Here is a 115,343-nt window from a genome sequence, read left to right as displayed (position 1 = left end):
ATCTGAACGGGAATAATTATAAGCTGAAGCCATTCGAGGCACCAGACGTTTGTTTAAGGATTTAGAGCGGAGCATCACTTCAGTTCCAATGATGGAAATCTGAATATCATTTAAAGCAAGTGGTGTTGTTGAGGTATCAAAATTTAAGATCGATAATTGGTGACCGTAAATTAATTTCCGTCTGTTTACATTATCTACATTGGTTTCGACCATATAGGCTACATCGAAAAACAGCACATCAGGATTTGCCAGTTGTTCTGCATCAGCAATATTTTTGGCATAAGTTTCTACTGCCTGGTTTGCCATGGTAAACCGGCCAGTTAACGCATTCGAAGTGGCGCCCCCTATCTGCTCTGCAAAGATCAGATCATCATGAACAGCCATCACCATGCTGATCGAATTGGGCAGAGAAAATGGTTTTTCATTGGGCTTTAAGGAAAGTTTATTCAATAAAAGGGGTTTACCTTTTTCAAAACCTTGTGCAAACATTAGGGTTTTAAGGGCAGATTTAATACTTTCTGACTCTGCACTAGGCTTGGTTATTTTATTGTTTAATTTGGCAATAAAATCATCATTTTGGTTGGCCTGCTCCAGCTCATCATAGCCCACCCCCATTTCAGGATCGAGTGCCAGCAGTAAGGGTACCTCTTGCTCTTCGAACTTCTTTTTAAATCTGGCTATGAACTTACTTAAGGCTTCGCGATCATTCGCGGGCAAAATACCCTGTAGTGTTTTAATCAATCCCGGAACGGCCTGAAGTAACCTCTCATCAATATTTCCTGACAGAACTGTTCTTTGTGCAATCAGGTATTTTGGTAATTCTTCGGTAGCGGTAAGTCCCAATCGCTCGAAATAGTCTTTTCCTATAATATTGGGATCGTAATCGGTGAACAGGAGCTGCAGATCGTGCATATCCTGAAGCAGACCAAAAAGATTATCAATTTCATCATCTTTTAAGTTTAATTCTTTAATCAGATCGATTGCATGTACCGGTTTTAAACAGGCGGTTAATATCTGTATCACAAAATCATCGTGATCGAGTTCTGCGAGTTCGAAAACGCCATCTGCACAAGCAATGTAACGGATACTGTTCGGTGTTGAATAATAACTGCTGTTGCTAAACAACAGGCAGTTCTGCCGTAACAGACCAGCCAATGGGAATTGAATAGTATTCTTGTACGGCCAATCGATCAGTTCGCATATTTTTTGATCCTTTTCGATTACAATTTTGCTATCAGACAGTTTTATCGCATCATTTAACAAACTAAAACCGGCAAACGTACCATAAGGCGTAGAACGGAATTTCGCCCGGTTAAAATATTTCCAGATGGTAAAATAAACTTTGGGCGGAAGATCGGTTAATTCGCTTGCATTTACTTCTTTTATGGTTTCATAAAAGGCAGCCGAAGCTATTGAAATAGCTGCTTTCAATTCCTCCCAGCAATCTGCCAATTCAGATTGATATGAAAATTTAGGTGTTCTAAAAATTACAGTTGGTTGGATATTAAGCTTCATTGCGTTTAAATGATCTGCGAAAATTACAAAGATTAATTTAAAAACAGATGATCAGTTTTCAGTGGGCATTTTTAAGTTTTGAGTTAATTGCAAAGTGTGAACTCCACGGCACAACAGATCGGGACTATAATTCCCGACCAGCGCATAATACTTATAAAAACAAAAAGCCATCTTCCTGAAGAGAAAGATGGCTTACCGGGATGTTAATCGTATTTTATTTTTTGGTCACTTTAAATTCTGTTCTTCTGTTTTTTGCTCTTCCTGCAGGGTTATCCTTTTTCTTGCGTTTAACTATAATTTCGTTTGGCGCAATCGGCATTGATTCTCCATAACCTTTCGAAGTCATTCTGGCAGCAGCAATGCCTTTACTCTCTAAATAATCAGTACAAGATTTTGCTCTTCTGTTTGATAAATCCAGGTTATACTCGTCAGTTCCAATGTTATCGGTATGAGACCCTAACTCGATTTCCATTTCAGGGTTATCTTCCATAATCGGGATCAGGAAGTCTAACACTTTTTTAGAAGGTTCGGTTAATTCGGCACTGTTAAATTCGTAATACACATTCTCTAATGCCATTGGGATACCGATTTTGAAAGGACTTAAACAGTAATCCTTATAAACTAAAGTATCTGCTTTTGCCAGTTCTTCGTAAGCATAGTTTTTGGTTACGGCAAAGTAGTTATCTTTTGCGAAAAGCAATTTGACCGGCCTTTTCGAATCTACTTTAAACTTATATACACCATCGGTACCGGTTGTAACTTTTTGTGTGCCTTCCGCATTGCTCAGGGTTACATTGGCACCCGCCAAAGGCAATTTGGTTTTACAATCAGTTAAAATTCCCGCAATTGACAGGTATTCTTTTTTTAGTTCAAATATTTCTAAACAGCATGACGATTCGCGATCAGAACTAATGTACCCTTTCGTTCCTTTGTCATCAGTTGCAGTGAAGTAAAGATCATCTTTTGATGAGTTGAATGGATAGCCTGCGTTTTTTGGAGTTGTCCAATTTACAAGATCACCTTCTGATTCAAAGAAATCAAGACCACCAAAACCTATTCTGCCATCGGTACTGAACAAAAGCTTTTTGGTTAATGAGTTATAATAAGGTGCGCGCTCATCATCTGCGGTATTAATGCCTGGACCAAAATTTACTGCCGGCCCCAGAGATCCATCTTCACGAACGGTACAGTACCAAAGATCATATTTACCATAGCCACCGCTTCTATCAGAAGAGAAAAGAAGGAACTTACCATCACCGGTAACAAAAGGTTGTGATGAATTAAAATCTTTACTGTTTACCTGTAAACCTACCGGTTGTGGATCAGCCCATTTATCGCCAGTTTTTTTCGAGCTGTAAATCGCATATTTTTCTTTGTCTTTCCAGGCCGTAAAATATACGGTATTGCCATCTGGCGTAAAAGCAGCTGCAGCAATTTCAGTGTTTTTAGCGAAGCTGATATCAATTTTTTTCACCGCAATATCAGCTGAAGTTAATTCACCTTTAGTGGCATAAATGCTGTTGATAAATGGATTGGTTTTGGTTGACACCTGAATTTCTCCGGCATCTGTTTTAACCATGTCTTTTTTACTACCCACTGCAACCGGACGTGATGAGGTAAAATATAACTCATTGTTGATTTTAACAGCTGCATAGTTAGATCCTAAACCATTCACATTGCCAGGTACTTTTTTAACCTGAACCATACGTGGGAAACGCATTTCTTCGATTGCAAACTTACATGATTCGATTTCCTTCTGTGCATCTTTAGCCAAAGCATCGCCCGGGTTTCTTTGGATGAACTGTTGAAAAGCATCGATTGCAAGGCTAAATTTCTTATTTGCCCTTAAGCTTTCTGCATAATAGAATAACGCCTTTTTAAAACGTGTATTGGTAAAGGTTATCGCTATCGCATAATATTTTTCAGCCTCATTAAATTCTCTATATAACCTGCTAGATTCTGCAAGGTTATAAATCGATCCTTCATAATCTTCTGCTATTTTATCTTCTTTCGCTGATTTTCTTTCCTTACCGTAGGGTAAAATGGCCTGGGTGCTATCGCCAGTAATTTTTAAGGCTTTCTTATAAAAAGTAGATGCAGCATAATAGTCCTTATTTTCGAAATAAGTATCTGCAACCTTTTTATAATTTACCACAAACTGTGCGTTTGCAAAACCGCCAAATGCCACTAACAAAAAGAGTAATATTTTTTTCATTTGAATAATTATAAGCGTGGACAAAAGAAGTTTGGACCAATAATACCGTTACGGCCAATTAAGGATATAGAAAGCTCTAAACCGCCGTTACTATTTGATGCACGGTTGAAAGCGGAGGTATTTACATCATAACTCAACCCGAAAACCATGTTTTTTAACTGTAGGCCAACAAAAGCAATTGCAGCATCTTTATTACGGTAGTTGCCACCAAATAAAATGTTTGCCGATGGATTAACATTAAGTTGCGCATAAGCACCTAACGAAACTTCATTTGTGTTGCCCTGGTACATAAACAATGCATTGGGTACAATATCCAACGACTCTGAAGCCTTGATTCGTGCACCACCATGTGCGGTAAAACGAATCGGGATACGTGAGTTTGACCCGGAGAAACGATCCATAGGACGGGTTAAGTGTGCTGCACTTGCGCCCAAGAAAACGTTTACATTCTTGTTTGGGTTACCATCAAAATACATAATACCTGCATTTACATCCGGAACCAGTGAAGATTGAGATGAAAGTGTTTCACCGCTCATCATTCCGCCATCATAACCCGTAATTGGATTAAACTGGTTACCAAACCTGGCCTGGGAGAAATCAAAACTGCGGTTAATTACACCGGCCTGTAAACCAAAGCTCACCATCTGCAAACCTTCGGCACCAAATCTTAAACGGTACGAGCCCGATACCAGGGCCGACAGGTAGTTAAAATCTAACTCCCCTGCCCTTTGGTTTAATATGGTTGCACCAAAAGCGAAGTTCTTTTTCGGGGCAAGATCGAAAGATGCACCGCCCGTTAAGAAAGAACTGTTAAGTGCGCTCCATTGTTGTTTAAAGTTTACAGTTGCACGGTAATCGCCGTCTATTACACCTGTTAAAGCCGGATTAAGGTATAACGGGTTTGCATAATATTGTGAAAAATGCGGATCAGTTTGTGCAAAGGACTTAGCTGTACACAGCAGTAGTCCTAACACTGCAACATATATTTTTAAAGCCGATAGTATTTTCATGGTCTTTGATTTTATCTGTTTATTATTAATCCTCTTCTTATCTAATCAGCGTTACTGTACCTTTTCTCAATGATGTTGTTCCATTGGTGAATGTAATATCAACCATGTACACATAAACTCCGATCGGTTGATTTACACCTTTGAAAGTTCCATCCCATCCATTCGCCACGTTATCTGATTGGAATATCAATTGACCCCACTGTGTATAAATACTCATTTTGGCGCTTGATATGGTATTGCCATAGATTAAGAATGTATCATTTTTACCGTCGTTATTTGGTGTAAATGCATTCGGTATGTACACCTGATCTCCGAATGGATTAGCTGCTTTACCGGTTGCTGAACCGTTTGCACTGGTTTGGCAATCAATCTGACCTTTAGCTCTTACAAGGATGCTTACACTTTGATCTGGTTTCAAGCCTGCAATCAAGTATGTTGTTCCTGTTGGTCCGCTTGTTGGGTTTACCCATGTTAAACCATTATCTAATGAAACTTCGTAAGCTGTAGCACCTGCAACCGCAGCCCATGCAAACGTTACACTGTTCGCCGTGGTAGTTTGTACTACAACCGCTGGTTTATCTAACACCGGAAGTACCGTTACCGTAACAGCTGTTCTTGTTGGACTTGCACAACCACCTACTGCTATCGCCTCTACGTAGTAGATTGTGGTAGCACTTAGGTTTGGCGTAGTGAAGGTTATACCCTCTGCCAATACTGGTCCGTTAGAGCTCGCCGCGTACCATCTGTAAATTATTCCGGTTACCGGATTGTTCACGGTTAATATGGTCGAGCTACCTGAGCAAAGTGTTCCGTTTGCTGCTGTTACCGATGCTGGTGCAACTGGTACTGGTAAGGCAATTACATTTACCGGCGTTCTAGATGATGAGATACAAGTTCCGTTTGCACCTTCCACATAGTAAGTGGTGTTTGCGTTAACTGCTGGAGTAGTAAAGTTCACCCCTGTTCCGGCTAATGTTCCACCTATTGCAGCTGTGTACCAGTTATATGTAACACCTGCCTGAGGGTTTGTAACGGTTAACACCGCTGGGCTTCCTGTACACGCACTAACCGATGTTGAAGCGACAGTTGGTACTGTTGGTTTTGCATTTACAGTAACCGTTACTTTAACACGGCCACCATTGTTGTTACAGCCTCCCGTTCCGATTGCTAAAATGTAGTAGTCTGTTGTTGCACTTAAGGCTGTTACATTGTATGTTGTACCAGTGAATAATAAATTACCACCAACAGCTGCATCGTACCATTCGTAAGTAACACCCGCTTGTGCATTGCTAACTGTAAGTGTAGCTCCATCACCAGCACATATCCCTCCGTTAGGGGCCGACACTACCGGATTGTCTGGTAATGCATTTACGGTAATGGCTACTGCCCTAGCTGTTGCTGCAGTGTTTTCACATTTATTGTCGCCTTTTACCGTTACATAATATGTGGCGCTGGCAGTTAATACAGGTGTGGTAAATACTGGGCCTGTAAATACAACAGTTGTTAAGGCTGCATTACTGTACCAGGTAAATATCGGATTAGTTACTGTTGTGCTTGTTGCAGCCAATGTTGCTGCAGTGCTTGCACAAACTGAAGTTGATCCATTTACGGTTATATCAGCTGCCGCTGCTATTGGATTAACAGTAACCGTTACTGTTTTGGCATTCGCTGCAGTGTTTTCACATCTGTTTGCACCTTTAACGGTTACATAATAGGTAGTGGTAGTGGTTAATACCGGTGTTGTGAAGATCGGACCTGTAAATGCTACACTTGTTAATGAAGCATCGTTATACCAGGTAAATACCGGGCTGGTAACCGTTGTAGAACTTGCAGTGATTACTGCAGTTCCTGATCCGCAAACTCTAGCTGGGGTAGATAATGTAATATCAGCTGCTGTTGCGCCTGTATTTACATTAACGGTAACCACTTTTGCATTTGCCGCAGCGCTTTCGCATCTGTTATCGCCTTTTACTGTAAGGTAATATTTAGTTGTTGCGTTTAGTACCGGGGTTTTAAATGTTGCTCCGGTAAATACTGGCGTTGTTAAGGCCGCATCGCTATACCAGGTAAATACTGGATTGGTTACTGTTGTAGTACTGGCCACTAAACTCGCTGTCGATCCTGCACAAATGGTTGCATCTGTAGCAGTAACATCAGTTGCCGAAGCTACAGGATTAACGACAATGTTGATTGATTTAGCCGTAGCAGCACTGTTTTCGCACTTGTTATCACCTTTAACAGTTACATAATAAGTGGTATTGGCAGTTAATACAGGTGTGGTAAATACTGCACCTACAAAAGCTACATTGGTTAGTGTTGCATTGGTATACCAGGTAAATACCGGATTGGTTACGGTTGTACTGCTTGCAGTTAATACTGCTGCAGATCCTCCGCAAACACTTGTTGAACCATTCACAACGATATCACTAGCAATTGCTATAGGATTAACCTTAATAGTCACTTTAGCTGCATTTGCTACAGTGCTTTCGCATTTGTTGGCTCCTTTAACGGTTACATAATAAGTAGTGGTGCTGGTGAGTACCGGAGTGGTAAATATTGGTCCGGTAAAGGCAACACTCGTTAATGAAGCATCGTTGTACCAGGTAAATATTGGACTGGTTACTGTTGTTGAGCTTGCAGTAATTACCGCTGTACCCGATCCACATACCAAGGTAGGGGTTGATAAGGTAATATCGGCTAACACAGCACTCTGATTAACATTAACAGTTACCACTTTTGCGGTAATTCCTGAGTTTTCACATTTGTTATCACCCTTAACCGTAACATAGTATTTAGTGGTTGCAGTTAATACCGGGGTAACAAATGATGTACCTACGTATGCTACCGAAGTTAAAGCAGCATCCTTGTACCAGGTAAATGTTGGGTTGGTTACTGTTGTTGTACTTGCCACTAATGTAGTTCCAGATCCTGCGCAGATTGTAGCATCAGCAGCTTTAATATCGGCAGCTGTAGAAACAGGCTTAACAGTAATGGTGATTACTCTGGCAGTACCAGGTGCATTCTCACATTTATTATCGCCTTTAACCGTTACATAGTAAGTAGTGGTGCCGGTTAATGCTGGCGTAGTATAGGTTGCGCCAATGAAACTTACATTGGTTAAGGCTGCATCACTATACCAGGTAAATACTGGGTTAGTTACTGTTGCAGATGTTGCAGTTAATACCGCCGATGATCCTGCGCAAGCTGTTGTGCTTCCGCTGAGGATAATATCAGTACTAACGGCCAAAGGATTAACCGTTACGGTTACCACTTTTGCAGCTGCCGCAGTGTTTTCACATTTATTAGAACCTTTAACCGTTACATAATAAGAAGTAGTGGCCGTTAATCCAGTTACTGTAAACGTTGGACCAGTAAATACCACAGTGGTTAACGATGCATCGCTATACCAGGTAAATACCGGTTGAGTTACTGTTGTGCTAGATGCCATTAACATTACAGTAGAACCTGCACAGATTTTAGCGTTGCTCACTGCAATATCTGCAGATGTAGCAAACTCTTTAACTGTTACGGTAACAACCTTGGCATTTGCAGGTAAGTTCTCACATTTATTATCACCTCTTACTGTTACATAATAAGTAGTGGTTGCATTAAGTACAGGTGTGGTAAAGCTAGCACCAACATGAGCTACTGTTGTTAAAGCAGCATTGCTATACCAGGTAAATACCGGATTAATTACAGTAGTAGTTGAAGCGGACAGGGCAGTGGTTGATCCTTTACAGATCGACGTAATACCGTTGGTGGCAATGTCAGCATCAGTAGCAATCGGATTAACCGTAATGGTAATCGGTTTAGCTGTAGCTGTTGTATTCTCACATTTGTTATCGCCTTTAACCGTTACATAATAGGTAGTGGTTACAGTGAGTGTTGGCGTAATAAAGCTGGCACCGGTATGAGCTACTTTTGTTAAAGCAGCATCACTGTACCAGGTAAATACCGGATTGGTAACTGTTGTGCTAGTTGCTGTTAACGTAACGGAAGAGCCACCGCAAATGGTACTGGTTCCGGCTAAGTTAATATCACTTGGGCCGGCAACAGGATTTACCGTTACAGTAACCTCTTTAGCGTTGCCCGCCGTGTTGGCACATTTATTTGTTCCGCTTACGGTAACATAGTATTTGGTAGTTACGGTAATTGCTGGCGTAGTAAATACTGCCCCAACAAAAGCAACCTGTGTTAAAGCAGCATCAGTATACCAGGTAAATACCGGACTGGTTACTGTTGTACTCGCCGCAGTAAGTACTGCTGTACCAGAAGCACATAATGAAGTTGTTCCGGTTACCGTTAAATCGGTAGCCAAAGCTGATGGATTAACCTTGATTGAAACTGCAGCACGCGTTGGATTTGAACAACCTGCTCCACTTACGGCTTCAACATAATAGGTATACGTTCCTGCTGCAAGTGACGCAGATGTGGTAAAGCTACTGTTGTTTGTTACCAGCATGTTTCCGCCAATAGCTGCATCGTACCAGTTATAGGTAATACCTGCAACTGCCTGTACACTTAAGGTAGCAGGTGTACCGATACAGGTTGTAGCCGGATTGGTGGTAGATGGAATAGGTGTTACCGCTGGAGGCAATACGGTTACCGTTACTTTAGTTCCCACAGTCTCACAACCATTAGCAGTTGCTGTTACCGAATAAGTATAAGTTCCGGCAGCTAAGGTTGGATCTGTTAAGAAAGTTGCTCCATCTTTTCCAGTTTGATAAGTTGCACCCCTATACCATTTGTACACTACACCTGGTTGTGGGTTCTGCACACTTAATGTTGCAGATGAACCTTGACAAGCACTCGCTGTAGCAGCTGTAACTGTTGGCGTAGTGATTACCCGCTGTGCATAATCTAAATTGACAGAAGTTAATGCACCAAGCAGACCTGAACTTAATCTCAGCTCTACACCATCAAACTTACTGGTAGGTACGAAAGTTAATATGGCCGATGTTCCACCAGTTAATAGTTTTAGGCTGATTAATGGGTTCGATACAGAAACTGCATCGTTGTTGCTGGTTGTACCCTGGAATGTAGTTACTGTTAAGTTTGGCAATACAGCTACCGAAAGCAATGTACCCGGAGTGGTAATTTTCACTCTTAAGGTATCACCTACATTTGATAATCCGGTAAAACCAACCTGATGATAAACAGATGCACCCAATAAACCAACCGGGATTACCAGGCTAGATCCTGTATTGATGTCATTATCAACCGCAAAGGATGGGTTGAAAACTCCTGCCAATACACCTATGCCTGTTACACCACTTGCAACTGTTGTTGTAGCCGCTCCACAAGGCGTAGCTATAGGGTTACCATTAGGAATTACAGTTACGGTTACCGTTGCTCTGCTTGTTGCAGTACAGCCACCAGGTACCGTAGCCTCCACATAGTAAGTAGTTGTTGCACTTAATTGTGGTGTTACATAAGTTTCACCTGTAAATACCGGAACTGTTCCGTTTGCAGTAGTGTACCAGTTAATGGTTGCACCTGCCGTACTCGATGTTGCTTTTAATACTGCAACAGCACCTTCACTAATGGTGATTGATGGTGGCGTAATTACCGGAACATCAATGGTTCCCAATATAATTTTAGCCTCAGTTCTGGTTGATGGACTACCACAACTGTTTACCGCCGCTACAAAATAACTTCTGCTTGCGGTAATTAATGGTGTTGTAAAGTTATCGCCAGTAAATAATACTGTCGTAGATGTTGCGGTGTCGTACCAGTTATAGGTTGTGCCTACAATTGGGTTTTTAACCTGAAAAGTAACAGATGTATTAGGACAGGTATTAACAGATGCTGAAAGTAGATCTGGTGTTACCGGCGCTGGGTTAGTGGTTACATTGACAACTGTTTTATAGCTTACACAACCCGTTGCAGAAACTGCTGCAACGTAGAATTTAGTGTCGCCTGTTAAAACTGGAGTTGTAAATATGATACCATCTTTACCTGTGATATATGTACCTGTAGCATCGTACCATTTGTAAGTTAAACTTGCCGATGGATTACTAACCTCAAGCTGTGCAGTTTGACCAACACAAGCCGTAACATTTGCTGATGTTACAGTAGGCGCTACCAAAATGCGTCTTGCGTAATTTAAATTGATTGATGTTAGTGCACCTAATACACCTGAGTTTAACCTTACCTCTACTCCGTCGAAAACATTCGTTGGAACAAAAGTGATTAAAGCCTGGGTATTACCGCTTAACAACTGAATGTCGATTAAGTTATTATTTAAGAATTTCGAATCACCGTTACTGTTGGTTCCAACATAAGTAGTGATTGCAGCGTTTCCTAATAACGAAAGTGATAATAATTTTCCTGGTGATGATACCAAAACCCGTACTGTATCACCCACTTTAGATAGTGACCCAAAACCAACTCTCTGATAAACTGATGCACCAAGCGCTCCTACTGGCATTACCAGTGAAGATGCAGTTTGGGTATCGTTATCAATGGCCAATGCTGGGTTGAACACACCTGACAATAAAGCTACACCGTTAACACCGTTAACCTGTGTGGTTGCCGCCTCACATGGCACTGGGTTTGGACCACCGCCATTAACCGTAATGGTAAGCTGGACGCGGGTTGCTGATGTACAGCCATTTGTAGAAACAGATGCTACATAATAAGTTGTGGTAGCCAATAACGGAGGTGTAACATAAGTAGCACCTACATAAACTGGTGTAGTTGAAGTATTAGAAGTATACCAGTTGAAAGTATTGGTTGCATCTGCAGAACTCGCAGTTAAAATAGCCGTCTGACCTGCACTAACTGTTGATGAACTTGCAGTTACTACTGGTAAAACCGGACGAGGGTTTACGGATACTGCTGCCGCAGCACGTGCAGCACTTGTACAGTTGCCCTGAGATGCTTCCACATAATAAGTAGTTGCGGCTGTTAATGCCGGGGTTGGGAATACCGCGCCAGTGAATACTAAGTTTCCACCTGTTGCAGCATCGTACCATTTATAAGTTACCGCAGCATCTGGATTAGCAACCGACAAAGTTGCTGATGATCCTTCACACACATTAGCAATTGTTGCCAATACCGGTGTTGGTAATGCTGGTGTAACTGTTACAGTTACCGGAACCCTTGTTGGGTTCGGACAACCTGCTTTGCTTACCTGAATATAATAAGTTTTGGTAGCTGTTAAAGCTGGCGTAGTAAATGTTTCGCCAGTGGCCAATTGAGTACCACCGGTTGCTGCATCGTACCAAGCTAATGTTGTACCCCCTTTTGCAGTTGCAGTTAAGGTTGCTGTGCTACCGGCGCAAACGGTTTGTGTACCTGCTGTTACTGTTGGACTTGGATAAATTACAGTTGCACCATACACATCTAAACTGGTTACAGCTGTAACCAATGCACCAAAGCTAACCTGTACCCTATCGTAAGCAGCGCCTGCCAATATGGTTGCAGTAAAACGGCTACCAGAAAGTAATTGAAGATTTAATAATGATGAATTTAACTGAACAGTTCTAACTACTGTAGTACCATTTAATATGTTAACAGTAACATTACCTAATGCAGTTAAATCTAATAAACCGCCTGGCAAAGCTAAATCTAAACGAAGACTATCTGTAGCTGTTCCAACTGTAGGGAAAATTAACTGTTGGTAACCTGATGCACCTACACCTACCGAAAGTGATATTCTGGTAAAGTTAGAAGGATCAGCATCAGTAGAATTTCCTGCGCCAGTGATACCGCATAATAAACAAATTCCGGTTATACCCGAGTTTTGCGAATTGGCAGCGTTACATGCCGTACCACCACCATTATTTAATACAGTAACGGTCACCGGAACGCGGGTTGCACTTTTACAACCATTCGCATTTGTTGTTTCTACATAATATGTTGTAGTAGCCGATAATACCGGGGTAACAAATGAAGTACCTGTTCCTACCTGTGTTCCACCCGTAGCAGCATCGTACCATTGAATGGTATTGCCAGCATCAGCCGTAGCGAGTAAAGTAGTAGACTGACCAGCATTAATTATCTGGCTGTTCGTCGTTACTGTTGCTAAAGTTGCCGACGGGTTAACTGAAACGTTAACCGCAGTTCTCGAACTTACTGCAGTTCCAGATACCGCCTCTACATAAAATACGGTTGGAGCAGTTACAGCAGGTGTTACAAAAACACCAGTATTATTCGTTACCAATGGTGTACTTCCTGTAGAAGCATACCAGTTGTAAGTTACACCAGCCTGCAGATTGCTAACGCTTAATGTTGCTGGACTTCCGGCGCAAACTGTTGCTGCGGCAACTACTGGAGCGTTAACGGTTACAGTTAAGCTATATGCTGTAGTTGCTTTGTTGCCATTTGCATCTGTTGCAGTTAAAGAGATCGTAAAAGTTCCGCCTAAAGTAGGGGTTCCTGTAATTGCTCTTGTTGCAGTATTAAAACTCAGTCCCGGAGGAAGGTTTGTTGCTAAATAAGTATATGGAGCCGTTCCACCTGTTACCGCTGGTAAAGTTTGTGTTGGGTAAGGTGTACCTACAATACCGTTTGGTAAAGTTGCACCTGGTAATGACAATACACCTACTACTTTAAGGGCATAGGTATTACTTGCAGTTCTGCCTTCACTATCCTTAGCAGTTACACTGATAGAATAATTTCCGGCTTGTGTAGGAGTGCCCGAAAGTGCTCTTGTTGCTGGGTTAAAAGTTAATCCAGCTGGAACATTACTTGCTACATAAGTATAAGGACCAACACCACCAGTTGCTGATGGCAAAGTTTGTGTAGCGTAAACTGTTCCTTCTGTTCCATCAGGCAAAGTTGCTGCAGGTAACAATAAAGGATTAATCACCACTATTGTATAGTTATTGCTTGCTGTTTTTCCATCAGCATCGGTAACCGTTACAGGTACGGTGAAAGTTCCAGCTTGTGTAGGCGTTCCTGTAATTGTTCTTGTTGCCGGATTAAATGTTAATCCCGGAGGCAGACCAGTTGCAGCATAAGTATAAGGTGTTGTTCCACCTGTTGCAGATGGAATAGTTTGTGTTGGATAAACAGTTCCTGTTGTTCCGTTCGCTAAGGTTGCCGCTGGTAAAACCAACGGATCAGTTACTTTAAGCGTGTAGTTGGCAGTAATGGTATTGCCATTTGCATCTGTTACTGTAACCGGAATAGTAAAGTTTCCGGTTTGAGTTGGCGTACCCGTAATTTCTCTTGTTGCAGGGTTAAAGGTTAATCCCGGAGGAAGAGCGGTAGCCGAATAAGTATATGGTCCTGTTCCGCCTGTTGCAGCTGGAATTCCGTTTGTAGTATAGGCAGTACCAGTTACACCGTTAGGCAACGCTCCCGGAGCCAAAGCCAATGCCGGTGTTACCGTTAAAGCAAAGGTTGCAGTAGTGCTACAGCCTTTTGTATCAGTTGCTACAACATCGAATGTCGGATTACCTGTTGCAGTTGGCGTTCCGCTTACCAATCCAGTTGGCGATAAAGTTAAACCTGCTGGTAAAGTACTGCCCGTAGCGAGTGTATACGTATAACCAGGAGTACCGCCAGTTGCTACCGGAAGTTGTTTGCTATAAGGAGATGTAAGTGTTGCATTGGTTAGAGCTGTACCTGCAAATACTATTGCCGGATTAACGGTGATCACCACCGGAACTCTTGTTGTATTTGAACAAGTTCCTTTACTTACCTGAACATAATAAGTTTTAGTAGCGGTTAAAGCTGGAGTAGTAAAGTTAGCACCTGTTCCAACCTGTGTTCCACCCGTTGGTGCGTCGAACCAAGCCAGAGTTGTACCACCGTTTGCAGTGGCATTTAATGTTGCAGTACTACCCGAACAGATAGATTGTGCACCTGCGATAAATGTTGGGTTAGGGTATACTACTGTTGCACCATAAATATCTAAGCTTGTTAAAGCAGAAACCAATGCACCAAAGCTCACCTGAACCCTATTGTATGCACCGCCTGCTAAAACAGTTGCTGTAAAACGGTTCCCGGATAAAAGGCGAAGATTTAACAATCCACCGTTTAGTTGTACCGTTTTTACAACTGTAGTACCATTTAACACGGTAACTGTTACATTATTTAAAAGACCAACATCAGCTAAACCAGTTGGTAAAGCTAAATCTAAGCGGATACTATCTGTAGCCACACCTGTTGATGGGAAAATCAATTGTTGGTAACCAGTTGCAGTAACACCTACAGCAAGAGAAATCCTGGTGAAATTGTTGGCATTAGCATCTGTTGAGTTACCTGCGCCAGTTATTCCACATAAAAGACAGATACCGTTTATACCTGTACTTTGACCGTTAGCCGCATTACAGGCTGTAACACCGCCACCATTAATTACGGTTACAGTTACCGGAACGCGTGTTGCACTTTTACATCCGTTGGTACTTGTAGTTTCTATATAGTAAATTTTGGTAGCAGTTAAAGCTGGGGTGGTAAATGATGTTCCTGTTCCAACTTGTGTTCCTGCTGTTGCAGCGTCAAACCAGGCGATGGTATTTCCTGCATCGGCAGTTGCAGTTAAAGTTGTGGTTTGTCCAGAGTTGATTACCTGATTATTCGTAGTAACAGTTGCTAAACTTGCAGGCGGGTTAACCGAAACTGTAACTGATGTTCGCGAACTGATTGCTGTTCCAGAAACGGCTTCAACATAAAATATAGTTGCCGAACTTACTGCTGGCGTTACAAAAGTACCATTGTTACCCGTTACTATTGGTGTACTTCCTGTTGATGCATACCAGTTATAGGTTACACCAGCTTGAAGATTGCTTACGGTTAAAGTTGCGGTACTTCCTGTACATACCGTAGCAGAGGCCACAACCGGAGCATTTACTGTTACTGTTATGGCATAAGTGGTAGTTGCTTTATTATTGTTACCATCTGTAGCTGTTACAGAAATATTAAAGGTACCACCTTGTGTTGGTGTTCCGCTAATTTCCCGCGTAGTTGGGTTAAACGATAATCCCGGAGGAAGATTCGTTGCAACATATGTATATGGAGATGTTCCACCTGTTACCGCTGGTAAAGTTTGTGGTAAGTATGAAGTACCAACAATTCCGTTAGGTAAAGTTTTCGTTGGTAAGGTTAGGGTTCCATTTACTTTAACCGGATAAGTATTACTTGCTGTTTTACCCTGGCTATCGGTAACGGTAACACCAATTGTATAATTACCTGCCTGGGTTGGCGTACCAGTAACGGCTCTAGTAGTTGTATTAAACGATAATCCTGCAGGAAGACCGGTTGCAACATAAGTATAAGGACCCACACCACCAGTAGCAGCTGGTAAAGTTTGCGTAGTATAAACCGTTCCCTCTGTGCCGTCTGGCAAAACTGCTGCCGGCAACAACAATGGGTTGTTTATTTTAATGGTATAATTGGTTGTTACCGTTTTTCCACCAGCATCCGTTACCGTAACAGGTACGGTATAAGTACCGGCCGTTGTTGGTGTACCAGAAATGGCTTTGGTTGACGGGTTAAAGGTTAAGCCCGGAGGAAGGCCCGTTGCCGAATATGTATAAGGCGTAGTTCCTCCTGTTGCACTTGGAATAATCTGTGTAGTATAAACTGTTCCTGTAGTACCATCGGCCAAAGTTGCTGTAGGTAACAATAAAGGATCAGTTATTTTTACAGTATAATTTGAAGTAATCGTATTACCGTTTGCATCAACAACAGTAACCGGTATAGTATATATTCCGGGTTGAGTTGGTGTTCCGGTAATTTCTCTTGTTGTTGGGTCAAAAGTTAAGCCTGGGGGAACGCCGGTTGCGGTATAGGTATATGGCCCTGTTCCACCGGTTGCTACTGGAATAGTCTGTCTTGGATAAACCGTTCCAGTTAAACCATCAGGCAACGCACCTGGCGTAAGCACCAATGAAGCCGTTACCGTTAAATTATAGTCTGCAGTTGCTTTACAGCCTTTGGCATCAGTTGCAACTACCGAAAAAGTATAGGCATTGGCTACAGTTGGTGTTCCTGTTATTGCACCGGTTGATGATAAAGTTAAACCAGCAGGCAATGTACTTCCTGCTGCTAAAGCATACGTATAACCCGATGTTCCACCTGTAGCTGCATCTAATTGTTTAGAATAAGCAAAACCAGGTGTGGCATTGCTTAATGTTGCACCGTTAAAAATAATTTGTGGGTTAACTGTAATTATAACAGGAACCCTTACCGATTCTGTTGTACAGCCTAATCTTCTGGCAGACACATAGTAAGTTTTAGTAGCCGTTAATGCCGGTGTAGTATAGGTTCCATTATAGGCAACCGTTTGCAATGCTGTTCCGCCTTCAACTGTATCGTACCAGATCAATTCGTTGGTACTTGGAGTAGTGGCATTTAAAGCTACAGTACTGTTGTAACAGGCAGCAATTGCATTGCTTGCAGGCGAAGTAAAGGTTGGTCTCCCTGCCGAACGGGTTACACCATAAACATTAATGGTTTGCGTAAGGTTTACCGTAAGTAACGAACCGAGGGTTACCTTAACACGATCGAAAGGTACACCCGGAGAAAATGGTATGGTTGCGGCCTGTCCGCTGTTTAATAAGCCAAGTAAATCTAAATTTAACAGGCTTGATACCGAGGCGTTATAAACCTCTGTATTCCCGTTATAAGCAGTTACCGAAATATTTTGTAAAACACCAGCGGTTAATAATGCCGGACTAGAACTTAATCTCAGGTTAAAATCATCACCAGCATTTGATGGTGTTGTAAAATAAAAATTTTGGCTAATGGATGAAGCCACGCCAAGTACACCTAAACTTAACTTAGAAAAATTATTTGGATCTGTATCTATAGCCCTTTCACTATTGGTTACCCCTGAGCTGCCTAATTGCAAGGCATCGAGTGTAATACCAGTTCCTTCATAGCCTGTGGCAAATGCCTGGGCACAAGGATCCGTTCCGGAGGTGTAAAAAGCCGAATATACTTTAGTACTATTTGTTACACCAAGCAATACAGCGCTGGTTACATCTTTTACAAATACCCTATCATAAGCTTGTGTAGGTGTTATGGCTACATAAAAGAAACCATTTGCGTCTTTTACTAAACGTAAATTTTCTGCGGAAAAAGCTGCTGTACTCGTTCCGCTTAGTATAGTCGTACTGCCGTTTCTGGCCCCAACCTGAAAAGAGTGGTTCCCCAGAATAACAGTACCGCCTACATTAGCAAGCAAGCCGCCTAAACTACCTCCCAGCAATCTATTCAGAATATCACCATCAAAATCCAATCGGATATATGAGGTTACCCCCGCCGAAACCGCTGCCGGATATTTCAACTCCAACTCGCCACTATAGCTACCAATACCAACAGCAATTCCGCCATACGAATTAACGGTAGCGAAAGTGTTATTGTCTAAAGTTGCATTGTTTGCATTGTCGACTCTGCTTTGAGCAGATACGGTATTTGCAAAAACTTTAGTTTGCGCATACGATTTCGAGAAAAAGAGCGTTAATAGAATGATGACAGCAACACAAGTATTGCGGATTATCCCTGTTCGGGACGAGAAAGTATGAGTTTTCATCATGTCAGGCGTTATTTAGAAGACTTACTATGTGGGAATGCTACTGCTTGGTAAATGTTTTCAGGGGCATTATATAATTATGACAAATCTAAATCTAGATTAGCTTTCTATCCTATCCATTGCTATTCATTTTTATGCAATCCGTTTCATTCATTTTATTCATACGGAGCATTCTCAATGAATACATTTCTTCAATTGTGAAATTATGATGACATTAGCGCTAGTCATCCCATCTATCAATTCATGAATGCTAACGATCTCCTTATCGAACTCAGGAAATTTGTCCTTATAAAATCTGGTTTGAGAAATATCGACCCGGCCCATTGTAAGATTATTTCTGAGTATGTATTTCAAGAAACCAAAAATTACGTAAGTGAAACAACCATCAAGCGCTTCTTTGGCTTCGCGAACACTTTACATAAATTTTCTCTGTTCACATTAAATAGCTTATCTCAATATATAGGTTATAATGATTGGGATTCATTTTGTAAAGACAAGGAAAATCAAACCACCTCTGTTCAGAGCATTTGGCAGGATTTAAAATTAAAAGCACATGCCATTACCGAAGTATCGCTGATTGCGAATAAAAACAATTCCGGTGTTCCATTTAGTGCAACTGCCAACAGAAACTTTTTTTATCCCGATTTCGATTACTTTTTAAAAAACAATTATCAGTTTACTACCGTAAGTGCGCAACCGGGCCAGGGTAAATCGATATTGCTTGCACATATGGTGGAATACTTTTTCTTCTCAGAAAACGCCATATATAAAAATGATATTGTTTTATTGGTCAACTCTACCAGTATCAATACCATTCTACAAAATGGAAATAGCTTAAAAGATTGGTTCCTTAAAGAGTTTAAATTTGGCAGCCTTACCGAGTTGATCAGTTTTTTCAAAAAAAATCCCGAAAAACGCGAGGGCCGCTTTATTGTAATTGTTGATGGTATTGACGAACTTTTGGCCAGAAGCAATTATTTTAAAATATTTATAGATTTCCTGTACAGTATAGAAGAGAACAACTTTGTTAAACTCATTTTTGGCTTACGAACCAATAGTTGGATTAATCTTCAGCCGGCCATATATGGGTCTGCATCTTTAACTAAAGCCTGGTATACAGGTTTATTTTATGATGAAGATACCTTAAGTAATGTACCACTGTTAAATGTTGATGAGGTACTTTATACACTTAGTCACATTGAAAATAAAATTATCAATAGGATCGATGTAAGTCCTCCCCTATTGGCTCAATTTAAAACGCCATTCTGGCTTCAGGTTTATTTCAAGCTCAGGGATGAGAACCACCATCTTGAGCTGAATAATCCCCTGTTGTGTTACGAATTGATCAGTTATTTCTTAGAAAAACGCGTATTCCTGGCAAAAAAGAGTACTGAAAAGATATTCTTACTCAAAAAAATAAGCGATTGTATTTCTGAAGGCAACAAGAAATTAAGGGTATCAAAAGAAAAGATACTCAGTTATATCAACTGCTACCCTGATGCTTATGAAGAACTCTTGCATTCGGGCATCATTATCGAAGAGAAAAGGCTAAGCACTACGATCCCAACAGAGATTGTTCGTTTTTTAAGCGACGATATTTATACTTATTTCTTATTTATACAGATCACCGATAAGTTTGAATATAAACCTGGTAAATCATTTTTCGAATATATTTTAGCAAGCTTTCCTGCACACAATGCCCGTAGAGACCACATCTTAAACTGGGCTATCCGGTTTTGCGTAAACCGGAATGAAATTGCAGCCCTGAAAAATATATTTAAACTTCCATTTACCAATAGCGAAAAAAACAGCGCTTTCGATTTTATCTGCCACGTTGCTAAATCCGAACTCGGCAAACCCAATTCTAACTTTAATAAGTTAAGTATAGACAACGATTTTATCGATATTATGGCTTCTGGCAGAACCATGAGCACCCTATACAAAGAAACCATCAAAACAATTTCTGAGAATGTACTCAATGAAGACATTCAGATTATGCTACATGTGATCGAATGTAACGTACATCTTATCGATGTGGATAAAGTATCGTTGGCCAATACCATGCAACTGCTAAAGCGAAATTACAAAAGGTTGAATGAGCTCTTTCCGATCAATCCATACGATTTAATTTTATTCTTTTATAATAACCTGATTAATAAACCCAACGAAAGCAAAAGCCTTGAGGATAAAATCATAAAGCTTTGCCAGGAAATAGATAGAAGTACGCCACAAAAGAATGATCAAATTACTTCAGAGGAAATCCTGTGCTACCGTTTGGTATTGATTACCCTGTTTTCGCAAAAAAGTTATGCAGAATGCCACCGTTTCATTATGGCAATCTTAAGCAAATATCCTAATATATTCTATGTAAGGCATTCCGTATTCTCTCCATTTTTATTGCTTCATTTAGGCCAAACCTATATTAAGCTCAACTATTTTAAAAAAGCACAGCGAATTATCCAGTTTGTAGATAAAATAATCAGTAGCGATTATACCTATTATACCAATTTTATCCTGGCAAGTTTTAGTAGTCTTAAAGCGAATTTTTATAATGCGACGAACAATTATGAACAAGCACTTGCAGAAACGAACATCGGACTTGAAATAACCTTTAAGAATGATTTTAAAATGTTCCAAATTGCTTTTTTGTTAAGCAAGATAGATATCTTGAAGCATACAGAAGAATCAGAAGAAGTATCGAACGTCATTAAAGAACTGCTTAATTTTTTAACCATACACAAACTCTCTATGCCTGATTATTCGAACCTCAGTGGAAGCGACTTTGAACATACATTTAAGATCTTAAAATCTTACCGCCGGCACCAGAACCTGTAAAAAAGCCCCGGCAAATATTGCCGGGCTTTTACAAGAACAGGAAATCATTTACATTTCCCAGTCCTGAAGGTACTTCGTCTGTTTGGAGCGCAAGGCCTGTACAAAACAATAAATTTCTTCCCGTTTTTCGCTTTTACGCTTTCACGAAGGTTCGGGATACCTCCTTGCTGCAGGGTAACGCCTCAACCGCGGCTAGGTGGCCACAGTAGTCTTTTATTTGAAAGGTTGCAGGGTGCACAAGCCCCTTTTCCTAAACCCGATTGGAGCGAACATACCGATCCTTCATCGGTATACAGCGTAAAGCGGGACTGATGGCCTCCAAGAACCATGCGCGTTCATTTTCGAACTAAAAACTACCTGTTGTATTTGAAGCGCAGAGCCTTGGCAAAAAATTAAGTTTAATCTTATTTTACACTTGGCATTGTTATTTTATTTGATCAGATTATAAAGTTCATCCAGTTTAGGTGACAGTACGATCTCGATCCTTCTGTTCTTACTTCTGCCATCAGCGTTTGCATTGGTACCCAGTGGCTGGAATTCGCCCTTACCTGTAGCAGTCATCCTCACACTTTCTACCTTTTCATTTTCGGTGAGGTACCGTACCACTGATGTCGCCCTAAGCACACTCAAATCCCAGTTATCTTTAATCTGTCCTAAATTATTTATTTTCTGGTTATCAGTATGCCCTTCTACCGCAATGTTTATTTCGGGCTGCTGCTTAAGTACGTTGGCCAATTGTGTTAGGGCCTGTTTACCTTTTTCATCAATAATAATACTTCCCGATGGGAACAACAGTTTATCGGTTAATGATACATAAACCTTACCATTTCTAATCTCTACGGTTAAGCCGCTTTTGGTAAAGCCCAGTAATGCCTGTTGAAGCTTTTCTTTAAGCGCATTTGTTGCTTCGTCACGTTTACGCAAAACTTCCTCCACCTCTTTTAAACGTTTCTCGCGGGCAGCCAAATCTCCGGATAGTTTGGTAATTTCTGATGATGAATTGTTTTTAAGCTTTTTATAGTTTGCGTCAATTTCATTGTAGTTGCTTTGCAGATCGCGAAGTTCTTCGGCCATTAATGTGGTATCTTTTTTTAACTTACTTACTTCTTTTTCCAGGTTTTCAATTTTTATTAAACCCTCGTTGAAGGCAGTGTAAAGCGAATCTTTAGTACCCAATAAAGCTTTATACTTTTTGGGCGATAGAATTACACAGGATGTTAGCGAAGAAATAAACAGGAGAATGGCAAATGCAAGAAAGGTATTTTTCATGTTCGTTTTAGTATCGAGAGTTTAGTTGCAAGTAGTTAGCAGCAAGACATTTTATTGTTTGCAAATTGATTATTGTTTATTATTGCTCAATGGCATTGCGTAAAAATGCAACTAATGGCTGTATTATTTTAAAAGAACTTATCAACTTATTAACGAGGATTGGTTGTAAAAATTCTCTATCATCGATTTTCGTGGTGGCTTCGAAACTTTTCAGCTTTAAGAATTCGATATTCGGATCTGTCGGATCATATCCTTTAGGGGCATTTTTAAGCGCATTATCTAAGCCAAGTTTAAAGTTTTTCTTAAAGTCTTTACCGTTAATAATTTCCTTAAAATCGCCAATATTATAATCGATTTCCTGTCTGATGAGTTTTAAATGTGGCGCTTCCGGCATCCAGTACCCACCTGCAATAAAGCTTTTTCCAGGTTGGATATGGAGGTAATAACCCGGTTCGTTTCCACCTTTGCTTTTTGCGGAAAACCAGATGCCGAAGTTATTTTTATAAGGATCTTTATTTTTACTGAAACGCACATCACGGTAAATGCGCAAAAGGCTCTTTTTAGGATCGGCTTCTGCCGAAAGCAATGGATCTATTTTGGCCAGCTCGGGGATAATTGTTGCTACAAGTACCAGTACATCGGCCTTTGCATCTTCGTAAACTTGTTTATTGGCGGCAAACCATTCGCGGTTATTGTTCTCCGCTACATCTTTTATAAAATTGAGGGTCTCTTTTTTTAACATACAGCATTGGGTTAATTGGTTAATTGTTTAATCGCTGAATCTAACAATCAACCAGTTTATACGATTTAAACGATTAACCAATAATTACTTATCGTAATACGGCTTGTACTTGATATTAGGCGATAAAACATGAAGCAATATCATCCTCGAATATCGGTAATTAAAGGGATACAGGATAAAACAGCCTGCAAAAATAACAATCAGATAATGCCAGAAAGTGGCATCGGTAAGCGGGCCAAAAGCTAAATAGGTTAGAAAACTTGCAAAAAGCATTTCGATTACATTCATGGCATAACTCACATACATGGCTGCATAAAAGTAACCAGGCTCAATTTCTATACGTTGTGCACAATGGCCGCAGATTTCTTTGGTATGCTGGATGTTCCAGCCGTACATACTGCCTGTAAAGATATCTCCCCTGCGGCAATGCGGACATTTAGAATGTACAATGGCATAGAGTTTTGAGGTAGTTTGCCCGGACATGCTTTTAATTTAAATTAAAAGGCTCCTTTTTCATGTTGAGGTGAATATTTTTTTTGCGGTATTTTTTATACCAAACCACACCTACAATAACGGCCATTAAATAAGGGATAGATAACAGATATAATACTCCGGTATTTAGGCCTGCAGTTTGTGTATTCCCGTTTTTAACGCCTTGTTCGGCATTAATGGTACACATAGAACACTGGGCATTAACACTTGGCCTTACCGCAAATGTAAATACCAATAGAAACAGGATAAAAATTGCTTTCTTCTTCATTCGTTACAAATATAAGCATAAAACGTTTGGAGGGGTTTAAAAATTATGTCATAAAAAAGCCCCACTTTTTAGGGTGAGGCTTTGGAGAGAGAGAATATTTTTTATTCTGCTATTAATGCGGCGTTATTACTCGAATCCAAAGTCAAAGTAACCGAAAAACCAGAACCAGCAGTCCCATAAATATTACCATCAAAATGAGTAACCTGATGGTTAATGATCAAGTGTGCAAGGCTTCCGCTCACTGAGTTTATCGTATATAATCTATAAGCCCCACCACTCCCAGGGATTAATTTGCTCACGCTGCCGCTTATAAACTGTTCAGTTGAACTATCAAAATACAATTGACCTTCATAACCATCAGTTGAAACCGCGATAAGAATTGGATCGGTGGTTTGGTTAGGTTGTTCTTTTTTTGAAAGCGACTGAAAAGATGATAATCCAGCCACCAGAAATAAGCCGAATACAAACATTAAAACTAACTTTTTCATAATATTTTTTTAGGTAAATAAATGGTTAAAATTTAAAAGCCCCAAATTGGGGCCTTTAAAATATAAAAGCGTTTACTGCAGAAGAAATGTCATTACAATTGATGGATCTTCAACACTGGTCATTTTTGCATAAATATTAGCTCCATCAACATAATAATCGAAAGTCACACTATTTGCCAATAAGAAAGCATGTAACCTTGAAAGTGAATTTGCGACATAACCACCAGAAGCTGCTGCAAATTGAGTAAACTTGTATACCCCGTTGGCATCAACGGTATAGTTGTATACAATAGTCGTTATCCAGCCAGAACTGCCACCATTTTGACTACTAAACCCATTTAAGTTTAATCGTTTATTGGCGATATTCCAGGTGAAGTTGATGTATCCGGAATTAAAACTGTAACCTGTAACAGCAGGGGTTAATCCATTATGGAAATAGTTTAGAATTGCAGCACCATTGGCACTTGTTCCCGGATAGATCGTTTTATATGGAGATAACATCCCCCCGTATTTACTACCCCATAACCTATAAAGTGGTACAATTGGCGCAGCAGAATTTTTAACGATATACTCTTTACCAGTCGAATCATATAAAGCTAAAGTAGTTGCATCCTTCCAGGCAACACGGATAAAAGTAATACCCTGCCACACTAATCCACCATCTAAAATTTCAGCACCGGTTAGCGTAAAAGCAAATTTTTGCCCACTGGAGAAAATCGTAGCCCCGTCCGCTAAAACACCGGTTAAATCAATTCTTTTACCAGACAGAACGCTATTTGAAAGATTTGGAGAAACGCCAACTTTTAAAGTACTGCCCCCTGAAACGATCTCGATATACGGATTAGTATTAGTGGTAAAAAAACTTTTGATCTTGTCTATAGCCGTTTTTAATCCTGCGGCTTCATAAGCAGTTCTTTGCGCCGCAGTAGCCTTAACCATTTTCAATGGCTGGCGGTATCTTTTACCTATAAAAACGATGCTATCGCCCGATATCCTATCGTAAATGAAATCAACATCACTCTTAAAACCTGTTTTAGCGATTCCGCCAAAAGTAGAAGGATCTGGATCGTTTAACATGGTAATATAGTTGAACGTATCAAAAACTAAATCTACACCTTGATCTTGCTTCACACGGTAGTACGAAGCATATTCTGTTTTCGATGATCCTTCATCCAAATCTGCATACATCTTCACATTTTCAGCCGCATCAAACTTCATAAAAAAACTATATCCCCCTCCGTCAGCAGTTGGCGTAGTTGCTATCCATCCGTTTGCAGCACCACTGAGGGTAGTTTTCACTTTTGCGATGGCCTCACCCATCCTGATTTCCGGATCTTCATCAAATTTAGCTACAAATGATGATTTCTTGCAGCCTGCAAATACCAGCAGGCAAGCAAATAAAAATAATATTCTTTTCATATCAGTTATATTTATTGCCCTAAAGCACCGTAAAAATAATTAGCAGGCGTTCCACTAACATAAAATCCACCAAAATTCGTATAAGTACCGGAGTTGTAACCAGCTGGTAACCAATCCGCAACAAAAGTATTAGTGTTTAAGTAGGTTAAAAGTGGTTGTACTGATGTTAATAAGGTAGCCGCATTTCCAGTTGGGGCAGCTGATGATAATGTGAATTTAGTGGCACCTGTAGCATCAGTTACGGCCATATCAAAATTATAATTTGCTACATAGGCAGTTGTTCCCTGAGAAAAATTCACAGTCATCGTCATCGCAGTGGCTGATGTAAAATTTAATTTTACGGAGTTGAAAGTTAATCCAAAATTTGGTATGGCATTTACATTGGCTTTTGATGTCTGATAAGCTGTTCTAAACTGGTCTGAAATACCAAACTGACTATAAGTTACATCATTATCCAGATTTATCGTCATGCTTTTATATAAGTTCCTGTTTAACCAATAGCCAAAAGAAACTGATGGGTCTTTAACAGTAGTTTTAATATAATTCTGAACTTCCTTCTGTAATTTTCTGAAATCAATACCAAAGGCAGTTGTAAAATAATTTACAACGTTTGCCTCTTTTAGTTTAAGCCTGTTTTTAGCGGTCGCATTTGAAGTATTGGCATAGTTATCATAATAAGACTGACCTGAAACCAATAACGTAGCTGTTGTTTCTGCGTAATCCTCTGTAGGGCTACCACTGGCATAACTACCCAAAAATCCATTTTCTTTAGCTGTTTGTGCTGTTGTTAATGTCCATGGTTGTTTATAAGTACCACCAGAAATGGCTTCAAAATCAATAGGAATAGCTACAGTTTGGTTTAAAATATGGGTAAATTCGTGATGAATAACATACAACCTGGAAGTTACAAAGTTAGGTGAAAGGCTGAAATTATTAAGGCCATATAGTGTAACCCTTTTTCCTCCAGCCGCTGTTCCGGCGATAGCAGAACCATCAGTTTGGTATTTTGCAGAGCCATATAACACCCATTCTTTAGGGTTTGTACGTTGCACAAAATTTAAACCCGCTATTTTTAGATATGGCGTCAGGTAGCCATCCAATACAGTTTGCATCATAGGCTGCACATTTTCTGGCTTAAGAGGCGCAACATCGGCTGCGGCATCTCCATAATAATATCTGTTAAATCTGTATACCACCCTCATGTTATAGGGATTTAGGAAGTTCGTATTTAACCACTTATCCAAATCCGTATTGGTTTCGGGCATGTCTAAATTATATTTATTAAAATCGACATCTAAATCCTCCGTTTTCCTACATGAGGTAACAATAGCCAAAACCATGATTAAGGCTAATGAACTTTTTATAATATTTTTCATAATCGTATTTATCTTGGATTAAGTTCTACTCCCGAAAGTTTTACTTCGTTTGGTAATTGAAACAATCTGCGTGGATCGCCCGGTTTTAATTCCATAAAGCTCTCTACACCTACGTTACTGAATATATTATGTTTTACAGTTAGACCTGTACGAACAATATCCATCCATCTGATACCTTCTTCTAAAAACTCTGCTTTTTTTGATTCCAAAATGGTTTGTATCAATCCTTGTTTCGGATCGTCGATACTATAAAACGCTTTTATTTTATCTAGGGTCACAACATCAGTATTGGCATTGTAATTTCTGATTCTAACTTTCATGAAGTCATTAATATCATTTAAAGCAGCTTCATTATTACCCAATTGGGCATAAGCCTCAGCCCTGTTCATTAAAGTTTCATCAGCCGTAAGTAATGGCACAACCAGATACGGGAAACCGATCCCCGGCCCTGTATAAAAGAAATAGTATAGGTATTTAAGGGTATTATAGTTTCCGGCACTCCATTGATAAACCTTATTTGCCAATATTTTGCCAGTAACGTTTGGAGAGGTGTACATTCTCACCAATTTATTACCAATACCGTGATTTGGTGTATTCACATAAGTATAAGTACTATATGCATTACCTAACATAAGTGCAGTTCTTTGCTCAGTTTTAGTATAGTTAGCTCTAAAATCGTTGTTCGTCATTTCGTATAAGGTTGTAGAAACTGGCCTCATATTATTAACAAAATCGTTTCCTGGAACCGTTAAATTAGCGTGATCAATTACTTTTTGCCATTCTCCCAGGAAAAGATAAAAACGGGATGCAAAAGCATGAGCAGCTGAAGGTGTGAAATGGTATTTTGGAACTGTATAGGCACTTGCCGATAAAAGTGGTAATCCTTCTTCAAGATCCTTTTTAATTTTGTCATAAGTTTCTTGAACAGTTCCTCTTGAATATTGTTTAATCGGCTCAGTTTCCGGAACAGTAACATATGGAACACCAGGAGAATTATTAGCACCTCCTTTTTCATATGGTTTTGCAAAAAATACGGCTAACATAAAGTGAGCATAAGCACGGGCTACCAATGCCTCACCTTTATATGGCAGCACTGCAGGACCAAAATTACCATTTTCTATAGCTTGTAAAGCCTGATTAGCGGCCGCGATAGCTTCGTAGCATCCATTCCAATAAGACCCTGGACTATTGGTATCTGTTCCAGAAAGATCTTCCCAGTAATACGGTTTGTCCCATTGGTCGTTTAAATCGCCAACACCTTTTTCTTTTTCTTCCGTATTATCAGAAGCCGCCTCAGCAAAAGTGATATAATGTGCCGAGGGGTAAGCTGTGGCCGTTAACTGTGCTACTTTAGCAACGGTTGTGATTTCTGTTCTATTATCAGGTACTTTATCTAAATATTTTTTACACGATTGTAATGATACTAAGAGCGTTATGCCAGATAATATTGTGATTGATTTTATTAGTTTCATAGTCATTTAAATTAAAATCCAACTCTTAATGATAGTGTAAATTGTGTCGGAACCGGTAATGCAACTCCTCCTGTTGAGAAGAACTCTGGATCTTCACCATTTAATCTTTTATCGGCGTACAGTACCGCAACATTATCACAAGCCAGAATAAATGAAGCATTTGTCATTTTAAACTTCGACGTGATTTTCTTTGGAATGTCATAACTAGCCGTAATTCTGGATAGCTTTATATAATCGCCACTTACAACCCGTTCTGTAGAATAGTTGTAAAGGTTATAAGGATAGGTTGGATTGGTTGTTGAACCTGTTGAGCTTATAATTGCGGCAGCCGAAACCGGATCGAGCAATGAAGGAATATTGGTAAATTTCTCATCCCCAGGCATAATCCACCTGTTTAATACATCACGGCTCAATGTTGTCATATCTGAATAAGATGCAGCTATAGAAGGTGCTAAACGTAATGCATTTCCTGCCGAGAATTTAAATAGTGCAGATAGAGAAAAATTCTTGTACCTGAACTGGTTAAAAAACCCTCCTGTTGTGGTCGGATCTGTGGGGCCTTCATATTTTAGGATATCGATATTATCATCTTGCAAACCAATATATGTTGTAGCTGCTCCATCGGTACCATAAAAAGTAGGGTAACCATATTGTGGATTTAAACCAGCAAACTGAACGGAAAACAATCCTCTTTGAGGATACCCTAAAACAGCTCCACCTGTTGCAGATACCGCTCTCCAGATGTTAGGTAGGGCGTCTAAATCAGTAATTTTGTTTTTATTAAATGAAAAGTTAAAATTGGTGGTCCATTTAAAATTATCACCGTTAACTGGCGAGCCTGAAATGGTGAATTCGATACCTTTACTAGACATTGCTGCATAATTGGCTGTTTTGGTAAATTCACCCCCAATACCAGAAGTATTCAAACTACCCAATAAATCGTGGATATTACGTTTGTACACGTCAACCGAAAGGTTTACTTTGTTTTTAAAAAATCTTAAATCTAAGCCGATGTTAGCATCATACGATTTTTCCCAGGTTAACTGGGTATTTTGAAGTGTTGAAATATAGGTTTGGATTTCCTGATCTTTCAATAACGTTCTTCTGGATATCTGATCGTAAAAAACAGGTAGTGAGTTGGTTGCACTACCGATACTCGCTGTTAATCCATAAGAACCTCTTAAAACTGCAGAAGTTACGATATCATTCTTAGGCCAGAAACTTTCCTGATCAGCATTCCAGGAGCCAGATACGTTCCATGTTGGCAACCATCTCGCATTTGTACTTCTGCCCATTTTATTAGACCCATCGTAACGTGTAGTGGCATTAAAACTATAGCGCCCTTTGTACGAATAAGCCGCTCTTAACATGTACGCAACATAACGCTCATAATTGTTGCCCATTCCAAAATAAGCCTTACCTGCTTCACCAGCCTGCTTGAAGTACAAATAACTAGGATTTACCAATCCTCCATTTTCATATTGATAACCGATACCATTAAAATACTCATTCTGTCTATCGATATACCTAACCTCCATTGAACCAAAAATGTTAAGCAAATGTTCATCGTTAAAGTTCTTGTCGTAAACAAGGTCATGTCTGAAATAATAATTTGTTAAATTATCACCAGCGGTATTGTAAAATCCACCTGATGGCAAGATACTCGTAGGTAATCCGGTTGGGTTAGCTGAATCAATATATAAATACTGGTTATCACCATCACGTGTGGCATCACCACCCGATCTAAATGCCTGTGCCTGGTTAGATTGCTCTAATACATAACTTTGTCTTTCTGATTTAGAAAATCTATAAGCAGCATTGATTGAGTAAGTTAAAGAAGGTATAATTTTATACTTTACGCCGCCCTGAACTTTAATATCCAGCATTTGCAATGTGGTATAGTTATTTTCCAATTCATTTAGAATATTGAAAGGAGCATAGTTTCTAACAAAATACTCCAGGTTTCCATTTTCATCATATGGTGTAATTAAACGACTTGTATTACGGGCATAATTATATGGATTTACATCAAATTCACGGTAGTAACTGCCATATACAGGGTCTGATTGACGGTCGGAATTACCACTTGGTGTTCTTTGGTTACGAATAGAAGCAGTGGTAAGGAGCTCGAAGCTTAATTTTTTACTTGGTGCAAAATTTACCCTGAAATTCCCTGTAAAGCGATCTACGTTGCTACCAATGGTTTGACCTTTATCATTCAAATATGAAGTTGAGGCATAAGTTTGGAACTTTTCGGTACCCGAAGTTACGCTCATGGAGTGTTCTTGCTTCAATGAATTCTTGTAAAGTATATCAAACCAATCTGTATTGGCATTTGCATATCTGGTTAAGAAATTTGAAACGCTTGATTTATCATATTTTAAAGCAAAACTTTTTGTTGCCGGATCATAATTATACAGCTCATTGTACATTTTATAAAAGATACCTCCGTTTTGCCCACTCGATGATGAAGGGATTTGATAAGCACCTTTATTAAAATATTCCACTAAAACAGCCATTTGCTCATCAGAGTTCAAAATATCTGTTCCTTCATATGTTGGTTTTGAATAGGTGGTAAAGTTTCCTGTATAACTAATTTTTGGGGCACCTTCCGTTTGTCTACCTTTTTTTGTGGTTACCACAATTACACCGTTCATTGCACGGGCACCGTACATTGCTGTTGCCGCTGCATCTTTTAAAATATTGAAACTTTCAATATCATCGGCATTTAATCCAGCAACTGATGACCCTAGTAAAGTATTCGCATCACCACTTGATAAAGCTTCATTTGAAATGTTAACAACATCTTCCAAAATAATACCATCAATTACCCAGAGTGGTTTGTTATCTCCTGATAAAGAAGTTGCACCACGTACTCTGATTTTTGGCGCGGCACCAAATGTGCCCGATACGTTTTGCAGGGTAACACCAGCTACCTGCCCTTCCAGCATACGGCTGATATCAGAAACACCCAGTCTTTCAACGTCTGATACTTTTAACTGAGTGGCCGCACCTGTAAATAATTTTCGGTCTAACTGTTGATAACCGGTAGACACCACATTCACCTCTTTCAACTGCGCCGCGTCTTCTTCTAAAGTAACATTAACAACTGTTTTATTTCCTGTAGGTACCTCAATGGTTTTATAGCCGATATAACTAAAGACCAAAGTAGCCCCTTCTTTTACAGAAATGGTGTAATCTCCTGAAGAACTTGTTGATACGGCATTGGCAGCACCTTTTTCGCGAACGCTTACTCCCGGTAATGCAGCGCCATTTTTATCTCTTACCTTACCAGATACTTTTACGGCCACAAAATACCCCAGCACCTTATCCAGTATTGATTTTTCAGTAGGTTTAATTAAAATGGTCTTATCTTCAATGGTATAGGTAAGATCCTTTCCCGAAATAATTTTCGCCATTACTTCTTCGATGGTCGAATTGCTAAAATTAGCATTAAAAGTAGTTGTACTACTAATTTTGTTTGTAGATAACAATACATCGTAACCAGATTGCAATCTGATTTCCTTGAACATTTTTTCTAAGGTTACATTCCTTTCTTTTAAGGTAACCAACTGGCCAAATGAAGCTGCACTTACCTGCATTAACGAGGCAAGCAGTACAACCGTAACTAACTTCATAATCAATAGCAATTTAGGTATGTAGCGTCGATGCGTACATAAAATTCCAATATAAATTTTGTACATTTAATAATCTGTTTTTTTGCGAAGCGCAATGAAGTTTGGACGCCAAAAAGCGTTTCGCGGGTTATCCAAGAAATAATTGATTTTTTAATCGATTCCGGCTTACGGAATAGCTAAACAGATAATAAAGGGGGTGTTGCAAGCACTCCTTTTTTTATTCATTCATCTTTGAATCGTCAGGAGTTTTGTCGAGGTATCTTCATAATTTGTTAGGGTTAGGTTAAGTTGATTAAGTTGTTTTATTTTTAGAGATAAAGGTTAGTCATGCCTTCATCTGTTCTCGTTTATTCTTTGTAGACAATTACTTTATTGCCTTTAATATCAAAATGCACTTCGCCGGTCTGCTCAAACTTGGTCAGCACTTTCGATATTTTTTCAAAACGGCTTACCGTTCCGTAATACATTACCTCTTTTGCAGCTTGATCAGCGTATTCTATCTCTACATTATACCAACGGGCCACTTTGCGCAAAATGCTTTCTTGTTTTTCATTGTTGAACATGAAATACCCATTTTTCCACGCAATGGCTTCATCCACATCAACACCTTTTATATTAATACCCGAAGCGGATACGATAGACTGCTCTCCCGGCTTAAGGATTTCGCTCTGATTAGTGCTATGGTGCAAAACGCGCACACTTCCCTCTAGCAGGGTGGTTTTGGTTACGATTTCGTCTTGATAGCTGTTAATATTAAAGTGTGTACCCAGCACCTCAACAGATTGCTTATCTGTTTCTACAATAAAAGGATGCGCTGCATTTTTGGCCACTTCAAAATAGGCCTCACCATCTAATTTCACCATACGCTGTTTTGCCGTTCCAATATTTAAGGCGTATTGAATAGAAGAAGCCGCATTAAGCCAAACTGTAGATCCATCCGGTAAACGGATTTGCCATTCGCCGCCGTTAGGGGTAGATATGGTGTTTAACCGCGTATCCTCAGTATTTTTTGATTCAGCTACTTTGTACACCAATTGGCCATTGGCCGTTTTAGTAATGGAGAATCCGGCTTCTTTGGCAATATCCCCGTTCATGGCATCAGAAAGGGATATTTTCTTACCGTCTGCCAGGGTTAAAACTGCCTTATTTTTACCAGGGAGAACATCAGTAGCAAAAACATGTTCTCTTTTTTTGGTTAAAGAAATATAACCGGTAAAAGAAAATACCACAAAAACCACAGCGGCTGCAGCCCACCGTAACCTGCTCATCAAAATTCTACGAGGTGTACGGCTTGGTTTATCTACAGCAAGGATTTTTTTCAGGATAGGGTTCCACTTTTTATCGATTACCTCACCCGCATTCTCCTCTTCGGCAATAATCATTTTCACGATTTCATCGCTAACGAGAGAAGAATTCTGCTCTGCCAAGGCCAAAAGCTCTTGCTTTTCTGCCTGATTGAGTTGCCCTGCTGTAAACTGTTGTAAAAGATAATTGATGCGTACTTCCATAAAGATTCTGATACTAAGAAGCAGTAAACAGAAATTAGGACTATCGGGATTTCAACTTTTTTTATTTTATTTTAAAAAAATATAATGCAATGGGTACAACAAAGGTTATTCCATGCTGATCGAGCTGGGTTCTGATAGATTTTAAGGCAATTACAAGGGCATTTTTCACCGTACTGGGCGATAAACCCAACATTTCGGCTATTTCTGGGATGGTTTTACCGTCACCTCTACTGAGCTGGTATATTTTCTTACGTTGTTCGGGCAATTGATCAACCGCAACGGCTACAATTTTGTTAATTTCGTTTAAATAAACAACATCAGCCGTATGGTTATGACTGTTAGGCTGTTTTGCAGTAAAAGCATCCACAACCCGGTCTTCTTTTAATTTTTTGCGTAAATAACTTAAACATTCATTCGAAACGTATTTGTAAAGGTAGGCTTTCACATTGTCCACATCGGCCAACTTATCTCTGTTTAACCAAACCCTTAAAAAGGCATCCTGAATAATTTCTTCAGCGGCATCATCAGATTTGGTAAATTTTGAGGCAAATATTTGGAGCACAGGAAGGTATTTGAAAAACAAAACAGAAAAGGCTTGTTCATCTCCTTCTACAATCTTATCAATCAGTGCACGTTCTTTATCCGCGTTGCTTACCGCCATAAATTATTTAATCATAATTTTTTTATGTCTTTTATTATTCCGAAGCATAATAATCGCGCAATTTATAATTAGCGAGAATGAATACTAAAACAATTTAGTGTAGTAATGAATTCAACTTTATAATCAAATATACAGATTATGAAATTTCACGCACTAAAAAATGTGTTAAAAATAAAACCCTCACTTTTTAGGGTGAGGGTTCTGAGAGGGCGTTGTTAATAACTATTCGAAGGTTATCCAGCTCCTTGCATCTGCAACAGCTACCATGTCATATACTCTGGTATCTGTTTGTATCACATAAAAGCCACCTTGCTTGAGAAAATTATTGGTGGTATTGGTGATAATGTGCTGTATTGCAGCTGGTGGGGTTCCGTAACTACCATCCTGAACATAAGAAATCTTACCATCAGCACTTACTGTTGGTATAATGGCAGGGCCATAAGCACCGTATGCTGTAGTTAACCAAAATCTAACAGCTCCATAAGCCTGTCCGGTAATTTTGGGGTAGTAATCAATAGAAAAGAAATTAGGTATTGTTCTCACTCCATAAGCATCAACCACACCATCAACCGTAAAACCTGTATAACATTCACTATACGTTCCATAAACAGGATTAGCCAAAAATCTTGCAGCAACGGTTTTATCATATTGCAGGGGTGTTATTGCTTCCTTTATTTGTAATGATGCACCACCATTGGTACTGGCATTAATAAATCCTGTTGCTGCATCAAAAGATACTCCGTTTAACCCGGTTATTGTTGTGCTACCGATAACCAATGGGCTAAATAAGATTAATGAAGTTCCGGAAACAAAGTAATTGCTGCTAGCTGTTTTTAGTACTCCTGCTTCAAGGTAGTCGAATCCAAGAACTCGCCTGTTCGGATCTAATTTTACCTCACAATCTAAACTACCAACCGTGGCGCGTTTAAAATAGGTTCTCAATTTAGATAGGGTTGCAGTCATATCTTCAGGGGCAGTAAATGCCGAAGCATTATCAGCAGCAGATTTTGACCTTACCAAAACCAGTTTACTTTTATTAAAAGTCCCCTCCAGTTTTATCGTATCTGCACTGGCCGAAAGAAAGGCAAATTCGAAATCTGAATAATAACCGCCGCCTGTATCACCCCCAAATTTGCTTGGTGTTGGATCTGCTATCAGGTGTAAGGTTGAATAGGTATCGAACAATAAAGTTGGTCTTTGCAGGGCTTTTAACCTATACGAACTTTCGTTTGGTGTAGGCTCATAATCTGCCGACATTGTGGTCCTGTTCTTATCCGTAAAACTGAACAGGAAGGTAGCAAGAACTTTACTATCGGTTAACAGATAGCCTTTCCAACCAAACTGTGCCCCAGCCAACTGGGTTTGATATGCTTTTAATGTTTCCGACAAACGCTCGTCAGCGTTACCAAGTAGTGGCTCTGTTTTGTCTTTTTTACAAGCGCCTAAGGCCACTGCAAACAAGAATAAATATAATAAATGCTTTTTCATCGTCTTTATTTTAAATGATTACAATGTTCCAAATAGGTAAGATGTAGGATCAGTTGTTTTTACAAGTCCACCGAATATACTTTTCGATTGCGGAACGATATCATCCACCCAGCGTATAGTAAATTGCTGCCCTTTAAAATAGTTTAGCAAAGTGGGGATAGCAGCTTCTATTGCCCTTGCATTTGCATAAGTTACCGTTGTGGGCTGCGTGTCGGAATAAGCCAATGTAATGTTTCCATTGACATTGTTTACATCAAAATCAAAATCAGCATTAAAACCCACGCCTAAAGCAGCAGTAGGATCCATAAAATTCACCCTTAAGATCACTTTGTTTGCCGCGGTAAAATTTAAAGCAATATTATCAATATAATAACCTATACCTGCCTGCAGACCTGTATTTGCTGTATTATACGCTGTTAAAAACTTTGCCGACAAACCGGTTAATTTCTGAGGGTTTACTGTAATGATACCATAGGTCCTGCCTGGCCCCAACAAACTATTAAAATCAGCGGTTGGAGATTGCGATTCTATAGCCGCCTGGGTCCTGGCCTGTAGGTCAGCAATGTCGATACCCCAGCTATCTTTCATATAAGACGTTACAATAGCTTTCTTTCTTAATAACTTCGCTCTTCCATCTGTATTTTGTTCGTAAACGCCCTTGCCATTTCTTTTAATATAGATACCATCATATACAAACAGGTTGTTTACAATATTATTGAAATTAGCTTGTCCACCTTCTAACAAGGTAGATAAGGTTTCGACAAAATCATCGTCTTTATTCGATCTCGAATAGGGTGTAACAAAGCCTTTACCCCAAAAATCTGCCTCGTACATAATTTTATCCAAAGCAGCGTTTGTTGAGTAAGCACCTCTAAAAATATTAAACCATGTTGCGGTATAATCGCCTGGGGTTATTCTTTGGTAATCGGGAGTTACCGCGATGTTCTGGTTAAGGATGTGGCCAAATTCATGGTGCATGGTATGCAAAATTTGTCTAACGGCGGCCTTATTGTTCTGATCAAAAGTATTTAAATCCAGTAATACAATTTTTCGTCCCGATTCTGCCGTACCTAGGGTAATGGTACCGTTACTGTTATATGAAGGGCTACCTGCCAGATAAAACTGTTTTTGGCAATACTTTTTCATGAAATTTTCGCCTTTTACAGCTACATAAGGATCGATCCATGTTTTTTTGATGATACTCATTACAGGTATCACCAGATCTTCCTGGATAGGTACTACGTTTTTATAAATTTCACCTAATTCAGATCTGTCCCACTTATATTTCACCTCAATATTATAGGGTGTGGTATAATTGGTGCTGATCCATTCATCGATTGGTCCTTTTGCCCAGGTATCTCCGCCCAAACCAACAATGTTTGTATTTAAATCATCCTTTTTGCTACATCCCGCTAAAAAGATTGTGGTCAATGCAACTAATGATATGCTTAATAATTTCTTTTTCATAATATTCTGATATTATAATTAACGGGGATTGGCAGCTAATCCAGCTGCTACTGCATCTTGAGGAATCTGAACTAACCTACGTGGGTCATCAGCACCCAATGAGATTTTGATTTTACCATCCTGGCTATTGTGTTCTATCGGAATTTTTAACCTTAAAACATCCATCCACCTCAAGCCTTCGTGCATAAACTCCTGACGTTTAAAATTCAATACTGTTCCAACTAACGCATCTTTAGCCGATAGTGCCGGGAAAAATGCTGTTGCTTTTGCTTCGGTAAATTTATCTGCTGTTGCAGAATAGTTTACAATTCTTTTTGATAGGTAAGCATCAATATCGGTAATGGTTAGTGCATTATTCCCCAACATCGCATTGGCTTCAGCTCTATTGAAAAGAACTTCTTCACTTGTAAATAAAGGCACCATATTGTAAGCATCACCAAAATTGGCACTGATGGTTTCTTTCACAAAATGTTCCCTGAATTTTGGGATATTATACACTACATCGGTACCCCCAAAAATTTTATTCGAGAATGCAAAAGCTTTTCTGCTTGGGTTATTTGCCGATGAAAAGATTGGCAAAACAGAAGCACTTAAACCATAATTATAACTTGCATAACTGCGACCCCAATAGGAGTTTGCTTCCTGTAACAATAAGTTGGCCGGCTCGGTAGAGTTCGTATATAAAGCCTGTAATTCATAATAACCCAATGCATTATATGTGGTATTCCATGCTCTTAAATTATCTGAAATTGTTACCCCCGGGAAAACCGCATTTGCATGGTCGATTACCTTTTGATATTCTTTTTTAAATAAATAAAAACGCGTAGCAAAAGCATGGGCGGCCTGGGTTGTAAAGTGATATTTAGGAACCCTATAGGTATTGTTTTGGATTAGCGGAAGACCTTCTTCAAGATCCTTTTCGATATTGGCATAAACACTGGCAACTGTACCCCTACTGTAATTGCCTTCGACAATTTTTTGAGGTAAGGTTACATAGGGTACACCAGGATCGGATGCAGCAGTTGCCGGATCGTAAGCTTTGGCAAAAAATGTGACCAACATAAAGTGTACATAAGCTCTTGCTACAAGTGCTTCTCCCCTACTTGCCGAATATTCGGCTGTATTACCTGCCTTATCAATGGCTTCTAATGCATAATTTGCTGCTGCAATGGCTTTATAACAAGAATTCCAATAAAAGGGCGGAGTATCTTCGGAAGTAGCATCAATCTGATCAATATAATTCCATGGAGATGAGTTGGGTAAATCTCTTCCTGTTGTTCCCTTATCGCCTGCGTTATCGCTCATGGCTTCTGCAAAAGCAAGATAATTACCATGTGGATAGGCATTTGCCAACAATTCGGCAACTTTAACCGAACTATTTAGCTCCGTACGGTCATCAGGCTGATGCTCCAAAAATTTCTTACAACCTGAAGATAGCAGTAAGCCAGAACATGCGATATATATGAATATTTTATTTCTTTTCATTTCTTTTCAATTTAAAATTAGAATCCAACTTTTAATGAAAGCGTATACTGCTTTGGAATTGGCAATGCCACACCTCCGGACGCAAAAAACTCAGGATCTTGTCCTTTAAGTTTTTTGTCAGAGTAGATTAACCAAAAGTTGTTCGCCACTGCGCTTATTGAAGCATTATTTGCCCCGATAGCTTTCAGGATTCTCGCAGGTAACGCATACGAAAGCGACAGTTGTTTTAACCGTATAAAACCTCCATCAGCAACCCTCGCTGTTGAGTAGTTATAGGTATTGTATGGATATGTACCATCTATATTTGCTGCTGCTTCAACATCAGGAATAGAAGGAATATTGGTTTTCAGTTCATCGCCAGGCAATGTCCATCTATCTTTAAACTCGTTAGGCAATGCATCTAAATCTGAATAAGAGGTTGCAAATACCGGGTTCAATCTGATTTTGTTCCCTGCAGAAAATGTAAATAAAGAGCCAAAAGTAAAACCTTTGTAACTCACACTGTTGTAAAAACCACCAGTTAATTTCGGATCTGTAGGTCCTTCATACTTTAAGTATTTGGTTTCCAAACTCTGCATATAAACATCGCCACTTTTCTCGCCTTTCTCGTTGATAAATTCAGGGATACCGGTATCGTGGTTTAGTCCTGTAAAATCAACGGAATACAATCCCCGGTAAGGAAATCCTTCCTGTGGCCCACCATCGGCAGTTACTAAACTGAAGATATTTTGCGGACTTGAAAGTTTAGTTACCTTGTTTTTGTTGTAACCAAAGTTTAGGTTACTTCTCCAGTTCCAGTCTTTTGATTTTACAATAGGACCACTCAACGTAACCTCAATACCTTTAGAGTTCATGTCGGCATAATTGGCTGTTGTTAAATATTGGCCACCAATACCTGAAGTTCTTAAAGGGCTGATTAAATCGAAGCCGTTTCTGTTGTATAAATCGACCGTTAAGTTTAGCTTATCTTTAAAGAAACCTAAATCTACACCAAGGTTGGTTTCGTACTGTTTTTCCCAGGTTAAATCGCTGTTTTCAATATACTCGATATTCATTACCGATTCAGTTTCATTTGTGTAGGGCCTTAATGCACTGGCATTTCTTAAAACCAAGGCAGAGTTTGTAGCACTTCCCAAACTTGCAGTTAACCCATAAGTTGCCCTAATGGTAGCACGGTTAAGAATCTTGGTTACATTAGAATTATCGAAAAAGCTTTCTTTATCAATATTCCAGGCACCAGAGATGTTCCAGGTTGGTAACCACCTCGCAGTAGCCGAGCTACCCAATTGGTTCGAGCCATCATATCTTCCTGTTGCGTTGAATGAATATTTTCCATTATAAGAATACGCAGCCCTGGTCATAAATGCCGCGAAACGATCGTATCTGTGGTTCATCGAATAGTAATTCAGGTTATTCAGGACTGCCTGTTTCACAATATTTGGATCGATAAAGGGCACACCGCCTTTATCGTATTGATAACCATAACCGATCTGGCTTCTGGTTTGGCGGTCGGCCATTCTCATTTCCTGAACAGCATAAATATTGATTAAATGCTTTTCATTGATTGCATTATCATACTCAATGGAGTTTCTAACCATATACGATTTAAGAAAATCGTCGGTTGTATTGTAAAAGCCACCATAAGGAAGTACAACCACCGGTTGCAATTCTGGATGTTCAGGATCACGGAACAAGAAACGGTTATTATCCTGGATATAAGAATCACCATTGGCCCTATAGGCATTGGCCATATTTGAATTTTCCCTTACTTTATGCTCATTTCCACTTTTCACATACCTCATGGAGGCCAAGAAATCGTACTTGAAGTGTTTCGCAAATTTATAACCCAAGCCACCCTGAAGTTTAAAATCCAACATACTTAACTCTAATGAGTTATTGTCCAATTCGTTTAAGATATTAAAATCGGCAAAGTTCCTGGTAAAGTTTTCCCTGTTGCCATTTTGATCAAATGCTGTTAGGGTTCTACTTGTATTTAAAGCATAACTGAACGGGTTAATATCGAAATCTCTGGAGTAAGTACCCTCCACCGGATTGCTAACACGCCCAACTGTTCCGGGTGCTTTTTGATTACGGATTGATCCAGTTGTAATAAAATTAACCGAAAGTTTATCTGTTAAATTAAAAACAGCATTTACGTTACCTGTATAACGTTCTACATTATTACCTACTGCCCAACCATTATCATTTAAATAACTGGTAGAAATATAAAGCTGAGATTTATCGGTTCCTGAGGAAACACTGATACCATGTTCCTGCATCAGCGAATTTTTGAAAAGCACGTCAAACCAATCGGTATTTGCAGTAGCGTAACGCATTAAAAATGAATTTCTTGCTTCCGGTGTATTGGCCAAGCCAAATGCACCCGATGTTGCATCGTGTGTATTAATGAGTTGATACATCTTAGTGTACACTCCACCATCAGCAGCTCTTGATGCACTCGAGTGGTTTAACCACCCCTTACGGGCCAACTCCGAATACACCGACATCTGGTCTGAAGAATTCATGATGTTGTAACTATCGTAAGTAGGTTTTAAATAAGTAGAAAAATTGCCTGTATAAGAAATCAACGGTTTACCAATACGGCCTTTTTTAGTGGTAATTACTACCACACCGTTCATTGCCCTTGCGCCATACTGTGCGGTTGCTGCCGCATCCTTCAAAATATTGAAACTTTCAATATCATCGGCATTGATCCCTGCAACTGATGAACCGATCAAAGTGCTTACATCTCCAGAAGACAACTGCTCGTTAGAGATGTTTACCACATCTTCCAAAATCACACCATCAACTACCCAAAGTGGTTTATTTTCGCCTGTAATTGAAGTGGCCCCACGTACACGGATTTTTGGTGCTGCACCGAAAGTACCCGATACATTTTGTACCGATACCCCGGCTACCCTACCTTCGAGCATACGGCTCACATCGGTAATACCATCCTGTTTAACATCTACACCTCTTAATGCCGTTGCAGCTCCGGTAAATAATTTTTATTTAAATTTTGATAACCGGTTGACACGATATTCACATCTCCCAGTTGGTTTGCATCCTCCTCTAAAGTAACATTGATTACGGTTTTACCACCCACTGCAACATCAACAGTTTTATAACCGATAGAAGCAAAAGATAGGGTTGCCCCCTCTTTCACTGTAATTTGATAATCTCCTTTACTATCTGTTGAAACCGCATTTGATGCTCCCTTCTCGCGGACACTAACGCCCGGCATAGCAGCGCCATCTTTCTTATCTCGAACGGTTCCTTTAATGGTAACGGCTTTTTTTGATTTATTTCGGGGGGGCTCAACAATCTTTAAAATTACCTGGTTGCCAACCAACCTGTATGAAATGTTTTTTTGTTTAAGCTGATCAAGCGATTCGGTAATCGATGTCAGTTTTGATGGTACATCCAGCACCATTGTTTTGTTGATTTCAGCTGCATCATATACAAAGCTCACTTTGTAAGCCTGCTCAATTTTTTTCAGATAGTTATCTAATCTTTCGGGTTTACCATTGGCTTGCCTTGCATTGGCCCTGGCCAAAACAGCCCAAAAGATTGCACACAGCAGTAAGGCTACCCGGCGCAAACTTATTGCTGCATTTCTTTTGTAAAAATTTTTCTCCATAGTTGATTTTGTTAATTTAAAGTTGATTAGTTTATAGATGTTTTTAAAGTAATTGTGTCTTTTCGGTGTATAATCTTAAACCCGTAGGTTTCTTTTAATACCGCTAAAACCTCAGTTAAACTGTTGCTTTTAAAAGTTGCATTGAACTTTTTAACGAGTGGTTGGTTCGTTTCTAAAATGATATTCTTTTGGTAATAACTGCTTAGCTGTTTGCACACCTCCTCAAGCGGGGTATCTACAAAAACAAGTTCATTGGTCAGCCATGCGTCTGCATTTTGCGAAACCCTTGTGGTGAATTGTTTGTTCGTAATATTATAAGATAGTGCCTGCCCGGCGATCAGAATGGATGAAGTGCCATTTTTATAAGGCGAAAATAATACCCTTCCTGTTTTAACATCCAGATCGATCTTGTTTGGAGAATAGTCGATATTAAATGATGTTCCCAGTACCTTAACCTTCGATTCGCCCATTAATACGCTAAAAGGATGTTTTGGATCCTTGGCAATTTTAAAGAAAGCTTTACCATGATCCAGATAAATTTCTCTGGACGAAACAGCAAACTTCGCTGGATACCGAACCGTACTATTCTCGGCAAGAATAACTTTAGAACCATCAACCAATAGCACAGAATCTTGCTGATTGGCTACAGTTTTAATCGTTAGGTAAGCGGGCTTTGAACTTAAGTTGTAAAGCCAATAACCCATGCCCAATAAAATAATTGTTGCAGCGATGTTGCGGAGCCATACAAAACCTGTAGAAAGCTTATAGGTACGTTTCCTTAATTCGTGCTTAAAATCGGCCTGTATCTGTCTCATATCCAGTCCATCAAGCAAGGCGGATTTAGAAGATAAATTCCATATCTTCTCTATATCATGAAAATATTGTTCATGTTCAGCAGATTCTGTTCTGTAAGAATTTATTACCGCACGAAGATTCTCATCCTGCGGATGGTTTAAATACCGAACAATTAAGTCCAAGTATTCTGGTTGGTTAAGCATTAGTGAGTTTGGTTTTGTACTATAAAGACAAACCAAGCTTAAAAAACCCCTAAAAAAAATGATAAAAAAATAAAATTATTTTCGATAACAGCTGTAGGTATAGCTTAAAGGCATTTTTTATGCGGGAAATTAATATAAATATACCGACATCATCATCAAGTAGCTCTTCCCCTTTTTGTTCAGCGTTTGATCCTCCAGAAACCGTGCCCTTAAAACTTTAAGGGCATTTCCGATATGATTTTCTACCGTTTTTTCAGATATATCAAGTGTTTGGGCAATTTCCTTGTACTTGAAGTTTTCAAACCGGCTCAATTTGAACACTTTTTTGCATTGCGCAGGAAGTTTATCTATTTCATTCCTCAAAATGATGATCATTTCGTTCTCCTCATCAAGATCGCTGAGATAATCGTCGGAAAAAGCTGTCGCTAATTTTAAATGATGCTGTTCTAAGCTTTTTTGACGATTGGTATAATTAATGGAAGCATTGATAACAGAACGGTACAAATATGATTTTACCGATTTCACTTCGGCAAGATTTTCCGGGAATTCCCAAATCTTGAGAAAAATATCCTGAACAATCTCTTCAGCGGTATGCACATCACTGATATATTTATCACTGGCAAGAATAAGTTTCTGAAAATAAGAGGTATAGAAACGTGTAAAGGTAGCACTCTGTCCCCTTTTTATTAATGAGATCAAATCCCTTCCCGTTTCTATTTGTGCAACATCCATTAATATATAATTGTACCGGACAGTTAATACCGAACCAATTATACACAATAATGTGCAAATATGAATACAAGAAATGAACTTTAACTAACGAATTAGGTTAGTATTGGTAATAAGGCGAAATCATGAGATAAACTACCACACCAGTAATAGCCACATATAACCACAATGGGAAAGTGATTCTTGCAATCTTTCTATGACGATCGAAACGCTGAGCTAAAGCCCTCACATAAGTAACCAATACCAAAGGGATAATGGCAATGGAAAGTAAAATGTGGGTTAATAAGATAAAGAAATATACATACTTGATGGCCCCTTCTCCCCCAAATTTCGTTGAAGGTGTAGTCATGTGATAAGCAATGTACATCACCAAAAATAATAGCGAACACCCGATAGCTGTTTTCATTAAATTTTGATGTAACTGTATCTTTCCATTTTTAATCGCCCAAACGGCAACTACCAACAATACTGCCGTAATGCCGTTAATGGTAGCATATATTGGAGGCAAGAAAGGTAAAGTTGGGGCGTCAATACCTAAATCTTTTAGCTTTACTACAAATAAAAAGGCTACCGCTACCGGAATGAAGATGGAAAGGATAATGATCCATTTGCTATATTTTTTCTCAATCGGGCTATTTTCCATGAGTTTTTAAATCTTTTCTATTTTATAAATCTTTTCAATCAACGACTGTGGACTTGCGACTAAGAACTCCAAACGCTTACCCAATTACCTACCGTCGTTAACATTCCTCAAATACTCTGCAATAAGCACTTTGATTTCATCTTCCAACTTTGCGTTAGCGCCAGCATCATCTGCATCATAAATACCGCGTATGCGGTGTAAATTGTCGATCAGGACAATCTTATTGCTAAAAATAAAGTTGGTCTTTCCATTTGCGTCGTCTGCTATCGCATCAAGCAATAAACCCTGTTTAATCAATGGATAGGTTTGTGCGGTGTCGCCAGCTAAAAAATCCCATTTGCCTTCTTTTGCTTTAAATTTAGCTGCAAAATCTTTAATCTTATCCCGGTCTGCCGGATCAACAGAAAGGCTTAAAAACTTAACCAAAGGTTTTTGCTCATAACCATCAGATAACTGTTTAATGTATTTATTGGTTTGCTGGTTATTGGCACCTGTATAGAACAGATTCAGCACCACAATTTTGTTGGTCAATGATTTCCAGGTGATGGTATCATTTTGCTGGTTTATGAGTTTAAAATCAGGAATCTTATGATAAATGGTATCGGGTATTTTTTTTCCCTTTACGCTATGGAAAGTAGTGGCAACAACCTTTTCACCAAAGATGGGCAAACTCTTATACCTGTTCTTTGCGAAGTGCGGCAACAAGTAAAAAAACAAAAATCCCGGTATAGCTAAAATGCTTACCAGGATTATTACCTTTTTGATAGGACTTCTTTTCATTAATGGTTCATCATGTGGATGTTTAAGAACCCACCTTCTATCAGCATTAAAACAATAAAGTAAATAATGAAAATAAATGATACCGTTAATGCAAGCTGTAAGCCCAATTTCTCATATTTTAAGTGCATAAAGTATGCTACGATATAAAACGCTTTCAACAAAGTTAAGCCGATATAAATGTAGTTACCCACATGCTGCGTCATAATTCCCTTCGGAATTAAGACCAACGCAATGATAAATTCAATTACGGTGATTAACAAAAGGATTCCGAAAACTTTCCAGATTTTACCTTTCGATAAACCTGCATGATCTCCGTGCCCGTGTTCTTCTGTTGTATGTGTGTGCTCTGACATAAAAATATTTTTATATAATGATAAATTAAACCAAATAGAAGAATGTAAATACAAACACCCAAACCAAATCAACAAAGTGCCAGTATAAACCAACTTTCTCTACCATTAAATAATGTCCTTTTTTCTCAAAAGTTCCATTAATGGTCATGATCAGGATGATGATGTTAATGATTACCCCACTAAATACGTGGAAACCGTGGAAACCGGTAATGGTAAAAAATAAGTTTGCAAATTGTTGTGAAGCAACTAATGATACGTCTTCTGGTTTAAGGAAAAAGTGTTTCAATTCTTCTGCAGAAGGAATATGTCCCCACCAGAAACCATCATGGTGTAAGTGCGTCCACTCAATTGCCTGACAGCCTAAGAACATGAAACCACCAATAATGGTTGCAATCATCCAGCCGATAACTTCCTTTTTAGAACGTCTGTGTCCGGCCTCTACCGCTAATACCATGGTTACTGAACTCATGATTAAGATAAAGGTCATAATACCTACGAAAACTAATGGAGCGCCATGTTCAGCAATACCCGGGATCGATTGGAAAACCTTATCCGGCGCTGGCCATGTTAATTTAGAAAAACGCTGAGCGCCGTAGTAGATCAATAGAGATGAAAAGGTAAAAGCATCTGACAAAAGGAAAAACCACATCATGATTTTACCATATTCTACCGACCACGGAGAACGACCACCATTCCATGGCCCGGTTTTAACTTGATCTAATTGTGATACTGCATTCATTTGGAAATAGTATAATAGTTTGTTAACAAATTTAACGGTTCAAAAGTAAAAAAACATACAGATATATCCATAATATATCTATAAAATGCCAAAAAATAGAAGCAATTTCCATTCTGTACTGGACTTTGGCAACAGGCAAGCTTTTATAACTTCCTGCTAAAGCATTAATAATAAGGCCAACACCACCAATAATGTGCAAAAGGTGCATGCCCGAAACCACATAGATGAACGATATTGCAGCGTTGTTTCCTACAAGGGTAGCACCAGTTCTCACCATACTTCCCCAGGCATTAAACTGCATTACACCGAACGCGATGGCCAATATCATCGTAATCCAGAGCATATTGCGCTGTAAGCTAAAGTTTAATTTCTTTAAAGCCCTCGAAGCAAACACCAGGGTGATGCTACTGGCAATAATTACCAGGCTAGAGTAAATAAAGGCATCGGGTAACACTAAACCGTGTCCCTTTCCCTTTGAAGCGGCAAATACCAGATAATAACTGGTAAAGCCACCAAACATAATTGTAGATGATACGACAAATAACCAGACAATAAACTTTCTTGGCTTAGGGTCGAACGTATCCTGCATCTTTTCCATTGTTAGCACCATAAATTATTTTGCTATAAAATTTAATAATAAGCCCAGCTGTACTGCCGGGATGTAAAAAAACGAACAGAACATTACCCTTTTTGCATCGGTCATTTCTTTGTTCATTAAAAGTTTAAAAGCCAGCCAGCTAAATATCAAGCCAGCAATTAAAGATAAACCAGCAATGTAATAACCGCCAAAACCATAAATGGTTGGCAATAAACTTACCGGGATTAAAACCAGCGTGCTTAAAAAAGTAAGCAGTGCCGATGTTTTATCTCTTTTCTTGGTTGGGAGCAATCTAAAACCAGCCTTTTTATAATCATCGTCCAATACCCAGGCAATGGCCCAGAAATGTGGAAACTGCCATACAAACTGAATTAAAAACAGTATTCCTGCAATGTAATAATCAATTTCGTGGAACTGCTCGGCTTTTAAACTTCCAAAGGCGGCCAAATAACCGATAAGTGGTGGTAAAGCGCCGGGAATTGCCCCTACAAAAACAGCAATCGGTGATTTCCGCTTCAATGGTGTATACGCAAAGGCATACAACAGAATTGAAAATACAGAAAGTAAACCTGTTTCGAGATTTAATTTCCCCAGTAACCAGGTACCAAAAAAAGCCATGAAAACACCCAAAATCAATCCCTGCCCGGTAGTCATTCTACCTGCCGGCATAGGGCGGTCTTTGGTTCTAGACATTAACTTATCCAGGTCTTTCTCTATGATCTCATTAAAACAGTTTGCAGCCGCGGTAACTAAAAATCCACCAGCGATTAAAATCAACCAGTTTCCCCAATCGATATTGGGAATATAACCTCTGCCCACCTGCATTTTCTGACCGATCAGAAATGAGATCGATGCCGAAAACACCACCGTAAACGATAGTCTGAATTTGATCAGTTTAGAAAAATCTGAAAGATATTGTTTCAATTTTCTTAAATATTATTGTTTATAGGTACTTGTCCGGTAAACCAACAGGTACAGATAAAACTGTAAACTAAATAACAGCGTAGAGAATAAAATGTGCAATGCCTGTGCTGCCGGTGGGAAAGCAATATATGCCAACGCCAAACCACTTAATAATTGTACGAGAAGCGTAATCAATATAAACCTGGCTGTTAATAACGGAGCCGCTTTGCCACTAAAACGATCGATCACCATTTTGTATACCACTGCGTTCGCAATCACGACCAGTATGGCCAAATCGCGGTGATAAGAAAATACCTCCCCTACCTTCGAAATCCATATAGCTTTACTGCCATAAGCCAGTGATTTTGCAATCACATCCACAGCTTCTCTTACATCAGTGCCTAAAATGATCTGGATCAGGCTAATTACAAGTGTAAAGAATAAAAAACCCTTCAGCCATAAGATTCTGTACATAATTACAGAAGGTGCCTTATTGAGTTGCTTAGCATAATTGTACGTATAAATGGATATCGCCAAAATGACCAATGCCAAAAGCATATGTACAGTGACCACCCATTGCGCCAGATTCGTAGAAACAACTATCGAACCTAACCAGCCCTGATAGACAACCACAAAAAGATTCAGGATACTGAGCACAATAATCCGTTTAGCTGTTTTGCGGTAAGTAAAAGAATACGCTACTGTTAAAAACAGGAATATCCCTGCGGCTACGCCAGCCAATCGGTTTAAGTATTCGGTCCAGGTTTTAGCCGGATTAAATTCTTCAGGTATAGTAATGCTCTTATCATGCCTGATACTATCAGCCAAGGCTACCTTGCCCATGCTTTCCAGATACTTGGCGAACTTCTCATTTTTCTTCAACCTGCCCGCTACATACTTCTCTTTATAATTGGCAGGAAGTTGCGATACATCGGTAGGCGGAATATAACGGTCGAAACATTTTGGCCAATCCGGACAGCCCATGCCTGATCCTGTACTGCGCACAATACCGCCGGCAAGTATAACCAATAGCGTAACGATGATGGTTATAAGATTGATGTTAATGAAACGTTGTTCTGATCTGCTGACCATATATCTATTAAGATGAAAAGGGTATCCGGATAAGCAGAAACTTAATCAGATACCCCTTTTTAAATTGTATTTAAGCTTATAAACTAGCCCTTGTTTTCTGCAACTGGATTAGCCAGTTCCCAATCATGCTGTATTTTTTCGGCTTCAGCATTTCCCTCAAAATCGTGAGGCAAGTTAGAGCTCATGGTTTGAGAAAAAGGAACGGTTTGAGGAATAAAATCTTCATCATGTCCTGGCTTGCTATAATCGTATGGCCATCTGTAAACTGTAGGGATTTCTCCTGGCCAGTTACCGTGAAGGTGTTCAACAGGTGCAGTCCATTCTAATGTATTCGATTCCCAAGGGTTCTGAGGAGATACTTTTCCTTTAAAGATTGAATAGAAGAAGTTAAACAAAAACGCTACCTGAGCAAGCGCTGCCATAATAGCGGCCCATGTTACAAATATGTTTACTGTTAACCATTTCTTCATGAATTCGAACTCAGTAAATGCATAGTAACGACGAGGCACACCATCTAAACCTAAGAAGTGAAGCGGGAAGAATACCAGGTAAGCCGCAATGAAAGTTAACCAGAAGTGTAGGTAACCTAATTTAGCATTCATCATTCTACCGAACATTTTAGGGAACCAGTGATAAACACCCGCAAGCATACCAAAAATCGCTGCAGATCCCATCACCAGGTGGAAGTGGGCCACAACAAAATACGTATCGTGTAAGTTAATATCCAAAGATGCATTTCCTAAGAAGATACCCGTTAAACCACCAGAGATAAAGAATGAAACCAAGCCTATAGCAAATAACATTGCCGGAGTGAAACGGATATTACCACGCCATAATGTAGCCAGATAGTTAAAGGTTTTTACTGCCGATGGAACCGCGATAATCAACGTGGTGATCATAAATACCCCACCCAACAACGGATTCATACCCGTTACAAACATGTGGTGACCCCAAACGATGAATGATAATACCGTGATACCGATTAACGAGTAAACCATCGCATGGTAACCAAAGATTGGTTTACGTGAGTTTACAGAAATAACCTCAGATGAGATACCCAATGCCGGCATAATTACGATGTATACCTCAGGGTGACCTAAGAACCAGAATAAGTGTTGCCATAAAATTGGGGAACCACCTTCGTTTGGTAAAATATCAGTACCCATTACGATATCTGATAAATAGAAACTTGTTCCAAAACTACGGTCGAATACCATTAATACTACCCCAGCTACAAGAACAGGGAAAGATAAGATACCTAAAATAGCAGTCAAAAAGAAAGCCCAGATGGTTAATGGCATTTTCCAAAGGTCCATACCTTTGGTACGCATGTTTAAGATTGTACTTACGTAGTTGATACCCCCCATTAAAGATGAAGCTACGAAAAGTACCATACTGATTAACCAAAGGGTCATACCCATTCCAGATCCTGGCATTGCCTTAGCTACTACTGATAGTGGCGGATAAACCGTCCAACCGCCAGAAGCTGGTCCTGTTTGGATAAAGAATGACGACATCATGACCACACAGGCAGTAAAGAAAAACCAGTATGAAAGCATGTTCAGGAATGGCGAAGCCATATCTCTCGCACCAATCTGAAGTGGAATCAATAAATTACTAAAGGTACCACTTAAACCGGCCGTTAGTACAAAGAATACCATGATGGTACCGTGAATGGTTACCAGTGCCAGATAAAAATCGGGTTTGATACGGCCACCTTCAGCCCATTTACCTAAAAATGTTTCCAGGAAAGGGAAATTCTGGTTTGGCCAGGCCAATTGGATACGGAATAAAATGGATAAGCCCATCGCTATTACCGCCATAATGATACCGGTAATTAAAAATTGCTTGGCAATCATTTTATGATCCATACTAAAGATGTACTTTGAAATCAAAGTCTCTTTATGATGCCCATGATCAGCGTGATCGTGATTGTGTTCGTCGTGTAATGCTATTGTTGACATAATTCGTTCGCTCCTGCTTAATATTATTTATTTAAAGCCATTTGGTTAGTTTTCGCAGCAGTAGAATCCGTTGCTGCTGAATCTGCTACTGATTTTACAGGTGCAGGTGCCACTGGCAAATTAAATTGTTTTCTTAAATCATCATTTAAGTATGTTTTCTGCTCAGCAATCCAAGTTTTGTACTCGGCTTCAGAAACTACACGTACCACTTTTTGCATATTGTAGTGACCAGATCCACAGATTTTAGCACATAAGAAAAGGTACTTAAAGTTAGGATCGTTCGTTTCTTGCTGCATTTCAGCAGTAGTTTTAGTAGGCGTAAACTCAAAAATAGTCCTCATACCTGGTACAGTATTTAGTTGCACCCTAAAGTGGGGCATATAAAAACTGTGAATTACATCTTTACTGGTTAAGATCAGCTTTACTGGTTTTCCTACAGGAAGAACCATTTCATCAGCCATTTCATCATCACGTGAATTCAGATCTTTAAAATCGATACCCAATGGATTGGTAGCAGTAGTTAATTTATAGTTTTTGTTACCCACTACACCATCAGCTCCGGGATAACGGATAGACCATTTAAACTGCTCTGAAGTTACTTCAATCTGCAATGGTTTGTGGTTTGGATCTTCAACTTTGAAGAAAATTGATCTCCAGGTTAAGAAACCCATCAATACCAAAACGGTTAATACCAAAGCCGGAACGATTGTCCAGATTTTCTCGATAGTATTGTTGTGTGGGTAGTAGTAAGCTTTTCTTTTAGCAGAGTATTTGTAGATATAAGAAAATCCGAATAACAAGATGTGTGTTGCCACAAATACGATTGTAGTGATGATTAATGTTAAGTTAAACATCTCATCAATTTTCTTTCCGTGTTCTGATGCTGCAGCCGGAAGTAACATGGCGCCATGCACCGTGTATTCCCAATATACACCATATAAACCCAACACTAAAAACAGGGCAAATAAACTGGCGTGTATTCTGTTCCAGTTAATGCCTGCAGGTTTACCTTGTGCTTCGCGGCTTAATTCATACACTCTTATTGCTTTACCAATAATCGCAATGAATAAGCATACGGCAAGGAAAACCAGAATATAAAATATTACCGATTTATAAACCTCGCCCATATCAACTTTCGGTGCCGCGGCAGCACCTGCTGCTGCATCTTGCGCAAATACGCTAGTGTTTGCAAAAACAGTAATCAATACTGCTAAAGCTGCGGTCGTTTTATTCGTTATAAACTTTCTTAAACTCATTTTCTTAAAAGTAGTACGCTGTACTGCTAATTATAATAATAATTAAATATTTGCTCTATCTTATCACCACTATAGTTGATGATGCAAACTTTCTTGTAATAATGGGTGATTCTTTGCAATTAAAGGTTTTTTGCTCAACGATGTTAACACCGTAAAGGTAAACAATCCTACGAAACCTATTGCAGTACCAATTTCAACAATACCGAAACCATTATGACCGTCTTCTACTGCTCCTGGCATAATCATTTGGTAGTAATCTACCCAGTGACCAAGCAATACCACGATCGCAACGAATAATAATTTCGCGTCTGTTCTTTTGTTATCTCTATCCATTAACAATAATACTGGCGCTAAGAAGTTCATCGCAAGGTTTAAGAAAAACCAGAACTTGTAATATTCGAAACGTTTGTAGAAATATACGGTCTCTTCCGGCATGTTTGCATAGTAGATCAATAAGAATTGAGCAAACCATACGTAAGTCCAGAAGATAGAGAAACCAAAGATAAACTGACCTAAGTTGTGCAAGTGGCTATTGTTAACCCACTGCATATAACCCGCTCTTCTTAATAAGATAATGATAATCGCGATAGTAGCCAAACTGCTTACCCACATTGCTGCGAAGTTGTACCAACCGAACATGGTGGAGAACCAGTGTGCTTCTAACGACATGATCGTATCGAAAGCAAAAATCGGTGTAGTAAATCCGTAAATAACAAGGAAGATACATGCATTTTTAAAGCTCTTTCTGTAAGAATTTAAACCACCAGCTAAATCTTCGTTATAAGAAAATTTAACAAACATGATCGAAAAGATACTATAAACACCTAAAAACACGACCTGACGACCCAAAAAGAAAGGTACATTCAAGAAAACTGATTTACCAGCAATGATCGAATCATAGTTCGCACTGTTTGGATCTGTTAATCCTTCCGAATGCCAGTGGTGATATAAATTGTGTGTGTACAAACCTGCTGAAATTACAACAACAAGTATTACAGCTGCGATAGGCAATGTTTTTGCCATAGCTTGTGGTACACGTAAAATTGATGCAGACCAACCTGCTTGAGCTACATATTGAACAGCCAGGAAAAATGTACCCGACATACAAACGCATGCAAAGTAATATGCCATAAGCAACAGGTTGGCAAAAGTACGCTCGTGCATCACTTTATCACCAGCTAAGAAACCATAAAGAATAGCTGCGGCACCTAAAGCGATACCAACTATGCTTAATGTTTTTACTCTTCCTGTAAACTCAAACTGTTCACTAAAATTAATATTGTGAGTTCCCATTTATATTCTGCTTTACTTATTGTTGTTTTTGTAATTCCTGAACATACATCACCACTTTCCAACGATCTGTTGGTGTGATTTGCGAAGCATGCGAGCCCATATTATTTACACCGTATGTAATGGTGTGGTAGATTTTACCAGCGGTAAGTGCTTTCATATCTCCACCTCTCGACGAACTTCCTGAGAAGTAAGAAGGTACACCATTAAATTTCTCAATTTTAACCAGGTGTCCTTGTCCATCGCCTTTTTCTCCGTGGCAAGGGCTACAGAAAACTTTGAACAAATGTTGTCCCTGGGCCAAATTAACAGTATCAACCGGTAAAGGGTTCACCATGCTCACACCTGCTGCTTCGTAACCTTCTTTTGTATTAGGAAACTCATCATACTCTTTAAAACCTACTGGTTTAGTATGTGCAGGTGGCAACTGTGCAGTTTTACCATCTTTAAAATTCTTGTTTGGCTGATCCGGATTGTAAGCAATCGGATCATACATGTTTCTGGCATATTCTAAGCCAGTACTGCGTTTATCTTTACAAGCTGAAAAGGTAGCTGCAAAAGCGATAGCTAAAAACGCCGTGTAAACAAATTTATTCTTATTCATAGCTAATGTACTTCCTTTCATTATACTTTATCTCTAAAGCACCTGCATCTTTTAATAATCCATCAATTACAGTATGTTCCAAATTGTCTTTTGCATCAACTGCAATCACAAAGCGGTCATCTGTAGCTCTTAAATCCATCACGCGTGGTGCTCTTCCCGGAAATAAGTGTGTAGATGCATAATATGTTAACACCATACCAAAAGCACAGAATAATACTGTAAGCTCGAACATTATCGGAATAAAATCCGGCAATGCAAATGATGGTTTACCACCGATGTTTACTCTCCAATCGATTACTGCGCAGAAATAAATCAAAGCGAATGCACAGCAAGTACCGGTAATACCAAAGCAAAATGCTGCGATATCGATTCTAGATCTTTTAATTCCTAATTTGGCTTCTATTCCGTGTATAGGCATTGGGGTATATACATCATGGATACTGATGTTATTCTCCTGAAGTTTTTCGATGCCGTGCATCATTTCGTCAGGATCACCGAAACTGCCTAAAATATATTTGATATCACTCATTGTTATATTTTTGCGTAATCTTCTTGTTTAACACTATCAAATTTCTCTAAAGACTCTATGTACTCAGCTACATATTCTTTGTTCTCGTGTCCTTCTTTAATCTGTTTCAATTTCGCTTGCTCACTCGCAGTTTTTAATAATAATTTAACCTCTGCGATGGCGATTGATGGCAATACCCTTAAGAACAATAAGAATAAAGTAAAGAACAGACCGATTGAACCTACGAATACACTCACATCAACCCATGTTGGATAAAACATTGCCCAACTTGATGGAATATAATCACGGTGTAATGAAGTAACGATAATTACGAAACGTTCGAACCACATACCCACGTTTACTACGATTGACAAGATCCAGGTAGCACGGATGCTCAAACGGATTTTTTTGAACCATAATAGCTGTGGTGAAATTACGTTACAGGTCATCATCATCCAATATGCCCACCAGTAAGGACCGGTTGATCTGTTGATAAAGGCGTACTGCTCATATTCTGAACCCGAATACCAGGCGATGAAGAACTCAGTTAAGTAAGCCACACCTACGATTGATCCGGTTAAGATGATGATTTTATTCATCGACTCGATGTGGAACATCGTGATGTAGTTTTCTAAACCCAATACTTTACGTGCAACCAATAATAAGGTTAACACCATCGCAAACCCTGAGAAGATCGCCCCTGCTACGAAGTATGGAGGGAAGATCGTGGTGTGCCATCCCGGGATTACCGATGTTGCAAAGTCCATGGATACAATCGTGTGTACCGAAAGTACCAGTGGTGTAGAGATACCTGCTAAGATTAACGACACCGCTTCGAAACGTTGCCATGTTTTAACACTTCCACTCCACCCGAAAGAGAAGATAGAATAGATTTTTCTGCGTGTACCTACTGCACGGTCGCGGATGGTAGCGATATCCGGTAATAAACCTGTGTACCAGAATAATAATGATACAGAGAAATAAGTCGAGATCGCAAACATATCCCATACCAGTGGTGAGTTAAAGTTTACCCAGATTGATCCGAACTGATTCGGTAAAGGTAAAACCCAATATGCTAACCAAGGGCGGCCCATGTGCGATACAACATAAGTTGCCGCACAGATTACCGCGAAGATGGTCATTGCCTCTGCAGAACGGTTGATCGAGTTACGCCAGTTCTGACGGAAAAGTAATAGTACTGCCGAAATAAGTGTTCCGGCGTGACCGATACCTACCCACCATACGAAACCGGTGATATCCCATGCCCAACCTACTGTTTTATTTAATCCCCATGATCCGATACCGTTCCAGAAGGTGTAGCTTACCGCTACCACCCAAAGTAAAGCACCTAATGAAGCAAAGGTGAAACCAATCCACCAAGCCTTGTTCGGCTTGTTCTCTACCGGGCCTAAAATATCATCCGTAATTTTTGCATACGTGATGTTATCTCCGGTAATTAATGGTTCTCTAAGTATTGATTCGTTATGTCCTGACATAATTTGTATTTTCTTTATACTAAAGCTTACGCTTGTACTGTTGTATCTGTATTTCTAATTTTTGTCATGTATCCGATACCCGGTTTCACATTGATCTCTTCTAATACGTAGTAGATACGCTCAGAACGTAATGCTTTTGAAACCTCTGAATTTGGATCGTTTGCATCACCAAATACAATCGCATTTGCTGAACAAGCTTCCTGACAAGCCATTTTAATATCGCCATCTTTCAATGGGCGTTTCTCCATTTTAGCCTGTAATTTGCCACCTTGTATACGCTGGATACACATAGAGCATTTTTCCATTACCCCTCTCGAACGTGTAGTTACATCAGGGTTTAAAACCAATTGGGTAAACTCGTTATTTAAATAGTTATCGAAACGTGAATCGTTCCAGTAGTTGAACCAGTTGAAACGACGTACTTTGTACGGACAGTTATTTGCGCAGTAACGTGTACCTACACAACGGTTATAAGCCATATGGTTTAAACCATCACTTGAGTGAACAGTTGCCAATACCGGACAAACGGTTTCACAAGGTGCGTGATCACAGTGTTGGCACAACATTGGCTGGTGAACCACAGAAACGTGATCTAAGTCTTCTAGCTTAGCAATTTCTTTTTCTCTGGTTACATCACCTGTTGATGTTTCGTAGCTATAGTAACGATCGATACGGATCCAGTGCATCTCACGACGACGGCGAACCTCATCACGACCTACAACTGGAATGTTATTTTCTACGTTACAGGCAACAATACAAGAACCACAACCTGTACAAGCATTCAAATCGATTGCCATTACCCAGTTGTTACCTGGTTTTTCATATTGATCCCAAAGATCGTAATCTTTATGTCCTTCACCTTTACCGGTTCCAGCAGCTGGATCTTTAAGGTATTCTTTAAAAGTAGCTTCACGGATTACGTTACGGCCTTCGAAAGAATGGTGAGTTTGAGTTTGTGCCAATTCGTAAGTACCACCTGTTGGGGTAATCGTTACCGAAGTAGCATATTGGAAAGTTCCGTTTACAAAAGAAACAAAAGGGAATGCATTTTTACCCACATTGTCTCCAGCTTTACCAACTTTGGTACGGCCATAACCCAATGCGATAGATGCAGTTCCTTGTGCTTGTCCTGGCTGGATCAATACCGGAAGATCTACTGAATATCCGTTGCTACCTTTAACGGTTACAACATCAAATTCTTTAACTTTTAATTTCTCAGCATATTTTGGTGCAAGGGCAACAAAGTTATCCCAGGTTACTTTCGAAACCGGATCAGGTAACTCCTGTAAGAAGGCATTGTTGGCATTTTTACCATCACGCATCGGGATGTTTTCGTAAACCTGCAATTCTACATCCTTGGTTAAAGCTTTGCTGCTGTTTGCAATTGAAGTAGCCACAGCACCTAAAGATAAGGTAAAGCTATACGCGCCTGCAGTTTTTGCTGTTGCAGTAACCACACCTTTTTCCAATACCTCATCCCATTTCAAACCTACAGCTGGTAACATTTTAGCTTCCCAGTTGCTGCGTACAAACTGATAGTAGTCTTTAACCGGAGCATCAGCCCATGTTAATAAACTCTCTTCAGCCTGACGGCTATTGAAAACAGGGTTGATGGTTGGCTGAACGATCGAATAATAGCCTTCGTAAGCATTTGCATCACCCCATGATTCTAAATAGTTGTGGTTAATGGCAATGGCGTCACAAAGTGAAGCCGTTTCATCAGCACGGTCGGAGAATGAAATTTTTGCAGGAACCTTAGCCAATGCATCTGTAAATGCTTTCGCATTTGCAGCATCGTAAACCGGGTTACTGTTTAAGAATAAAACAGCTCCAACTTCGCCACGGCTCATTTCAGCAACTAAACCGTTAAATTCGGCATCGTTACCAGCATATAAATAGCAAGGGTTATCTAAATCGATAGTCGTACCATAACTTCCGATAGCGGCGTTAATGGCATTTACCAAAATCTGGGTAGAAACATCGTTCGAACCACAAACTACAAGGCCTTTACCTTTAGCTTGCAATAATTCTTTAGCTACCAGTTTAATTACTTTATCGGCAGTAGTGTTGTTACCCAATGTTCCACCAGGTAAAGCACCACCGGTAATTGCATTGTATAAAGCAATTAATGCAGGTCCTTCTTCCGATAATTTAACCGGAACACGGGTATCTGCATTGGTACCTGTTAAGCTCATTCCACTTTCGAACTGAATGTGGCGGCTCATTTTTTTATTTTCTAACGATTTATAGTTACGGTTAGCTGTGTATTGAGCAGTAAACTCCTCACCGCTAATCCAGGTACCTAAGAAATCGGCACTGAAACTTACAATTAAATCAGCCTTATCAAAGTTGTATTTTGGTAAAACGGCTTTACCAAAACTGTTCTGATTGGCCTGGATAATACCAGTATAAGAAACCGCATCATACTGAACCAATTTAGCAGCAGGATATTTGGTAATAAACTGTGCAATAACGGCGTTGGTTGATGGGCTGTTTACTGTTGATGCAACAATACGGATTTTCTTTCCACCTGCCTGTGCTTTTGCCAACTCGCCTTTTACAAAGCTGTCGATTTTTGCCCAGGTGGTTTCTTCCGCTTGTCCGCCTTTTACCAAGGCCGGAGCTTTTAGTTTAGATACATCATATAAATCTAAAACCGAAGCTTGCGCTCTGGCATCGGTACCACAGTTAAACTGACCCGCATTTGGATTTGGTTCAATTTTAATTGGGCGACCTTCCCTTGTTTTAACCAAAATACTCTGGCCGTTAAAGCTAGACGTATAATAGTTAGGAATACCTGGAGTAACTTCTTCAGGTTTTACCAAATAAGGGATAGATTTTTTTAACGGTGTACTTTGGCAGGCAGCTAATGTAACGGCACCTAAACCAAAACCTAACGCCTTTAAAAAGTCGCGGCGTGGGGTAACGGTACTTAACCCTGCTTCATTTAAAACATCTTCTATTGGAAGTGGCTCGGCGAATTCGTTTTTGTTATTCTTAACAAAATCGGGTGTATTGTTATACTCCTCTAAGCCTTTCCAGTATTTTTTATTGCTTTCCATTTAAGCTATATTACTGTTTATCGAACGTTCTTACTAAACTCTAATCTATTAATAGTGGCATTTACCACACTCTAAACCACCCAATAACGCTGGTGTGATTTTCTCGCCTTTTTTAATTTTCTCGTGCGCTTCGATAACCTTAGCGTAGAAAGCATTGTTTTTCTGACCAGAAATATCTGTTTCTTTATGGCAGTTAATACACCATTTCATGGTTAACGGAGAATATTGATAAATTTCTTCCATGGTATTAACTGGACCGTGACAAGCGAAACACACAGGCTCTGTTGGTTGTAATCCTTTTGCTTTACGGATTGCATCTTCTGCAACAACTACGTGTTGAGAGTGGTTGAAGTAAGCAAAATCAGGTAGATTGTGTACACGTACCCACTCCATTGGTTTCGATTTACTCTCGTCGTATTTCTGCGTTTCAGGATCATAGCCTAAAGCACTATAGATTTTTTTGATCTCCGGAGAAATCTCACCATCATATTTATCCCTTGCCTGAACAGCTTTGTGACAGTTCATACAAACATTTAATGATGGAATAGTAGCGTTTTTAGATTTAAATGCTCCGTTATGGCAATACTGACAATCGATCTGATTGATACCAGCGTGCAATTCGTGCGAGAATTTAATTGGCTGTACAGGTTGGTAACCGGTATGAACACCAGTATTCCACATGCCCATCCAACCAAATGAACCTAAACAGATGATTAGACACAAGATAAAGAACATCACAAATTTCTTGTTTTTGAACATCTTGCGCACACCAACCTTTAATGGCACATCTTCTTCAATCTCGATACCTTGTTTCTGTAGGATCAAACGTTCTAACAACTTAGAAGCGCGACCTAAGATCACCAGGATCACGATTGCCAATACCACAATAGCTACGATACCTGCGATTGATAAACCTGAAGTATTGCCATCTTCAGCACCTGCTTTTGGTGCATTTGGATCAACAGCAGCTTTTGGCTCACCTTCTTTAATGTAAGCTAAGATATCTTTTACTTTCGTCTCATCTAACTCCGGGAAGGTAGTCATTGCTACTTTACCGTTATCGTTAAACAATTTAACAGCAGCAGGATCACCTGATGCAATTAATGCCGCATTGTTCGGAATCCATTTTAACAGGAACGATTCTGGGTGACGATCGCTAACCCCGGTTAGGGCAGGGCCTACCATTTTTTGATCTAATGCATGGCAAGAAGCACATTTTGCTTTGAAAAGCGTTCTTCCCTCTTTAGCATCCTGCGCATTTACGGTAGAAACCGCTATTACGGAAATTGCTGAAAATACGAATAACGACTTCCAAACGCTTTTTAAAATCATCGAGATATCTCTCATAATGAACACTTTATACTTATTTAATTTACTTTTTGTTGTGAAATTGATGCTTGAGCCCAGGTAGCCCCATCAAAACTTGAACAAAAGTATAACTTATTAATAAATCCCATGACATAATAGTGACTGGAAATACAATTTATAATCATTCTAAACAAATGTCGTTTCAAGCCATTCAGGCCATAAAAATGCCCATTTTTGATACGAAATCTCAAATGGGCATACCAAAAACCAATTTGGTTTATTAAAATGTTATGATTATTGTTTTAATATCCAGGCAAACATTAGCGGCGCTACAATTGTTGCGTCACTTTCTACGATAAATTTTGGTGTATTGATATCCAATTTACCCCAGGTAATCTTTTCGTTCGGTACCGCACCAGAATACGAGCCATAAGAAGTGGTCGAATCTGAAATCTGACAGAAATAACTCCAGAAAGGAATATTTTCCATTTCCATATCCTGATATAACATTGGCACCACACAGATCGGGAAATCACCGGCAATACCGCCACCGATCTGGAAGAAACCGATTCCCTTACCACCACTGTTCGCAATGTACCAATCGGCTAGCCAGCCCATATATTCAATTCCACCTTTTACAGTAGTGGCAGTAAGTTCTTTTTTCATTACATAAGATGCGAAGATGTTGCCCATGGTAGAATCTTCCCATCCCGGAACTACAATTGGCAAATTCTTTTCGGCAGCGGCAAGCATCCATGAATTTTTAGGATCAATTTCATAATACTGCTCTAAATCGCCGCTCAAAAGCATTTTGTACATAAATTCGTGGGGGAAGTAACGTTCGCCAGCGGCTTCAGCATCCATCCAGATTTTTTGAATGTGTTTTTGCAAACGGCGGAAAGCCTCTTCTTCCGGTATACAGGTATCGGTAACGCGGTTGTAATGGTTCTCTAAAAGATCCCACTCATCCTGCGGACTTAAATCGCGGTAATTTGGAACACGTTTATAGTGTGAGTGTGCAACCAGGTTCATAATATCTTCTTCCAGGTTGGCACCGGTACAAGAAATAATAGCCACTTTATCCTGGCGGATCATCTCTGCAAGTGAAATTCCCAATTCTGCAGTACTCATTGCGCCAGCAAGTGTGATCATCATTTTACCACCCTCATCTAAATGCGTTTCGTATCCTTTAGCCGCATCCATCATTGCCGCAGCATTAAAATGGAGATAATTACGCTCCATAAACTGAGATATTGGTCCTCTAGTATTGCTCATTTCGTTTTGTATTGTTTGCCGCAAAAATAGGTATTTAGGCCGAAAGGTGAAAGCGTAAAAGCGTTTGTGTCAGTCCACAGTCCTGAGTCTACAGTCCATAGTCAAATTAAACTACGTAAATCTTGTTCAGTAGTCGTCCTCCTGAACTTGTTTCAGGATCTTGCATGGAGATGCGACTAAAAAATTCTACCCATTTATCTTATTTTAAAAGGCAATTGCTGCGCTACTTTTAATGTCAGTCCCGCTTTCCGGTATAAGTCCCCGGCTCATACTTCACCTGTGGGCTTTTCCCTTCATCCGATAGCTATCGGATCCGGTTTAGGTGGCTTGTATTTTACAATAATTAAAGTTTGTCCCAACCCGTAGCCATAAAAAATCAACACGGTCCTCCCTCAACCCCAAATAGCACGGCAGATCCGGCCACCTAAACCCAACCTTAGCGGGATGCTCCCAATTCTTCATTGGAGCAGAAGCGGGGGCGGGACTATACCATCCCCAAGTGCTGCTGTACCTGCTTTCCAAAAACTTATGCAGTTGGCAGGCACCAATAAATGAATGACTATTGAACCAATGAACTATAACTAAATTTCCTTTTCTTTGCCCTGATGAAAAAATATTATCTGATTATTTTACTCGCGCTCATTTCAGGAAGTTCGTTTGCACAGATGAAACTGATCAAAAAAATGCTCTCAAATGAAAAGGATACTACCCGTAAAGCCAGTTTTTTACCCTTGCCTGCATTTGGCTATAGTCAGGAAACAGGGTTCGAATTTGGGGTTGGTGCCATTTATTCATTTTATATCGACCGTAAGGATACGCTAAACCGCAGTTCCAATTTCGCTTTGAATACCACCTACTCTACCAAAAAGACCGCAAATTTTATGCTCAAAGGTGATGCCTGGACCAAAGGGAACAAATATCATTTTATTGGCGATATCCGTTTTAAAAACCAGCCCTTTAATTTTTACGGCATCGGCAACAACGCAAAAAAAACAGATGAAGATAAATTAGACCAAAAAGTATTTAAAACTCTTTTCGATGCCGAAATGAATACCTTACCAAAAGCGTATACTGGTGTGTCACTAGGTTTTGAGAATTATAGTTTTATCGACAAGGAGGCCGGAGGCATTTTTAGCACCAACCCAGGCATCTTAGATAAAGACGGCGGATCGGTAGCATGGATTGGCGCATCACAAAGTTACGATACCCGGAACAGCAACAATTACCCAACAAAAGGCTTTTTTGGCAGGGCAACCTATCAATACGCACCCGACTTTTTTGGTGGCGACAGTTTTAACGGCTCGCAGATTAAGGTAGATCTGCGTGGTTTCTTTAGTCTGGCACCAAAAGTAGTTTTAGGGGTTCAGGGCATTTATTATACCATCCAAAGCAAAAGCACCCCATTTTACCTCCTACAGCAATTGGGTAACGACCAGATGATGCGCGGCTATTATAGTGGCCGCTACCGCGACGAAAATCTGATGGCTGCTCAGGCCGAACTCCGCTACCGTTTTATGAACCGTTTCGGTATTGTGGCTTTTGCAGGTACGGGCAAGGTATTCGCCAACGGCCAGTTTAACGGCGATGGACTAAAACCGAATTTTGGTGTGGGCGGACGTTACTTTTTTGATCCTGCCAAAGGTTTAAGTGTACGCTTAGATTACGGAATAGGCGAAAAACTACCAAACGAAAAACGCCAGGCAGGGTTTTACATTGGTTTGGCGGAAGCATTTTAAAAGATGGATGAGGTAAATTGAATGATGTAAGATGGGAAAGGGATAATGGATTTGAAAAAGGATCCAACGCGGGGTTCGTCATTTCGACCGCAGTGGAGAAATCTGCAACAAAGATCCGCTAGTCGGGATTTGCAATCCCGTCTTCAGAACTAAGGATTTATAATCCATAATCTAATGCTATTTCCGCTAAATTTAGAAATTATTACAACCTTTATCCTAAAATCTCTGATACATTAACCGGTCTTTCCCCTATTCCATCATCCATATCACATCTTCCATCATAATCCGCTAGTCGGGATTTGCAATCCCGTCTTCTGAACTAAGGATTTTTAATCCTTTATCAAATGCTATTTCCGCTAAATTTAGAAATTATTACAACCTTTATCCTAAAATCTCTGATACATTTACCGGTCTTTCCCCTATTCCATCATCCATATCACATCTTCCATCATAATCCGCTAGTCGGGATTTGTAATCCCGTCTTCTGAACTAAGGATTTTTAATCCTTAATCCAATGCCGTTTTCGCTAAATTTAAAAATCATCTGATGTCTTAACCGGTTGCCCCTATTCCATATCCCATCTTCCATCATCTAATTGCTTCTCCTCCGCTCCTCTTCATTCCCGGGCTTCCTGTCCTGTTGTTTAATTTTTTCATTTCCGAAAGTATAGCGGAAGCTAATCCGCAGCTGACGGCTATCATAATAGTTGTTGTATTCCTGCCTGATGTTATTGATCAGGCTGTTAAACCGGTAGTGGTTTGTTTTTAAAATATCAGTAGCGGTAAGCGCAATCTGCATCTTTTTATTGAGTAATATTGTTTTGATGCCAAGGTCAAAGTTATACTGGCTTTTATTCCGGTTCAAGCCATCAACTGTAGGGAATTGATACCAGAAACTGGCTTCGCCCAAAATGGTTTTAGAAGGGTTAAAAACGAACTGATTTAAGGTCGAAAAATAAGCCCCAAATCCGTTCAGATTACTTTGGGTCTGTGCGATGCCCGAATGGGATACGGTATAATAAACATCAGCCTGATTGATACTCTCCCACCATTTCAAAACATTAAGCGTAACGGCATTGCTCAACTGATAATGATATCCTGTAATAAAATTAACCGGCTTAGCCGCCTGAATATTGGTATTGGCATCAATAAAATTAACATCATTAAAGCCGTTTGCGGTATGGCTAAAAGATAGTGTAGTGGTGAAGAGATTATTTAAGGTATGCGAGATTTCGATGTTATCGTTATACGATGGCTGTAAAAAGGGGTTTCCTTCGGCATAAGCATACTGGTTGCTGTACCAGCGAAAAGGATTTAATTTGCGGTAAGCGGGCCGGTTGATCCGGCGGCCGTAGTTAAGGGCAAAAGTACTTTTATCGTTTGCACGGTAAGTGACATAAAATGTAGGAAAAAGCCTGAGATATTCGCTCCGATTTTGTTCATTAACCGACAAACCATTAATCTGTGTATACTCTGCCCGCAGGCCTGCCTGAAAATTCCAGCGTTTTAAGCTTTTATTATAGTTAACATAAAGCGCCTGTGTATTTTCCTGGTAATTGAAAAGGTTGGTTTGGCCAGGATCCAACTCGTAAACCTTATTGCGGACTTTGTAAAAAGCAAGATCACTCTCGTTATGAATAAAACTCAGCTTTGCGCCAAAAGATAACTTAAAGGTTTTATAGGGCAGATCTACATCAGCCTTTAAGGTATATACATCTATATTTTGTTTGCTGGTGGAGCGGTATTCGGCAAAGGAACCTGGAATAGTGGTTCCACTTTGAAAATAACTGGTATTGTTAAAAAAACGCTCTTTATCATCGCCATAGCTAAACCAATCGCCGTTAATGGTCAACTGTTTTCCGCTGGTATCTAAAGTTTGTTTTAAATACACATTGGCCGAATGGTAATGGGATCTGATTCTGGCATTGGCATCCGAGTTCAGTACCGAATCCAAATTCCCCGTTTTGTTGTAAACAGAGGTTTTAATGTTTTCTTCCGAATGAAAATTGTTCAGCCCCCCGTTGTACGATAAACCCAATACCGTTTTTGGCGCGGCCTGGTAATCCATGGAGATCTGTCCGCTGGGAACCGTTCTAAAATTCCGGTCTTTATTTACAATATTCCAGGTCTGTGCGGGATAAAAAACATCACTCTGCTCAAAGGGCACGAGCGATCCTTTGCGGATGTTAAAGTTTGAGGAAAGCGTCAGTTTATTTTTCCGGTAACTTAAATTGCCGCCCGCAGCTGCTGTAGAATGAGTAGCCTGTGTAAAAGCAGTATTTATCGAGCCTTTAAAGCCTTCGGCAGTCACCTTTTTGAGTACAATATTGATCAGGCCGTTATTTCCCTGTGCATCGTATTTTGCCGGTGGATTGGTAATCACTTCAATTTTGGCAATATTATCTGACGGGATCGATTTCAAATAATTCGACAGCTCATCTGCTGTTAAAGGCACAAGCTTATCATTGATCAGCACATTAAGCCCACCTTTACCCACCAATGATACCTTATCGTTTAACACCCGCACTCCAGGTACCTTCGACAGCAGCTCCAATGCATCTGTTCCGATGGCGGCAATGCTGTTCCCCACATTAAAAACCGTCCGGTCGATCTTTTTCCCGATTAAAGCTTTCCGAGCGTTGATCTGCACATCAGCGAGGCGATTTAGACTCCCCCGCAGCTGAATATTAATGATGGTATCCGTGGTTAAGCTTAACAGCCTGTTCTCTGCTTTATAATTGAGCATGGAATAAGTGACCGCATACTTTCCAGCCTGTAAATTATTGAAGTGGTAAAACCCGAGACTATCGGTTTGGATGTAGTTTATCCGGTTTTGAGGACCAGAAATTTTGAGGCTAACAAATGGTAAAGTTTTATTCTCCTGGTCAGTTACCTTTCCTGAAAGATTAAGTTGAGCCTTGCAATTGATGATAATAAAAAACAAAACAAGAAACACCCATGCTTTTCTCATCCAAACTATTTGTTGTCCTGCCAAACTTCAGCTTTACCATTGATATCAAACTCTCCATAAGAACCAACCATGGTTATCCCGGTAACTTTATTGCGGAGGGTGAGATTTTTAGCCGTTATTCTTTCCGTATTTTTGTTATAGGTGGCTTCATCAGCTGATATGCTAAAATTCTTATAATCCAGTTTTGCTTTCCCATAAAGCGTAACAATTGATTTGTCACTGCTCATCTTTACAGAATCTCGGGCACTGTATACCACATCTGTTTTTACCTTATGATCTAGCTTTGTTAAAGAATCTCTTATTTTCTGAAGTTCAGCATCATATTTATTAGACCGATTAATGCTACTGCCCGGATTGTCGGCAATATAATTTCCAGTTGCAAGATCAAATACAATTATTTCAGCAGTTGCAGATCCACCTTCGCTGGACTTCAAAACCGCTTTTTTCGCAATCATTTTATTGTTGGCTTTATCCAATTCAACGTATTTGGCTTCCAATCTGCAATTGTTAATATCGATAACCGCATTTTCCATGTACGAAACCTTAAGCTTTACATCTCCGGTTAATTTAGAAAAGGAGATAATTTTAGGCGCTACCGGTACGAAAACTTTGACCGGTTCACTTTTTACCGCAGCTACTTTCTGCTTCCCATCGTTAAAATAAAACCGGTTGTACAACGCTTCATTTTTGATCAGGTATTTTTTAGGTTCAGAATACAACACAATCAATTTATCGGTAGTATAAGTATTCTTCGATACCAGTTTTTCGCCAATAAACTTCACCAGTACCCGATCGCCAACTTTAAAGTCGTTATTCTTTATATTTTGAGCAGCGAGGTTTAAGTTAATGGTAAAGTGGCCATCATTGAGAACGATCTTTTCAATCTTACCATTCACATCTTTTTGTATAGCTTTAATTTTAGAGGAAGCAGAACGCGCTTTATTGGCTTCATACAAAAAGGCATGATTTTCTATTTTCCGCTCGTAAATTAAGCTTCCGGTTAAAGTGGTGATCTTTGTTGCACTATAAATTGGCCCCTTTGTTTCTGCGATAACCTTACCTTTTCCATCCATTTTCCTCATATTAGAGCCTTTACCCATGATGTAAGCGATGAGTTCATCACCAACCTTGATTTTTTCTTTAAAATTGGCGGCCTCAATCGGGTAAATCTTTCCATCTGATAATAAGTCGAATGTATAAAAACCGATTGCTTCTTTTTTAATGTTAAGCACTTTCCCCTTTAAAGTCCCTTGATAAAAATCTTTCGGGGGTTTGCTTTCCTCTTTTATATTTTGCGCATACACCACCTGAACAGCAAATAGCCAAAGCAGTCCCAGCACTACAGGGATGGCCAATAAGTACGTTAATTTTTTCATGTTTGCAGATTTAGCGTGGAACAACATTTTAATACGCTCTTTAATCGGGCTCTTCACAAAATTGTGGATCAGCGGCATATCACTTTTGCTGATCGCCAGTTTTAATAAGAGGTTGGCATAAGCCTGATGACCAAAGCTGGCCGAAGTAATTTCATCGGCTTCGTACTCATGTACCTGTTCTAAAGCTTTGTCGTACAGGTAAACGATGGGGTTAAACCATAAAACAGCTTTACCTATCATGAGCAATATTTTATCGATAGAATGGAATTGCTTTGCATGCACTTCTTCATGTTTAAGCAAAACGGCCAGATCCTGATCACTTAAAGTACTTCCATTGATAAAAACATAGTTAAAAAAGGAACAGTTGGTAAAACCTTTTGCTTTATCGATCAGCTTCAAACCGTTACCATTTTTGGTGTAACTCCCGGTATGTTTAAGCAAAACGAACAAGCGCCATAAACAGCTGAGCAGTAAAAGCAAAGCGATGCCGCCATAGGCGTATGGAATTAACCCTACCCAATCTATTTTAGGTGCAACTTCTGGCTGGTATTCGACCACAATAGGCTGAATAAATTGCATAGGTGCAGGATGAACCGGTTTTAATTCAGGCATATCTGCAAGCTCAGTTTTCAACGGGGGCATTTCGCGTTCCACGTTAAACTGTAAAGCCGGAATAACAAAACTTAATAACAGCGTAACCAGCAGATAAAAGCGGTTTATCTTAAAGAAGGTCAGTTTTCTTAAAACCAGCAGATAAAATCCGAAGAACAATACCGTACAGGCGGTAACTTTTAATAAGTAGCTTAATAGTTCCATGTGAAGGCTATAATGATTAATTATTTAGCTTAATAAATGCATCATATTTTGCTGAATATTTAGGATATAGCTTTTTCATTAGTTCTAAACCGCTACCTATGGAGTAATTTCTATAATTGCTTATTTTTTCCACATCGAGCTTTTTAAATTCATCCTCATTGTATTCATTACCATCCACAATGAACAAAACTTTTCCACCAACGGGTATATCAGTACTACCATAGCTGCCATTAGCGAGTGTTATTTTAATCACCTCATAAGGCTCTCCATCATCATGTTTCTGGGTATACCTGATAAAAAGATCATCATCTGACAATCCCCTTTGTATTTTTACGTTATCAATCTCTTGCTTTGAAGCATATATTATTTTATTCGACACTGTGCTTAGAATTACCTTACCCTTAGAAAGGCCTGATGATTTTACACTTTTGGGACTTATACTTGAAGCATATTCCTTCCCATTAATAACTTCTATTGGGTTTTTACCAATATTCGCATCTTCTACCAAAAGCAACTTATCTGCTTTCGCTGTAACCTTTACAGGTATTACATATTTAAAAGAGAAACTCCACAGCAACACTGCTAATACAGGAATAATAGTTAAATAAATAATCTTTTTCATTTTGTTGGATTTATGATTGAACAACATTTTAATTCTTGCTTTTATAGGGTTTTTAGCGAAACTGTTTACCAAAAGTTTTTGCTGTTCACCCGTCTTAACCGCCATATTCAATAGCATATTTGCATAAGCCTGAACAGGCAGTTGATTCGCAACATATTCATCAACCTCATACTCATGCTGCTCTTCTAATGCTTTCTCCAAAAGATACATGACCGGATTGAACCACAATATTGCTTTAAGAAAAAGCAAAAGGATTTTATCAAACGAATGGTATTGTGAGGCATGCCCAGCCTCATGCGCGACGATGATCTGCTCCTCTTCATCAGAAAAGTCGCTCCGGTTAATAAAAATATAATTGAAAAATGAGCAGTTGGTAAAACCATCTGTTTTATAAATGATTTTCAATCCATTCCAGCTTTTATCAGCCCTATCTAAATATTTTACGATGTGGTATAGTTTAGACAGCGCAAAGCTGGTCAAAACAACAACAATAAATAGGTAACCATACCATAAAACATCCTGCCATTGAATAACTGTTGCACTCACCTCTGTCAAAGCAGGGTGTTGCTGTAGGTTTAAAACCTGTGGCATAGGATTACCTGTTTCTTTTGCCTGTAACGACGGAATGGAAATTGTTTCCTGTGTTATCGAAATCTGTAAAGCGGGGATAACGAAACTCAGCAACAGTGTAACCAGCAGATAAAAACGGTTGATTTTAAAGAAGGTCAGTTTTCTTAAAACCAGCAGATAAAATCCGAAGAACAGTACTGTACAGGCAGTAACTTTGAGCAAATAGGTTAACCATTCCATAATTGTAATATTTAGCAACCACGCTTAGAAAAAGCGACAAATCCATCTAAAATCAGGTTGCTGATCCTACGGATATTCTTTTCCTGATTGATATAATCCAGTGTTTTACGGTCTGAAATATTGCCAAGCTCAATTAAAACAGCAGGTATTTTAGATTCACGAAGCAACAACAGGTTGGCGTCCTTCAGCGAATCCTTTACTTCAAGCCCCTTCAACTGTTTCAGGTGGCCTAAAATACCCGCGCCCAGGTCTTCGGCACTTTTAATATTGCCATTCAGTTTTGACACATATACTTCAATTCCGCCAAAAGGTACAACTGCATTGGCAAGCGTTGCGTTATGGTGGATGGATATAAACGCGGTAGCTTCTTGTTTTGGTAAACGGTCTCTGAGGGAGATATACTCATCTGTATTTCGCGTTAATATTACTTTAATCCCTCTTTTCGCTGCCTCTATTTTCAAAATATTTACGGCCCTTAAGTTCAGGTCTTTTTCTTTTTGCCCATCCAAAGCACTTATGGCCCCGTCTTTTCCTCCATGTCCGGCATCAATAATCAATGTAGGTTCTATTTCATTAAAAGCTGGCCTCGCATTTGGATTAACCTTTATATTGCCCTTTAAATAATTTAGGGCATAAACATTGGGGGTTTTAGGAGCATCGGCAGAGGCTTGATTTACATTGGCTTTATTCGCCACCATAATTTCTTCACGGTTTACAAAAGCCATACAGCAGATCAACAAAACAGGAATTACAGCTACATAGGCAAGCTTTTGCAACTTTACATTGGGTTCTTTGTACAACATCATGATTCTATTTTTTAGTGGAAGTTTACTAAAACTGTTAATGACTAAATTTTGAGCAGGCATGGCCAGGTTTAAAAGCAAAGAAGCGTATTCCTTTTTATCGGCAACTTTAGAAGTTTCCCGGTCGGCCAGAAATTCGTGGTTATGATCGATGGCGTTCCGCCAGAAATAAATAACCGGGTTAAACCAAAGAATTGCGGTGATGAGGTTTACCAAAAGTTTGTCGAAGGCGTGCAGCTGCCTTACGTGTACCGATTCGTGTTTGATCACCAGCTGCCTTTCTGCCCGCTCCAGGGATGAATCAACAATAATCTGGTTAAAAAAAGAACAGTTTTTTATATCCGATTTTCCGTCTACCAGAATCACAGCACCATCCCGATCTACAACATGTTTACGCAACTGCATCCGGATATGTGCCATCATCAAGAGCATCCTGAAAACAAGGGTGGCTAAAATCAGGCAATAGCCATACATCAGTACCTGGTTCCAATTAGTTGCAGTGTACACCGAACTTCCTCCATCAAAACCATCCTGCTCTATAAAGCCATCATTATTATAAGCTATATTTGATGGAATTTCTTGGGTAGCTACAACCACTTCATGCCTGTTTTCGATAGTAATGGCCGGAATACTGAAACTCAGCACTAAGGTCATCAATAAATAAGCACGGTTCAGGTTGAAAAACGTGAGCTTAGCCAGTAAAAACTGATAAACCGCAAAGAAAATCAGTGTGCAGGCCGAAACCTTTAACAAATAGATTAAAATCATGGCTTTGTATCCTGGTTAATGATCTTTTTAATTTCTTCTATATCCTTTTCACTTAGTTTTTCTTCTTTTACCATGAACGATAAAAGACTGGTTGGAGAATTATCAAAATAGCCTGAAAACAGTTTGGAGAAAGTGGTTTTGGCATATTCATCTTTCGTGATGGCCGGAAAATACTCGTATGTTTTTCCGTAAGCTTTATAGTTCACATAACCTTTCTTTTCTAAAAGCCTCACAATTGAGGAGATGGTATTGTAAGGCGGTTTAGGTTCTTCTTCCAGCTCGTCGATAATATCTTTCACAAATGCCTTTTGCAGTTTCCATAATACCTGCATAATGCGCTCTTCTGCTTTGGTTAATTCTTCCATACCCAAATCTATAACTTACTTTTCAGTTTTACAACTACAAAACAAGTTATATTACTGAAAAATCAGTTCAAACAAATAAACAACTGATTAACAGATAAATAAAATGAATTTATTTTTTAAAGGAATTGAAAAGGCTTTAATTTATTTAGGTCCGGATTGCAAATCCAGACAAACGATACCTGCTGGTCGGGATTTGTAATCCCGTCTGCCGAGCTAAGGATTTGTAATCCTTATTAACTATCCAGGCCCGGATTATAAATCCGGACCAACACACCTTGCTAGTCGGGATTTGTAATCCCGTCTGCCGAGCTAAGGATTTATAATCCTTATAAACTATTCAGGCCCGGATTATAAATCCGGACCAACACTATACCTTGCTAGTCGGGATTTGTAATCCCGTCTGCTGAGCTAAGGATTTATAATCCTTATAAATTATTCAGGCCCGGATTATAAATCCGGACCAACACTATACCTTGCTAGTCGGGATTTGTAATCCCGTCTGCTGAGCTAAGGATTTATAATCCTTATAAACTATTCAGGCCCGGATTACAAATCCGGACCAACATTATACCTTGCTGGTCGGGATTTGTAATCCCGTCTGCCGAGCTAAGGATTTATAATCCTTATAAACTATTCAGGCCCGGATTATAAATCCGGACCAACACTATACCTTGCTAGTCGGGATTTGTAATCCCGTCTGCCGAGCTAAGGATTTGTAATCCTTATAAACTATTCAGGCCCGGATTATAAATCCAGACCAACACTATTTACTTAAACCTTGCTAGTCGGGATTTGTAATCCCGTCTGATGAGCTAAGGATTTGTAATCCTTATAAACTATTCAGGCCCGGATTGCAAATCCAGACCAACACTATACCTTGCTAGTCGGGATTTGTAATCCCGTCTGCTGAGCTAAGGATTTATAATCCTTATAAACTATTCAGGCCCGGATTATAAATCCAGACCAACACTATTTACTTAAACCTGCCAAAGCATTGATCGTTAAGGCCACAATTACCGTATTGAAGATAAAAGCGATTAAACTGTGCAACAGCGAAAGCCTTCTGAGCTTCCGGTCTGAAATTTCTACGTCAGAAACCTGGAAGGTCATGCCGAGTACAAAAGAGAAGTAGGCAAAATCGATAAAATCGGGCTCATCATCCCCTGGGAATTCCAATCCCGAACCTTTTTTATCCTTGCCGCTTTTTTTATTGTCGCCATAATACAGATGCGCATAACGCATGCTAAAAGTGGTATGCACCAAAAACCAGGATAAAAACATACCCGCAATGGCCACTACCAAATCTAAAGGTTCGATATCTTTATTGATCAGCAACAGCACAACCGCCAGTAAACCGGCGAAGGTAGAAACCACCACAATGGCAAAAATTTCGCCACGGGTTTCGTCCTGCATTTTGGCTTTGAGGTGTGTTTCGGCGGCAGAAGTATGAAAAAACATATACCAGTGGAGGGTAATCAGGATTAAACAGAATACATCCCAGCCCAACATGATGTGCGTGAGCACGCTCATTTCGATAAAAAGTGAAACCAGATAAACTGCAATCCCCGAAAACAGGCTGATCAACAGGATAAATAATGCTGATCTTTTTTGAATACCTTTTAATTTCGGTTCGACTTCCATTTTCTTAAAATTTAAGCTTGAAGTGTTCTTTTGCCTGTCCTTTTTTAAAATACACCAGGCCGATCCAAAACAGATCTACGGTTACGGTAACATCCGGATGGTTTTTTATTTCGGTCCAGGCTTCTTTCATGCCTTCACTCCAATAAATATCGTCAAAAATTAATAAGGAATCTTCATTAACTTTTGGCAGGCACCACTTAAAATAATTCAATGTCGCATCTTTACGGTGGTTGCCATCAATATATACAAAATCCAAACTGGGCTGTTTGGCAATAATATCCGGCAAAATGAGGTCGAAATTGCCTACATGAAGCTCAATATTATTTAAATCCAGCTCCTCAAAGTTCTTCCGCGCCACTTCGGCTGTTTGCGGACAACCTTCAATAGTGATAATTTCCGCTTCGGAATTGGTTTTAGCCAGATAAGCGGTAGTAATACCTAAACAGGTACCCAATTCGATCGCACTTTTAGGTTGGGTATGTTTGGCCAGACGATAAATCAGCTTGGCTAACCGCGGACTTTTCAACGCATTCTTCGCAATCTGGCTCACTTTCTTTGTACGGTTTTTATTGAGGTGAGAACCCGCTCCAAGGTCTGTAACGGTGATTACCGAATCGTCATTAAAAAGTTTTTTTCGCTGTTCTTCTATGTTTTTGTATTCAGATTTGTTGGTAAAATCGTAAATTACCTCATCAGCTAGCTTGTACACGAAGGGCGAGTGCGTTCCATGTCGGCTTTTTGCTGTTAAACGGTGTTTAAGGTAATCGGTAATAAATTGAAATAACATAATATTGCAAAAGTAATCAAACACCGCAAACGTATGTATGTTTTATGGAAAATAACGCAGAGATAAGTGCTTTAGTAAAATTATTGGACGATCCGGACCAGGAAGTGTACCAACATGTAGAGAAAAAACTGCTTGAATATGGTGGTGAAGTAGTCCATTTTTTAGAAAATGCCTGGGAACAGTCTTTCGATGGCTTGTTACAGGAACGTGTTGAAAGTATTGTACACCAGATCCAGTTTAAAACCGTAAAAGAAGATTTAAATTTATGGTATTTAAGTGGTGCTTTCGATTTATTGCAGGGTGCATTAATTATCAACCGCTATCAATATCCCGATTTAGACGAACAGAAGGTAATCAATCAGATTGAAGAGATCAAGAGAGACATCTGGCTCGGTCTTCAGTATGAAATGAGTTCGGTAGAAAAGGTGAAACTGATCAATCATGTTTTATATCAGCAATATGGCTTTGGTGGCAACACCAAAAACCACCACGACCCACAAAATTCTTACCTCAACCAGGTTTTAGACAGCAAAAAAGGCAACCAGATTTCGCTGGCCATTATTTATTCTACCCTGGCGCAAAAATTAGATCTTCCTGTTTATGGGATCAATTTACCGCAGCACTTTATTCTGGGTTATATAGATGATAGCAAACAGGAAGGAACGGAATATGGTGTACTTTTCTACATCAATGCTTTTAACCGTGGCAATATCTTTGGCAAACACGATGTTGACCAGTTTCTGCGCCAGCTGAACTTAGAGGCCTTGCCCGAATACTACCGGCCCTGCAGCAACACCGATATTATCCGCCGTGTAATCAGAAACCTGATTTCGGCTTACGAAAATGCCGGCGCTACAGAAAAAGTTGCCGAACTGAACGAATTGCAGGATATCCTTGCAGAAAAATAACCCTTTCAAACTAAACCCGTGCACAAAAGAATCCCGAACCACCACACCATTGCATTCCGTTTTATTGCCGTAATCATCCTGACATTATTCTTCAATATTCAGTTAAGGGCACAAAAAACAGCAAAGCCTAACGTTATTGCTTATTATTCAGGGCAAAATTCGGTGATCGATAGTTTCCCGATTGAAAAACTCAGTCATCTGATCTATAGTTTCGGTCACTTGAAAGGCGACAGCTTAAATATCAGATCTGCTAAAGATTCTGCACTGATTAAAAAGATGGTGGACTTGAAAAAACGCAACCCTGATTTAAAGGTGATGATTGCCATGGGCGGCTGGAGTGGCTGCGCACCTTGTTCGGAGGTATTTAGCCGGGCCGACGGCCGGAAAACATTTGCCAAAACCACCAAAGAAATACTCAACTTTTTCCATGCCGATGGCATAGACATGGATTGGGAATACCCGGCTGTAGTAGGTTACCCCGGACATCGCTATACCCTTGACGATAAACACAATTTCACTTTACTGATTAAAGAACTCCGTAAAAAACTGGGCAAAAAAGCAGAAATCAGTTTTGCCGCAGGCGGTACCAAAAACTGTATCGATTCTTGTTTCGAATGGGACCAGGTAATGCCTTTGGTAAACAGGGTAAATGTAATGAGTTACGATCTGGTAAGCGGTTATGCCACTACAAGCGGTCACCACTCACCCTTATACGGCACCCCACAGCAAGAATTATCTGGCGATTATGCGGTAAAAGCCTTAATCGGCTTAGGTGTCCCAGCACACAAAATAGCCCTTGGCGCAGCATTTTACGCCCGGATTTTTGGAAATACCACCGATGCCAACCAGGGTTTATACCAGCCTACGAAATTTATCAGTGGTACTTCTTATAAAAACTTTAAAAAACAGTTCTCTACCGAAAACGGCTATAGTTATTATTGGGATGAAACAGCCAAAGCCCCGTACTATTATAATCCGCAAACCAAATACCTTGCTACTTTTGATGATCCCAAATCAATCTCTTTAAAAACCAAATACGTGATCGATCAAAAATTAAACGGCATCATGTTCTGGGAATTAACAGATGATGCCTATACCAATGGACTATTGGATGTGATTGACAAAACGATAAAAGGTATTTAGACCATTTAAGCCCGGATTTACGCATCGCACTTATTCTGCCCAACGATCTCTGGTTACCAGTTCTTAGTGATTGATTATACCCACATAGGTACTCATGGCTATACGCTTCCGATCGTCGGATATAAAAGAAATCCAGACATGGTAGGGTTTTAACTGCTTGCTTTTAGGAAGTTCCAATAACTCGTAACCGGCTTGCCGTCTGGCTCCGCTAAGTATAAAATGTGCAAAATGATCGGCCTCATTGTACACCGCCAACATGACCTGATCATTGTAAACGGCATTTAAATCTTCTTCGTTATTTGCCCAGGTAAAATGCAGACCAATATCGTCGCTGTTAACAGTGGTGTGTACAGCTCCGGCAAGATCTCCAGAGCTTAACAAAACCTTCGCGTAATCGAGTTGCTGATCTTCGTTAAGTGCATTTAACATGAGGTAGGATTTTGCAGCATTATGTGCCGACATATTTTTAGATCGCGCGGTAATGCCAAAACCCACCCTAACAAAAGGCAGTAACGGACTTAAGAAATGTTGTACGGCGGTAAAGCCCCGCCTGCATAGCTCCTGATGATTAGAAGCCTTTTTTTTGTGTTTGTTTATTGCGGATAAAGATCTGATTACCCATTTGCCGTTTGCATAATAACCCACAACACTGCCAACTTTACCCCGAAAGCCGCCATTGATACCATCATTTAATATTGCCATGTTTTTAAAAATTTAATACTCAAAAAACATCAGGGACAATATGTTTTTACTAAAACTAATATAAGTATAAACCTACAGGATGTCAAGAGTTACGATGTATTAAATTCGGCGATAGCACGGATTTAATCCGGGTACAATTGTCACAGCTCCGTCTGGGATCCGAAGAGGCTCCGAAGAGGATCCGTCTCAACCCATAAGTGTATACCTCCCGATTGTCTTGTGGATCTCTTGCAAAACCAGGCAATAAAAATCCCCAATCGCATATGGTGCGGTTGGGGATTACTCATATTTTAAAGATGGATACCCGTTACAGATATAGTTTAAGCTATATTTTTACATGATCAGTAGCGGTTCAGTTGCGCTGTTTGTTAAAATTTTTCCTTTTTCATCCAGTCAGCGAGCAGGTTAAACCAATCTACATCAGAAGTTTTGTTGATTAAGCCAAAACCATGACCGCCTTTTTCATAGAGATAGATGTCGGAATCTACCTTGTGCTGCCTTAGAGCTTCGTTCATTAAAACACTGTTTTCGAAAGGAACCGTTTGATCATCTTTAGCATGCACGAAGAAGGTTGGAGGTGTCTTTTTGCTTACGTTTTTATTGGCCGAGAAATAATGTTTTAAGCTATCGGGAGGATTTGGCCCCAATAAATTTTTCATGGTCCCCGTGTGCACCGATTCTTCGAAACTGATGACCGGGTAAATTAATGCAGCGAAATTCGGTCTTAAATCGATCTTTTCAGGGTCAGCGATTTTAAGATCGTTATAGTGGGTTACCAGTGTGGATGCAAAGTGTCCGCCAGCCGAAAAGCCCATGATCCCGATCTTATTGGTTTTTATCCCATATTTTTTAGCGTCCTTTCTGATCAGATAAATGGCCTGCTGTGCATCCTGCAATGGTCCGTAGGTTTTATCCACCATAATCTGATCGCTTGGCAAACGGTATTTTAGTACGAAAGCGGTTATGCCAATGGCATTAAATCTTTTGGCTACATCTGTTCCTTCGTGACTGAAAGCCAGGGCAGCATAGCCCCCACCCGGGCAAATGATTACCGCTGTACCGGTAGCGATATCTTTTGGCGCTTCGAAAACCGTAAAGGTAGGTACCGATACTTTAGTCACACTTAGGGTGCCGTTGCTCCGGACTTCGGTATTTTCTACATAATCAGCAGGTGGAACTTTGGCACCTGGAATTTCTCCGGCATATAAGGGCACAACTTCTTGCGCATAAGTGGAATTGATTGCCATAAGCAACAGGATTATAATGATGGATGACTTTGCCATATTTTAAATTTTAAAATTCCATTAAATAAGCTTTCAAGAAATCGTTGATATCACCATTTAAAACGGCATCAGGATTTGAGGTTTGATAATTGGTACGGTGATCTTTCACCCTCCTATCGTCAAGTACATAACTTCTGATCTGCGAGCCCCATTCTATTTTTTTCTTTGATCCTTCTACCAGTGCGGTTGCCTCATTACGCTTCCGCTCTTCAATTTCGTACAATTGAGATTTCAGTAAACGGATCGCGTTTTCTTTATTCTGCAACTGCGAGCGCGACTCCTGGTTTTTAATAATAATGCCCGATGGTTTATGGTATAACCGTACGGCCGTTTCAACCTTGTTTACATTTTGTCCGCCAGCGCCACCAGCCCTAAAAGTCTCGAATTCAATGTCCGCCGGGTTAATATCAATCTGAATGGTATCATCAACCAGTGGATAAACATATACCGAAGCAAACGAGGTATGCCTGCGGGCATTCGAATCGAATGGCGAGATCCGCACCAGGCGGTGTACACCATTTTCGCCTTTAAGATAACCGTAAGAGAAATCACCGTCAAACTGAAGTGTTACAGATTTTATACCGGCAATCTCCCCTTCCTGACTGTCTTGCTCGGTAATTTTATAGCCATTTTTTTCGCCCCACATCATATACATGCGCATGAGCATATAAGCCCAATCGCAGCTTTCGGTGCCTCCGGCCCCGGCAGTAATCTGCAATACGGCAGACAGCTGGTCTTCCTTGCTGCGGAGCATATTTTTAAGCTCCAGTTCTTCTACAGCGGTTTTACTGATCTCGAATTGATCTTGCAGTTCTTTTTCGGAAGCATCTCCCGATTGAAAAAACTCAAACATCACCACGGCATCCTCAACCGCGTTATGGGTTTGGTTAAAGCCATCAGTCCATTTTTTTTTAGAACTGATTTCGGCAAGAATTTTTTCTGCTTTTTTTGGATCGTCCCAGAAATCGGGCGCCATTGTTAATTTTTCTTCTTCGCGAATGGCGTAAAGTAGCTCATCAACGTCAAAGATACCTCCTCAGCGACGTTACTCTGTCCCTTAAATCCTGAATATTTTCTTTGGTCATGCAACAAATATAGTAATAAAGACAGCTTTTCCTTGCGATCGCCCGGAAGTTTAGCGTTGCGGGTTTGGCGATCAGTTAACCAGTTTAAACAATTAACCTTCTTAGCTGGGAGTTTGGAGTTGGGAGCTTGGAGTGAGTTAATCGATTAATCAGTCTTACGCTTAGGGTTTAGCGCTCAATTTCAGTTAACCGATCTAGTAGTCGGAAGTCAAAAGTCAATTAATCGATTTAGACAATCCCATTCCAACATTATTCCCGTTAATTTTTGTTAAAAAATTAAAATTAATGATCAACTAATCATTTAATTCATTAATTTCCCAGCAGAATAATCAGATCAGTGGGAATTAAATCAGGTGATTACCAGATGGTATAATTACAGCGCGATCGGATAGATTTATACTAATATTAACCTCTAACCAATATCAATGAAAATGCGCGCTCTCGTTTTAGCGTATTTGTTTTCCTGTACTGTAGCCTGGGCTCAGCAAGGTAAAATAGATAGCACTGAAATGCTCACCCTAAGAATCGATCCTCAAAGTGCACATGGTGCAGCTGTATCCCAGGTTTTTAGCGAAGTAGAATTTATCCCCCTCGAAACTACTAAAGAAAGTCTTTTTGGGAACATTAGCCAATTTAAGATTATCGGGGATAAATATATCATTTTCGACTATGATACGAAGTCTATCCTAATTTTTGAAAAAGACGGGAAGTATAAAGCAAAGATCAATGCGAACAACATGCAACCTGAAAAAAATGATAAGAACAAAGCAGAGTTTTATGGCTTTTTCATTGAGAAGGAAAACAACACCAATTACATCGTTGTTTTTACCGGACCACGCATTTTTTATTTTGATTTAACAGGTAAGCTGGTTAAAAAAATAATGGAAAAAGATTATGCTAACCGCTACAATACGCGTGATTTAAAATTTGCAGATCAAAATACCATAGTCCGCCCTGATTTTTTAGCAAAAAAAGGTAAGGACAGTACCTATTATGAACTGGGTATCATCAATAAAAATAAAGATTCTGTAGGTTATTTCCCTTATAATATAAACAGGTATGAAAACGATGAGTTTTGGAGTCCAGGTGCTCGTTTTTATCAATCTAGCCCCAACGAGGTACTTTATTTAAATTACCATTCTTACGATATCTTTAAAGTCAGGCCTGCTCAAGTTTCGCTTGCCTACCACATCATATTTCCCGCAACCAACTCACTCCCCAATGATTTTACCACCAATCCGGTTTACGTTAAAAAAAGAGGGGAATATTTTAAAAATAACCCAAAGGTATTTTACGCGCTAAGCAACACATTACTGGTTGGCGATAACCTATATTTCAAACTGCATAGCTATGGTTTTGACAGGTCGATGAAAAAGGCCTTGATTTACAACCTCAAAACGAGCGAGCTCACCTCGGTACAGGATCTGGAACCTGACGCGCTTTCCTATTTTCTACCGGTTACAGATGCCAATGGCGACTTCTACGATTTCATTAACCGGGGCTTCCAATTATATGAAAATGGCTATCTCTACACCAATTATTCTTCTTTGGCCATGTTTACCTTTAAAGAACAGAGCGAAGGCAAAACAACCCAATATCCGCCCAGCCTGGAAGCCTATTTTAAAACGCAAAACAAAAAGAGCAATCCCGTTCTGATCAAACTTAAGCCTAAACAAAACTAATCTACCCAGCTAAATGCACCATCTTCAACGCTATCTCACCTTACTTTTATTCCTGTTCAGTTTTTACAATGCCCAAGCCCAGCAGGCCAATCCTGCACAAATAGGCGCTGTAAAGGGTGTAATTAGAGATACCACCCACAATTACAATTTAAAATCGGCTACCGTATCGCTATTTAAAGGCGACAGTACCCTGGTCAGTTATCAGTTGAGCAATAGTTATGGTGAGTTCAATTTTAAAAACCTGCCCCTGAATGCTAAACTGTATGTAGAAATCAGTCATGTAGGCTACCAATTGTTACGAAAAAGTTTCCTCATTGCCGATGGAAAAAACGCGCTTGATCTAAAAACACTGATTATTGCCACGAAAGACAATAACTTACAGGATGTAGAAATCAGGGTGCCACCGATCAGCATGAATGGCGACACCCTGGAATTTAATGCCGCTGCTTTTAAGTTGGATAGCAATGCCGTTGTAGAAGATCTGTTGCGTAAAATACCCAATGTAACCTTATGGGGCGATGGGCAGATTACCGTTAATGGCCGCGAGGTAAAAAGTTTACTGGTAAACGGGAAACCCTTTTTTGGCGGTGATTTTAAGATGGCCACGCAAAACATTGCTAAAAATGCTTTGGATAAAGTGCAGGTTTACCGGGAAAGGAATGAAAAAAACCCACTCGATAGTACTTTGACCGTAAATTTAAAACTCAAGAAAGGTAAAGACATCGGTTACTTTGGTAAAATCGGTGCGGGTTATGGCACCACCAAAAAATATGAAACGGATGCCAGTTTTAATATGTTTTCACCAAAAATGCAGCTGGGCATTATAGGCGCGAGCAACAACATCAACAAAACAGCCGGTAACATGAGAACACTCACGGCCAACAGCACTTTTAAAGGATTAAATACCAATGTTGAGTATCAGCCCGATTTTAGGCAGCCAGGTATAAACCAACCGAATATCGGCGGTGTAAGTTTTACCTACAATTTCATCGAAAAGCCCGAATACAACAAAAAAAGCACCTTAGATGCCAATTATTTTATCCAGAACAGAAACTATGAGAACGTATCTGATGCAAAGACCACCACCACTATAAATGATACGGATAAAATATTCGACACCAGTACCACTACGGGAAATTCGGCATCAACCAGTCAAAGCTTCAATTCGAGTTTCGAATATGCAAATAAAAACCAAAGGTTTGATATTAACCAATCGATGTCTTCAAACAACGGCACTTCGAACAACGATACCCAAACAAGTGCTTTTAATGGGCAAAATATGCTCACCAGTACCAATAATGGCAAGTCGCAAAACAACTTTAACAACAAGGGTTTTAATCTTGGCATCGAGTATGGATTATCACCCAATTATACCTCCAGAAAAGAACACCAGTTTAATGGCCTTACCGCAAATTACCGCTTATCGATAAATGATAACGCTACTCAAAGATCGAATTTAACCACTTTCCGATCATTTATAAACCCCGCTTCCAATACAGACTACGATAGAAGATATGATTATCAGCGGGAATCTTTCAACCAGTCTTTATTGTTACAACTGCCCAATTTAAAACAGCTGTTGTTCGGTTATAAAAATCTTGCGGGCTTCGACTTATCTCTTAGCAACAATTTAGAATTGAACAACAATACCGAGCACAACCGGGTAGAAGATTTAAAGGGAAATGCTTATGTTACCAATAGCTATTTGAGCAATAATACCAAAACAAATGTGGTTGATGAAACCCCTGGTTTAACGCTAACTAAATCTTTCCGTAAAGGTTTATCAAACAGGTTCGACAAGAACTTAAGATTTGAGCTTTCGGCAAAACACCGTTTTATTTTTCAGGATAACCGATCAGATCAGGTGCGGCAGAACATTAACCGGGCTTATAATACCTTTATACCCGAAATCAATATTAATTATAGCAATTACCAGTACGGCGATTTTTACAGATCAATGTCTTTAACTTATCAAACCAATATCAATATCCCATCCCTTGAGCAACTGGCCCCGCTAATCGATAGCACAAACGTATATAACCTGCAAATAGGAAATATTAAATTGAGGGAAGCTAAAGACAGGTCTGTTAATTTCAACCTCAACCATTCGGATCAAAAAAGTAAAAATACCTTAAATTATAATGTAAATGTCTCTGCAGGCATGATTGAGGATGCGATTGTCGACAGTATTTTTATCGATAATCAAAACAAGCGTACCATTTATTTAATCAATGCGAGTGGAAATAAATATTTAAATGGAAGCGGTTATTTAAGAAAAACATTTAAACTAAAAACCTCAGAACTGCAGCTCAGCCTAAACGGCGGTATCAATATTGCTAAGAGTGCGAGTTACCTGAATGATGTATTCAGTTTTTCGAACACCTTAAATACCAATGCAAAACTCAGTTTAAACTTTACCTATAAAGATAAATTTGCTACTGAGGTTGGACAGGGATTTAATACTTACCGGTCGGCACAAGAGGCTTTCGATACCAAATATAGCGGCTCAAATTTAGCCAGCACCTTAAGTAGCATTTATAACATTACCAAGAAATTTACGCTAAGCAGCAACATCAGTTTTAATTCGAGCAAATCGAACAGCGCGGCCAATATTAACTTTACCATCTGGAATGCAAATGCTACGTACCGGTTTTTGAAAGGGAACAACATCGAGTTTAAATTCTCGGCCATGGATTTATTGCATCAGAACACCAACATCATTAATTATGGTGGTGCCAATAGTTTTACCATAGGCACACAAAATGTATTACAGCAATATTTTATGGCAACCATATCGTACTTTCCAAGGCAGTTTGGCAAAAAGCCCGTAAAGAAATAAGATGATCAAACATCATCTTATTTCTTCATCGACATATAATCTAAAGTAAGGTTAGCCAGTAACTTCACCCCCAACACGAAACCACTTTCATCAAGATAAAAATCGGGGGTATGGTGAGAAGGGGCTTTCAACGGGTCTTTACCTTTTGGCATTCCTCCCAAAAACACAAATAATCCAGGTACTTTTTCCTGGAAGAAAGAGAAATCTTCTGCGCCGGTAACGGGTGGTTTTAATTTCACATGCTCCTTACCTGCGGTTGATTGCATGCTTGGCAGCATTTTTTCGGTTAGGGCAATGTTGTTAAAAGTAACCGGATAATGGTTGCTATAAGGGATTTTAACTTCGGCCTTTGCACCGCCCGCTTCGGCTGTTTTGGTTACGATGGTTTTAATCCTTTCGATAAACATGGCTTCATCTTCCTTGCTAAAGTTGCGTACCGTACCGAGCATTTCTACTTTTTCGGGGATGATGTTCGATCGTACGCCGCCGTTTATGGCACCGATGGTTACCACACCCGGATTTTCGGTCACATTTAAATTTCTGCTTACAATGGTTTGCAGGCTATTGATAATCTGCGCCGAAACCACCACCGGATCGATACTGCTCCATGGGTAAGCGCCATGTGCCTGCCTGCCGGTAACAGTAATCTTCATGTCGTTTACCGCGGCCATGGTACCACCCGGGCGATAGGTAACGTCACCAACCTCGGTTTGAGAATTGATGTGCAGACCAAAAATCACGTCTACTTTAGGGTTCTCGAGTACACCTTCTTTAATCATCAAAGCCGCCCCACCTTCGTCGCCTTCAGGTACGCCCTCTTCGGCTGGTTGAAATATAAATTTCACGGTTCCCTGAATATCTTTCTGCATGGAAGCCAATACTTCAGCCACGCCCATTAAAATGGCCACGTGGCTATCGTGTCCGCAGGCATGCATTACGCCAACTTCCTGTCCGTTATACTGTGTTTTTACCTTTGAGGCAAAGGGCACATCTACCCTTTCGGTAACGGGCAGGCCATCCATGTCGGCACGCAATGCCACCACTGGCCCTGGTTTACCACCTTTTAAAATCCCTACAACACCGGTTTTAGCTACACCTGTGGTTACTTTGATGCCCAATGATGCTAAGTGTTTGGCAATAATGCCCGCTGTTCTTACTTCTGTATTGCCCAGTTCGGGGTGCTCATGGAAATCGCGGCGCCAGGTAATCACTTTTTGTTCGATGGCATCGGCTTTTTTCGAAACCAATGGTCTTAAATCTGATTTTTGGGCAAATGCATTTAATGCCAATAAGGAAAGGCCGAGCAGGCATGTTTTCTTCATAAAAATGAACTGTTTAGGTTTAGTTGTCCTAAGCTAAGCAATTTTAGGGAGAGATGAAATTGTGCCCTGCTATGCACTGGTAATTTTTAGATTTGTCAACTTTAATGGCCATTCTACTATTAAAGTTGACAGATCTTCCTAAAACATCCCTTCAGTTTATCTCTTACCCCACATATCAGAATATAGACTTCAATATATCAGTTATATGATTTCATTAAAGCACATTGCCCTTATATCATTTATATAGGTCAGAAAAGAAAAAATAGGCGCATCGCATTAGGATGTTTTATAATCTGGAACTTGCTTCCCCAAATCATAGCGGCTAATTTTATTACATTTTATATCCATAAAGAAAATTTAATATCTCCTTAACGATTTTGAACATTAAAAAGACCGTTTTAAATTTTTGCTTTATTACTTTTACAAAAAAACAAAGATTATGTTACCTAAAATAAATTTCACAGAAACTGAGGCCTACAAGTATTTAGCCGATCATTTTATAGATATTAATCAAAAAAGCATTAAGGATCTTTTTGCTGAAGATGCAGATCGTTTCGATAAGTTTTCCGTTTTTTTTGAGGATATTTTATTAGACTACAGCAAAAACCGCATCAGCGATGAAACTTTGGCACTGTTAATCCAATTGGCACGCGAGTGTAAACTGGATGAAGCCATAAAATCGATGTATAACGGCGATAAGATTAACGAAACGGAAGACCGTTCGGTACTCCACATTGCTTTGCGCAACCTCAGCAATACGCCCATTTTGGTTGATGGTAAAGATGTGATGCCTGAAGTCAACGCTGTACTGGCTAAAATGGAGAAATTCAGCAACAGCATTATCAGCGGCGAATGGAAAGGTTATACGGGCAAAGCCATTACAGATGTGGTAAATATTGGTATTGGTGGCTCTGATTTAGGCCCGGTAATGGTTACTGAAGCTTTAAAACACTATAAAAACCACTTAAACATCCACTTTGTTTCCAATATTGATGGTACCCACATCGCCGAAACCTTAGCAGGTTTAGATGCCGAAACTACTTTATTCTTAGTGGCTTCAAAAACCTTTACCACACAAGAAACCATGACCAACGCGCACTCTGCCCGTTCGTGGTTTTTAGAAAAAGGAGGAAAAGAAGATGATATTGCCAAACACTTTGCAGCATTATCGACCAATGCCAAAGATGTTTCGGCTTTTGGTATCGATACTGAAAATATGTTCGAGTTTTGGGATTGGGTTGGCGGCCGTTATTCGTTATGGAGTGCCATTGGTTTATCCATCTCATTAAGTATCGGTTTTGACAATTTTAAACAATTGCTGGCCGGTGCACATGCAACCGACAATCATTTTAAAACAGCTGAATTTGAAAGCAACCTGCCTGTAATCTTAGGTTTATTGGGTATTTGGTACATCAATTTCTACAATGCAGAAACACAGGTTATTTTACCATACGACCAGTACATGCACCGCTTCGCGGCCTATTTCCAACAGGGTGATATGGAAAGTAACGGTAAACATGTAGACAGGAACGGTAACGAGGTTGATTATGAAACCGGACCGATTATCTGGGGCGAACCGGGTACCAACGGTCAGCATGCCTTTTACCAACTGATCCACCAGGGTACCAGGATTATTCCTGCCGATTTTATTGCGCCAGCACAAAGTTTAAACCCATTGGGCGATCATCATCCCATTTTACTCTCCAACTTCTTTGCACAAACAGAAGCTTTAATGAACGGTAAAACGGAAGAAGAGGTTACCGCCGAATTAAAGAAAGAAGGTAAATCTGAGGCAGAGATCGAAAAGATCGCACCTTTTAAAGTATTCGAAGGCAATCGCCCAACAAATTCCATATTGCTAAAAAAAGTAACGCCATATACTTTGGGCAGTTTAGTGGCCATGTATGAGCATAAAATATTTGTACAGGGCGTGATCTGGAACATCTTCAGTTTCGATCAATGGGGAGTAGAGCTGGGCAAGCAACTGGCCAAAAAGATTCTTCCGGAATTATCCGGCAGTGAAAAAGTTTCAAGCCACGATAGTTCAACAAACGGTTTAATCAACCAGTATAAAGCCTGGAGATAAAATCATCTTAAAAAAAGCGGGTTTAACACTCGCTTTTTTTGTTTACCTCCATCTTTGGTATAAAAACTAACCTAATACCTTAAATAAAGCTGCCAATTCGCAAAGGCAGCTTATTATTATTGCCTTTTTATAAAAAAACTGTACATTAGTAACAGTATTTATCCCTACCAATATTCATCCCACATTTATTTACACAGTTTAATTGCCTTTTGTTGAAGGGCAATGGTAATGCTATAATTTTAAATATTGAAAGATGAAAAACAAGGCAACCTTTAGAACCCTCAGTAGGAAAGAATCAAATCAAAAAAAAAGCGGAGGTCAACCCGCACTTCTAAGCCCTTACAATAGCTCAATTGTATTCGACAGGCTAAAAACATAACTGCTTCAGCAATGGTACTGAAATGTCGTACTGCACAAATCTGATGGTTAATTATTGGTCTATGAATTTGCCGCGATTTAATCTCGGACAAATCTTATATTTTTTTTATTGCGGAGCAACCAAATGAAAAACGCTTACGTAATGATTAAGATTTCAAGAGAAATGCTATTTGAAAACCCTGCCGCATCAAATTGGCAATAATTTTTAAATAAACAGAACATAAACCCTAAAACTATCTGGATATGACCTCAAAAAAACAGGTTATCGTGATTTTATTCGCTGCCTTTCTGATCATGTTGTGTATATCAACGAAAGAAAAGCAAAATTAGCTGCTTATCAGCAAAATCCCTAACAATTCTTCTCTATCAAATGACTTAACAAATAAAGAATCTACCTCCAATACACATTTTAAATAATTACCTATGAAAAAACAAAATTACATCTTCTTACCGGCCATGTTTGTGACATTACTTTTTGCCTGTTCCAAAAAACAAGCAGAGGAAATCAAGCCCGATAGTCCGATCACTACCGGCCCGACACCAGTAACTACTGCAAACGTAACCTACACTAATTTTGCAGGTGCACTGTTCCAGACTAAATGTAACAATTGCCATGGCCCTAACGGTTCAGTTAAAGTTGTATGGGCATTCAACGGTTTGGCCTCTATAAAAAGTGATGCACGTGTGGCCAACAGCGTCTTAGTGACCAAAACCATGCCTCAAGGCGGTACGTTAACGGTAAGCGAACGAGAATTGTTACAGGCATGGTTTGACAAAGGCATGCCAGAATAGTGCATTCAAACTAAAAAGATTAAGCTCTGCAAAAAAATATTTATCTAATCACTTAATTATTTCACCGATGCAAAAACTACTTTTCACCTTAATGACCCTGTTACTATGTACAGGCTTAAGAGCGCAGATATGGGTAAGCAAAAACGTAACTTCTTCATTTTTTTCTTCAACACCCGTAGAAGATATTGATGCGCAGAGCAAATCAGGGGCCTCGGCCATCAATACCAAAACCAATGATATCATTTTCAAGATCAATAATACTTCTTACGAGTTTAAGAAAAAATTGATGCAGGAACATTTCAACGAGAATTATATTGAAAGCGATAAATATCCTACCTCGGATTTTAAAGGGAAAATTGTAGAACAGATCGACTTTTCGAAACCAGGTACCTATCCCATCACCGTAAAGGGAAATCTGCAGATCCATGGGGTTACCAAAGAATACCAAGCTAAAGGATCGCTGGTGATTACGGGTGATGAAGCTAAGGCAACCTCTTCCTTTAATGTAAAACTGGTCGATCATAATATCAAAGTTCCTACGATTGTTTTCAAACAGATTGCAGAAACTATACTCGTAAAAATGACTGCTATTTACCAACCTAAAAAATAAACCTTATGAAATATCATCTAAAATCTCTTTTATACTTATTTGTTATCGGCTTGCCATCGCTGGTTTTTGGGCAGGATTCGCTTGAAAATGCCTTGCAGATGCCTAAAGAAAAAGGTAATGTAAAGGCCACTTTTAAAGCCACCAAGCTCATTAACATACAAACCAACGAAACCATTTACAGGAACGAACTGGATTTCAGGGTAGATCACCGGTTTGGAGATATTGCAGGTAGTGCGGGGGGGACCAAAAACTTTTTCGGGCTCGATCAATCAACAGATATCCGTATTGGTTTTGAATACGGGATCAGCGACAGGCTTTCGGTAGGTTTATCAAGGGCAAAGGGAGCCGGGGTAGTTACACAACTTTACGAAGGAAACTTAAAATACCGGCTTTTGGAACAAACCGCCGACGATAAAATACCTCTTGCGGTAACTTTATTTGGCAGCACTACCCTTTCTGCAGTAAAAGCTTCGACCGACCCGACCGCAGCTAATGCATTCGGCGAATTCCAGGACCGTTTGGCTTATGTGGTGCAAGCAGTAATTGCACGCAAATTTAACCCGAACTTCTCGGTGTTGGTGATGCCGTCATACGTGCACCGCAATTTTACTGTTTTTGGCGACCAGAACGATATGCTTGCGGTGTCGGTTGGGGGTCGTATTAAAATTACTAAACGCATGGCTTTTGTGGCAGATTATACAATTCCGTTCAGGGATAAAGATAAAAAGGCTTATCTCGAAAGTACTTCAGGCAATCAATATTACAACACATTGGGTGCCGGACTGGAGTTTGAAACTGGTGGTCACATTTTCCACCTCAACTTTACCAATGCCACGGCCATACAGGAATCGCAGTTTATAACCGACACCAATACTTCCTGGTTAAAGGGACAATACCGTTGGGGTTTTAGCATTGCCAGAAGGTTTTCTTTTGACAAGAAGAAAGCAAAGTAGATCAAATTCAACCAAATCATAACCAACAAAACAATTATTATGGAACGTAACGAATTTATCAAATCTTTAGGCCTTGGTGTGGCCTTGGTATGTACAGGAGCCTGCTTTTCGGCCTGTGGCAAAAAAAGTGATTCACCTGAGCCCAGCACGCCAAATGGCGGTGGTGTTCCTACCGGAACCACGGCAAGCGTAGATCTGAGCACCCAATTATTAACTGTTGGTGCCTCTGTTGTGGTAAACAGCATTTTGTTTATCCGCACTGCAACTGGAAATGCGACAACTTCGTTTGCCGCTACGCAGGCGGTTTGTCCACACCAGGGTGGTGCACTGAGCTTTATCCAGGCCAGTAATTATATCCAATGTGGCTTGCACAGTTCGAGATATACCACTACAGGCAGTATTTTGGCACAGCCTAATGATGGTGGCACCACTAATGCATTAAAAGTTTATCCGCTTACGGTTTCGGGAAATACACTAACCGCAACAGCTTAATTTTTTTGTTTTTAAGGGTAAAGCAGTATCTTAAGGGGTACTGCTTTTTTATGACCATTTAAACCGTAACGTTCTGTCCTTTTACATCAAAGGCATCGCGCAAACCGATGGCCAGCACATTAAAGGCATAAACCGTAAGCATAATGGCCAATCCTGGCAAAACAGCCAGGTACGCGGCATCCATAATAATATAGCCATAATGTTCTTTGATCATGCTTCCCCAGCTTGGCATAGGCGGCTGGGCGCCAAAACCCAAAAAGCTTAAACCTGTTTCTAATAATATGGCTGAAGCAAAATTAGAAGAAGCAACCACTAAAATGGGCCCGGCGATGTTCGGTAATATATGTTTGATAATGGTTCTGCTTGTGCTATAGCCAAGGGCTCTGGCCGCCTCTACAAATTCGACTTCTTTTAAAGCCATTACCTGCCCGCGCACCAATCTGGCTACATCAACCCAGGTGGATAAACCTACCGCAATAAATATCTGCCAGAAACCCTTCCCTAAAGCAAATGATATCGCGATAACCAATAATAATGATGGTAAGGACCATACCACGTTCATAAACCAGCTGATTGCCGCATCAATACGTCCGCCAAAATAGCCCGCTATTGCGCCTAAACTTACCCCAATAAAAAGGGAAATGAGCACGGCCATTAAACCTACAGAGAGTGAAACACGTATACCCAAAATCAACCGGCTCAATACATCACGGCCATAAATATCGGTTCCTAAAATATAAGTCTGTTTGTAGATGTTATTTTCTTCGAAAAGTACTTGAGGTGTACCAATTTTTGACGGCAACACGCAAGAAGGGCATAAATCTTTTAATTCATACCTTGTTTCTTTGGCTTTTTCCTCCTCTCCAATATATTCCTGTACATAAACAGCCTGATCTTTTATTTTATAGGAAGTAATCGGGATACTTTTAAAAGCTGGTGTTTGCCCATTAAACATCCTTTCGAAAAAGCTGACTTTTTCAATCTTTGGATTCCTAGCGATAATTAAAAAAGTAAATGAGCTGCCAGGTTTCTTTTTATTGAGTTGAAGGGTTTGAATATTCGCATTTGGAGAGTCATCAGGCATGATCAGATAGCCTAAAATACCCATCATCATCAACAGCAAAATAAACAGCAAGCCACCAAAGGCAAACCTGTTTCGCTTAAACTTTAACCATACTTTTTTTGATGGGCTATTATCCATTATCTAACCATTCTGCCTTTCCAATTGTATTTTCCGCTGTTTCCTGCAATTCCAATATAAACCATATAAAGGACGTGTAAAACATTTAGAACCGGGATTAAAATAAGTAAGCTGCGTCTTTTTGCAAAGCCGGTAACATCCCATAAAAATAAGGTTTCTAAAAGCATTTTAACCAATAACTGATAAAATGTGATACTTAGAAAAGCGGGAATAAAAAGGCCGGTAATAAAATTTCCGAGGATAGAGAGATTGAATATCCAGATGAGCACACCCAATACGATAATGGCTTTGTTTTTATAGCGGGTACTCTTCGAGGCCCAGCGTTTGCGCTGTTGTATAAAAGCGCCCAAAGTTTCTTTTGCATGGGTATATACAATGGCATCTCTATTCTTTAAAAAACCGATCTGATCAGGATATTTAGCAGCAATTTTATGGAGCAACAACTCATCATCACCCGAGGCCAGGTCATCTATCCCCTGAAAACCGCCAACTTCATAAAAAGTTGATTTCCCGTAGGCTAAATTTGCGCCGTTACAGGTTGATGGCTGCTTATTGCCAATAGTTGAGGCGCCCAACCCGATTAGGTATAGAAACTCTAGCGATTGCAAACGTTCAAAGAAACTTTTCTCCTGAAAATAAGCTACAGGGGAGGAAATCATCTTATATTTTTTCACTTCGTACAGGTTCACAATAGTTGCCAGCCAGTGTGGCCCCATCCTACAATCGGCATCAGTAGTAATAATCAAATCGCCCGAACAGGTTCCGATTGCAGTTTGTATCGCCTTTTTTTTGTATGAATTTAAAGCCCTGTCTTCATTTAGCCTGATCAGTTTCACATTCTGATTGGCATAACTTAATACAATTTCTGCTGTGCGATCGGTAGAATGATCATCAATAATGATGATTTCTGTTAAAACTTTAGGATATTGTTGTGCAATCAGATCATCAATGGTTTTATTGATATTGGCTTCCTCATCGCGGGCAGCCACAATGATAGAGACTTTAGTTTGAGGGTCTGATTTTTGTGGGGTAAAATAATCCAGACTGTGCCATCCTTTGATAAAATAAAGGACTAAAAAACCATAGATTAAGGTTAAAGCAGCAGAAAATAGACTAATTAGATTTAAGATTTCCAAAAAAATTGAGTTTAAAAACGAAATAAGTGCCTAAGATAGCAGGAATTATAATATTTATCAGCCAAATACTTGCTGTGCATGCAATAACAGCCACATGCTGATCAGTTACATGTTTAAATAATTCAACAGCGGTAACGCTCCTGATACCCACATCGAAAAGATCAAGTGATGGTAATGCCGATTGTACCAGAAAGAGCAAACAGGTCATCATTATGATATCTGCATAATGTAAGCCTGGCACCAGCCACACAAACAAAATGAAATATTGTGAGCTAAATACCAGATAGCGGGCAAAACAGTAAGTGATAATTTTGAGCAGGTCCCTTTTTCGGTACCTCGCTAAAATGCTGTAAAATTTCTTGTATTTCCTGGTGAATTTAAAGGAAAGCAAAATGCCGTTTAACCATCGGATATTAAAGTAGAAAATCAGAAAAAACAGGCAAAAGAATACCGCGAGAACCACCATCGCAATAAAAAGTACACGATCTATCGGGATAAAACGGTAAACAAAAAAACAGGCCGCAATGGCTCCAAAAACATTTGTTAACACCAATTGGCCAATACTGCCTACGCTCATGGCTACGATGCCCACAATCCTTCTTTTGGGTGAAAGAAAAAATACCCTTCCTCCGTACTCACCTAGCCTGTTAGGGGTAAAAATAGCCAACGTTAAACCACAGAACACCGATTCGATGGCCCTGTAAAAACCGATGGGCTCGATATGGCTCATCAGGTATTTCCACTTGCCCGCTTCTAAAAACCAATTCACAAACATCAGTAGTACCACAATGCCTATAACCGTAATAATTTCTATTTGGGGAATATCTTTTAACAGCGTACTAAAATCGTGCAGGTTTTTATTCGCGACAAGCTTATGATAGATGAACCAAAAGGCAAATATTACAATTGCGGCTTTAATCAGAAGTGATAATATTTTTTTGTTCTTGCCTGTCAAGATTAGTCTTTCTTTTTGCAAATATGCTTAATATTGCTGTAATGTTGAACGAAAAAAAGGAACGGGTAATTATGGGCATCGATCCCGGCACCGCGGTGATGGGTTATGGCGTAATTTTAGAGAAGGGAAATAAGACAGAACTGATCAGTTTGGGGGTAGTGAAAATGACCCACCTAGATGATCCCTTTCTTAAACTTCAGCGCATATTCGAAAAAACAGTGGTTTTGATCGATCAGTACAAACCCGATGTTCTGGCCATTGAAGCACCCTTTTATGGAAAAAACATTCAGGTATTATTAAAACTTGGTCGTGCGCAAGGCATTGCCATTGCGGCCGCGCTCTCCAGAAATATCTCAGTAACCGAGTATTCACCACGTAAAATCAAACAATCGATTACAGGCAGCGGTAATGCCACCAAAGAACAAGTGGCCGCCATGCTGCAAAGATTATTAAATTTTAAAGAAACCCCTGAGTTTTTAGATGCTACCGATGGTTTGGCCGTAGCAGTGTGCCACTCTTTTCAGAAAATTACCTCAGGTGGCAAATCTAAAACCTATTCGGGCTGGGAATCTTTTGTAAGCGACAATAAAACCAAGGTTAAAGGTATAGCAGTTAAACCGAAGAAATAATGGGTTAGTGGAGTCCACTAATTCGTCAGTGCGAACTGAAGCGTGGGGATCAAAACACAGGAATGAAGCAATCTATATGCCAGCACATATAAGTAAATAATCTATGTAATTTAAAATGGTTCGTGCGGACACGAACCATAGAGCGCCTTGGTGAATCACCATAATATCATTGAGTGGATTAATCTAGAGAATGTCAATCCTGAGCCTGTCGAAGGATTGGGTTCGCTGTGTTCATCGGTCAGGGATCCTTCGCTGCGCTTAGTATGACAATCATCAATAGCGCTTTATTGCCTGGCCTGACCGATCATGTTTTTTGTCGCTTCTTCCATTGCCAGCTTATTCTTACGGATAAAATATTTTATAGTGAAGAATACGAAGATACCCACCAAAACCAGCATCCATAAATTAGAAATAGCAATAATGATTTCTTTAAAGATCGTCCAGCCGTTTACAATACCCAGCCAAAGCCTGTTTAAAAATGCGGGGCGGTAATCATACAGATTATCATTGGCCACAATCATGGTTTTAACGGTATTGTCCTGATAAAAATTAAGCGTAATGGTGCTAAATTTTACACGGTTATCGATTTGCATATTTTCGATTCTCTTATCCACATAATCGTCTTTGATATAGAGAGAGGATTCTACATTGGCACTTTTTTTCGAGGCTACTTTATTGATTTTTTCAATCGCATCAATCCGGTTCTGGGCCTTTAATTTATTAGCCAAATAAGAGATGCTTTGATCGTCCATTTTCATCGATTGGTTATCGACAAAAACAGCCATTTTTGCGATGGTGTTTGTAAACTCATCCAGTTTCTCCGACGGAACTTTAGCCACCAGATAACCTTGGGTTCGATAAGAGGTTATTTCTTTTAACGAATCGGTAGATTGTTTAACCTTATCAGTTTCCTGTATGGTACTTTCGATGGAGAATTCAGCAACAGTGCCGCCTTCGGCTTTGATGGTTTTACTAAGTTGTTCCTTGGTATCTTGAACATTCTTCACCCGAAACCGCATATCTGCAGTTTTGATGACTTTCTCTGCTAATGTGCTATCTGAGATTTCCTTATTTAACTCATTTGACTCAACAACATCAGCACTTGCATATTTTTTGTTTTCATTTTGGCAGCCAAAAATTGTTAAAATTATGGCAACAGCAATAATATTCCTTTTCATGATTGTGTGGTTCTAAATAAATAATCATTTTAAATATTGCTTCAAATGGCCATTAGAAGTTCAGCGTTTTAGGTTGGTTTATAACGCTCTTTTCACTTAATACTACAAAGTGATTTAGGTAACCCAAAAAGCGAAATGTTTATATAGAGATGTTATATAGTCTGGATTTCCATAAAACAAATGTGAGTTTCAAACTTGACGGTAATGGAAACCCAAGCTTATTTTATTTTTCGAAAGCAAATACCGGAGCGATTGGCTTACAGCCTCCCCCGCCATCAGCTTTAGTTCGATCGTTAAAAATCTCGTTGATTTCGCAAACCTGAGAACTTTGAATTGAGCCTTTAATTGTGTTTTTTGAAAAGCAGGTTACTATGTACATCGGTTGCGGTAGTCCTGCCATCCGCTTTACCTCTCTGCGTTCGGTGCCCGCTACTGTCAGGTTTAAGACCGAAAGGTCTACTGATGTAAATAAACCGCATCAGTTTTAAAATGGCACGGCCTTCAATGGCCATCGAAACAACTGTTTGTAACACGGAACTGCTGTTATTAAACCTGATATAGCGAAAAGCCCACAGTGAGGCACGAGCGAGGACTTGAAGCGATAGCAGGACTGCAGGCTGCCATTAACAGATTACCGCACATTTCCAAAAAACATTTTCTCTTTATCCTAGCTATGCAAACTTCTAAAACTTGCTCTGGGCAGATAAAAACAAAAAAAGCCGGTCATGAATAACATGGCCGGCTTTTATATTTGAAAGCAAATTGCTTATGCGTCTAATATTTTGAATACACCTTTAATGGCAATAATTGCACCGATGAACAAAACAATCCAAGATGCCAATGATACCTGCCATGAATCGTAAGCGAAACGTGCATAAGTACCTACCATGCAAACCACTACACCAAAAATTATTAACTTATAAATTCCTGGCTGGTTAGCCGTTTTCATGCTTTCTGTATTGTGCTTTAATTCGTTGTTCTCCATAATGCTTATTTTTATGATGCTGCAAAAGTAATACTTATTGCCGAATAATGCTAAAACTTAGTAACTTTTTAATCGTTCTAATCTTTGTTTCGCTTTATCCTGATCACTAAGCTTTTCGCTCTGATACAAAGGCTTTTCCCAATCGCCGTACATGGGGTTTGGCAATACAATATATTTCGTTCCAAACTGGTGCTGGCTTACGTTTACCTGCTCAACCGTATTTTTCTGCTCACGGTAAAAAACATTACTAAAATCGCTTAAATTATCACCGCACAGCATCAGAATGTCATGCGTTTCTGTTATTTTTTGCCGGCGGGGTTCTTTGTTGGATGTTCCTTTTGATACGATTAAATGCGCATCATCTGCATAAGGAAAGCCAAAATGCTGCAGGTTTTTCAATGTAGCTGCATAATCCTTTTCATCGCGGTTACTTACGTAAAAAGTTTCGATGTTTTTTGAGGCGGCAAACTTCAAAAAGGCCAATGCACCCGGAACTGTGTCTGCCTGGGCTAAACTTGTCCACTCCGTCCAATCTTCCTGTAGATAACTCAAACCCTTTTTAATTTCGTGTCCCTGAAAAGCAGAATTGTCTAAAACCGTTTCATCAATATCAACAATTACACAGTTTGGCTTTTTGCTGGTATCGGCCCATAAGGCTTCTTTTAGCGATAATCGGGCAAAGTTATAAGCCTGAAAACATAAGGCTCTGTATTCACCCGAAGTTTGCTGCCAAAGCACCGCATTGGTGTAATCTCTCGCAGGGTTTTGAGCGGTAGCAAAAAAAGGAACAAGCGATAAAATGATAAAGATGTATTTTTTCATGTCTTGATATTATACTGCAAAGATATTAAAAGCGGCTAACTAACCGGACTTGAAAAAGCTTCCCAAAAATAGATCAAATAAAATCCTGAAGGTAAAAACAAATCAACTAGAATACACGTAAGTAAACCATAAACTACAAACACAGAGTAGTAATTAGATTTTTTTTCATCAATTAAGTTTTTAGTTACAGAAAATTATTATTTTTGGCTACACACAAATAAAATCAATTACAATGAAAAACAAACACTTACTAGGGATAGCTATTGCCCTACTTTTCTTTGCAGCCTGCAAGAAAGACAATCCAATTACCGAACCACCAGCTATTGAGAAAGAAGATCCACTCGAGTATGCGAAAGACAGTATATCTTACAGCATAGATGGGATCACTTATAAGCTATCTGATTTTTCAAGCTTTTCAGGTGCCAGTAACAGACAACCGTATTCAAAAGTAGATTCAATTGTAAATAACGGTTATTATATATCTGGCATTAAAGATTCTGTTTTATACTCAAGAATATATGGAATATATACTGATGGTCAAAAAGTCGATGTAATATTCATTAAAACCTATAGCAAAGCATCGATGGTGCAATCAGTGATTTTGAGACCAAAAGATGTTATGGATTTATTTACTGTTGGGACCAGAAATTATGCGCTTGATTATGGTAGAGATAATATACAAAATGGTGTTGCTATAAGCTTATATGGTGGTTTTAATACATTTAGTTCACAATCATTTAGAACACCATTACTAAGTCCTGATGCTCAAAAAAATTCAAAATTTGAAATCATAAGTTTAAAGAAATTAAAGTCTGGCACATCTATTTTAGAAGCTAAATTTAATGCAACGGTTTACAACGAAAAGAATGTGAGTAAAAAATTAGAAAATGGATATTTGAGATTAGTGATGAGCAAGTATGACTCCATTTTATAAATAAAGAGAAGCCCATTTCTTAAGCGAAATGAGCTTCTACTCTTTACAAATTAGCCATTCAAAAAGCTTCCTCTATCGGCTTTTGATACAATCAGCGTTTCTGCATCCGGATAGGCCTGTGTAAAAGTTAAAGGGATTTTATTTTTACTCCTTTCATTCCACTTAAACTCTACCGCCAAAAATTTCTCTTCTGTTTTTTCAATGTAGTCAATTTCCTGTTGCTGCGTAGTGCGCCAGAAAAAGCATTCGGCTTCTATTTGATGCTGGTGTAAAAACTTCATCCGTTCTGCAATCATGTAGTTTTCGAAAAGTGCGCCAACATCATTTCTATTTGCCAATGCAATAAAATTCCGTGTAATGGCATTCACAATGCCGGTATCGTAAAAGTAAATCTTCTTGTTCTTTTTGATCTCGTTGCGAACATTGCCCGAAAAGGCGGGCAAGGTAAAAATCACAAAAGATTTTTCGAGCAGGTTGATATACTTATCTACGGTTTTCTGATCAGCTTTTACCAACTGTGCCAACTCTGAAAAGTTAACTTCGCTCCCAACCTGTAAGGCCAATGCTTTTACAATTTTCTCAAATAACATTGGCTTTTTGATCTCTTCCAATGCAAACAGATCTTTATATAAATAACTATCTGCAAGTAGTTTTAAATGTTCTTCTGCATTGTGCGGGTCATTAATAATTTCTGGATAGGAACCATAAATCAAACGCTGCTCCAAGGATCTTTCTTCGGTAAGAAAATCGGTATTGTTTATCAGTTCCGCATACGAAAAAGGCAAAAGCATCATTTCGTATTTCCGTCCGGTTAAGGGCTCGTTAATCTTTCCTGACAATTCAAAAGCTGATGAACCGGTAGCGATAACCTGAACTTTCTTAAAGCGATCGACGATAATTTTAATCAATAAGCCAACGTCAGTGATCCGTTGGGCTTCATCAATAAAAAGCACCTCATAGTCACCAAGCAGCTGCGCAATCTGCGTGGCATTGGGCCTGGCTAAAGCTTCCCGCACATCTGCATCATCTCCGTTCAGGTACAATGTCCTTTTATCTACTTTGGTGAGCAACTGTTCTACGAAAGTAGTTTTACCGGTTTGTCTTGGGCCAAATATAATAAAGGCTTTGCCTTTAAAGAGCCTTGCAAAGGCATAATCCAATTGTTTCCTAATGATCATCGCAAATATATAACATACAAAAGTATAATAATTTTGGATTACAATCCGTAAAAAACATAATAATTTTGGATTGCAATCCGAAAAAAATATAATAATTTTGGATTACAATTAAAACGGACAATAAAAAAGCCTATTTCAATTCAGAAATAGGCTTTCTATTTTATGCAATCAGAATTGCAAGCTCAAAACCGAGAACTGCAAACTATTATCCGTTTAATGCTGCTGCTCCACTTACAATCTCAGTTAACTCAGTTGTAATTGCTGCCTGACGCGCCTGGTTGTATGAAAGTTTTAAGGCTTTCAATAATTCTCCGGCATTTTCAGTTGCTTTATCCATTGATGTCATACGTGCACCGTGCTCAGAAGCGTGAGAATCCAACACGGCTTTGTACAACTGGATTTTAATTGATTTAGGGATCAGCTGTTCTACAATTTCTTCCTGTGAAGGCTCTAAAATATAGTCAACGTTTGTTGTTTTCTTATCTTTCAGATCAGCTGCTGTTTCTTGTGCTTTAGGTAAAGGCAACAATTGTTCAGTAGTAATAAACTGCACAGCTGCGTTTCTAAAACGGTTATAAACTACTTCTACCTTATCAAATTCCCCTTTAATAAAACCAGCCATAATCGCATCTGTAATTTTGGTTACATTCTCGAAAGTTAAAGCAGAATATACTTCATTATTGTTACCAATAACATTGTATTTACGTTTTTCGTAAAAGTCTTGGGTTTTCTTACCGATAGAAATAATGCTCACATTACCGTTTTTCAACTGTTCGCTATATTTTTCAGCAATTAAATTGTTGGCCGCTTTAATTACGTTCATGTTAAAAGCACCGGCCAAACCACGGTTTGATGATACAGTAACAATTAAAACCTTATTGGGCTCACGCTCCTGAATAAAAGGTGATGAAGACCCTTCTAAACTTGCCGAGAGATTACCTAATATCTCTTTCAGTTTAGTTGCATAAGGACGTAAAGCGATAATTGCGTTGGTAGCACGTTTCAACTTTGCTGCCGAAACCATTTTCATAGCTTTGGTAATCTGCTGTGTTGATTGTACCGATGCAATCCGGTTTCTTACTTCTTTTAAATTAGCCATTCTTTATTTAGATGTGAGATGTGAGATATGAGATTTTAGACGTTTCTGTCCTATCTCAAATCTCAAATCTCATGTCTCAAATCTTATTAATATTTACCTGAAATCTCTTTTGCTACCGTATCTAAAACACTGGTAATGCCATCATCAAATTTACCGGCTTTTAAGGCAGCTAAAGTTTCCGGATGACGTAATTCCAATTGCGTTAAGAATTCAGTTTCAAATTCTTTAACCTTGTTAACCGGAACACTACGCATTAAGTTTTTAGTACCCGCGTACACAATTGCAACTTGTTTCTCAACAGTAAATGGAGAGAATTGCGCTTGTTTCAACATTTCCACGTTACGAGCACCTTTATCTAAAACAGATTTCGTTGCTGCATCTAAATCCGATCCGAATTTAGAGAACGCCTCTAACTCACGGTATTGAGCCTGATCTAACTTTAAAGTACCTGCTACTTTTTTCATCGATTTGATCTGCGCGTTACCACCCACACGAGATACCGAGATACCTACGTTAATAGCCGGACGGATACCTGAGTTGAACAAGTTCGACTCTAAGAAAATCTGACCATCGGTAATCGAAATTACGTTGGTTGGGATATATGCTGATACGTCGCCTGCCTGAGTTTCGATAATCGGTAAAGCAGTTAATGAACCACCACCCTTTACGATGTGTCTGATAGATTCAGGTAAATCGTTCATGTTTTTAGCGATATCATCGTTAGCGTTGATTTTCGCAGCTCTTTCCAATAAACGGCTGTGTAAGTAGAAAACGTCACCTGGATAAGCTTCACGGCCCGGTGGACGACGAAGTAATAAAGATACCTCACGGTAAGCAACGGCTTGCTTAGATAAATCATCATAAACAATTAAAGCCGGTTTACCTGTATCACGGAAAAACTCACCAATTGCAGCACCTGCAAACGGAGCATAGAACTGCATTGGAGCAGGATCTGCAGCCGAAGCAGCAACAACAACTGTATATGGTAAAGCGCCGTTTTCTTCTAATGTACGTACAATGTTGGCTACAGTTGAGTTTTTCTGACCGATAGCTACATAAATACAGAACACAGGCTGGCCTGCTTCATAAAATTCTTTTTGGTTAATAATGGTATCGATACAAACAGCAGTTTTACCAATCTGACGGTCGCCAATAACCAACTCACGTTGACCACGACCAATTGGAATCATTGCATCGATTGCTTTAATACCCGTTTGTAAAGGCTCATTTACCGGCTGACGATAAATTACACCTGGTGCTTTACGCTCTAAAGGCATTTCGTAAGTTTCACCTAAGATAGGGCCTTTACCATCTAAAGGCTCACCTAAAGTATTCACCACGCGGCCAAGCATACCTTCACCAACTTTAATAGAGGCAATTTTTTTGGTACGTTTAATCGTATCACCTTCTTTGATCTCGTCTGAAGCACCCAAAAGTACCACACCAACGTTATCTTCTTCAAGGTTTAATACAATACCTTGCAGGCCGTTTGCAAATTCAACTAATTCTCCCGATTGAACTTTAGTTAAACCGTAAACACGGGCAATACCGTCGCCCACTTGCAACACGGTACCAACTTCTTCCAGTTCGGTTTCTGATTTGAAGCCCGCCAATTGCTGTCTGATAATTGCCGATACTTCGTCTGGTCTTACCTCTACCATAATTTTACTTTATATCTTTTTGTAAATGTTTAGTGCTTAGCGCATGGCGCTTGGCATTTATTCGCCATCCGCTTATCGCAATTCTTTTTGTTTGGACTTTGGCGCATGGCGTTTTTCCGCTACACGTTTATCGCCCCGCGCTATTGCGCAAATTCTTTTTTAAGTTTACTTAAACCGCTGGCAATACTAGCATCAAATTGTTTGTCGCCAACTTTTAATATAAAACCACCAATCAGTTTCTCGTTAATTTTTTCGTTAACAATAACCTGATTAGCTTTTAATTCTCTTTTTACAATCTCAATAACCTGCGCTTTAGCTTCAGGGCTTAAAGCACTCGCAGTAGTTACATCAGCAGTAACAATACCTTTAATTAAGTTATATTGTTGTATAAACTGTTTTGCTGTGGCAAATAAAATTGCTGAACGGCCTTTGCTCACCACAATCTTGAAAAATGTGATGGTTAGTTTATTTACTTTATCAGCAAAAATACCATTCAAAATACCCGTCTTTTTATCTAAAGGTACAATCGGGTTTTTTAATATTGCTTCTAGTTCAGGGGTCTCATCAACCACTTTCTCAAACAAAACCATATCATTATACGATTCCTCTAACGCGTTGTTTTCAACGGCTAAGTCTATTAATGATTTGGCGTATCTGCTTGCAACTTTAATTTCTGACATATTCTTAGGTGTGAGATGTGAGATGTGAGATGGAAGATGTGAGAATGAATCCCCTATCTAATATCTAGTGTCTCAAATCTATTTTCTCAAAACTAGTTTAATTCAACGTCTTTTAACAAGTTCGCTACTAAAGTTTCCTGTTTAGTTTTATCATCTAACTGACTACGTAAAACGCGTTCGGCAATTTCTAATGATAAAGAAGAAACCTGGTCTTTAACTTCAGCTAAAGCTGCTTTCTTTTGGTTCTCGATTTCGATTTTAGCTTTTTCAATCAATTTAGCACCTTCAACCTGAGCTTGTTTTTTAGCCTCGTTTAAGATACCGTCCTTTAAGGTTTTAGCTTCCTTTAAAATCTCATCACGCTCAGCACGGGCCTGTTGCATCAGATCCTGATTCTGGCTGGTTAAACGGGCCATTTCCTGCTTGGCCAACTCAGCTTTGTTAAGGGCTTCATCAATGCTCTGCTCACGTTCGTGAATGGCACCTAATATAGGTTTCCATGCAAATTTCCTAAGTAATATCAATAAACACAGAAACGATATTCCAGTCCAAAAAACTAATCCTATGCTTGGGGTTACTAAATCCATCTTATCTAATTTTTTTAATCTTAATCTTGTTAATAAGGTGGGGTAAATAACCAATCGTTAAATACCCTACCTAAATTTTTCAGTTTGAATTATTTAAGGCTGTTACCTAATAATGCAACTACCACACCGAATAAAGCAACACCCTCGATAAGGGCAGCAGCGATAATCATTGCAGTCTGAATTTTTGATGCAGCTTCTGGTTGACGAGCAATACCTTCCATTGCTTTACCACCTACTTGACCGATACCGATACCTGCACCGATTACTGCTAAACCGGCACCAATTGCCGCGATTGAACCTACCATAACTAATTTAATTTATATTAATTGTAAAAAATAGTTTTCTATTAATGATGCTCTTCTACTGCCATTCCAATAAACAAAGCAGTAAGTAATGTAAAAATAAAAGCCTGTAAAAATGCTACCAGTAATTCCAGTATATCCATAAATATTACGAATGCCACTGAAACTGGTGCAATAGCCAGTGTTTCGAAAATAAAAATTAACGAGATTAAACTCAATACGATAATGTGACCTGCGGTAATGTTAGCAAACAAACGCACCATTAATGCAAAGGGCTTAGAGATAATACCAACAACCTCCACAACAACCATTAGTGGCCATAACCAAAACGGAACATCAGGTAAGAGGATGTGTTTCCAATAATACTTGTTACCATTTAGGTTTACAATAAGCAAAGTACCCAAAGCCATTACAAATGTTAATGCGATATTTCCTGTAACGTTAGCACCACCTGGAAAAATTGGCACCAAACCCAATAAGTTATTAAATAGGATAAAGAAGAATGTAGTCAACAAATAAGGCATGAATTTAGCGTACTTGTGACCAATATTTGGTTTAGCAATATCATCTCTAACGAAAACAATAACCGGTTCGATGAAAGATTGTAAACCTTTTGGCGCTTTGCCAATACGTTTTTTATACGCTCCCGCTACTGAGATAAATACAATCAAAATCAACAGAATAGCCACGAACATTGCCGCAACGTTTTTGGTAATAGAGAAATCTAAAACAGATTTACTGGCCTCCTCATCAATTTTTCCATCTGCTCCAACCACTTTAATATGATCTTCTTCTAAACGGTAATTATTGTATTTACCATTATAATCGTGTTCTCCATGATGGAAATTAGCCGAAGAGAAAACTTCTAAGCCATTCGGAGTATATAAAATTACAGGAAGAGGCAATGAAGTATGGCCCCAAAGGTGCCACATATGCGAATCGGCAATGTGCTCCATGATTACATCTGTAGGCTCGAATTTCTTTTCTTCGTGCCCGGCAGCAGCGTGCTCGCCAGCACCCGCATGTGCAGAGTCGGCTGCAATACTATCAACAGGAACAACAGCGCTATCAACCTGAGCGAAAGTATCAATTTTGATAGATAAAAACGCGATTAAAAGCGTAAAAACAATAGTTAGCCTTTTAACTTTAGACACAAAAACTCGGTTACAATCCATTTATTGGCAGTTTTTTACTTTAAATTTTGGTGGCGCAAGTTACGTAACAAACAGTAAATTTCAAAGGCCGTAAACAATAAATATAAAGAAAAAAAATTAAGCATAAATACAAGCCCAATTCCCTTAGCTTTTATACTGTAAATCAACACAAAAGCCATACAAAAAATCATCTTCACTGCAATTGATCCCATAATGGCCATTACACCAACCTCAGGATCACGTTTTATGCCAATATCAACCAACATATAAGCGATATAGGTTATACCGGCCAAAAAGCCAAACATCACCCAAAAGTTGCTTATAAATAATAGTTTATCAGGAAATAATAGCGGTAAAACGGCAACAACACCTATTAATAGGCCTATAAAAATGAAATAGATACTGGTAAATTTGGCTAGAGTCAATGTATAATTTCTTAGCAGATAAAACCTTTTGCAAAGATAAGGTTTTTAGTATCAAGTAACTAGTATGGAAGAGAATTATTATAAAGGTTGGTTAACAGTATGAATGGGTTAACCGGTGAACTGAGGCAATAGCCTTATTGTTTCGTTGCTTAATATTAAATGGTTAAGCACTCCCAAACCCAAACTCCCAACTTAAAAGATTCATTGGTTGCGATGTAATTGGTTAAGGGTGATGGATTGCCAGGTTGCTGGTTTGGTTAACCGAAAACTGCCTACTGAAAACTAATCTCTGGTAACCTGCCTGATGGCCTGATACAAGGCAATGCCCACACCTGCCAATGCAAAAGCCGCGGTAATGAGATTGGTTTTGCTGTTTCTGTGCTCATCAATCTTATAACCAATAAAAGTTAACAGGCCAATGGTGGCGAACATCTGGAAGCCGATAGCAGAATATTTAACGGCTGCATTTACCTTTTTCTTTGTATTTTCTTCTTTCGGATTTTCCATTTTTTAATGCAATAATTAAATTAACTTTGAATAATTAAAATTTGTTGCCAAATAAAATATTTTTCTATATATATTGTTTATTGTATATCCACCTAAGAGATTGATCATACTTGAAAAATTACGCTAGCAAAAACTTAAATTCCCTCCTCATCTTTTTTAGTGTCCTCCTGATCTATGGCTGCGTCGCAAATAAAGATACCGCTGTAGACCGCAGGTTCCAAAACCTAACGGCAAGATATAACTATATCTATAACTCCAATGTGTTACTTACAGAATATAACGAGAGTTTGTTGCAAAGTTATGCAGATAATTACGAAAAAACCCTACCTGTTTATCTCGATCCTGAGCCCCAGATCAACCTGGTTTTAACGCCGGGCGTAGCCAATAAACAATTGGATGATGTCATTACAAAAGGACAAACCATCATCAACGATAAAAGTTTTAGCAACTATATTGATGATGCCTATATGCTCTTGGGGAAGGCAAATTACCTAAAAGGCAATTATTTTATTGCTTCAGAATACTTCGATTATACGGCAAAAACCTATAATCAAGATTTAAAAACATTCATCATGGCGATGAACTGGAAAGCACGCAGCCAAATGCAATTGAACAATATGGTACTGGCCGATAAAATTCTCGATACCATGTTGCGTGCCTCTGATCAACTGAAAAAAGATCTGGCCGAGCCATTGGCAACCGCTGCACAGATGCGCATCTATCAAAAAAGAAATAAAGAAGCCATACTTTTCCTGGAATCCGCTATTGCCCTCCCTGCCGAAAAACAACTGCGTATCCGCTGGCGCTTTATCCTTGCCCAGTTGCAGGAAAGGGAGAAAAATATCCAGGATGCTTATGCCAATTTCACCAGGGTTGAAAAAAGCAATGCCCCCTTCGAAATGTATTTTCATGCCAATTTAAACCGCATTAAACTCAAGGCATTATTGAGTGGCGTAAAATTGAATAAGGAAGATCAATTGCTTGCTTTATTAAAAGACGATAAGAATTTCGACTATACCGATCAGATTTATTATCAGGTTGGAGAGCTTTTCTCTGCCGAAGGAAATTTCGTAAAAGCTGAGGAAAATTATCATAAATCAGTTGCAAAAAGTACCCGGAACCAAAACCAAAAAGCACTGTCTTATTTAAGAATTGCTGATTTAAACTTTAAAGAATTTAACAATTACATCAAAGCAAAGCTATATTACGATAGTACCGTAATGATTTTGCCTAAAAACTTCCCTGATTACGATAACATTGTAAAAAAGGCCGATAACCTGAAATATTTAACCGACAGGTACACCATTATTGCAAAAGAAGATACCGCACAGGCCATTGCCAAACTTCCTGCAGGTGAGCGCGAAGCAAAAGTTAAAGCTTATTTAACCCCTAAAGTTGAAGTTAGTAATACAGGAGGGGTAATCAGTAACCAGTTTTTAAACGACCCCAATTTCCCGAATCAATCGTTAAATGCACAGAACAACTCTACTGGAAATACCTTTTACTTTAACAACAATGCTGCAATAAGCAATGGCTTTGGCGATTTCAGAAAACGTTGGGGCAACAGACAACTGGAAGATAACTGGAGACAGAGCAACAGGTCTTCCGCACAGGAAACCGCCCAGGTTTTAGCAGGTGGAAATGTAGCCACCGGAATAAAACCAGCAAATGATGAAACAGATCAGGCCGCAGCAGATCAAACTTCCTTGGAAAAACAATTTCTGGATGGTCTTCCTACCACCCCTGCCCTATTGGCCACATCCGATCAGAAAATTATTGATGCCTATTTTGAAATCGCGAGTTTTTACCAACAGGAACTGAACGATAAACCGGAAGCAAATAAAATCTATCTCGAACTGATTAAAAGATATCCAGACAACAACCACCTTGTGGCCATTTACTACAGTTTACACCTCAATTATAAGGGTGCTGATGAAGTAAAATCTGACCAGTACAAGCAATTGGTGTTAACCAAATTCCCCGAGTCTAATTTTGCAAAGAACATTTTAGATCCAACGTACTCTGCCAAACAGACCGAGATGGAGAACATTGCCATTAACAACTACAATGTGGCTTTTGATGCTTATGCAAAAAAAGATTATCCAGGCGTAGTTAAACAGGCTGATGACAACATTGCTGCATTCCCAAACAATGATTTAGCACCTCAGTATGCTTATTTAAAAGCGATTGCTGTTGGCCGTACGGCAAAGATTGATCCCCTGCTTACCGAATTCAACCTGATCACCACGCTGTACCCAAATGATAAAATTATTACCCCACTGGTACGCGATCATTTAAAATATATTGAAGCAAACCTCGATGAATTTAAACAACGCCCGGTTGCCCTTATTGATTTTGATGCCAATACACCGCGTTTTGTAAGTCAGGCTACACCAACCGCTGTTCCGGTAAAACCTTTGGTAACCGATAATGCAGTTGTAAAAACGCTAGAGCCAGCTCCGGTAACCAAACCTGTTGAAGTTAAACCTGCCGATGTGACCAAACCGGCCAGTATTTTTAGTGCTGCAACATCAGAAGAATACTATTATGTAATCGATGTAGCAGATGCCACTTTAACATTAAGTTCATCCCGCTTTGGAATCGGACAGTTTAACCGCGGAAATTACCCTGATAACGATTTGGAACATAAATTGGTGGAGTTGGATAACGACCAGTTGATTTACATCACCAGTTTTATCGATTTAGAAGATGCAAAAATTTACGAATCGAGTATTACAGGTCAGTTAAAGAACATTATGAAGGTTCCTGCTAACCTGTACAAAGGTTTTATTATCAGTAAAGAGAATTTTGGCAAACTAACAGACCGCTCACGTATTAACGCGTATCTGGAGTTTTTAAAAGACAATTACAAATAAGTGTAGGGTATTTTAAGCTGATGACTAAAAATCTGTTCTATAAAAAATTAGTAAATTTGCATCCAAAATCTCCCATCCCGGAGATTATTGGAAAATAACAACACAAAATGAATAAATCCCTTTCTGCACAAGAAACAAAAAGATATAGTTTAATCATCTGGAAAATACTGATCGGCGGAATCGCGCTTTTCGCTATTTTTATTTCCATGATCGGATTGGGTCTTTTTGGCGCCCTTCCCTCTTTCAGGGATATAGAACACCCGAAAAGCAATCAGGCTTCCGAAATTATTGCCGAAGATGGCCGTCCATTGGGCACCTACTTTGTTCAGAACAGGTCGAATGTTACCTATAAAGATATTTCCGAAAACGTAATCAACGGATTAATTGCCACAGAAGATACCCGTTTTAAAGAGCACTCTGGAATAGATTTCAAACGTACCTTTTCAATTATCGGCTACAATTTAATCGGCAAAAAACAGGGCGCAAGTACCATTACCCAACAATTGGCCAAAAATCTTTTCCCCCGCGAATCAAACCTCAATTTTTTCTCTTTGGTATTAACCAAGTTTAAAGAGTGGATTGTTGCCGTTAAATTAGAACGCAACTATACCAAGGAAGAAATCATTACCATGTATTTAAATACAGTCGATTTTGGTAACCAGGCTTATGGGATAAAATCGGCAGCACGGGTTTATTTCAATACCACACCCGATAAACTGACTTTAACACAGGCTGCAACCCTGGTAGGCATGCAAAAGGGAATTACCATGTATTCGCCAACCCGCCACCCTGAACGTTCAAGAGACCGCAGGAACACGGTAATGGCTTTAATGGTTAAATCCGAACTCTTAACCCAGCAGGAATTTGATGAGCAAAAAGAAAAACCTTTAAACCTGCACTTTAATGCGGCAACCGTTAACGACGGTATTGCCCCATATTTCCGTTCGGTACTGAAAAATGATATCAAAACCATTTTCCAGGAACAATCGATTACCAAACCCGATGGCACACCATACGATTTAGACCGCGATGGTTTAAAGATTTATACCACATTGAACTATGACATGCAGGTATATGCAGAGGAAGCACAAAAGGAATACATGAAAATCCTTCAGGCGCAGTTCATTGCCAGCTGGAAAGGCCGAAACCCTTTTAAAGATAAAACTTTACAGATTGAACAGGGCATTAAACGTTCGGACCGTTATAAATCGTTAAAATTAGAAGGTAAATCGGATGATGAAATTAAAGATGATTTCAATACCAAAACAGAAATGAGCATTTTTACCTGGAAGGGTAATATCGATACGGTAATGAAACCGATCGACTCGGTACGTTATTACAAAATGTTGTTGCGTAATGCCATGATGACGATGGATCCCACCAACGGACATGTGAAAGCTTGGGTTGGCGGTATTAATTATGAACATTTCAAATATGATCAGGTGAAGATGGGAACCAGACAAGTAGGCTCAACGGCGAAACCATTTACGTATTCGGTAGCCATCGAAAATGGTTATTCACCTTGTTATACTGTTGCTAATGTTCCGGTAACTATTGAAGGATATGGAAAGCCTTACGCACCGGGATCTTCAGGAAAACCATTACCTGGCAATATTACACTACAAAAAGCCTTAGCCTATTCTCAAAATTATGTTACCGCTTATTTAATGAAACAGGTTGGTCCGGTAGCGGTAGCGGCATTGGCTACCAAAATGGGCATCCCTAATGTTCCTGCATATCCTTCCATCTGTTTGGGCACATTCGATTCATCGATTTATAATATGGTAGGTGCTTACGGTGCATTTGCGAACAAAGGAACCTATACCAAACCAATTTATTTGTTAAGAATTGAGGATAAAAACGGTGTGGTATTATTCTCTCAAAAGGAAATACCAAAACCAGTGATGAGTGAAGAAGTGGCTTATGTGATGACCAGAATGCTCAAAGGAGTAATCACCAATGGAACCGGATCAAGACTTAACTATAAGTACAAAGTTAATGCTCCGATAGGGGGAAAAACAGGTACTACCCAAAACAATTCTGATGGTTGGTTTATGGCCATTACCCCTCAACTGGTTACAGGGGTTTGGACAGGCTGCGAAGACAGGGCATTCCACTTTATCAGCACCAATCAGGGTGAAGGTGCCAATACTGCTTTACCAATTTTTGCAGGATTTATCAAAAGGGTATATGCCAATCCGGCCTTAAAGATCAGTCATGCTGATTTCGAAGCACCAAAATCAGGCGTTTCCATCACTTTCGATTGTAACCAATACCAACAACAGGAAGAAGGTGCAACCGAACTGGATGAGAAGTTGGGGTTTTAGCTTTCAATAACAAGCCAAATTTTTGAGCCGATTATAGGTAATAAATATTAAATTTGTAATAGAAAATTGAAATATATGAGAGTTACATTAGAAATATCAGATTTTGATGAGATGAAAAAGCTGCTTTCTTTATTTCAATCTATGAAATTAGAAAACATTAAAATTATCTCTCCGCAGAACAACGCAAAGCCTAATATCCTTAAAGGAAATAAGTCGATTAATCCTAAAGAACTGTTTGGCATTTGGAAAGAAACGCCAAGAAATATAGAAGAGATAAGAGCCAAATCGTGGAATCGTAAAAAATAATTTATGGTTTTATGCGACACCAATATTCTCATACATGCTTTTAATGGCAACATTTCAACCATAGAATCGTTAGAAAAAATCGGATTCGAAAACATTGTGCTTTCATCTGTTACAACTATGGAACTGTTGCAAGGGATGGGAAATAAAACCGAGTTGGCACAGATGAAGAAAAAAATTAAATATTACGATATTATTCATTTTGATAGTCAGATATCTCAAAAATCAATAGAACTTATCGAAAGCTTTAAACTAAGTCATCATCTTCAAATACCTGATGCAATTATCGGAGCAACTGCGATTGTAAATAAAATTGAACTGTTTACTTACAATAAGAAGGATTTCGATTTCATGCCTGATATTATTCTTTATTAAAAATACTATATTTTTGCTCCTTTAATTTTTCATGAGCAGTTTCGACCATAAAACAGCATTAACCGCAATTCCGCATAAACCCGGCGTATACCAGTATTGGGATGCGGATGGGAAGCTCATGTACATTGGTAAGGCGAAAGATCTGCGTAACCGTGTAGGCTCTTATTTCAATACCGACCGAAACCAGTTTAATGGCAAAACGAGGGTATTGGTATCCAGGATCCGTAAAATTACTTTCACCATTGTGGATACGGAGATTGATGCCTGGTTGCTCGAAAATAGCCTGATTAAAAAACATCAGCCGAAATTCAACATCAATTTAAAGGACGATAAAACCTATCCCTGGATTATTGTGAAGAATGAGAATTTTCCCCGTATTTACTGGACAAGGAAAGTAATCAAGGATGGCTCTACCTATTTTGGCCCTTACGGCTCAATAGGCATGATGCATACGATTTTAGACCTCATTAAAGAAACCTATCCCTTACGTACCTGCAGCTTACCCCTAACGGAGAAAAATATCGACGAAGGGAAGTTTAAAGTTTGTTTAGAATATCAGATTGGCAACTGCAAAGGCCCTTGCCAGAATTACCAGACGGAAACCGATTATGACAAAAATATTGGCGAGATTAAAGAAATCCTGAATGGGAAAATCGGAAATGTAATCCGCGATGTTAAAGGAGTTATTAAATCCGCATCGGAAGATTTAAACTTTGAGCTGGCCCATCAATACGCACGGAGATTACAGGTACTGGAGAAATACCAGAGTAAATCAACCGTGGTAAACAGTGCCATCACCAATGTAGATGTGGTGAGCATTGCCTCTGACGAACGTTACGCTTTTGTGAATTATCTGAAGGTAATGAACGGAACGATTATCCAAACGCAGACCATTGAGGTTAAAAAGCAACTGGATGAGAGTGATGACGAGATTTTAACGCTGGCGATGCTGGAGTTCAGGACAAAATTCAGCAGTACCTCGAAAGAAATTATTGTTCCTTTTGAGCCATCGTTAGAAGATGAAAGTTTAAAATTTACGGTTCCAAAACTGGGCGAAAAGAAAAAACTGTTGGAGCTTTCGCAAAAGAACGTGTTGTTCTTTAAAAAAGAGAAACTCAATCAGTATGAGAAGCTGAATCCAGATTTACGCACGGACCGGATTTTAACAACCATGCAGAAAGATCTGCGTTTAACCCAGCTTCCAAAACACATCGAATGTTTTGATAACTCCAACTTTCAGGGGAAATACCCGGTTTCGGCCATCGTGGTTTTTAAAGATGCCAAACCATCCAAAAAAGACTATCGCCACTTTAATGTGAAAACGGTAGAGGGCCCTAACGATTTTGCAACCATGGAAGAAGCCGTTTTCCGTCGCTACAGGAGAATGTTGGATGAAAACCAGACCTTACCCCAGCTCATCATCATTGACGGCGGTAAAGGTCAGCTTTCGTCGGCTATGAAGAGTTTAAAATTGTTGGGTATAGAGCACAAGGTAACTGTGATCGGTATTGCCAAACGTTTGGAAGAATTATTTTATCCAGGCGATTCGTATCCTTTGTATTTAGATAAAAAATCAGAAACCTTAAAAGTAATCCAGCAACTGCGTGACGAGGCCCACCGATTTGGGATTACCTTTCACCGTAAGAAACGCGATCAGGGCACACTAAAAACCGAACTGGAGCAGATTGAGGGCATCGGCAAAACAACGGCCGATAAACTGCTGACCCACTTTAAATCGGTTAAAAAAATTAAAGAAGCTACCGAGAAAGAATTAGCAGAGGTACTGAATAAAAAACAGATAATCACCCTTCAAGCTTATTTTAATCAGGGATAATTTCTTTGATAATCTTTGTCTTTTCAAGTAAAATCGTACACATGGAACAGACTTCTTCACTTCAACCGACATGAAAATAACTTCAATAAACAAAAAAGCTCCGATTTTCATCGAAGCTTTAAAAATTAGTATTCCCAAAGACCTTGTTCGTAATCGAGAACTGATTTTTTGATCCTTTCTGATTCGTACAGCCTTTCTCTTGGGTTAGTGATAATATCTCTGATCTTGTTATCTCCCGGGTTTGATTCCTTAACGATATAACTACTAAATAAACGGCGTATAAAGAAATCATCAAAACTTAATGAAGAAGCATCGTTATTGGTATTGACTAAACGTTTTTTGGTTAAAATCTCCCTCGCCTCTGGATAGTATACCCAAAATACAGGTTGCCATTGTTTAGAAACCTCATTGTATTTTAAAGGCGCAATACCTACAATACGCGGTTCAAAAATAGAACGTTTAGTATCGAAGATCCAATCTTCTTTAATTCTGAATTTTAAAAACAATTCCGGATTGAAATCATTAACAACTGTTGTAACTGTTCCGGTTTTATTATTAGAAACCTCTGCTGTACCTAAAGCCGACTTAGCTGCAGAATCTGCAGACATTGGATTAAGGAAAGCATCGTCTTCGTTTAAGGCACTATCGATTGGCGAATATGCAGTGAGTTCGTCTTTTTTAATCGCAGCAATTAAAACATCAATTAATCTTGATTTCGGAGATTTCAATGCGGAATTAACTGTATCACGCAAATCAATTTCCCTCCAGATCCGTTTTGCATAAAAAACATCTTCTTCTCTCACATCAGCCAAAGGAACCATCTCAGTACTGTCTATATCCTTACGCGCATAGAAACCATCTTTCGGTGGTACTTTTAGTTTCTTCTTAGCTGTTTTAACAGGTGCTTTCACCGTATCTGCCACAGGAGCAGCAACCACTGGTGCAGCTTTCCTTGGAGCTAACTTAGTTGGCTTTCTCTGTGCAAAAGCGAACGAGGTTAACAAAACTAAAATAGCAATACTTAAAATCCTTTTCATCTTCTTCTTATTTTACACTAAACGCTAATGAGGGTAAAATTTTCTGACGGCCATCTGGTCCTACAGAAACGATATCTTCAAAGAACACCCGTGTTCCCGGCGTAATTGAGTTTA

At 39.4% G+C, this 115,343-nt stretch carries 85 protein-coding genes (2 of these 85 running past the window's edge); 18 read left to right on the top strand and 67 right to left on the bottom strand.

Features of this window, described 5'->3' with window-relative positions; all coding sequences use genetic code 11:
* The 4 genes from AC04Q1_RS11150 to AC04Q1_RS11135 all read right to left on the bottom strand — a co-directional run.
* Positions 1 to 1,515, bottom strand: partial view of a lantibiotic dehydratase gene (locus AC04Q1_RS11150; RefSeq protein ID WP_478364581.1) — the 5' portion only. Its footprint begins 1,287 nt before the window's first position; 1,515 of the gene's 2,802 nt are visible here — the first part of the coding sequence; it begins with the start codon at positions 1,513 to 1,515; its stop codon lies off the left edge, out of view.
* Between the two features lie 214 nt (positions 1,516 to 1,729).
* Entirely contained in the window at positions 1,730 to 3,730 is a 2,001-nt protein-coding gene (locus AC04Q1_RS11145; protein ID WP_478364579.1) for an OmpA family protein, read from the bottom strand.
* 8 nt (positions 3,731 to 3,738) lie between these two features.
* Entirely contained in the window at positions 3,739 to 4,740 is a 1,002-nt protein-coding gene (locus AC04Q1_RS11140; RefSeq protein ID WP_478364577.1) for a PorP/SprF family type IX secretion system membrane protein, read from the bottom strand.
* 37 nt (positions 4,741 to 4,777) lie between these two features.
* A complete protein-coding gene (locus tag AC04Q1_RS11135; protein ID WP_478364575.1) occupies positions 4,778 to 18,232 on the bottom strand; it encodes an Ig-like domain-containing protein in 13,455 nt (4,484 codons plus the stop codon).
* A gap of 297 nt (positions 18,233 to 18,529) precedes the next feature.
* On the opposite strand from AC04Q1_RS11135, the gene AC04Q1_RS11130 reads away from it, so the two are divergent.
* Positions 18,530 to 21,064, top strand: coding sequence for a hypothetical protein (locus tag AC04Q1_RS11130; protein ID WP_478364573.1), 2,535 nt, complete (start codon positions 18,530 to 18,532; stop codon positions 21,062 to 21,064).
* A 429-nt stretch (positions 21,065 to 21,493) separates the two neighbouring features.
* Here AC04Q1_RS11130 and AC04Q1_RS11125 read toward each other — a convergent pair whose 3' ends face one another.
* The 34 genes from AC04Q1_RS11125 to AC04Q1_RS10960 form a co-directional block, all read right to left on the bottom strand.
* Positions 21,494 to 22,333 carry an OmpA/MotB family protein gene (locus AC04Q1_RS11125; protein ID WP_478364571.1) on the bottom strand — a complete coding sequence of 280 codons (840 nt, stop codon included), beginning with the start codon at positions 22,331 to 22,333 and terminating at the stop codon, positions 21,494 to 21,496.
* A 79-nt stretch (positions 22,334 to 22,412) separates the two neighbouring features.
* Entirely contained in the window at positions 22,413 to 23,075 is a 663-nt protein-coding gene (locus AC04Q1_RS11120; protein ID WP_478364569.1) for a DUF2461 domain-containing protein, read from the bottom strand.
* Positions 23,076 to 23,159: 84 nt separating this feature from the next.
* Positions 23,160 to 23,558: a DUF983 domain-containing protein gene (locus tag AC04Q1_RS11115; RefSeq protein ID WP_478364567.1), complete on the bottom strand. Its 399-nt coding sequence runs from the start codon at positions 23,556 to 23,558 to the stop codon at positions 23,160 to 23,162.
* 4 nt (positions 23,559 to 23,562) lie between these two features.
* Positions 23,563 to 23,835: a hypothetical protein gene (locus AC04Q1_RS11110; RefSeq protein ID WP_478364565.1), complete on the bottom strand. Its 273-nt coding sequence runs from the start codon at positions 23,833 to 23,835 to the stop codon at positions 23,563 to 23,565.
* Between the two features lie 101 nt (positions 23,836 to 23,936).
* Positions 23,937 to 24,323, bottom strand: coding sequence for a hypothetical protein (locus tag AC04Q1_RS11105; RefSeq protein ID WP_478364563.1), 387 nt, complete (start codon positions 24,321 to 24,323; stop codon positions 23,937 to 23,939).
* 72 nt (positions 24,324 to 24,395) lie between these two features.
* Entirely contained in the window at positions 24,396 to 25,742 is a 1,347-nt protein-coding gene (locus AC04Q1_RS11100; protein WP_478364562.1) for a DUF4302 domain-containing protein, read from the bottom strand.
* An 11-nt stretch (positions 25,743 to 25,753) separates the two neighbouring features.
* Positions 25,754 to 27,118 carry a substrate import-associated zinc metallohydrolase lipoprotein gene (locus AC04Q1_RS11095; RefSeq protein WP_478364560.1) on the bottom strand — a complete coding sequence of 455 codons (1,365 nt, stop codon included), beginning with the start codon at positions 27,116 to 27,118 and terminating at the stop codon, positions 25,754 to 25,756.
* An 8-nt stretch (positions 27,119 to 27,126) separates the two neighbouring features.
* Positions 27,127 to 28,590, bottom strand: coding sequence for a RagB/SusD family nutrient uptake outer membrane protein (locus tag AC04Q1_RS11090; RefSeq protein ID WP_478364558.1), 1,464 nt, complete (start codon positions 28,588 to 28,590; stop codon positions 27,127 to 27,129).
* Positions 28,591 to 28,601: 11 nt separating this feature from the next.
* Positions 28,602 to 32,228: a SusC/RagA family TonB-linked outer membrane protein gene (locus AC04Q1_RS11085; RefSeq protein ID WP_478364557.1), complete on the bottom strand. Its 3,627-nt coding sequence runs from the start codon at positions 32,226 to 32,228 to the stop codon at positions 28,602 to 28,604.
* A gap of 347 nt (positions 32,229 to 32,575) precedes the next feature.
* A complete protein-coding gene (locus AC04Q1_RS11080) occupies positions 32,576 to 33,736 on the bottom strand; it encodes a FecR family protein (protein ID WP_478364556.1) in 1,161 nt (386 codons plus the stop codon).
* Between the two features lie 61 nt (positions 33,737 to 33,797).
* Positions 33,798 to 34,397: an RNA polymerase sigma-70 factor gene (locus AC04Q1_RS11075; RefSeq protein ID WP_478364555.1), complete on the bottom strand. Its 600-nt coding sequence runs from the start codon at positions 34,395 to 34,397 to the stop codon at positions 33,798 to 33,800.
* Positions 34,398 to 34,619: 222 nt separating this feature from the next.
* Positions 34,620 to 35,885: a DUF4302 domain-containing protein gene (locus AC04Q1_RS11070; protein WP_478364553.1), complete on the bottom strand. Its 1,266-nt coding sequence runs from the start codon at positions 35,883 to 35,885 to the stop codon at positions 34,620 to 34,622.
* 18 nt (positions 35,886 to 35,903) lie between these two features.
* Positions 35,904 to 37,352, bottom strand: a complete 1,449-nt coding sequence (locus AC04Q1_RS11065; RefSeq protein ID WP_478364551.1) for a zinc-binding metallopeptidase — start codon at positions 37,350 to 37,352, stop codon at positions 35,904 to 35,906.
* 18 nt (positions 37,353 to 37,370) lie between these two features.
* Positions 37,371 to 38,837 carry a RagB/SusD family nutrient uptake outer membrane protein gene (locus AC04Q1_RS11060; protein WP_478364549.1) on the bottom strand — a complete coding sequence of 489 codons (1,467 nt, stop codon included), beginning with the start codon at positions 38,835 to 38,837 and terminating at the stop codon, positions 37,371 to 37,373.
* Positions 38,838 to 38,854: 17 nt separating this feature from the next.
* Positions 38,855 to 41,779 carry a SusC/RagA family TonB-linked outer membrane protein gene (locus AC04Q1_RS11055; protein ID WP_478364547.1) on the bottom strand — a complete coding sequence of 975 codons (2,925 nt, stop codon included), beginning with the start codon at positions 41,777 to 41,779 and terminating at the stop codon, positions 38,855 to 38,857.
* A gap of 35 nt (positions 41,780 to 41,814) precedes the next feature.
* Positions 41,815 to 42,477: a carboxypeptidase-like regulatory domain-containing protein gene (locus AC04Q1_RS11050; RefSeq protein ID WP_478364546.1), complete on the bottom strand. Its 663-nt coding sequence runs from the start codon at positions 42,475 to 42,477 to the stop codon at positions 41,815 to 41,817.
* Between the two features lie 26 nt (positions 42,478 to 42,503).
* Positions 42,504 to 43,475, bottom strand: coding sequence for a FecR family protein (locus tag AC04Q1_RS11045; protein ID WP_478364544.1), 972 nt, complete (start codon positions 43,473 to 43,475; stop codon positions 42,504 to 42,506).
* 129 nt (positions 43,476 to 43,604) lie between these two features.
* Positions 43,605 to 44,207 carry an RNA polymerase sigma-70 factor gene (locus AC04Q1_RS11040; protein ID WP_478364542.1) on the bottom strand — a complete coding sequence of 201 codons (603 nt, stop codon included), beginning with the start codon at positions 44,205 to 44,207 and terminating at the stop codon, positions 43,605 to 43,607.
* A 97-nt stretch (positions 44,208 to 44,304) separates the two neighbouring features.
* Complete coding sequence (locus AC04Q1_RS11035; RefSeq protein WP_316843307.1) at positions 44,305 to 44,847, bottom strand: DUF420 domain-containing protein; 543 nt, start codon at positions 44,845 to 44,847, stop codon at positions 44,305 to 44,307.
* An 84-nt stretch (positions 44,848 to 44,931) separates the two neighbouring features.
* Positions 44,932 to 45,627, bottom strand: coding sequence for an SCO family protein (locus AC04Q1_RS11030; protein ID WP_478364540.1), 696 nt, complete (start codon positions 45,625 to 45,627; stop codon positions 44,932 to 44,934).
* A complete protein-coding gene (locus AC04Q1_RS11025) occupies positions 45,627 to 45,980 on the bottom strand; it encodes a cytochrome C oxidase subunit IV family protein (RefSeq protein WP_426326308.1) in 354 nt (117 codons plus the stop codon). Before AC04Q1_RS11025 ends, AC04Q1_RS11030 begins: the two co-directional genes overlap by 1 nt.
* A 25-nt stretch (positions 45,981 to 46,005) precedes the next feature.
* Positions 46,006 to 46,719: a cytochrome c oxidase subunit 3 gene (locus AC04Q1_RS11020; RefSeq protein WP_215130621.1), complete on the bottom strand. Its 714-nt coding sequence runs from the start codon at positions 46,717 to 46,719 to the stop codon at positions 46,006 to 46,008.
* A gap of 31 nt (positions 46,720 to 46,750) precedes the next feature.
* A complete protein-coding gene (locus AC04Q1_RS11015) occupies positions 46,751 to 47,317 on the bottom strand; it encodes a cytochrome c oxidase subunit 3 (protein ID WP_478364537.1) in 567 nt (188 codons plus the stop codon).
* Positions 47,318 to 47,332: 15 nt separating this feature from the next.
* Positions 47,333 to 48,241, bottom strand: coding sequence for a heme o synthase (gene cyoE / locus AC04Q1_RS11010; RefSeq protein ID WP_478364535.1), 909 nt, complete (start codon positions 48,239 to 48,241; stop codon positions 47,333 to 47,335).
* Between the two features lie 12 nt (positions 48,242 to 48,253).
* Positions 48,254 to 49,312 carry a COX15/CtaA family protein gene (locus AC04Q1_RS11005; protein ID WP_478364534.1) on the bottom strand — a complete coding sequence of 353 codons (1,059 nt, stop codon included), beginning with the start codon at positions 49,310 to 49,312 and terminating at the stop codon, positions 48,254 to 48,256.
* Positions 49,313 to 49,395: 83 nt separating this feature from the next.
* Positions 49,396 to 51,276, bottom strand: a complete 1,881-nt coding sequence (locus AC04Q1_RS11000) for a cytochrome c oxidase subunit I (RefSeq protein ID WP_478364532.1) — start codon at positions 51,274 to 51,276, stop codon at positions 49,396 to 49,398.
* Between the two features lie 23 nt (positions 51,277 to 51,299).
* Positions 51,300 to 52,532, bottom strand: a complete 1,233-nt coding sequence (locus AC04Q1_RS10995) for a cytochrome c oxidase subunit II (protein WP_478364530.1) — start codon at positions 52,530 to 52,532, stop codon at positions 51,300 to 51,302.
* 69 nt (positions 52,533 to 52,601) lie between these two features.
* The gene (locus tag AC04Q1_RS10990; RefSeq protein ID WP_478364528.1) at positions 52,602 to 53,825 is read right to left on the bottom strand and encodes a quinol:cytochrome C oxidoreductase; all 1,224 of its coding nucleotides are present in this window, start codon (positions 53,823 to 53,825) and stop codon (positions 52,602 to 52,604) included.
* A gap of 16 nt (positions 53,826 to 53,841) precedes the next feature.
* Positions 53,842 to 54,447, bottom strand: a complete 606-nt coding sequence (locus AC04Q1_RS10985) for a c-type cytochrome (RefSeq protein ID WP_478364526.1) — start codon at positions 54,445 to 54,447, stop codon at positions 53,842 to 53,844.
* Positions 54,419 to 54,955 (bottom strand): DUF3341 domain-containing protein, encoded by a 537-nt coding sequence (locus tag AC04Q1_RS10980; protein ID WP_055903280.1) that lies wholly within the window; start codon positions 54,953 to 54,955, stop codon positions 54,419 to 54,421. The genes AC04Q1_RS10985 and AC04Q1_RS10980 overlap by 29 nt, the downstream gene beginning before the upstream one ends.
* A 2-nt stretch (positions 54,956 to 54,957) precedes the next feature.
* Entirely contained in the window at positions 54,958 to 56,430 is a 1,473-nt protein-coding gene (gene nrfD, locus AC04Q1_RS10975) for an NrfD/PsrC family molybdoenzyme membrane anchor subunit (protein ID WP_478364524.1), read from the bottom strand.
* A gap of 26 nt (positions 56,431 to 56,456) precedes the next feature.
* Positions 56,457 to 59,492, bottom strand: a complete 3,036-nt coding sequence (locus tag AC04Q1_RS10970) for a TAT-variant-translocated molybdopterin oxidoreductase (protein WP_478364522.1) — start codon at positions 59,490 to 59,492, stop codon at positions 56,457 to 56,459.
* 48 nt (positions 59,493 to 59,540) lie between these two features.
* Positions 59,541 to 60,839 (bottom strand): c-type cytochrome, encoded by a 1,299-nt coding sequence (locus AC04Q1_RS10965; protein WP_478364521.1) that lies wholly within the window; start codon positions 60,837 to 60,839, stop codon positions 59,541 to 59,543.
* Between the two features lie 255 nt (positions 60,840 to 61,094).
* Positions 61,095 to 62,075, bottom strand: a complete 981-nt coding sequence (locus AC04Q1_RS10960) for a deoxyhypusine synthase family protein (RefSeq protein WP_055903284.1) — start codon at positions 62,073 to 62,075, stop codon at positions 61,095 to 61,097.
* 605 nt (positions 62,076 to 62,680) lie between these two features.
* Here AC04Q1_RS10960 and AC04Q1_RS10955 point away from each other — a divergent pair.
* Entirely contained in the window at positions 62,681 to 63,811 is a 1,131-nt protein-coding gene (locus tag AC04Q1_RS10955; protein WP_478364519.1) for a BamA/TamA family outer membrane protein, read from the top strand.
* Positions 63,812 to 64,402: 591 nt separating this feature from the next.
* Here AC04Q1_RS10955 and AC04Q1_RS10950 read toward each other — a convergent pair.
* The 7 genes from AC04Q1_RS10950 to AC04Q1_RS10920 all read right to left on the bottom strand — a co-directional run bounded on the left by AC04Q1_RS10950 (position 64,403) and on the right by AC04Q1_RS10920 (position 74,769).
* Entirely contained in the window at positions 64,403 to 66,781 is a 2,379-nt protein-coding gene (locus AC04Q1_RS10950; RefSeq protein WP_478364517.1) for an outer membrane beta-barrel protein, read from the bottom strand.
* Positions 66,782 to 66,786: 5 nt separating this feature from the next.
* Positions 66,787 to 68,973, bottom strand: coding sequence for a M56 family metallopeptidase (locus AC04Q1_RS10945; RefSeq protein ID WP_478364515.1), 2,187 nt, complete (start codon positions 68,971 to 68,973; stop codon positions 66,787 to 66,789).
* A 16-nt stretch (positions 68,974 to 68,989) separates the two neighbouring features.
* The gene (locus AC04Q1_RS10940) at positions 68,990 to 70,405 is read right to left on the bottom strand and encodes a M56 family metallopeptidase (protein ID WP_478364514.1); all 1,416 of its coding nucleotides are present in this window, start codon (positions 70,403 to 70,405) and stop codon (positions 68,990 to 68,992) included.
* A gap of 11 nt (positions 70,406 to 70,416) precedes the next feature.
* Positions 70,417 to 71,976 carry an N-acetylmuramoyl-L-alanine amidase gene (locus AC04Q1_RS10935; RefSeq protein WP_478364513.1) on the bottom strand — a complete coding sequence of 520 codons (1,560 nt, stop codon included), beginning with the start codon at positions 71,974 to 71,976 and terminating at the stop codon, positions 70,417 to 70,419.
* Positions 71,973 to 72,341 carry a BlaI/MecI/CopY family transcriptional regulator gene (locus tag AC04Q1_RS10930; RefSeq protein ID WP_478364511.1) on the bottom strand — a complete coding sequence of 123 codons (369 nt, stop codon included), beginning with the start codon at positions 72,339 to 72,341 and terminating at the stop codon, positions 71,973 to 71,975. The genes AC04Q1_RS10935 and AC04Q1_RS10930 overlap by 4 nt, the downstream gene beginning before the upstream one ends.
* 969 nt (positions 72,342 to 73,310) lie before the next feature.
* The gene (locus AC04Q1_RS10925) at positions 73,311 to 73,982 is read right to left on the bottom strand and encodes a DUF1345 domain-containing protein (RefSeq protein WP_478364510.1); all 672 of its coding nucleotides are present in this window, start codon (positions 73,980 to 73,982) and stop codon (positions 73,311 to 73,313) included.
* Between the two features lie 4 nt (positions 73,983 to 73,986).
* Positions 73,987 to 74,769: an O-methyltransferase gene (locus AC04Q1_RS10920; protein ID WP_478364508.1), complete on the bottom strand. Its 783-nt coding sequence runs from the start codon at positions 74,767 to 74,769 to the stop codon at positions 73,987 to 73,989.
* A gap of 44 nt (positions 74,770 to 74,813) precedes the next feature.
* Between AC04Q1_RS10920 and AC04Q1_RS10915 the strand changes: the two genes are divergently transcribed.
* Together AC04Q1_RS10915 and AC04Q1_RS10910 are read left to right on the top strand one after the other, a co-directional pair.
* Positions 74,814 to 75,677, top strand: a complete 864-nt coding sequence (locus tag AC04Q1_RS10915; RefSeq protein ID WP_478364506.1) for a transglutaminase-like domain-containing protein — start codon at positions 74,814 to 74,816, stop codon at positions 75,675 to 75,677.
* An 18-nt stretch (positions 75,678 to 75,695) separates the two neighbouring features.
* A complete protein-coding gene (locus AC04Q1_RS10910) occupies positions 75,696 to 76,820 on the top strand; it encodes a glycoside hydrolase family 18 protein (protein WP_478364505.1) in 1,125 nt (374 codons plus the stop codon).
* 63 nt (positions 76,821 to 76,883) lie between these two features.
* On the opposite strand, the gene AC04Q1_RS10905 is transcribed toward AC04Q1_RS10910, so the two are convergent.
* The 3 genes from AC04Q1_RS10905 to prfB form a co-directional block, all read right to left on the bottom strand.
* On the bottom strand, positions 76,884 to 77,522 hold the full coding sequence (locus tag AC04Q1_RS10905; RefSeq protein ID WP_478364503.1) for a DUF6266 family protein: 639 nt from the start codon (positions 77,520 to 77,522) through the stop codon (positions 76,884 to 76,886).
* Positions 77,523 to 77,890: 368 nt separating this feature from the next.
* On the bottom strand, positions 77,891 to 78,769 hold the full coding sequence (locus AC04Q1_RS10900) for an alpha/beta hydrolase (protein ID WP_478364501.1): 879 nt from the start codon (positions 78,767 to 78,769) through the stop codon (positions 77,891 to 77,893).
* Between the two features lie 46 nt (positions 78,770 to 78,815).
* Positions 78,816 to 79,890, bottom strand: a protein-coding gene (prfB, locus tag AC04Q1_RS10895; RefSeq protein ID WP_478364499.1) for a peptide chain release factor 2 whose coding sequence is annotated in 2 segments (ribosomal slippage) — positions 78,816 to 79,829 and positions 79,831 to 79,890 — 1,074 coding nt in all. Because the reading frame shifts where the segments join, the coding sequence is not laid out codon by codon here.
* A gap of 425 nt (positions 79,891 to 80,315) precedes the next feature.
* Between prfB and AC04Q1_RS10890 the strand changes: the two genes are divergently transcribed.
* Positions 80,316 to 81,572 (top strand): 6-bladed beta-propeller, encoded by a 1,257-nt coding sequence (locus AC04Q1_RS10890; protein ID WP_478364497.1) that lies wholly within the window; start codon positions 80,316 to 80,318, stop codon positions 81,570 to 81,572.
* 13 nt (positions 81,573 to 81,585) lie between these two features.
* On the top strand, positions 81,586 to 84,411 hold the full coding sequence (locus tag AC04Q1_RS10885; protein WP_478364495.1) for a hypothetical protein: 2,826 nt from the start codon (positions 81,586 to 81,588) through the stop codon (positions 84,409 to 84,411).
* Between the two features lie 17 nt (positions 84,412 to 84,428).
* Here the strand turns inward: AC04Q1_RS10885 and AC04Q1_RS10880 are convergent, their stop codons facing one another.
* Positions 84,429 to 85,733, bottom strand: coding sequence for an amidohydrolase (locus AC04Q1_RS10880; RefSeq protein WP_478364494.1), 1,305 nt, complete (start codon positions 85,731 to 85,733; stop codon positions 84,429 to 84,431).
* A gap of 439 nt (positions 85,734 to 86,172) precedes the next feature.
* Between AC04Q1_RS10880 and pgi the strand changes: the two genes are divergently transcribed.
* From pgi to AC04Q1_RS10855, 5 genes are all read left to right on the top strand, one after another.
* Complete coding sequence (pgi, locus tag AC04Q1_RS10875; RefSeq protein ID WP_478364492.1) at positions 86,173 to 87,819, top strand: glucose-6-phosphate isomerase; 1,647 nt, start codon at positions 86,173 to 86,175, stop codon at positions 87,817 to 87,819.
* Between the two features lie 834 nt (positions 87,820 to 88,653).
* Entirely contained in the window at positions 88,654 to 88,989 is a 336-nt protein-coding gene (locus AC04Q1_RS10870) for a hypothetical protein (protein ID WP_478364490.1), read from the top strand.
* Positions 88,990 to 89,056: 67 nt separating this feature from the next.
* Positions 89,057 to 89,599 carry a YceI family protein gene (locus tag AC04Q1_RS10865; protein ID WP_478364488.1) on the top strand — a complete coding sequence of 181 codons (543 nt, stop codon included), beginning with the start codon at positions 89,057 to 89,059 and terminating at the stop codon, positions 89,597 to 89,599.
* A gap of 5 nt (positions 89,600 to 89,604) precedes the next feature.
* The gene (locus AC04Q1_RS10860; protein ID WP_478364486.1) at positions 89,605 to 90,552 is read left to right on the top strand and encodes a DUF5777 family beta-barrel protein; all 948 of its coding nucleotides are present in this window, start codon (positions 89,605 to 89,607) and stop codon (positions 90,550 to 90,552) included.
* Positions 90,553 to 90,591: 39 nt separating this feature from the next.
* Positions 90,592 to 91,044 carry a QcrA and Rieske domain-containing protein gene (locus AC04Q1_RS10855; protein WP_478364484.1) on the top strand — a complete coding sequence of 151 codons (453 nt, stop codon included), beginning with the start codon at positions 90,592 to 90,594 and terminating at the stop codon, positions 91,042 to 91,044.
* Between the two features lie 58 nt (positions 91,045 to 91,102).
* On the opposite strand, the gene AC04Q1_RS10850 is transcribed toward AC04Q1_RS10855, so the two are convergent.
* Genes AC04Q1_RS10850 through AC04Q1_RS10840 form a run of 3 tightly spaced genes read right to left on the bottom strand, consistent with a single transcriptional unit; the run spans position 91,103 to position 94,336 of the window.
* Entirely contained in the window at positions 91,103 to 92,245 is a 1,143-nt protein-coding gene (locus tag AC04Q1_RS10850) for an ABC transporter permease (protein WP_478364482.1), read from the bottom strand.
* A complete protein-coding gene (locus AC04Q1_RS10845) occupies positions 92,245 to 93,381 on the bottom strand; it encodes a glycosyltransferase family 2 protein (protein WP_478364480.1) in 1,137 nt (378 codons plus the stop codon). Before AC04Q1_RS10845 ends, AC04Q1_RS10850 begins: the two co-directional genes overlap by 1 nt.
* Complete coding sequence (locus AC04Q1_RS10840; protein WP_478364478.1) at positions 93,359 to 94,336, bottom strand: lysylphosphatidylglycerol synthase domain-containing protein; 978 nt, start codon at positions 94,334 to 94,336, stop codon at positions 93,359 to 93,361. The genes AC04Q1_RS10845 and AC04Q1_RS10840 overlap by 23 nt, the downstream gene beginning before the upstream one ends.
* Positions 94,337 to 94,377: 41 nt before the next feature.
* Here AC04Q1_RS10840 and ruvC point away from each other — a divergent pair, with 41 nt between their 5' ends.
* Positions 94,378 to 94,965: a crossover junction endodeoxyribonuclease RuvC gene (gene ruvC / locus AC04Q1_RS10835; protein WP_478364477.1), complete on the top strand. Its 588-nt coding sequence runs from the start codon at positions 94,378 to 94,380 to the stop codon at positions 94,963 to 94,965.
* A 284-nt stretch (positions 94,966 to 95,249) separates the two neighbouring features.
* On the opposite strand, the gene AC04Q1_RS10830 is transcribed toward ruvC, so the two are convergent.
* From AC04Q1_RS10830 to AC04Q1_RS10815, 4 genes are all read right to left on the bottom strand, one after another.
* Complete coding sequence (locus AC04Q1_RS10830) at positions 95,250 to 96,143, bottom strand: DUF4349 domain-containing protein (protein ID WP_478364475.1); 894 nt, start codon at positions 96,141 to 96,143, stop codon at positions 95,250 to 95,252.
* 341 nt (positions 96,144 to 96,484) lie between these two features.
* Positions 96,485 to 96,676: a hypothetical protein gene (locus tag AC04Q1_RS10825; RefSeq protein ID WP_478364473.1), complete on the bottom strand. Its 192-nt coding sequence runs from the start codon at positions 96,674 to 96,676 to the stop codon at positions 96,485 to 96,487.
* Between the two features lie 233 nt (positions 96,677 to 96,909).
* Positions 96,910 to 97,128: a hypothetical protein gene (locus tag AC04Q1_RS10820; protein WP_316843260.1), complete on the bottom strand. Its 219-nt coding sequence runs from the start codon at positions 97,126 to 97,128 to the stop codon at positions 96,910 to 96,912.
* A gap of 57 nt (positions 97,129 to 97,185) precedes the next feature.
* Positions 97,186 to 97,950 (bottom strand): 5'-nucleotidase, lipoprotein e(P4) family, encoded by a 765-nt coding sequence (locus tag AC04Q1_RS10815; RefSeq protein WP_478364471.1) that lies wholly within the window; start codon positions 97,948 to 97,950, stop codon positions 97,186 to 97,188.
* A 232-nt stretch (positions 97,951 to 98,182) separates the two neighbouring features.
* Here AC04Q1_RS10815 and AC04Q1_RS10810 point away from each other — a divergent pair, with 232 nt between their 5' ends.
* Positions 98,183 to 98,884 carry a hypothetical protein gene (locus AC04Q1_RS10810; protein ID WP_478364469.1) on the top strand — a complete coding sequence of 234 codons (702 nt, stop codon included), beginning with the start codon at positions 98,183 to 98,185 and terminating at the stop codon, positions 98,882 to 98,884.
* A 50-nt stretch (positions 98,885 to 98,934) separates the two neighbouring features.
* On the opposite strand, the gene AC04Q1_RS10805 is transcribed toward AC04Q1_RS10810, so the two are convergent.
* The 9 genes from AC04Q1_RS10805 to AC04Q1_RS10765 form a co-directional block, all read right to left on the bottom strand.
* Positions 98,935 to 100,062, bottom strand: coding sequence for an ATP-binding protein (locus AC04Q1_RS10805; RefSeq protein WP_478364467.1), 1,128 nt, complete (start codon positions 100,060 to 100,062; stop codon positions 98,935 to 98,937).
* 205 nt (positions 100,063 to 100,267) lie between these two features.
* Entirely contained in the window at positions 100,268 to 101,161 is an 894-nt protein-coding gene (atpG, locus tag AC04Q1_RS10800) for an ATP synthase F1 subunit gamma (RefSeq protein ID WP_478364465.1), read from the bottom strand.
* An 86-nt stretch (positions 101,162 to 101,247) separates the two neighbouring features.
* The gene (gene atpA / locus AC04Q1_RS10795) at positions 101,248 to 102,822 is read right to left on the bottom strand and encodes a F0F1 ATP synthase subunit alpha (protein WP_478364463.1); all 1,575 of its coding nucleotides are present in this window, start codon (positions 102,820 to 102,822) and stop codon (positions 101,248 to 101,250) included.
* 140 nt (positions 102,823 to 102,962) lie between these two features.
* Positions 102,963 to 103,502 (bottom strand): ATP synthase F1 subunit delta, encoded by a 540-nt coding sequence (atpH, locus tag AC04Q1_RS10790; RefSeq protein ID WP_478364461.1) that lies wholly within the window; start codon positions 103,500 to 103,502, stop codon positions 102,963 to 102,965.
* Between the two features lie 92 nt (positions 103,503 to 103,594).
* Positions 103,595 to 104,089, bottom strand: coding sequence for a F0F1 ATP synthase subunit B (locus tag AC04Q1_RS10785; RefSeq protein WP_316843254.1), 495 nt, complete (start codon positions 104,087 to 104,089; stop codon positions 103,595 to 103,597).
* Positions 104,090 to 104,178: 89 nt separating this feature from the next.
* A complete protein-coding gene (atpE, locus tag AC04Q1_RS10780; protein WP_055912908.1) occupies positions 104,179 to 104,394 on the bottom strand; it encodes an ATP synthase F0 subunit C in 216 nt (71 codons plus the stop codon).
* A 41-nt stretch (positions 104,395 to 104,435) separates the two neighbouring features.
* A complete protein-coding gene (gene atpB, locus AC04Q1_RS10775; protein ID WP_478364459.1) occupies positions 104,436 to 105,566 on the bottom strand; it encodes a F0F1 ATP synthase subunit A in 1,131 nt (376 codons plus the stop codon).
* Between the two features lie 14 nt (positions 105,567 to 105,580).
* On the bottom strand, positions 105,581 to 105,850 hold the full coding sequence (locus AC04Q1_RS10770) for a hypothetical protein (protein ID WP_478364457.1): 270 nt from the start codon (positions 105,848 to 105,850) through the stop codon (positions 105,581 to 105,583).
* A 402-nt stretch (positions 105,851 to 106,252) separates the two neighbouring features.
* Positions 106,253 to 106,477 (bottom strand): AtpZ/AtpI family protein, encoded by a 225-nt coding sequence (locus AC04Q1_RS10765; RefSeq protein ID WP_478364455.1) that lies wholly within the window; start codon positions 106,475 to 106,477, stop codon positions 106,253 to 106,255.
* A gap of 110 nt (positions 106,478 to 106,587) precedes the next feature.
* Between AC04Q1_RS10765 and porW the strand changes: the two genes are divergently transcribed.
* From porW to uvrC, 5 genes are all read left to right on the top strand, one after another.
* Positions 106,588 to 109,353, top strand: coding sequence for a type IX secretion system periplasmic lipoprotein PorW/SprE (porW, locus tag AC04Q1_RS10760; RefSeq protein ID WP_478364453.1), 2,766 nt, complete (start codon positions 106,588 to 106,590; stop codon positions 109,351 to 109,353).
* Between the two features lie 107 nt (positions 109,354 to 109,460).
* Entirely contained in the window at positions 109,461 to 111,680 is a 2,220-nt protein-coding gene (locus AC04Q1_RS10755; RefSeq protein WP_478364451.1) for a transglycosylase domain-containing protein, read from the top strand.
* 75 nt (positions 111,681 to 111,755) lie between these two features.
* Complete coding sequence (locus tag AC04Q1_RS10750; RefSeq protein WP_478364449.1) at positions 111,756 to 111,986, top strand: hypothetical protein; 231 nt, start codon at positions 111,756 to 111,758, stop codon at positions 111,984 to 111,986.
* Between the two features lie 3 nt (positions 111,987 to 111,989).
* Positions 111,990 to 112,358, top strand: coding sequence for a PIN domain-containing protein (locus AC04Q1_RS10745; RefSeq protein ID WP_478364447.1), 369 nt, complete (start codon positions 111,990 to 111,992; stop codon positions 112,356 to 112,358).
* Positions 112,359 to 112,389: 31 nt separating this feature from the next.
* Positions 112,390 to 114,192, top strand: coding sequence for an excinuclease ABC subunit UvrC (gene uvrC, locus AC04Q1_RS10740; protein ID WP_478364445.1), 1,803 nt, complete (start codon positions 112,390 to 112,392; stop codon positions 114,190 to 114,192).
* A gap of 125 nt (positions 114,193 to 114,317) precedes the next feature.
* Here uvrC and porN read toward each other — a convergent pair whose 3' ends face one another.
* Both porN and porM read right to left on the bottom strand, forming a co-directional pair.
* A complete protein-coding gene (gene porN / locus AC04Q1_RS10735; protein WP_478364443.1) occupies positions 114,318 to 115,229 on the bottom strand; it encodes a type IX secretion system ring subunit PorN/GldN in 912 nt (303 codons plus the stop codon).
* A gap of 7 nt (positions 115,230 to 115,236) precedes the next feature.
* Positions 115,237 to 115,343 carry the 3' portion of a type IX secretion system motor protein PorM/GldM gene (gene porM, locus AC04Q1_RS10730; RefSeq protein ID WP_478364441.1) on the bottom strand. Its footprint extends 1,426 nt past the window's final position, so the window shows 107 of its 1,533 coding nt (coding positions 1,427-1,533); its start codon lies beyond the right edge, outside the window; it ends in the stop codon at positions 115,237 to 115,239.

Source organism: Pedobacter humicola (genome assembly GCF_056490705.1).
Note: the sequence above shows the minus strand (reverse complement) of the source record. Positions and strands in the feature narration are given on the sequence as shown.

Excerpts from the sequence above, each read along its gene's own strand:
- AC04Q1_RS11145 (WP_478364579.1), bottom strand. The coding sequence starts at position 3,730 with ATGAAAAAAATATTACTCTTTTTGTTAGTGGCATTTGGCGGTTTTGCA.
- AC04Q1_RS11140 (WP_478364577.1), bottom strand. The coding sequence starts at position 4,740 with ATGAAAATACTATCGGCTTTAAAAATATATGTTGCAGTGTTAGGACTA.
- AC04Q1_RS11135 (WP_478364575.1), bottom strand. The coding sequence starts at position 18,232 with ATGATGAAAACTCATACTTTCTCGTCCCGAACAGGGATAATCCGCAAT.
- AC04Q1_RS11125 (WP_478364571.1), bottom strand. The coding sequence starts at position 22,333 with ATGAAAAATACCTTTCTTGCATTTGCCATTCTCCTGTTTATTTCTTCG.
- AC04Q1_RS11120 (WP_478364569.1), bottom strand. The coding sequence starts at position 23,075 with ATGTTAAAAAAAGAGACCCTCAATTTTATAAAAGATGTAGCGGAGAAC.
- AC04Q1_RS11115 (WP_478364567.1), bottom strand. The coding sequence starts at position 23,558 with ATGTCCGGGCAAACTACCTCAAAACTCTATGCCATTGTACATTCTAAA.
- AC04Q1_RS11110 (WP_478364565.1), bottom strand. The coding sequence starts at position 23,835 with ATGAAGAAGAAAGCAATTTTTATCCTGTTTCTATTGGTATTTACATTT.
- AC04Q1_RS11105 (WP_478364563.1), bottom strand. The coding sequence starts at position 24,323 with ATGAAAAAGTTAGTTTTAATGTTTGTATTCGGCTTATTTCTGGTGGCT.
- AC04Q1_RS11100 (WP_478364562.1), bottom strand. The coding sequence starts at position 25,742 with ATGAAAAGAATATTATTTTTATTTGCTTGCCTGCTGGTATTTGCAGGC.
- AC04Q1_RS11095 (WP_478364560.1), bottom strand. The coding sequence starts at position 27,118 with ATGAAAAATATTATAAAAAGTTCATTAGCCTTAATCATGGTTTTGGCT.
- AC04Q1_RS11090 (WP_478364558.1), bottom strand. The coding sequence starts at position 28,590 with ATGAAACTAATAAAATCAATCACAATATTATCTGGCATAACGCTCTTA.
- AC04Q1_RS11085 (WP_478364557.1), bottom strand. The coding sequence starts at position 32,228 with ATGAAGTTAGTTACGGTTGTACTGCTTGCCTCGTTAATGCAGGTAAGT.
- AC04Q1_RS11080 (WP_478364556.1), bottom strand. The coding sequence starts at position 33,736 with ATGGAAGTACGCATCAATTATCTTTTACAACAGTTTACAGCAGGGCAA.
- AC04Q1_RS11075 (WP_478364555.1), bottom strand. The coding sequence starts at position 34,397 with ATGGCGGTAAGCAACGCGGATAAAGAACGTGCACTGATTGATAAGATT.
- AC04Q1_RS11070 (WP_478364553.1), bottom strand. The coding sequence starts at position 35,885 with ATGAAAAAGCATTTATTATATTTATTCTTGTTTGCAGTGGCCTTAGGC.
- AC04Q1_RS11065 (WP_478364551.1), bottom strand. The coding sequence starts at position 37,352 with ATGAAAAAGAAATTATTAAGCATATCATTAGTTGCATTGACCACAATC.
- AC04Q1_RS11060 (WP_478364549.1), bottom strand. The coding sequence starts at position 38,837 with ATGAAAAGAAATAAAATATTCATATATATCGCATGTTCTGGCTTACTG.
- AC04Q1_RS11050 (WP_478364546.1), bottom strand. The coding sequence starts at position 42,477 with ATGGAGAAAAATTTTTACAAAAGAAATGCAGCAATAAGTTTGCGCCGG.
- AC04Q1_RS11045 (WP_478364544.1), bottom strand. The coding sequence starts at position 43,475 with ATGCTTAACCAACCAGAATACTTGGACTTAATTGTTCGGTATTTAAAC.
- AC04Q1_RS11040 (WP_478364542.1), bottom strand. The coding sequence starts at position 44,207 with ATGGATGTTGCACAAATAGAAACGGGAAGGGATTTGATCTCATTAATA.
- AC04Q1_RS11035 (WP_316843307.1), bottom strand. The coding sequence starts at position 44,847 with ATGGAAAATAGCCCGATTGAGAAAAAATATAGCAAATGGATCATTATC.
- AC04Q1_RS11030 (WP_478364540.1), bottom strand. The coding sequence starts at position 45,627 with ATGAAAAGAAGTCCTATCAAAAAGGTAATAATCCTGGTAAGCATTTTA.
- AC04Q1_RS11025 (WP_426326308.1), bottom strand. The coding sequence starts at position 45,980 with ATGTCAGAGCACACACATACAACAGAAGAACACGGGCACGGAGATCAT.
- AC04Q1_RS11020 (WP_215130621.1), bottom strand. The coding sequence starts at position 46,719 with ATGAATGCAGTATCACAATTAGATCAAGTTAAAACCGGGCCATGGAAT.
- AC04Q1_RS11015 (WP_478364537.1), bottom strand. The coding sequence starts at position 47,317 with ATGGAAAAGATGCAGGATACGTTCGACCCTAAGCCAAGAAAGTTTATT.
- AC04Q1_RS11005 (WP_478364534.1), bottom strand. The coding sequence starts at position 49,312 with ATGGTCAGCAGATCAGAACAACGTTTCATTAACATCAATCTTATAACC.
- AC04Q1_RS11000 (WP_478364532.1), bottom strand. The coding sequence starts at position 51,276 with ATGTCAACAATAGCATTACACGACGAACACAATCACGATCACGCTGAT.
- AC04Q1_RS10995 (WP_478364530.1), bottom strand. The coding sequence starts at position 52,532 with ATGAGTTTAAGAAAGTTTATAACGAATAAAACGACCGCAGCTTTAGCA.
- AC04Q1_RS10990 (WP_478364528.1), bottom strand. The coding sequence starts at position 53,825 with ATGGGAACTCACAATATTAATTTTAGTGAACAGTTTGAGTTTACAGGA.
- AC04Q1_RS10985 (WP_478364526.1), bottom strand. The coding sequence starts at position 54,447 with ATGAAAGGAAGTACATTAGCTATGAATAAGAATAAATTTGTTTACACG.
- AC04Q1_RS10980 (WP_055903280.1), bottom strand. The coding sequence starts at position 54,955 with ATGAGTGATATCAAATATATTTTAGGCAGTTTCGGTGATCCTGACGAA.
- nrfD (WP_478364524.1), bottom strand. The coding sequence starts at position 56,430 with ATGTCAGGACATAACGAATCAATACTTAGAGAACCATTAATTACCGGA.
- AC04Q1_RS10970 (WP_478364522.1), bottom strand. The coding sequence starts at position 59,492 with ATGGAAAGCAATAAAAAATACTGGAAAGGCTTAGAGGAGTATAACAAT.
- AC04Q1_RS10965 (WP_478364521.1), bottom strand. The coding sequence starts at position 60,839 with ATGAGAGATATCTCGATGATTTTAAAAAGCGTTTGGAAGTCGTTATTC.
- AC04Q1_RS10960 (WP_055903284.1), bottom strand. The coding sequence starts at position 62,075 with ATGAGCAATACTAGAGGACCAATATCTCAGTTTATGGAGCGTAATTAT.
- AC04Q1_RS10955 (WP_478364519.1), top strand. The coding sequence starts at position 62,681 with ATGAAAAAATATTATCTGATTATTTTACTCGCGCTCATTTCAGGAAGT.
- AC04Q1_RS10950 (WP_478364517.1), bottom strand. The coding sequence starts at position 66,781 with ATGAGAAAAGCATGGGTGTTTCTTGTTTTGTTTTTTATTATCATCAAT.
- AC04Q1_RS10945 (WP_478364515.1), bottom strand. The coding sequence starts at position 68,973 with ATGGAACTATTAAGCTACTTATTAAAAGTTACCGCCTGTACGGTATTG.
- AC04Q1_RS10940 (WP_478364514.1), bottom strand. The coding sequence starts at position 70,405 with ATGGAATGGTTAACCTATTTGCTCAAAGTTACTGCCTGTACAGTACTG.
- AC04Q1_RS10935 (WP_478364513.1), bottom strand. The coding sequence starts at position 71,976 with ATGATTTTAATCTATTTGTTAAAGGTTTCGGCCTGCACACTGATTTTC.
- AC04Q1_RS10930 (WP_478364511.1), bottom strand. The coding sequence starts at position 72,341 with ATGGAAGAATTAACCAAAGCAGAAGAGCGCATTATGCAGGTATTATGG.
- AC04Q1_RS10925 (WP_478364510.1), bottom strand. The coding sequence starts at position 73,982 with ATGGAAGTCGAACCGAAATTAAAAGGTATTCAAAAAAGATCAGCATTA.
- AC04Q1_RS10920 (WP_478364508.1), bottom strand. The coding sequence starts at position 74,769 with ATGTTATTTCAATTTATTACCGATTACCTTAAACACCGTTTAACAGCA.
- AC04Q1_RS10915 (WP_478364506.1), top strand. The coding sequence starts at position 74,814 with ATGGAAAATAACGCAGAGATAAGTGCTTTAGTAAAATTATTGGACGAT.
- AC04Q1_RS10905 (WP_478364503.1), bottom strand. The coding sequence starts at position 77,522 with ATGGCAATATTAAATGATGGTATCAATGGCGGCTTTCGGGGTAAAGTT.
- AC04Q1_RS10900 (WP_478364501.1), bottom strand. The coding sequence starts at position 78,769 with ATGGCAATCAATTCCACTTATGCGCAAGAAGTTGTGCCCTTATATGCC.
- AC04Q1_RS10890 (WP_478364497.1), top strand. The coding sequence starts at position 80,316 with ATGAAAATGCGCGCTCTCGTTTTAGCGTATTTGTTTTCCTGTACTGTA.
- AC04Q1_RS10885 (WP_478364495.1), top strand. The coding sequence starts at position 81,586 with ATGCACCATCTTCAACGCTATCTCACCTTACTTTTATTCCTGTTCAGT.
- AC04Q1_RS10880 (WP_478364494.1), bottom strand. The coding sequence starts at position 85,733 with ATGAAGAAAACATGCCTGCTCGGCCTTTCCTTATTGGCATTAAATGCA.
- pgi (WP_478364492.1), top strand. The coding sequence starts at position 86,173 with ATGTTACCTAAAATAAATTTCACAGAAACTGAGGCCTACAAGTATTTA.
- AC04Q1_RS10870 (WP_478364490.1), top strand. The coding sequence starts at position 88,654 with ATGTTTGTGACATTACTTTTTGCCTGTTCCAAAAAACAAGCAGAGGAA.
- AC04Q1_RS10865 (WP_478364488.1), top strand. The coding sequence starts at position 89,057 with ATGCAAAAACTACTTTTCACCTTAATGACCCTGTTACTATGTACAGGC.
- AC04Q1_RS10860 (WP_478364486.1), top strand. The coding sequence starts at position 89,605 with ATGAAATATCATCTAAAATCTCTTTTATACTTATTTGTTATCGGCTTG.
- AC04Q1_RS10855 (WP_478364484.1), top strand. The coding sequence starts at position 90,592 with ATGGAACGTAACGAATTTATCAAATCTTTAGGCCTTGGTGTGGCCTTG.
- AC04Q1_RS10850 (WP_478364482.1), bottom strand. The coding sequence starts at position 92,245 with ATGGATAATAGCCCATCAAAAAAAGTATGGTTAAAGTTTAAGCGAAAC.
- ruvC (WP_478364477.1), top strand. The coding sequence starts at position 94,378 with ATGTTGAACGAAAAAAAGGAACGGGTAATTATGGGCATCGATCCCGGC.
- AC04Q1_RS10830 (WP_478364475.1), bottom strand. The coding sequence starts at position 96,143 with ATGAAAAGGAATATTATTGCTGTTGCCATAATTTTAACAATTTTTGGC.
- AC04Q1_RS10820 (WP_316843260.1), bottom strand. The coding sequence starts at position 97,128 with ATGGAGAACAACGAATTAAAGCACAATACAGAAAGCATGAAAACGGCT.
- AC04Q1_RS10815 (WP_478364471.1), bottom strand. The coding sequence starts at position 97,950 with ATGAAAAAATACATCTTTATCATTTTATCGCTTGTTCCTTTTTTTGCT.
- AC04Q1_RS10810 (WP_478364469.1), top strand. The coding sequence starts at position 98,183 with ATGAAAAACAAACACTTACTAGGGATAGCTATTGCCCTACTTTTCTTT.
- AC04Q1_RS10805 (WP_478364467.1), bottom strand. The coding sequence starts at position 100,062 with ATGATCATTAGGAAACAATTGGATTATGCCTTTGCAAGGCTCTTTAAA.
- atpG (WP_478364465.1), bottom strand. The coding sequence starts at position 101,161 with ATGGCTAATTTAAAAGAAGTAAGAAACCGGATTGCATCGGTACAATCA.
- atpA (WP_478364463.1), bottom strand. The coding sequence starts at position 102,822 with ATGGTAGAGGTAAGACCAGACGAAGTATCGGCAATTATCAGACAGCAA.
- atpH (WP_478364461.1), bottom strand. The coding sequence starts at position 103,502 with ATGTCAGAAATTAAAGTTGCAAGCAGATACGCCAAATCATTAATAGAC.
- AC04Q1_RS10785 (WP_316843254.1), bottom strand. The coding sequence starts at position 104,089 with ATGGATTTAGTAACCCCAAGCATAGGATTAGTTTTTTGGACTGGAATA.
- atpE (WP_055912908.1), bottom strand. The coding sequence starts at position 104,394 with ATGGTAGGTTCAATCGCGGCAATTGGTGCCGGTTTAGCAGTAATCGGT.
- atpB (WP_478364459.1), bottom strand. The coding sequence starts at position 105,566 with ATGGATTGTAACCGAGTTTTTGTGTCTAAAGTTAAAAGGCTAACTATT.
- AC04Q1_RS10770 (WP_478364457.1), bottom strand. The coding sequence starts at position 105,850 with ATGTTTGGCTTTTTGGCCGGTATAACCTATATCGCTTATATGTTGGTT.
- AC04Q1_RS10765 (WP_478364455.1), bottom strand. The coding sequence starts at position 106,477 with ATGGAAAATCCGAAAGAAGAAAATACAAAGAAAAAGGTAAATGCAGCC.
- AC04Q1_RS10755 (WP_478364451.1), top strand. The coding sequence starts at position 109,461 with ATGAATAAATCCCTTTCTGCACAAGAAACAAAAAGATATAGTTTAATC.
- AC04Q1_RS10750 (WP_478364449.1), top strand. The coding sequence starts at position 111,756 with ATGAGAGTTACATTAGAAATATCAGATTTTGATGAGATGAAAAAGCTG.
- AC04Q1_RS10745 (WP_478364447.1), top strand. The coding sequence starts at position 111,990 with ATGGTTTTATGCGACACCAATATTCTCATACATGCTTTTAATGGCAAC.
- uvrC (WP_478364445.1), top strand. The coding sequence starts at position 112,390 with ATGAGCAGTTTCGACCATAAAACAGCATTAACCGCAATTCCGCATAAA.
- porN (WP_478364443.1), bottom strand. The coding sequence starts at position 115,229 with ATGAAAAGGATTTTAAGTATTGCTATTTTAGTTTTGTTAACCTCGTTC.